Source organism: Microbacterium aurantiacum, assembly GCF_040532595.1.
GTDB lineage: Bacteria > Actinomycetota > Actinomycetes > Actinomycetales > Microbacteriaceae > Microbacterium > Microbacterium chocolatum_B.
In genome coordinates this window covers 280,858-396,200 of record NZ_JBEVYX010000002.1, presented here as the reverse complement: position 1 = coordinate 396,200, position 115,343 = coordinate 280,858, and the positions used below count along the sequence as shown (strand labels likewise).

Sequence of the window (115,343 nt, the reverse complement as noted above, 5' to 3'; positions counted from 1 at the left end):
CGATGAGGCGCGCCCGATCCTCGAGCGCGCCAGTGCCCGCGAGACCGCCGCCCGGGTCGCCCTCGGCGCCGTCGCACGAGCCTTCCTCGGCGAGCTCGGCATCCGTCTGGTCAGTCACACGCTCTCCATCGGCCCGGTCCGGGTCCCCGAGGGGCATCCTGTACCGACCCCGGACGACGTGGACGGCCTCGACGCGGATCCGCTGCGGTGCTTCGATCCCGAGACGAGCGCGCGCATGGTCGCGGAGGTGGATGCCGCGCGCAAGGACGGCGACACCCTGGGCGGCATCGTCGAGGTGCTGGCCTACGGTCTGCCGCCGGGGCTCGGCTCGCACGTCCACTGGGACCGTCGCCTGGACGCGAAGCTCGCGCACGCGCTCATGAGCATCCAGGCCATCAAGGGCGTCGAGGTCGGCGACGGCTTCCTCACCACCACGCGCCGCGGATCCGACGCGCACGACGAGCTGTTCGCCGCCGCCCAGGGCATCACCCGCGCCACCGAGAAGGCCGGCGGCACCGAGGGTGGGATGTCCACCGGCACCCCGCTGCGCGTCCGCGCGGGGATGAAGCCCATCGCGACGATCCCGCGGGCCCTGCGCACCGTCGACGTCGCCACGGGCGAGACCGCGGCCGCGCACCACCAGCGCTCGGACGTCTGCGCTGTCCCGGCCGCCGGCGTCGTCGCGGAGGCGATGGTCGCCATCGTCCTGGCCGACGTGGTGCTGGAGAAGTTCGGCGGTGACAGCATCGGTGAGACGCGTCGCAACCTCGAGGGCTACCTCGCCGCGATCCCGGCGACGCTCCGCTCCAGCGCGGACGTCGATGCCGTCCTCGCCACGCATGATCCCGCCTGAGCGCGACACCCTCGTCCTCGTCGGCCCGATGGGGGCCGGCAAGACCAGCATCGGCCGTCGGGTCGCGCGGGACCTCGGCGTGGGGTTCTCCGATACGGACAAGATCGTCGTGCGCGACCACGGACCGATCCCGCAGATCTTCGCGGCGCACGGCGAGGCCCGGTTCCGCGAACTCGAGCACGGCGCGGTGGCCGAGGCGCTCCGCGCCGGTGGCGTCGTCGCCCTCGGGGGAGGCGCCGTCCTCGACCCGCGGACCCGTGCGCTGCTGGAGACGCACCGTGTCGTCCTTCTGACGGTGAACGCCCAGACGGTGGCCGGTCGCCTGCACGGCGACGACCGCCCCCTCCTCGCGGGCGACGACGCGCTGGAGCGCTGGCAGCGCATCTGGGCCGAGCGGCGGCCGCTGTACGACGCGGTCGCCGACGTCACCTTCGACACCTCTCGCGGCCCCCTGTCGCGCGTCGTGGAGGCCGTCGCCTCCTGGGCCCGCTCCGCCGCCGCCCCGTCCTCGACCTCGCCGACGCCATCCCCGTCGTCCGACCCTCCCAAGGAGCTTCCGTGACCGATCCCGCAGCCGACACCACCACGATCACCGTCGCCGGTGACGACGGGTACGACATCCTCGTCGGTCGCGGCATCCTGGATCGCGTGGGTGACGCCCTCCCCGCCGCGGCCCGGAAGGTCCTCATCGTGCACGCGCCCACGCTCGCCGAGCGGGCAGGGGCCCTGCGACAGCAGCTGCTCGAGGGCGGACGCGAGGTCCTGCTCGCCGAGATCCCCGACGCCGAGCAGGGCAAGCGCGTCGAGGTCGCGGCATTCTGCTGGCAGGTGCTCGGGCAGGCGGACTTCACACGCACCGACGCCGTCATCGGCTTCGGCGGAGGCGCGGTGACCGATCTCGCCGGGTTCGTCGCCGCGACGTGGCTGCGCGGGGTCGCCGTGGTCCAGGTGCCCACCACCGTGCTCGCGATGGTCGATGCGGCTGTCGGCGGCAAGACCGGCATCAACACCGCCGAGGGGAAGAACCTCGTCGGCGCATTCTGGCCCCCGCGCGCCGTGGTCTGCGATCTGGATCTGCTCGACTCCCTGTCGGCGAACGAGCGCACCGCGGGATTTGCCGAGGTGGTCAAGGCGGGCTTCATCTCCGCCCCCGAGATCCTGGACATCGTCGAGGCCGATCCCGTCGCCGCCGTCGACCCGCACAGCGCGGGCTTCCGGCGATGCATCGAGCTCGCCATCGAGATGAAGGCCCGCGTGGTGGGGGAGGACCTTCGCGAAGCGGGCCCGCGCGAGATCCTCAACTACGGGCACACGCTCGGCCACGCGATCGAGCACGCCGAACGCTACCGCTGGCGCCACGGCGCCGCCATCTCGATCGGCATGGTCTTCGCCGCGGAGCTCTCGCGCCTGGCCGGACGCCTCGACGACGCCTCCGCGCAGCGACACCGCACGGTCCTGGAGAGCCTCGGTCTTCCGACCGCGTACCGCGCGGGTGCCTGGCCGCAGCTGCTGGCCACGATGCAGCGCGACAAGAAGAGCCGGGGCGGGATGCTGCGATTCATCGTCCTGGACGACATCGCCCGTCCGACCGTGCTGCGCGCGCCCGACGAGTCGCTGCTGTTCGCGGCGTATCAGGAGGTCGCCGGGTGACACCCGCCCCTCCCGGTGCGCACGATCGCGGAGATGTGCTCGATCGCGGATCGAACAGGCCCTCGGCATCCGTCATCGCGCACATGTCCGCGATGGTGCACGGCTAGGGTGATCGCGTGACCGCGCCGCGACGACTTCTTCTTCTCAACGGGCCCAATCTCAACCTGCTGGGCACCCGCCAGCCGGAGATCTACGGCCGCGACACCCTCGCCGATGTCGAGGACCTCGTCCGTCGGTGCGCGCAGCGCCACGGATTCGATGTCCGCGCGCTCCAGAGCAATCACGAGGGCGTCCTGATCGACGCGATCCACGCCGCGCGCGCCGACTGCGCCGGCATCGTCATCAATCCCGGTGGGCTGACCCACACCTCCGTCTCCCTGCGCGACGCTCTCGCGGGCGTGGCCCTTCCCGCCGCCGAGGTGCACATATCCGACATCTCCGCCCGCGAGTCGTTCCGACGGTTCTCCTACGTGCGGGATGTCGCCGCCGTCCACGTCATCGGCGAAGGCGTCGCGGGGTACGGTCGCGCGACCGACGCGCTGATCGCTCTCATCGCGGGGGACGGGGCGGCGGGAGGCGTCCCGTAGAATCGACTGTCGGCCGCGCTCGGCGCGTGCCCCGAATCCCAACGAACGGACATTCCACCTCATGGCATCCACCGCAGACATCAAGAACGGCGTCGTCCTCAACATCGACGGTCAGCTCTGGAGCGTCGTGGAGTTCCAGCACGTCAAGCCCGGCAAGGGCGGCGCATTCGTGCGCACCAAGCTGAAGAACGTCGTCACCGGCAAGGTGGTCGACAAGACCTACAACGCGGGCGCGAAGATCGAGACCGAGAACGTCGACCGCCGTGACTTCACCTACCTGTACAACGACGGCGAGAGCTTCGTCTTCATGGACGTCGCGGACTACGACCAGCTGACGGTCGCCGCCGCCACCGTCGGCGACGCCGCGAACTTCCTGCTCGAGAACCAGCAGGTCCAGATCGCCCTCAACAACGGCAACCCGCTCTACATCGAGCTCCCCGCGTCCGTCGTGCTGGAGATCACCTACACCGAGCCGGGCCTCCAGGGCGACCGCTCCTCGGCGGGCACCAAGGCTGCGACGCTCGAGACGGGCTACGAGATCCAGGTGCCGCTGTTCGTCGAGCAGGGCACCAAGGTCAAGGTCGACACCCGCAGCGGTGACTACCTCGGCCGCGTCAACTGACGCGTGAGCGCTCGGAGCAAGGCGCGCAAGCGCGCCCTCGACATCCTCTTCCAAGCCGACGTCCGCGGGGAGGACATCCCCGTGATGCTCGCCGTCGAAGCCAAGCGCGCCGCGGCCGAGCCCGCCCGCGAGGCATCCTGGCTGTATGCGCGCGAGATCGTCGACGGAGTCATCGACAACCGCGACGAGATCGACGAGCAGATCACCACGTACGCCAAGGACTGGTCCCTCGCACGGATGCCGGCGGTCGACCGGGCGCTTCTGCGGATCGGCGTGTGGGAGATCCTCTTCAACGACGCGGTGCCCTCCGCGGTCGCCATCGACGAGGCCGTGGAGCTCGCCAAGGAGTACTCGACGGACGACTCCGGTTCGTTTGTGCACGGCATCCTGGGGCGGATCGCCCGGAGCTCGTGATGCGGCTGCGGGTCTGATCGCCCTCCCGGCGATGTCGGCGCCGATGACGAGGATGGCGTCGTGACCTCCCGCTGGCGAGACCTCCTCGACTCCATCGTGCCGCTCGGCGAGACCGGAGACGAGCTCGCGCTCGGTGTGGAGCTCCGCCGCCGAGACCCCTACGATCCGGCCCGGTGGGAGCCGCGAGGCGTGGCGACCGTCACCGTGGAGACCCTTGCGGACGACGACGGAGACCTTCATGTGGCCCTCCGCCCGCTCGTGCGGGGATCCCGCGGCGACTGGATCCGCGGCGATGTCTCCTGGGAATCGGTGCGACGCCGGCCGGCCCGATTCCGGCCCGCACAGGTGCGGTGGTTCACCGAGCTGCATGCGCTCTCGCGGGCCGCGCGTCCCGCGTCCCCCCTGCCCGCGATGGGCGATGTGGTGGTGCTCGATGAGATCGTCTCGACCCACCTTTGGCCGCACCTTCTCGCGGCGACGGACGCCGGTGTTCCCCTCGTCTCGGCGACGGCGCACCAGGACGTCGGTCTGGCCGAGGGTGCGAGTGCGCGCGTCGCGGTGGATCCGCGTCGCGGGGGAGGCCTCCGGCTCTCCGCCGACGTCGTGCTGCCGGGACTCGGACCGCACTCCGCGGTTCTCCGACCGATCGGGGAATCCGGTCTGTACGCCGCGGAGGCCCGCGGCGACCTCGTCCGGCTGCTTCTCGCTCCGGTGGCCCTGCCGATGCCGCTTCCACGGCTCCTCCTTCACGGATCCGTCGATGTACCCGCCGACGACACCGACGCGTTCCTCGCCGAGACGTATCCCCTGCTCGCCCGGTCGGCGCCGCTCTCGCTCGCGGACGGTGTGCCCGCGCCGCCCGAGGACCGACCGACCCTCCGGGTCGACGTCGTCCACCGGGAGGACGGAGGTATCGCGTACGACATGACGTGGCGCTATCCCGCGGCGGCGTTCGCCTTCGACCAGGACACCGCGACACAGGGCGTCGTGCGGGATGCCGAGGGGGAGGCGCGGATCATGGCCTTCCTCGAGGCCCTGTGGAGTGCCGAAGACGGCGTGTTCCGTCCCTCGGCTCTGCTCGAGGACGTCGACGCGGCGGCGTTCGCGACCACGATCCTCCCCGAGCTGGAGGCGCACCCCGACATCTCGGTCGCGGTCGAGGGGGTCGCCCCCGCCGCCGAGGCGCTCCGCGGCGATCCCCGCATCCGCGTCACCGCGGTGCCGTCGTCGGATCCGGACTGGTTCGATCTCGGCATCCTGGTCTGGATCGACGGCAGACCCGTTCCCTTCGGCGCGCTGTTCCGCGCGCTCTCGCGAGGTCGCGCGCGGATGAAGCTCGCCGATGGCGGCTGGTTCTCCCTCCGGCATCCGGCGCTGCGCCGGCTCAAGGACCTCCTCGACGAAGCGGGCGAGCTGGACGAGTGGGAGACGGGTCCGCGGATCCCGCGGAGCCGGATCAGCCTGTGGGCGGACTTCGAGGATCTCGCGGACGAGGCGGAGGCCACCACCGAATGGCGCGCCCTCGTCGCGGCGCTGAAGGACGGCGACGGCGCGCCGTCGACGGGGGTGCCCTCCGGCATCCGTGCGACGCTCCGTCCCTACCAGCGCGACGGGGTGTCGTGGCTGGCGTTCCTGCACGACCATCGACTGGGCGGCATCCTCGCCGACGACATGGGGCTCGGCAAGACCCTGCAGCTGCTCGGTCTCGTCGCCCGCGATCGGGAGCGCGGCGGCCGGCTGCCCTGGCTCGTCGTCGCGCCGACGTCCGTGGTCACCACCTGGCGCCGCGAGGCCGCGCGCTTCGCCCCGGACCTGCGCGTCGCGGTGGTCGAGGGCACGGCGGCCCGGCGCGATGACCCCGTCGCCGACCTCGCCGAGGTCGCCGACATCGTCGTGGTGTCGTACGGGGTCGTCCGCATCGACGCCGAAGAGTTCGCCGCCCTCCGCTGGGCGGGGGTGATCCTCGACGAGGCGCAGTTCGTGAAGAACCCGGCGACGAGGACCCACCGGGCGGTCGCGGCCCTTCGCACCGACTCGGTCTTCGCCGTCACGGGCACGCCGATGGAGAACAGCCTGGAGGACCTCTGGGCCCTGCTCTCCCTCGCCGCCCCCGGTCTGTTCCCGTCGCTCCGGCGCTTCCGCGAGGAGTACGTGCGCCCGCTCGCACACACCGACGATGACGCCCCGACGCCCCTCGCCGCCGCCGCCGGGCGCACCCACCGGGCGGGACAGCGCGACCTCCTCCGCCGGCGCACGCGACCCTTCATCCTCCGACGGACGAAAGAGCGCGTCGCCCCGGAGCTGCCGGCGAAGCAGGAGCAGGAGATCGAGGTGCAGCTCTCGCCGGCGCATCGCGCCCTCTACGATCGCGTCCTCCAGCGGGAGCGTCAGAAGATCCTCGGGCTCCTGGATGATCTCGATCGCCAGCGATTCATCGTCTTCCGCTCCCTGACGCTCCTGCGCATGTTGAGCCTTGCTCCGGCGCTCATCGACGAACGCGACGCGGCGCTCGGATCCGCGAAACTCGATCTCCTGGTGGAGCGCATCGCGGAGGTGCGCGCGGAGGGCCACCGGGTCCTGGTCTTCAGCCAGTTCACGTCCTTCCTCGATCTCGCGGGCGCACGGCTCGCCGAGGCGGGTATCGCCCACACGCGTCTGGACGGGACGACACGACGACGCGACGAGGTCGTGGAGGAGTTCCGTTCCGGTCGCGCTCCCGTCTTCCTCATCAGTCTGAAGGCGGGCGGGTTCGGTCTGACCCTGACCGAGGCCGAATACGTGTTCCTCCTCGACCCGTGGTGGAATCCGGCCGCCGAATCGCAGGCGGTCGACCGAGCGCACCGCATCGGCCAGGATCGGAGCGTCTTCGTCTACCGGCTGATCGCGGCCGGCACCATCGAGGAGAAGGTCCGTGCCCTTCAGCGGCGCAAAGCCGCCCTCATCCACGGTGTGCTCGACGACGGCGACGCGTTCGCCGAGACGCTCGACGCCTCCGACATCCGCTCGCTCCTGGAACCGTGATTATCCCCGGCCCGCTCACGGAGCGTCCAGGAGCGGCCCGCGTAGACTCGGAGAGTTCTTTTCGGACAGGAGCGACATGAAGATCACAGGCCTCGGGCACGCCGGGATGTTCATCGAGACCGCAGGGGGCTCCATCCTCTGCGACCCGGTGATCGGCCCCAGTTTCTTCGGCTCGTGGTTCCCGTTCCCGGACAACCGCGGGCTCGACTGGGATCGTTTCGGCGCCGCGGACTTCCTCTACATCTCGCACCGCCACCGCGACCACTTCGACCCGGCACTCCTGGAGCGCTACGTCTCCAAGGACATCCGCGTGCTCCTGCCGGAGTACCCGACAGACGACCTGGAGCAGGATCTCGTCGCCCTCGGGTACACCAACCTCGTGCGGACCGAGGCCGGCGTCCCCCTGGAGTTCGGGCCCCTCACGCTGATGGTCACGCCCCTGCGCGCGCCGAGCGACGGCCCCATCGGCGACTCGTCGCTGTCCGTCGACGACGGCACGGCCTCGATCCTGAACCAGAACGATTCCCATCCGCTGGATCTGGAGAAGCTGTTCGACTTCGGCAAGCCCGACGCGTACTTCACCCAGGTGTCGGGAGCCATCTGGTGGCCGATGGTCTACGACCTCCCGCAGGACGCCAAGCAGAACTTCGCCCAGCTGAAGCGCGATGCGCAGAACAAGCGCGCGATGTACTACATCGAGAAGGTCGACGCCGCGCACGTGTTCCCCATGGCCGGGCCGCCCATGTTCCTGCGCGATGCGCTGTTCCGGTACAACGGGACGGGGCTGGACGACGATTCGATCTTCACCGACCAGCACCAGTTCCTCCAGCACATGGCAGAGGTCCGCCCGGAGCAGAAGGGCCACCTGTTCCTCCCCGGTACGGAGGTCGAGGTGCGGGGGAGCGACGTCGAGGTCACGCAGACGCTGTTCTCCGAGGCGGAGATCGCGCGCATCTTCGAGGACAAATGGGGCTACCTCGCCGAGCAGCGCGACAGCCGGCAGGGCGAGATCGCGGCGGAGGAGGCCACCCGCGCCGAGATCATCCCTCCCGCGGAGATGCTCGCGGCATTGAAGGAGTGGTGGGAGCCGCTGCTGCGCCGGGCCCGGACGATCCGCAACGGCGTCGGGGGAATGGTGCGCTTCCGCATCGGCGAGCTCGACATGGTGGTGGACTTCCCGAAGGCGAAGCTCCGCGAGTACGCGGGCGAGGAGTGCGTGTACTGGTACACGATCCCCGCCGACCTGGTCTCCACCAACATCCGGGACCACGAGATCGACTGGTCGAATTCGATCTTCCTCTCGATGCAGTTCGAGGTGGGGCGCTCAGGCAAGTTCAACGAGTTCCTGACCACCTTCCTCAAGTGCCTGTCGCGCGATCGCATCGAATACGTCGAGAACTGGTACGCCGAGCAGTCCGATCAGACGGAGGATGCCGAGATCGACGGGTGGCAGGTCCAGCGTCGCTGCCCGCACCTCCGGGCGGACCTCACCAAGACCGGCAAGATCGAGGACGGCGTCCTGACGTGCTCGCTGCACGACTGGAAGTGGGACCTGGCGACGGGGCGCTGCCTGACGACGACCGGTCACCCCATCCGCTCCGCGCGCGTCACCGAGGATGCCGCCGTCCGATAGGCTGATCGACGATCACCACAGCAACCTTTAACCCCGTCCCGTGAGGCGGAGAAGGGAGCGGCGGATGAGCACACGTACCGTGCTCCACGAGGCCGACATCTCGCGCGCCCTGACTCGGATCTCCCACGAGATCCTCGAGTCCAACAAGGGGCCGGACGGGCTGATCCTCCTCGGCATCCCGACGCGGGGAACGACGCTCGCTCAGCGGATCGGCGCTCTCGTCGGCGACTTCGGCGGCGTCGCGGTCCCGGTCGGAGCGCTCGACGTCACCATGTACCGCGACGACCTCCATCGGAACCCGACCCGCACCCCGCAGCGGACCGACATCCCGTCCGTGGGTATCGACGGGCGCACCGTCGTCCTCGTCGACGACGTACTGTTCTCCGGCCGGAGCATCCGCGCGGCCCTCGACGCCCTCCAGGACATCGGACGCCCCGCAGCGGTGCGGTTGGCGACGCTCGTCGACCGCGGCCACCGGCAGCTGCCGATCCGCCCCGACTTCGTCGGCAAGAACCTGCCCAGCGCGAGGGAAGAGCGCGTCAATGTCCGGCTGCGTGAGGTGGACGGGGTCGAGGAGGTGACGATCGAGTCATGAGGCATCTCCTGGACACCCGCACCCTCTCGCGCGCGGACGCCCTCCGCATCCTCGACGTCGCCGAGGACATGGCCGACACGCAGCGCCGGGAGGTCAAGAAGCTCCCGACCCTGCGGGGCAAGACGGTGGTCAACCTCTTCTTCGAAGACTCCACCCGCACCCGCATCTCGTTCGAAGCCGCGGCCAAGCGCCTGTCGGCGGACGTCATCAACTTCTCCGCCAAGGGCTCCAGCGTGTCGAAGGGGGAGTCGCTGCAGGACACGGCTCAGACCCTTCAGGCCATGGGGGCGGATGCCGTCGTCATCCGTCACGGTGCCTCCGGCGCGCCGCGCACCCTGGCCACGAGCGGGTGGATCTCCGCGGGCGTGGTCAACGCCGGCGACGGCACCCACGAGCACCCCACCCAGGCGCTTCTGGACGCCTTCACCATCCGCAAGCGCCGCTTCGGCGCCGACAGCCGTGGGCGGGATCTCGCCGGCATCCGCGTGACGATCGTCGGGGACGTGCTGCACTCGCGCGTCGCGCGGTCGAACGTCTGGCTGCTCACCACCCTCGGCGCGCACGTCACCCTGGTGAGCCCGCCGACGCTGGTGCCGCAGGATGTGAGCCGCTGGCCGGTCGAGGTCTTGTACGACCTCGACGAAGCCCTCGCGCAGGAGCCGGATGCCGTGATGATGCTGCGCATCCAGCTCGAGCGCATGAACGCGGCGTATTTCCCCACTGAACGGGAGTATTCGCGGATCTGGGGCCTGGACGCCCGGCGAGCGTCGGCGCTCCCGGCCGATACGATGGTCCTGCACCCGGGCCCCATGAACCGGGGGTTGGAGATCTCCGCAGAGGCCGCCGACAGCGCGCGCTCGACCGTCCTCGAGCAGGTCGCGAACGGCATCTCGGTGCGCATGGCCGCGCTCTACCTGCTCTTGGCGGGCGCGGGACCCGACGACCGGAACGCCGCAGACGAGGAGAGCCCCCGATGACCCAGCCACCGACGACCGCCACCCCCGAACGGCTGGTCTTCCGCGGCGCGCGCGTCGACGGCGCGGCGACGGCCGACATCCTGGTCGCGGACGGTCTCATCGTCGAGGTGGGTCCGAACGTGAGCAGCAGCGGCGCCACCGAGATCGACGCGGACGGCCTCATCGTCCTGCCGGGCCTGGTCGATCTCCACACCCACCTGCGTGAGCCGGGCTACGAAGCATCCGAGACGATCCTGACCGGCTCGCGCGCCGCGGCCGCCGGCGGCTACGCGGCCGTCTTCGCGATGCCGAACACCTCGCCCGTCGCCGACACGGCGGGCGTCGTGGAGCAGGAGCTCGCCCTCGGCGAGGCCGCGGGGTTCGTCACGGTCCAGCCGATCGGCGCCGTCACGGTCGGGCAGAAGGGCGAGCGGATGGCGGAGCTCGGCGCGATGGCCGACTCCCGCGCGCGCGTCCGGGTGTTCAGCGACGACGGCTTCTGCGTGTGGGATCCGCTGATCATGCGCCGGGCCCTGGAGTACGTCAAGGCGTTCGACGGCGTCATCGCCCAGCACGCGCAGGATCCCCGGCTCACCGAGGGTGCCCAGATGAACGAGGGTGCGGTCTCGGCGGAGCTCGGACTCACCGGGTGGCCCGCGGTGGCGGAGGAGTCGATCATCGCCCGCGACGTGCTCCTCGCCGAGCACGTCGGTTCGCACCTGCACGTCTGCCACCTCTCCACCGCAGGCTCGGTGGAGATCATCCGGTGGGCGAAGAAGCGCGGCGTCGACGTGACCGCCGAGGTGACCCCGCACCACCTGCTGCTCACCGAGGAACTGGTGCGCGACTACGACCCCCGTTTCAAGGTCAACCCGCCGCTCCGTCGCGAGGAGGACGTCCGTGCCGTGCGCGAGGGACTCGCGGACGGGACGATCGACATCGTCGCGACCGATCACGCCCCGCACCCCGCCGAGGCCAAGGCCTGCGAGTGGGGCGCGGCGGCCAACGGCATGGTCGGTCTCGAGAGCGCGCTGCGCGTCGTCCAGCACGCGATGGTGGACACCGGCATGCTCACGTGGGCGGATGTCGCCCGGGTGATGTCGCGGGAGCCCGCCCGTATCGGCAGACTCCCCGGCCACGGCACGCCGATCACGGTCGGGCACCCCGCTCACCTCGTCTTCCACGACCCGGCTCCCACCCGCACCTTCGCCGCCGCTGATCTCGAGGGCCGGAGCGTGAACTCGCCCTACCTCGGCCGGGAGCTCCCCGGGGACATCCGCTGGACCGTGTACGGCGGCCTCGTCACCGTCGCCGACGGCGCGGTCCTCGATCGTCCGGGAGTCCGCTCGTGACCCGCGAGGGGGCCCTGCTGATCACCGTCGGCGTCGGAGTCCTGGTCGTCGCGCTCCTCGCGTGGGCCTGGCGACGGCGTACTCGACGGGATGCCGGCTGGTCGGCCCCCTTCGGCGTCCCTCCGGCCGGCGCCGCGCTCGCGGCATCCTTCCCGGTTCTGTATGTCGCCACGACGCGCCACGGCGAGCCGCTCGAGCGTCTCGCGGTGCGGGGACTGGGCTTCCGCGCCCGAGGCGACGTCGGCGTGTCCTCCGCCGGCATCGCCATCGAGCTGACCGGCCAGGCGCCGATCTTCCTCGCCGCACACCGTCTCACCGCGGTCACGCAGGCCACGGTCGCCATCGACCGCGTCGTCGAGCGGGACGGGCTCGTGCGGGTCTCCTGGCTCATCGACGACGACACGACGGTCGACTCCTACTTCCGCCCGCAGGATGCCTCGGCGCGAGCCCTCGCCGATGCACTGGGCGCCCTCCTTCCGAAGAACAAGACGGGACACGACGCATGACCTCTCCCTTCGACCTCGACCCCGCCGTCCTCGTCCTCGAGGACGGCACCCGGTACCCCGGCAACGCGTACGGAGCGCGGGGCACCACGCTCGGCGAAGTCGTCTTCGCCACCGGCATGACCGGCTATCAGGAGACGATCACCGACCCCTCCTACGCCGGTCAGATCGTGGTGCAGACCGCCCCGCACATCGGGAACACCGGAATGAACGACGAAGACCCGGAATCGCGCCGGATCTGGGTTGCGGGCTACGTCGTCCGGGACCCCTCCCGCGTCGTGTCGAACTGGCGCGCGGATGAGAGCCTGCCCGACGCGCTCGCCCGCGACGGTGTGGTCGGCATCAGCAACATCGACACCCGTGCCGTGACCCGCCGCATCCGCTCCGAGGGCAGCATGCGCGCCGGGGTGTTCTCCGGCGAGGCGGCGGGACTGAGCGAGGAGGAGCAGCTGCGCCTCGTCCGCGAGGCCCCGGACATGCGCGGACGCAACCTCTCCGCGGAGGTGTCGGTCCGCGAGGTCGAGGTGACCCGGGCGACCGGTGAGCGCATCGGGAACCTCGCGGTGCTGGACCTCGGCGTCAAGACGGCCACGATCACCAACCTCGCCGCGCGCGGATTCGATGTGCACGTGTTCCCTCAGTCGGCGACGATCGAGCAGATCCGCGCCATCGAGCCGGTCGCGGCGTTCTACTCGAACGGCCCGGGTGACCCGGCCGCGTCCGACCAGCACGTCGAACTGCTGCGCGCCGTCCTCGACGACGGGCTGCCGTTCTTCGGCATCTGCTTCGGCAACCAGCTCCTCGGGCGCGCCCTCGGCTTCGGCACCTACAAGCTGCCGTTCGGCCACCGCGGCATCAACCAGCCGGTGCTGGACAAGGCGACGGGGCGCGTGGAGATCACCTCGCAGAACCACGGGTTCGCCGTCGACGCACCCACCGACGGCGTCGTGGACAGCCCGAACGGATACGGGCGCGTCGAGGTGAGCCACATCGGGCTCAACGACGACGTCGTCGAGGGGCTCCGCGCGCTGGACATCCCCGCGTTCAGCGTGCAGTACCACCCCGAGGCGGCGGCGGGCCCGCACGACTCCAACTACCTCTTCGACCGGTTCCGCGACATGGTGCTCGCGGCCCACAGCAAGGACGAGAACTGATGCCCAAGCGCGACGACATCACGAGTGTCCTGGTGATCGGGTCCGGCCCGATCGTGATCGGCCAGGCCTGCGAATTCGACTACTCCGGCACCCAGGCCTGCAGGGTGCTGCGCGAAGAGGGCGTGCGCGTCATCCTGGTCAACTCCAACCCGGCGACGATCATGACCGACCCCGACTTCGCCGACGCGACCTACATCGAGCCGATCACGTGGCAGGTCATCGAGTCGATCATCGCCAAGGAGAAGCCGGACGCGATCCTCCCGACCCTCGGTGGACAGACGGCGCTGAACGCCGCGATCCAGCTCGACAAGCACGGTGTCCTGGAGAAGTACGGCGTCGAGCTCATCGGCGCCAACCTCGAGGCGATCAACAAGGGCGAGGACCGCCAGCTGTTCAAGCAGCTGGTGCTCGACTCGGGTGCGGACGTCGCCGACAGCCGCATCTGCCACACGATGGATGAGGTGCTCGCCGGCGCCGCGGAGCTCGGATACCCCCTGGTCGTGCGCCCCAGCTTCACGATGGGCGGCCTCGGCTCCGGCTTCGCGTACGACGAGCAGGACCTGCGCCGCATCGCCGGTGCGGGGCTGCGCGACTCCCCGACGACCGAGGTGCTGCTGGAGGAGTCCATCCTCGGGTGGAAGGAGTACGAGCTCGAGCTCATGCGCGACAACGCGGACAACGTCGTGGTCGTCTGCTCGATCGAGAACGTCGACCCCGTCGGCGTCCACACGGGCGACTCGATCACCGTCGCCCCGGCGCTGACGCTCACCGACCGCGAGTACCAGAAGATGCGCGACATCGGCATCGACATCATCCGTGCCGTGGGTGTGGACACCGGCGGCTGCAACATCCAGTTCGCCGTGGACCCCACCAACGGCCGCATCATCGTCATCGAGATGAATCCCCGCGTGTCGCGCTCGTCCGCCCTGGCGTCGAAGGCCACCGGCTTCCCGATCGCGAAGATCGCCGCGAAGCTCGCCATCGGCTACCGGCTGGACGAGATCCCCAACGACATCACCAAGGTGACGCCGGCGAGCTTCGAGCCCACACTCGACTACGTCGTGGTCAAGGTCCCGCGGTTCAACTTCGAGAAGTTCCCCGCCGCCGACACGACGCTCACCACGACCATGAAGTCGGTCGGCGAGGCGATGGCGATCGGCCGCAACTACGCCACGGCCCTCCAGAAGGCGCTGCGGTCGCTGGAGAAGCGCGGGTCGAGCTTCCACTGGGGCGAGGAGTCCCGTTCCGTGGAGGAGCTGCTCGAGGTCGCGGGGACTCCGACCGATGGACGCATCGTCGTGCTGCAGCAGGCCCTGCGCCGGGGGGCGACCCCGGAGCAGGCTTTCGACGCGACGGCCATCGATCCGTGGTTCATCGATCAGATCGTCCTCATCAACGAGGTCGCAGAGTTCGTCCGCACCGCGGCGGAGCTCGACGCCCGCGTGCTGCGCATCGCGAAGGAGCACGGGTTCAGCGACGCCCAGATCGGTCAGCTCCGCGGGCTCGACGAGGTCTCCGTGCGGACGATCCGTCACGGGCTGGACGTCCGCCCGGTCTTCAAGACCGTCGACACCTGCGCCGGTGAGTTCCCCGCCCTCACGCCGTACCACTACTCCAGCTACGACGCCGAGACGGAGGTGACCCCGTCCGATCGCACCAAGGTGGTCATCATCGGATCGGGTCCGAACCGGATCGGGCAGGGCGTCGAATTCGACTATTCGTGCGTGCACGCCTCGTTCGCGCTGTCGGATGCCGGTTTCGAGACGGTCATGGTCAACTGCAACCCCGAGACGGTCTCCACCGACTACGACACCTCCGACCGCCTCTACTTCGAGCCGCTCACTCTCGAGGATGTGCTGGAGGTCCTCCACGCCGAGGCGCAGTCGGGCACGATCCTCGGCGTCATCTGCCAGCTCGGCGGCCAGACCCCGCTGGGCCTGGCGAAGGGCATCGAGGAGGCCGGCTACACGATCCTCGGGACCTCGCCCGCGGCGATCGACCTCGCGGAGGAGCGCGGACTCTTCAGCGGCATCCTCGACGAGGCGGGCCTGGTGGCTCCGCGTCACGGTACCGCCATCGACGTGGAGGGCGCCGTCACCGTCGCCGAGGACATCGGCTACCCCGTGCTGGTGCGGCCGAGCTTCGTGCTCGGGGGCCGCGGCATGGAGATCGTCTACGACACCGACAGTCTCCGCGACTACTTCGTGCGCATCGCCGATCAGGCGATCATCGGCCCGGGGCTCCCCCTCCTGGTCGATCGGTTCCTCGATGACGCGGTCGAGATCGACGTCGACGCGCTGTTCGACGGCGAAACCCTCTACGTCGGCGGCGTGATGGAGCACCTCGAGGAGGCCGGCATCCACTCGGGGGACTCCAGCTGCACCCTGCCGCCGGTGAGCCTCGGGCGCACCGAGATCGACCGCGTCCGCGAAGCGACCGCCGCCATCGCGCGCGGTATCGGCGTCCGGGGGCTGCTCAACGTCCAGTTCGCCGTCAGCGCCGGCGTCCTCTACGTCATCGAGGCCAACCCGCGTGCGAGCAGGACCGTTCCCTTCGTCTCCAAGGCGCTCGGCATCCCGCTCGCCAAGGCCGCGAGCCGCATCATGGCGGGCGCGACCGTCGCCGAGCTGATCGCCGAGGGGCTCCTGCCCGAGCGCGACGGATCGCGCGTCCCCCTCGATGCGCCCGTCGCGGTGAAGGAGGCGGTGCTCCCGTTCAAGCGGTTCCGCACCGCGGACGGTCAGACCGTGGATTCGGTCCTCGGCCCTGAGATGCGCTCGACCGGCGAGGTCATGGGGATCGATCGCGACTTCCCGACCGCGTTCGCGAAGTCGCAGGAGGCCGCCTACGGAGGCGTACCGCTCAGTGGTCGCGTCTTCATCTCGGTCGCCGACAGCGACAAGCGCGCGGTGATCCTGCCGGCCCACCGGCTCGCCGAGCTCGGCTACGAGCTCGTGGCCACCGAGGGGACCGCAGAGATCCTCGCCCGCAACGGCATCCGCGTGACGGTGGTGAACAAGTACTCCGCCACGCAGGAGTCGGGGGAGACCAACATCGTCGACCTCATCAACGCGGGCGAGATCGACATCGTCGTGAACACCCCGTCCGGGGGGATGGCGCGCGCCGACGGCTACGAGATCCGCGCGGCCGCGGTCGCGGGCGACAAGGCCCTGTTCACCACGATGGCCGTCCTCGGCGCGGCGGTCAGCGCGATCCCCGTGCTCCGCCGCGGCTTCGCGGTCCGCAGCCTCCAGGAGTACGCCGTCGACCGGGCCGGACGCGCGTGAGTTCGTTCGGACGTCGCATCCGGGAGTCGCTGGACCGGTTCGGGCCGCTGTGCGTGGGCATCGACCCTCACCCGCACCTGCTGAGCGAGTGGGGTCTGAACGACACCCCGGCGGGCGTCCGGGACTTCGGGCTCCGCGTGGTCGAGGCGGCCACCGGGCGGGTGGGCGTGGTGAAGCCGCAGGTGGCGTTCTTCGAGCGGTTCGGCGCGGCGGGGTTCGCCGCGTTGGAGTCCGTGCTGGCGTCCGCCCGCGCGGCGGGGCTGATCGTCATCGCGGACGCCAAGCGCGGTGACATCGGGTCCACCATGGACGGCTACAGTGCCGCCTGGCTGACGCCCGGCTCGCCCCTCGAGGCCGACGCGCTGACGGTGAGCCCCTACCTCGGCCCCGAGTCGCTGCGCGCGACGCTGACCGGGGCGGTCCGACTCGGCAAGGGCGTGTTCGTCCTCGCCGCGACGAGCAACCCCGAAGCCGCCGCGCTGCAGACGGCGCGCACCGTCGACGTCGAAGCGGAGGAAGACCAGTCGGTCGCCCGGCGGGTCGCCCGCGACATCGCGTGGGTGAACGGCTCCGCGGCATTCGGCGGCGAGCTGGGCCCGATCGGACTCGTCGTCGGGGCGACCGTCGACCGGCACGAGTTCGGGCTGACCGACGACGTCCTCGCCGGGGCGCCGCTGCTGGCACCGGGCTTCGGCGCGCAGGGCGCCTCGCCGGCGGACCTGCCCCGGCTCTTCGGAGCCGTCGCCGCACACGTCCTCGCCTCGGAGAGTCGCAGCGTCCTCTCGGCGGGGCCCGGAGAACTGGCCGCCCGCATCGACGAGCGGTCCGCGCTGTACCGTGACGCCGGCATCACCCGACGCAGGAAGGGAGCGGCGGAAGATGTCTGATCCGCGTCGGCCACCCGAGGTTGACCGGGTCGCGGCCTCCCGTCGGGCCGTGGCCGCACGTCGCGAACGCGCCGCGCTGAAGAACGACGTGGCGACTCGGGTCATCACCCCGCAGGAGCTGCTGCGCCGCGCGCTGGACGCTCCCACCTCCCCGGCGGGTGCGATGCGCGTCACCGAATTCCTCACGAGCGTTCCGGCGATCGGCACCGGCAAACGCGATCGTATCCTCGCCGACCTCGGCATCTCGCCGGTGAAGCGGCTGGGCGGCCTCGGTGCGCGGCAGCGCGAGGCGCTGCGCGCGTTCCTCGACGCACGGTTCCCCGAGCCCAGCCCGCGGGCCGGACGCAGCCGTCTGCTCGTCCTCGCCGGCCCCACCGCCGTCGGGAAGGGCACGGTGGCGGCGCACATCAAGGCGCACCATCCCGAGATCCACCTCTCGGTCTCGGCCACGACCCGGGCCCCGCGTCCGGGCGAGGTCCACGGCGAGCACTACTACTTCGTCGATGACGCCGAGTTCGATCGTCTCATCGCCGAGGGCGACCTTCTCGAGTGGGCCACCGTGCACAACGCGTATCGGTACGGCACCCCGCGGGGTCCGATCGAGCGGGTGCTCGCCGAGGGCCGGACCGTCCTCCTGGAGATCGACCTGCAGGGAGCGCGTCAGGTCCGGGCAGCCGAGCCGTCGGCGACCCTCGTGTTCCTCCTCCCGCCGAGCTGGGACGAACTCGTCAACCGCCTCATCGGTCGGGGCACCGAGGGCCCGGAAGAACAGGCGCGGCGCCTCCGCACCGCCCGCGGGGAGCTCGCGGCGCAGGGGGAGTTCGACTACCGCGTGGTGAACGACGACGTCGCGCGGGCCGCCGCCGAAATCGCCGCTCTCGGATCCTGACGCCGCATTTCGTCACGTTACGTCCGTGAGGCGGGGGCGGTCGCGGAGTCGGCATGATCGAAGACGTGTCCACCCTCCTCGCGCCCGCCGTGCCCGCAGCGTCCGCGCAGACCGCCCGCGGCGTCGTCCGCCTGACCGGTCTGTCGCGCAGCTTCGCGACCCCGCAGGGGGAGCACGCCGTGCTGAGGGATGTGGAGCTCGATCTCGCCGCGGGGGAGATCCTCGCGATCGTCGGTCCGTCCGGATGCGGGAAGTCCACGCTCCTGAAGCTCCTCGGCGGCCTCGACCAGCCGACCCGGGGGACCATCACGCTGGACGCGTCCGCCGTCCGGGACACCGACGACCGCACCGCGGTGGCCTTCCAGGAGCCTCGCCTGCTTCCGTGGCGCACGATCGCGCAGAACGTCGCACTGGGCCTCCCGCGTGGGACGGCCAAGCGCGACGGCCGTGATCGCGTGGCCGACCTGCTCCGTCTCGTGGGACTGGACCAGGCCGCCGACCGCCGGCCCGCGGAGGTGTCCGGCGGAATGGCGCAGCGCGCGTCGCTCGCCCGTGCCCTCGCTCGCGGACCCGAGGTGCTCCTCCTCGACGAGCCGTTCGGAGCCCTGGACGCCCTCACACGTCTGCGCATGCAGGACCTGCTGCTGGACATCCACGCCTCGCGTCCCACGACCGTCGTCCTCGTGACGCACGATGTCGAGGAGGCGCTCTACCTCGCCGACCGTGTGGTGCTCCTGCGCACCCTCGGCGACGACCCCGAATCCGGTTCCGTCGCCCGCACGGTCGACGTCCCCGGCATCCGTCCCCGCGATCGTGCCGACCACGTCTTCGCGGACCTGCGCGCCGAGCTCCTCGAAGGACTCGGCGTCCCCACCCATCACCAGACTCTCGAGGAGACCCGATGAGCACCGTCATCCGCCGCACCGTACCCGCGATCGTCCTCGCCGGTGCGATGATGATGGCCACGACCGGGTGCCTCTCGGGTGAGAACGCCTCGGCGCAGGCCGACGGGGACGCCGCGGGCACCGCGTCGGAGTGGTCCACGGACACGCTGTCCCTCGACTTCGCCACCTACAACCCGCTGAGCCTGATCGTCCGCGACCAGGGGCTCATCGAGGACGTGCTCGGCGACGACGTCACCGTCGAATGGGTGCAGTCCGCAGGTTCGAACAAGGCCAACGAATTCCTGCGCGCCGGATCCATCGACGTCGGTTCGACCGCGGGCTCCGCGGCGCTCCTCGCGCGGGCGAACGGCTCGCCCATCCAGGTCATCGACATCTACTCCCAGCCGGAGTGGTCGGCCATCGTCGTCCCGGAGGGGAGCGACATCGCCTCCGTCGCCGACCTCGCCGGGAAGTCCGTCGCCGCCACCGCCGGCACCGACCCGTACTTCTTCCTCCTCCAGGCCCTCGAGACCGAGGGTCTGTCGATCGACGACATCGAGGTGCAGAACCTGCAGCACGCCGACGGACGCGCGGCCCTGGAGGCCGGCTCCGTCGATGCGTGGGCGGGACTGGACCCGATCATGGCGGCCGCGGAGGTCGAGTCCGGCGCTCAGCTGATCTACCGCAACGTCGATTTCAACTCCTACGGCTTCCTCAACGCCACCGAGAGCTTCCTCACCGACCACCCGGATGTCGCCCAGGTCGTCGTGGACGCGTACGAGGAGGCACGCGCCTGGGCCCTGGAGAACCCCGAGGAGACCGCCGCGCTCCTCGCCGAGGTCGCCGCGATCGACATCGAGGTCGCGAACACCGTCATCCAGGAGCGCTCCAACCTCGATGTCTCGGGCGTCCCCGGTGAGGCCCAGCTCGATGTCCTCCGCGTGATCGCGCCGGTCCTGGTGGAGTCGGATGCCGTGGCGGGAGGCGAGAGCGCCGTGAACGACGCGCTCGACACCATCATCAACGACACCTTCGCCGTGCAGGCGACCGAGGGGCGATGACCTCCGCACCCGCGCAGAACCGCACGACCCCGAACGCGACCGCGCGTCCGGGGTCGTCGGCGCGCGCGTTCTGGAGCCGCCGTTCGGTCCGCATCGTCGGGGGAGCGCTCGTCCCGCTCCTGATCCTCGCGGTGTGGCAGGCCGTCACCGTCTCAGGTCTGGTGCCGGCCTACCGACTTCCTCCGCCCGCCAGTGTCCTCGACGCCGCGGTGCAGCTGGCCGAGAGCGGTTCGTTGTGGATCCACATCGCCATCTCGGTTCAGCGAGTGTTCCTCGGGTTCGCCATCGGCGCGGTGATCGGCCTCGCCGTCGCCGCTGTCGTCGGGCTCACGCGGGCCGGCGATGTCCTGTTGAGCCCCACTCTGGCCGCCGTCCGGGCGATCCCCTCTCTCGCTCTCGTTCCGCTCCTGTTGCTGTGGATGGGCATCGGTGAGGAATCGAAGGTGACGCTGATCGCGATCGGGGCGTTCTTCCCGGTCTTCACCACCGTGAGTCTGGCGCTCCGCCAGGTCGACGCGCGCTCGGTGGAGATGGCCCGCTCGTTCAGCCTGCGCGGATTCGCGCTCTTCCGCACCGTGCAGCTCCCGGCCGTCGTGCCCTCGATCATGGCGGGTCTCCGGCTCGCCCTCGCCCAGGCGTGGCTCTTCCTCGTCGCCGCCGAGCTGATCGCGGCATCCATGGGCCTCGGCTGGCTCCTCACGGACTCCCAGTACAGCGGTCGGGTGGACCGCATCCTCCTCGCGATCGTCCTCCTGGCCCTCCTCGGCACCCTGAGCAACGGCATCCTGAGCATCGTGCAGAAGTACCTGCTCCGGCGGTGGATCTGACATGAGCGGAGTCGACGACGGGAGCAGCGCTCCCGGTTCCGAGGGGCGCCTGGCGGAGACCCGCGCCTTCCCGCCTCCGGTCGAGGTCTCCGCGCGGGCGAACGTGACCGCCGACGTGTACGACACGGCGGCAGCGGACCCGATCGCCTTCTGGGAGCGGGCGGCGGAGCGGCTCGCGTGGGAGCACCGCTGGGACACCGTCCACGAATGGGATCCGCCGGTGCGCGACGCGGAGGGGGAACTGTCGATCCCCGCGGCGCGCTGGTTCGTCGGCGGTCGCCTCAATGTCGCGGTGAACTGCGTCGATCGGCACGTCGCCGCCGGCCGCGGCGAGAAGGTTGCCCTGCACTTCGAAGGCGAACCCGGTGACCGGATCACCGTGACCTACGCCGACCTGCAACGTCGCGTCGCCCAGGCGGCGAACGCCCTCCTGGGCCTCGGTATCGGTCGAGGCGATCGTGTGGTCATCTACCTCCCGGTGCTGGTGGAGACCGTGGTGGTCACGCTCGCGTGCGCGCGCATCGGCGCGGTGCACTCGCTCGTCTTCGGCGGCTTCTCCGCCGAGGCGCTGCGGTTCCGCCTGGAGGACACCGAGGCGAAGCTCCTCGTCACCACCGACGGGCAGAACCGCCGCGGTGCCGCGGTCGAGGTCAAGTCCGCCGCCGACGAGGCGGCGGGCGGTCTCGCCCACCTCGAGCACGTCCTCGTCGTCCGCCGCACCGGGCAGGAGGTCCCGTGGACGGACGGGCGCGACGTGTGGTGGCACGACGTCGTCGACACCGCGTCGCCGGAGCACCGACCCGACGCGTTCGACGCCGAGCACCCGCTCTTCATCATCTACACCTCCGGCACGACGGGTCGGCCCAAGGGGCTCGTCCACACCTCCGGCGGGTACCTGACCCACGCGAGCTTCGCGCACTGGGCGCACTTCGACGCCCGCGAGGATGACGTGCACTGGTGCACCGCGGACCTCGCCTGGGTCACGGCCCACACGTACGAGATCTACGGCCCGCTCTCCAACGGGCTCACCCAGGTCATCTACGAGGGAACCCCGGACACCCCGGTCCGCACCCGGCACCTCGAGATCATCGAGCGGTACGGCGTCACGGTGTACTACACCGCGCCGACCCTCATCCGCACCTTCATGACCTGGTTCGGCCCGGAGCTGCCGGCCGGTCACGATCTGTCCTCGCTCCGTCTCCTGGGCACCGTGGGGGAGGCGATCAACCCCGCGGCGTGGGTGTGGTTCCGGCACGCGTTCGGCCGCGACGCCCTCCCCGTCGTCGACACCTGGTGGCAGTCCGAGACGGGCGCGGCCATGATCGTCCCTCTCCCGGGCGTGACGACCCTCAAGCCCGGCTCGGCATCCGTGCCCTTCCCCGGGATCGACGCCGCCGTCGTGGACGAGGACGGCCGCGAGGTGGCGCCCGGGCGCGCGGGAACGCTGGTCGTGCGGCGCCCATGGCCCGGCATGGCGCGCACGGTGTGGAAGGATGCCGCGCGCTACCGCGACGCATACTGGGCGCAGTACGCCGGCCACGGCCCTCACGGCGGCTACTACGTCGCCGGTGACTCCGCGACCGTCGACGCCGACGGGTACATCTGGATCCTCGGACGCCTCGACGACGTCCTCAACGTCTCGGGGCACCGCATGTCGACGATCGAGATCGAGTCCGCGCTCGTCGCGCACGAGAGCGTCGGCGAGGCGGGTGTCACCGCGGTCGCCGATCCGGTGACGGGCCACGCCGTCGCGGCCTTCGTCGTGCCCTCCGGAGCGGCCGACCCGCAACCGGCGGCGCTGCGGTCGCAGGTGGCGCGGGAGATCGGGCCCATCGCGAAGCCCCGTCACCTCATCGTCGTCCCGGAGCTGCCCAAGACCCGCTCCGGGAAGATCCTGCGACGACTCCTCGGACAGCTGTGGGAGGCTGAGCAGGATCGCCGCGCGGGCCGGGTCCCGGTGCCCCTCGGCGACACCACCTCCCTCCAGAACCCCTGGGCCGTCGCGCAGATCGCCGACGCCCTCGCCGACGCCTGAGCGGCACTTCCTCCCCGCACGTCCCCACAGAGAGAGCAGCATGAGCGACGATCACCGGTTCGGCTTCCGCACCCGCGCCCTGCACGCCGGCGGTACCCCCGACGCCGCCACGGGCGCCCGCGCGGTGCCCATCTACCAGACGACGTCGTTCGTCTTCGACGACGCCGCTGACGCGGGAAACCTGTTCGCCCTCCAGAAGTACGGCAACATCTACTCGCGCATCGGCAACCCCACCGTCGCGGCGCTCGAGGAACGACTGGCCTCACTCGAGGGCGGCATCGGCGCGGTGGCCACCGCGTCCGGGATGAGCGCCGAGTTCATCACCTTCGCCGCCCTCGTCGGCGCAGGTGACCACGTCGTGGCCTCCGCGCAGCTGTACGGCGGAACCGTCACCCAGCTCGACGTGACGCTGCGCCGCTTCGGGGTCGAAACGACGTTCGTCCCCTCGAGCGATCCCGCCGACTACGCCGCGGCGATCCGACCCGAGACGAAGGTGCTCTACGTCGAGACGATCGGCAACCCGTCCGGCGAGATCGCCGACATCGCGGCGCTCGCGGACATCGCCCATGCCGCCGGCATCCCCCTCGTCGTCGACTCCACGCTCGCCACCCCCTATCTCGCACGCCCCCTCGAGCACGGGGCCGACATCGTCATCCACTCGGTGACGAAGTTCCTCGGCGGCCACGGAACGACCCTCGGCGGCGTCGTGATCGAGAAGGGCACCTTCGACTGGGGGAATGGCAAGTTCCCGCAGATGACCGAGCCCGTGCCGTCGTACGGCGGCATCCGCTGGTGGGACAACTTCGGCGAGTACGGATTCCTGACACGGCTGCGCAGCGAGCAGCTGCGCGACATCGGCCCGGCGCTCAGCCCCCAGGCGGCCTTCCAGCTGCTGCAGGGTGTGGAGACGCTGCCGCAGCGCATCGACGCGCACCTGGCCAACGCACGCATCGTGGCACAGTGGCTGCGCGACGATCCTCGCGTGTCCTTCGTGACGTGGGCGGGTCTTCCGGACCACCCCCACCACGCCCGCGCCGAGCGCTACCTGCCGCTCGGGCCGGGCTCGGTCTTCGCCTTCGGCGTCCGCGCCGACGGCGACGACCCCGATGCCGGACGCCGGGCGGGGGAGGCGGTCATCGATGCCCTGCAGCTCGCCTCGCACCTCGCGAACATCGGCGACGCGCGAACGCTCGTCATCCATCCCGCGTCCACCACGCACCGCCAGCTGACCGCCGATCAGCTCGATCGGGCAGGCGTGCCCGCCGATCTCATCCGAATCTCGGTCGGTCTCGAAGACCCGGAGGACATCCTGTGGGACCTCGATCAGGCCCTCACCGCCGCGACGGGGGTGACCCGATGAGCGATTCCTGCGCCCTTCCGCAGCCGTCCGCCGGAGAGGCGTGCGCGCTTCCCGGTTCGCCCGTCGTCGACGCCGGCCGCACCTGGATCGGTCCGAACGCGCAGGAGCGGTTCGAGATCCTCCGCTCCGCCCGGTCGATCGCGATCGTCGGCGCCTCGGACAACCCGGCCCGCGCGAGCTTCTTCGTGGGCTCCTACCTGCTCGGAGGCGCTCCGTACGAGGTGTTCTTCGTGAACCCGCGCGCGACATCGATCCTCGGACGTCCCGTGTACCCCTCCCTGGCGGATCTGCCGTACCCTCCGGACATCGTCGACGTCTTCCGCCGACACGAGGACCTCCCCGGCGTCGCCCAGGAGGCCGTGGACGTGGGCGCGAAGGCACTGTGGCTGCAGCTCGGATCGTGGAACGAGGACGCGGCACGGATCGCCGAGGAGGCGGGACTGCGGGTCGTCATGGATCGCTGCGTCAAGATCGAGCACGCGCGCTTCCACGGCGGACTCCACCTCGCCGGATTCGACACCGGCGTCCTGAGCTCCAAGCGCCAGCTCATCAGTCGTCCGTCCGCGTCCTGACGGTCCGGCGCGGTAGACTTGTCCGATGCGCGTTCCGCCGAGCGCGCCGCCGACCTCATTTTCTCCATCCGCCGAACCGAGGAGGTTCCCATGGCCGGAACGAATCAGGGCATCATCGAGCCCCCCATCGACAGCCTTCTGGACAAGGTCGACTCGAAGTACCAGCTGGTGATCTACGCCGCCAAGCGCGCGCGTCAGATCAACGACTACTACTCCGACCTGCACGAGGGGAACCTCTTCGACAACGTGGGTCCGCTGGTCGACTCCACGGTCGAGGACAAGCCCCTCACGATCGCGATGCACGAGATCCACGAGGACAAGCTGCGGCTGCGTCACGCGGAGTGATCCCACTCCCGGTCGTCGTGTGACGTCCCGGTGCCCCTGATCGCGGCGGTGTCCGCGATCAGGGGCATACTTGTTCCCGCCCTGTTCCGCGATCTGGAGGATCGATGTCCGCCCTGCGCCTGTTCACGTCCGAGTCGGTCACCGAAGGGCATCCGGACAAGATCTGCGACCAGATCTCGGATGCCGTCCTCGATGCCCTCATCGCCCAGGACCCGGGCAGCCGCGTGGCGGTGGAGACGCTCGTCACGACGGGCCTCGTCCACGTCGCCGGCGAGGTGCGCACGAACGGATACGTCGACATCCCCGGTGTCGTGCGCGGCGTCGTGAACCGGATCGGCTACACCTCCAGCGACACCGGATTCGACGGTGACTCGTGCGGCGTGACGGTCTCGATCGGCGAACAGTCGGGCGACATCGCCGCCGGGGTCGACACCGCGATCGAGCACCGGGAGGGCGGATCGGTCGACCCGGCCGACGCGCTCGGCGCCGGTGACCAGGGCATCATGTTCGGTTTCGCCACCAACGAGACCCCGCAGCTCATGCCGACGGCGATCCACACGGCGCACCGTATCGCCGAGCGACTCTCCGAGGCGCGCCGCTCCGGCGCCCTTCCCTTCCTGCGCCCGGACGGGAAGACGCAGGTCACGCTCGGCTACGACGGGGTCGTGCCCCGCACGGTCGAGACGGTCGTGCTGTCGACGCAGCACCACCCCGACATCTCGCTCGCGGCTCTGCGCGCCGCCGTCCGGGCGGAGGTCATCGAGCCGGTGATCGCCGAGTCGGGCCTCGACATCTCGGGCACCGATTTCATCATCAACCCCGCCGGCCCCTTCGTGATCGGCGGTCCCAAGGGCGACGCCGGACTGACGGGTCGGAAGATCATCATCGACACGTACGGCGGCGCTTCCCGGCACGGCGGCGGGGCGTTCAGCGGCAAGGACCCGTCGAAGGTCGATCGCTCCGCGGCGTACGCGATGCGCTGGGTCGCCAAGAACGCGGTCGCGGCGGGGCTCGCCGATCGGCTCGAGGTGCAGGTCGCGTACGCCATCGGCAAGGCCGCGCCGGTGGGCATGTACGTCGAGACCTTCGGCACCGGCCACGTCTCCGACGAGAACATCACCCGGGCGATCCTGGAGGTGTTCGACCTGCGTCCGCAGGCGATCATCGACCAGTTGGACCTCCTGCGCCCGATCTACGCCCGGACGGCGGCGTACGGGCACTTCGGCCGCGAGCTCCCGGAGTTCACGTGGGAGCGCACGGACCGCGCCGACGATCTCCGCGTGGCCGCGGGCTTGTGAGCGCAGTGCCCGACCGGCTCCGGCCGAGAGGGTGCGCGACGTGACCCTCCCGGTCGCGCGGGTTCTGATCGATTCACCCCTGCCGCAGTTGGACCGCCTGTTCGACTACGCGATCCCGCCCGAGTTCGACGGGCTCGCCCAGCCCGGCGTGCGCGTGAAGGTGCCGCTGCGCAGCGCCGGTCGAGTCGTCGAGGGCTACCTCGTGGAACGCGCCGTCGGGGAGGAGGGCGGACGACCGCTGTCCGAGATCGAGGACGTGGTGTCTTCGGTCCCGGTGCTGACCCCGGAGCTCTACCGGCTGGTACGGCGCGTCGCGGACCGCGCGGCGGGGTCCGCGGGCGACATCCTGCGTCTGGTGATCCCGAAGCGCATGGTGCGGGCCGAGAAGGTCTGGGCGGCGTCCGGGGCTCCGCAGACGCCGGCGGTCGACGAGGCCGCCGCGTCCTGGGCGACGACGCGGCTCGCCGCGTTCCCCGGGCTGGCCGAGGCGCTGCGGGAGGACGGGCGGCTCGCCATTGATGCGCCGCCTCACCCGATCCGCCCGCCGTCGGGGCAGGACGTCGGGGCCTGGGCCGACTTGCTCGCCGCCCTCGCGGTGGACACGCTCGCGCGCGGACGGACCGCCGTCGTCGTGGTGCCCGATCACCGCGACCGCGCGCAGGTGGAGGCGGCGCTCGCCGGCCGGGTCCCGCCCGATGCCGTGGTGCGCCACGATGCCGCGCAGCCCTCGCCCGCCCGGTACGCCGCGTATCTGCGCACCCTGGCCGACGCCCCGTGCATCGTGCTCGGGAATCGCTCTGCGGTCTACGCGCCGGCGCGCGATCTCGGCCTCGTCGCGATCTGGGACGACGGCGACCCCCTGCTGGCCGAACAGCTGTCGCCGGGCGTGCACGCGCGCGACGCGGCGCTCCAGCGCCAGGAACTCGACGGTGGCGCCCTCGTCTTCGCCGGGCACACACGGACGACGGACGTGGAGCGGCTCGTCGCGGTCGGCTGGGTCCGCGACCTGCCCGCTCGCCGCCGCGTCGGCGCGCGCGTGATCCTCAGCGCGACGCGCGAGGGCGAATCCCGGGGGACCCGGGTGCCCTCGTCCGCGTACGCCGCCGCGCGCGAGGCGCTCGCGCAGGGCCCGGTGCTCGTCCAGGTCGCGCGTCCGGGATACGCGCCGGTGCTCGTGTGCGCCGAGTGCCGGCACCCGGCGCGCTGCCGGCATTGCGCGGGACCGCTGCACGCGCGCGGTGCCGGAGCGGTGCCGGTGTGCACGTGGTGCGGGCGCAGCGCCCTCGCGTGGCGGTGCTCCGAATGCGACTCGGACCGCGTGCGCATGGCGTCGTCCGGAAGCGAACGGACCGCCGATGAGCTCGGGCGGGCCTTCCCCGGAACCCGGATCATCGTCGCCGACGGCGAGCATCCGGTTCTGAGGGTGGACGATCGGCCGGCCCTGGTCGTCGCGACGCGGGGCGGCGAGCCGATCGCCGAGGGTGGATACCGCGCCGTGATCCTCCTGGACGGAGACCGGATGCTGATGGCAGACGACCTGCGGATCGGCGAGTCGTGCCTCCGCTGGTGGTCCAACGCCGCCGCCCTGGCGGCGCCGGGCGCGCCGGTTCATCTGGTCGGCGTCACGGGCGCGGTCGCGCGGGCCCTCGCGACATGGACTCAGCCCGCATACGCGCGCGCCGAGCTCGCGGATCGCCAGCCGCTGCGCATGCCCCCCACGGTGCGCGTCGCGGCCGTCAGCGGCGCCCGGCGCTCGGTCGAGACCGCGCTGGAGAAGCTGCGCGACGACGTCCCCGAGCTCGATGCCCAGGCGATCCTCGGACCGGTGGACGGGGAGGAGGGCACGCGCGCGCTCGTCCGGTTCGAGTATGCGCGAGGGGCACGGGTGACCGAGAGCCTCCGCGCGTCCGTGGTGAGCGACGCCGTGTCGGGACGGCGGCCTCCCCGCGGGAAGGCGCCGGTGCGCCGCAATACACTCAGAGTGCGGGTCGATGTGCCCGATCTCGAGTTGTGAGGAGCTCCATGCGTCTGGTCTTCGCCGGAACCCCGGCGGTCGCGGTTCCGTCCTTGAAGGCCCTCGCGGCCTCCTCGCACGAGGTCGACCTGGTCGTCACCCGCTCCGACGCCCCGCTCGGACGCCGCCGCGTGCTGACGCCGTCGCCCGTCGCGACCGCTGCCGAGGAGCTCGGCGTGGAGACGCTGCGCACGTCCCGCCTGGATGACGCGGCGACCGTCTCCATCGCCGAGCGGCGACCCGATCTCGGCGTGATCGTCGCCTACGGCGGACTCGTCCGGGAACCCTTGCTGAGCACGCCCCGCCTCGGGTGGATCAACCTGCACTTCTCGCTGCTGCCGCGGTGGCGGGGAGCGGCTCCGGTGCAGCACGCGCTCATCGCCGGCGACGATGAGGTCGGGGTCAGCGTCTTCCACCTCGTCGCGGAGCTGGACGCGGGTGACCTCATCGCCGAGCGGGCGCTGCCCACGCCCGCGGACGTCACCGCCGGGGACCTCCTGTCGAGGCTGGCGGATGTCGGTGCCGAGGTCCTCCTCGATGCGGTCGACGCCCTCGCAGCCGGTACGGCCGTCGCGCGCGCGCAGCAGGGCGAGATCACGTTTGCGCCCAAGCTCTCGATCGACGACGGACGCGTGCGGTGGGACGAACCCGCCGCCGCCGTCCTCGGCCGCATCCGCGGGACGACACCGGAGCCGGGCGCGCACACGGAGGTCGCGGGCCTGCGGCTGAAGATCCTGTCCGCGCGCCGCGCCCCCGACCCCGCGCCCCGCCTGGGACCGGGCACGCTGTCACTGCACGAGGGACGTCTCCTCGCCGGAACCGCCGATGCGCCGGTCGTGCTCGATCGCGTGCAGCCCGCGGGGCGATCGGCCATGAACGCCGCGGACTGGTGGCGGGGAATGCGGGTGACCTCCGCGGTGGCCGGCTCGTGAGCGCGTCCGCGCCGCGGCGCATCGCGTTCGACACGCTGCGGGCCGTCCACGAGTCGGACGCGTACGCCAACCTGCTGCTCCCGGTCGCTCTCTCCCGCGCCGGGCTGAACGCGGCCGACGCTGCGCTCGCGACGGAACTCACCTACGGCACACTGCGCCGTCAGGGCACCTACGACGCGATCATCGGGGCCGCCGCGGACCGCCCCGTGGCCGAGATCGACCCGGCTCTCGTCGATGCACTGCGCCTCGGCATCCATCAGCTGCTGTCGACCCGTGTGGCCTCCCACGCGGCGGTCAACGAGTCGGTGGAACTCGCCCGCGCGGCCGCCGGGAGGGGGCCGAGCGGCTTCGTCAACGCCGTTCTGCGGCGCGTCTCCCGTGACACGCCGGGCGAGTGGATGGCCCGCATCACCGAGAGCGCGCGGTCGGACGACGAGCGCATCGGTCTGCTCACCTCCCACCCGGTCTGGGTCGTCCGCGCGTTCCGTCGCGCGCTCGCGGCGGAGGGACGCGCGGACGAGCTCGATGCCCTCCTCGCGGCGGACAACGCCGCCCCCGCCGTGACCATGATCGCCCTGCCCGGACTCGCGGATCGGCCCACCCAGGCGCGCGCCACACGGCTCTCGCCGTTCGGGTTCCGCTCCGACGGCGGTGACCCGGAGGCGACGGTCACCGCCGCGAACGGCCGGATCCGCGTCCAGGACGAGGGTTCGCAGCTGGCCGCCCTCGCGCTGACGCGGGCACGACCGGCTCGGGCGGGGGAGCGCTGGCTCGACCTGTGCGCGGGCCCCGGGGGCAAGACGGCCCTCCTCGCGGCGGAGGCGCTGGGGGCGGGCGCACGCGTCGAGGCCAATGAGATCGTCCCCGCCCGCGCCGGTCTCGTGCGGAAGGCCCTCGCCGGGGTGCCGATGGAGGTTCCGGTCTCCGAAGAGGACGGCCGCTCCCGAGCGACCCGGGATCCCGGCGCGTACGATCGCGTCCTCGTCGACGCGCCCTGCACGGGTCTCGGCGCCCTGCGGCGGCGGCCGGAGGCCCGATGGCGCAAGACGCCGGCCGACGTCCCCGAGCTTGCGGCTCTGCAGCGGGAACTGCTGGATGCCGCATTGGTCGCCTGCGCTCCCGGCGGCGTGGTCGCCTATGTGACGTGCTCGCCGCACCTCGCCGAGACGACCGCCGTCGTCGCGGACGTCCGCGCGTCCTGGGGCGATGCCGTCGAGGAGATCTCCGCCCGCGACGTGATCGGCGAGCTCGCCTCGACGAGACCGGATCTGCCGGAGCAGGGGGACGGGACCCTGCGCGCCCAGCTCTGGCCGCATCGCCACGGCACGGACGCGATGTCCATCAGCCTCCTGCAGAAGCACTAGAGGCGGCGTTCGCGATCTGGTTCACTCCGCCAGTCGGAAGCCCTCCGGCATGATCTCGAACTCCGCGCGGAGGGCGATGAGCGCGGCCGGATGCGTGCGGGCGAGCTCGGACGCGTCCACGACGACCTCCGTCCCGTCGGGAACGGAGGCGGCGATCTCCCGGAGCACGCCGATGACGCGCTCCGTGCCGGAGAAGCCGAGTTCGCCGCCGAGGTGCACCACCCGCGCCTCCCCGACGCGCTCGATGCGCAGCGCCGGTACGGCGACGTTCTCGTGCGACTCCAGCAGGTGCATGTCGAAGCGATCCGACACCGTCTCCACGGCCGCGATGCCCCGCACGCTGTTCCCGTGCGCATCGAGACGGGGGCTGAAGGCCGCCACGCCGAACTGCGACGGCGCCACCGCGAGCAGACCACCGCTCACCCCGCTCTTGGCGGGAAGGCCGACCCGGAGGAGCCACTCCCCGGAGTAGTCGTACATTCCGCACGACGACATGATCGAGAGAACGTCGCGTGCGACGCGGGGGCTGACCACCCGCGCGCCGGTGACCGGGTTCACCCCTCCGAAGGCGAGCGTCCCCGCCATCACCGCGAGATCCCGCACGGTGACGAGCAGGGAGCACTGACGGAAGTAGGTCTCCACCGCGGCTTCGACGGACCCGGTGAGGATTCCGTACGAGCGCAGAAGGTGCCCGAGGGCGCGGTTGCGGTCTCCCGTGGCCGATTCGGAGGCGTAGACCGCCTCGTCGACCCACAGCGAGCGGCCGGCGAACGCCGACAACTTCGACACGATGCGCCCCGTGCGCTCGTCGATGTCGCTGCCGGCCTCCCCGACGAGTGCCGTCGTCGCGATCGCGCCGGCGTTGACCATGGGGTTCGCGGGGCGCCCGGTGCCGTGCGCGAGGCTGATGGCGTTGAAGGGTTCGCCGCTCGGCTCCACCCCCACGCACTCGAGGACCCGCTCCCGACCGCATTCCTCGAGAGCCAGGGCGAGGACGAACGGCTTCGAGATCGACTGGATGGTGAACTCGTGCTCGCCGTCGCCCACGACGCGCACACGCCCGCGGGGTCCGACCACGGCGAACGCGAGCCGATCGGGATCGGCCGCGGCGAGTTCGGGGATGTAGGCGGCCGGGGCGCCGCCGCTCAGCGGTCTGATCTCGTCGAGGAGGTCGTCCAGCAGTGCCGTGATGGGGTCCACGGCTCGACCATAATGGACCCGTGCCCGCCCGTGACGTCCCTCAGCCCGCGCGCGAGATCCGCATCAACCCCAGCATCCTGGCCGCGGATTTCGTCAACATGCAGACCGACCTCGCCCGCATCGCCACCGCGGACTTCGCGCACGTCGACGTCATGGACAACCACTTCGTCCCGAACCTCACCTTCGGGCCCCAGATGGTCGAGCGGATCCAGCAGACCAGTCCGATCCCGCTCGACGTGCACCTCATGATCGACGACCCCGACCGGTGGGCGCCCGGCTACGCCGAGCTCGGCGCCGCGTCCGTCACCTTCCATCTCGAGGCGGCGCGCGAGCCTGTCGCCCTCGCTCGGCGTCTGCGGGACATCGGTGCGCGCGCCGGCGTCGCGGTGAAGCCCGGGACACCGGCACCCGCGCTCGACGGACTGTGGGGCGAGGTGGATCAGATCCTCGTCATGACCGTCGAACCCGGCTTCGGAGGTCAGTCCTTCATGCCGGAGACGATGCCGAAGCTCCGCCTCCTCGCCGATGAAGCCGCGCGCCGGGGGTCGTCGGTCTGGCTGCAAGTCGACGGCGGCATCAGCGCCGACACCATCGCGCAGGCGGCGGAAGCCGGCGCCGACACCTTCGTCGCCGGCTCGGCGGTCTTCGGCGCCGACGATCCAGGCGCGGCGATCGCCGCTCTCCGGGCGCAGGCCGCCGCGCACGTGCACTGACCGCGGCGCCGGATCACCCCCGCGCGGCGCGCTACCCTTGCAGGGTGAAGACGTTCGATGCGCTGTTCGATGAGCTCTCCGCCAAAGCGGCCGAGCGACCCGAAGGATCCGGGACCGTCGCGCAGCTGGACGCCGGCGTGCACGCGATCGGCAAGAAGATCGTCGAAGAGGCCGCCGAAGTGTGGATGGCCGCCGAGTACGAGTCGACGGACGCCGCGGCGGAGGAGATCTCGCAGCTGCTCTACCACCTGCAGGTCCTGATGCTCGCCAAGGGTCTCTCCCTCCAGGACGTCTACCGACATCTCTGAGCGCTCCGTCCCCTCGCTCACCCCCATCGAAAGTCCCGACATGCTGCGAATCGCCGTGCCGAACAAGGGCTCGCTCGCCGAGACCGCGTCCGAGATGCTCCAGGAGGCCGGCTACACCGGCCGCCGCGACCCGAAGGACCTCCACGTCCTCGACCCCGACAACGGTGTCGAGTTCTTCTACCTGCGCCCGAAGGACATCGCCACCTACGTCGGCTCCGGAGCCCTCGATGTCGGGATCACCGGACGGGACCTCCTCCTGGACGCGCGGATGCCGGGCGCGCGCGAGATCGAGTCCCTCGCCTTCGCCGGATCGACCTTCCGCTTCGCCGCTCCGACCGGAACCTTCTCCGCGCTCTCGGACCTCGAGGGCAAGAGGGTCGCGACGTCCTACCCGGGCCTCGTGGACGCGTTCCTCGATCGTCACGGGATCGCGGTGGACCTCGTGCCGCTGGACGGTGCCGTCGAATCGGCGGTGCGCCTGGGCGTGGCGGACGCGGTCGCCGACGTGGTGGAGACCGGGACCACCCTCCGCCAGGCGGGGCTCGAGGTCTTCGGTCCCGTCATCCTGCGCTCCGAGGCGGTCCTCATCACGGGGCCGAGCGATGCGGAGGGTACGGAGACCCTTTTGCGTCGCCTGCGCGGAGTCCTCGTCGCGCGACAGTACGTCCTCGTGGACTACGACCTCCCCGTCGCCCTCATCGACGATGCCGTGGCGCTCACTCCGGGCATCGAGTCTCCGACCATCTCGCCGTTGCGCGACCCCGACTGGGTCGCGGTGCGCGTCATGGTCGCCCGCAAGAAGGTGAACCAGGCCATGGACGATCTCTACGCGCTCGGAGCGAGAGCGATCCTGGTGACGGCGATCGACAACGCGAGACTCTGATGAGCCTCGTCTGCCGCGTGATCCCGTGCCTCGACGTCGCGGCCGGTCGGGTCGTGAAGGGCGTCAACTTCCAGAATCTCCGCGACATGGGGGACCCGGTCGAGCTCGCCCGGGAGTACTTCCGCCAGGGCGCCGACGAGATCACCTTCCTCGACGTCACCGCGACCGTCGACGAGCGGGCGACGACCTACGAGGTCGTGCGGCGCACCGCCGAGGAGGTCTTCATCCCCCTGACCGTCGGCGGGGGAGTGCGCTCGGTCGATGACGTCGCGCGCCTGCTCGCGGTGGGGGCGGACAAGATCGGGGTGAACTCGGCGGCGATCGCTCGTCCCGCGCTCCTCGACGAGATCGCCGATCGTTTCGGCGCCCAGGTCCTCGTCCTCTCGCTCGACGTGATGCGACGTCCCGGGGGCCCCACGGACGAGATCCCGTCCGGTTTCGTGGTGACCACCCACGGCGGACGCACCGCCACCGACATCGACGCCCTCGCCTGGGCTCGAGAAGCCATCGAGCGGGGTGCGGGCGAGCTGCTGGTCAATTCGATCGACGCCGACGGCACGCGGGAGGGCTTCGATCTCGAGCTCGTCCGGCTCATGCGGGAGGCCTCGCGCGTGCCCGTGATCGCCTCCGGCGGGGCCGGAGCCGCCGAGCACTTCGGCCCGGCCATCGCAGCGGGCGCCGACGCCGTGCTCGCCGCATCGGTGTTCCACACCGGCCAGCTCACCGTCGGCGACGTCAAGCGCAGCATGGCCGATCAGGGCATCGCGGTGCGCGAGGGGCTCGTGCCCGGGGAGACCGCCGCATGAGCGCCGTCGATTCCACCGGCATCCCCGACGACACCGTCGCCGAGCGGATCGCGCGTGTCCGCTTCGCCGAGGACGGTCTCGTCGCCGCCATCGTCCAGCAGTGGGACACCCGTGAGGTCCTGATGCTCGGCTGGATGGATGCCGAAGCCCTCCGTCGCACGCTGACGGAGGGTCGGGTGACCTTCTGGTCGCGCTCCCGCCGGGAGTACTGGCGCAAGGGCGACACGTCCGGTCACATCCAGCTTGTCCGCGGTGCGCACCTGGACTGCGACGGGGACGCCATCCTCGTGGAGGTCGAGCAGGTCGGCGCCGCGTGCCACACCGGTCTCCGGTCCTGCTTCGACACCCTCGACCTGGATCCCGCCCGCGGGCCGGAGGCCGGGGAGTGATCGCCCGAGCCCGTCTGCTCGGCGTCCTCACGCTCCTCGCGTGCGGAGCCCTCGGGGTCATCTCGGCGACCCAGACCTGGTTCACGGTCGTGCTCGACGACGGTGCCGCCGAACCCCTCCTCGTGCCGGGTGACGGCGCCCTCGCCCTGCTGACCCCTCTGAGCCTCACGGTCCTCGCGCTCGGCGGCGCACTGTCCATCGTCGGCGTGGTGCTCCGATACGTCTTCGGTGCGCTGACGCTCGTCATCGCCGCGCTGCTGGGGGCACTGACCGCCGGTACCGCCTTCGCGACACCGATCTCGGCCGTATCGGCGAGCGTGACCGAGGCCACCGGCATCACGGGATCCCGAGCGGTGAGCGATCTCGTCGCCTCGCTCACCCCCACGCCCTGGCCGTACATCACGCTGGTCGCCTGGCTCGTCCTCGCCGCGAGCGGCATCCTGATCCTGGCGACCGCGCGCCGGTGGCGCAGCGCCGATCGCCGCTACCGCTCCGAGGGCGACGCGCCCACGCGTCCGGGAGCCGCGGACGGTGCGCGACCGGCGGATGCCGCCCGGGACACGGCGATCGACTCGTGGGACGACCTGTCGCGCGGAGAAGACCCGACCGCCGACCGCTAGACTGGGAAACCCGCGTCGACAGGAGGATCCCCCATGAGCAACGAGATCGGTGACCCCGGCCACGGACACTCTCCCGCCGCCTGGACGGCCGTCACGATCATGCTGGTCGCGGTCGCGCTCGGCACGCTGTTCTACTGGTTCGACATGCCGGTCCTCGTCTGGGCCTCGGCGGGCCTGCTCGTCGTCGGCCTCCTGACCGGCTGGATCATGGCCAAGGCCGGCTACGGCGTCAACGGCACCAAGTACATCGCGAAAGAGCACTGAGCGTGCTCGCCGACCTCACGGCCGGCGCGGTGGAGGACGCCGAGGCGCGCGCACTCCTCGCGCCCCGTGCCGTGGTGGAGGCCGCTGCCCTCGCGCGCACCCCTGCGCTGGATGTCCTGGCCGCGCTCGCTCCGGCCGATCGCGTGAAGATCATCGCCGAAGTCAAGCGGGCGAGCCCGTCCCGCGGCGACCTCGCGAGCATCCCCGACCCCGCCCTCCAGGCGCGGCGCTACGAGGAGGGCGGCGCGTCCGCCATCTCCGTCCTCACGGAGGGGCGGCGCTTCAAGGGGAGCCTCGCCGATCTCGACGCGGTCCGCGGCGCGGTTCAGCTGCCCGTCCTGCGGAAGGACTTCATCGCCGACGAGTATCAGGTGCTCGAGGCTCGCGCCGCCGGAGCCGACCTCGTCCTGCTCATCGTCGCCGCCCTCGACCAGGAGACGCTCCTCCGCCTGCACGCCTTCACGCGCGAGCTCGGCATGACCCCGCTCGTGGAGACGCACTCCGCGGAGGAGGTCGACCGCGCCGTCGACCTCGGCGCAGACCTCATCGGTGTCAACGCCCGAGACCTGTCCACGTTCGAGCTGGACCGGGACCTCTTCGGTCGTCTGGTCGAGCGCATCCCCTCGGGGACGATCAAGATCGCCGAGTCCGCGGTGCTCACCCCGGACGACGTCGCCCACTACCGCGCTGCGGGCGCAGACGTCGTCCTCATCGGCGAGGCGCTGGTCACCAGCGATCCCGTCACCACCCTCCGTGCCTTCCTCGATGCGGGCGCGGACACCCTCCCCGGAGGAAGAGAGTCCTGATGAGTCTTCGTGAAGTGACCGGGCCGTTCTTCGGCGAATTCGGCGGAAGGTACATGCCCGAGTCCCTGATCGCCGCGATCGATGAACTGACGGAGGTCTACGACGCCGCCAAGGTCGATCCCGCCTTCCAGGCGGAGTTCGTCAGCCTCCTGCGCTCGTACGGCGGACGACCGTCGCCGATCACCGAGGTGCCGCGATTCGCCGCGCACGCCGGTGGTGCGCGCATCTTCCTCAAGCGGGAGGATCTGAACCACACCGGTTCGCACAAGATCAACAACGTCATCGGCCAGGCTCTCCTTACCAAGAGGCTCGGCAAGACCCGCGTCATCGCCGAGACCGGAGCAGGGCAGCACGGTGTCGCCACCGCCACCGCGGCGGCGCTGTTCGGATTCGACTGCACCGTGTACATGGGCGAGGTCGACACGCAGCGTCAGGCCCTGAACGTCGCGCGCATGCGGCTCCTCGGCGCCGAGGTGATCCCGGTGACGACGGGATCCCGCACCCTCAAAGACGCGATCAACGAGGCCTACCGGGACTGGGTCTCGAGCGTCGAGACCACGAACTACATCTTCGGCACCGCCGCCGGGCCCCATCCGTTCCCGGCCATGGTCCGCGACTTCCAGAAGATCATCAGCGAGGAGGCGCGCGCCCAGCTCCTGGACGAGACCGGCCGGCTCCCCGATGCCGTCCTCGCCTGCGTCGGCGGCGGATCCAATGCGATCGGCATGTTCGACGCGTTCCTCGACGACGAGGGCGTGAAGCTCTACGGTGTCGAGGCGGCGGGAGACGGCGTCGACACGCCTCGTCACGCCGCCTCGATCGGCCGGGGCCGTCCCGGCGTCCTGCACGGAGCGAAGACGTTCGTCCTGCAGGACGAGGACGGCCAGACCACAGAATCCCACTCGATCTCCGCCGGTCTCGATTACCCGGGCGTCGGCCCCGAGCACGCGTGGCTCGCGGCCATCGGGCGCGCAGAGTACATCCCCGCCACGGATGACGAGGCGATGCAGGCGCTGCGCCTGCTTTCCGAGACGGAGGGCATCATTCCGGCGATCGAGTCCGCCCACGCTCTGGCCGGAGCCCTGCGCATCGGTCGCGAACTCGGTCCGGACGCCATCCTGGCCGTGAACCTCTCCGGCCGTGGGGACAAGGACATGGACACGGCGGCGAAGTACTTCGGCCTCTACGACGAGGGGGCGTCGGCGTGACCTCGCGGGTCTCGGCGGCGCTCGACGCCGCCCGCGCGGAGGGCCGTGGCGCACTGATCGGGTACCTGCCCATCGGCTACCCCGACCTGCAGACCAGCATCGACGCGGCGGTGACCCTCGCGGAGAACGGCGTGGACATCCTGGAGCTCGGGCCGCCGTACTCCGACCCGGTCATGGACGGTCTGGTGATCCAGGAGGCCACACAGGCGGCTCTCGCCGCCGGGTTCCGGTTGCGCGACACATTCGAGGCTGTGCGGGAGATTACCCGGCGCACGGATGTGCCGGTCCTGGTCATGACGTATTGGAACCCGATCTACCAGTTCGGGATCGATCGGTTCGCCGACGGGCTCGCCGCGGCTGGCGGTGCGGGGCTCATCACCCCGGACATCACGCCGGACGCCGCCGAGGAGTGGATCCGGGCCAGTGAGCGCACCGGTCTCGACCGGGTCTTCCTCGCCGCCCCCACGTCCACCGACGCGCGGTTGAAGATGATCGTCGAGGCGTCGACCGGATTCGTCTACACCGTGTCGACGATGGGGATCACCGGCGAACGTGCGGACCTGGATGCCGCGGCCCGGCGACTCGTGTCCCGTCTGCGCGAGCACGGAGCCGCGCACGCCTGCGTCGGCATCGGCATCTCCAACGCCGACCACGTCGCCGGTGTCGTGGAGTACTCGGACGGCGCGATCGTCGGCACCGCGCTCGTCCGCGCCCTTCGCGACGGGGGACTGGAGTCCCTCGGCGAGACCGCCCGTGCCCTCTCTGCGGGCACCGCGCGCGCGTCGAACTAGACTGCACACGTCGGCGACTCGCCGGCATCCCCTCAGCAAGGACACTGCTCTTCATGATCACCGTCGCCGCGGGCGTCTTCGCCAGCATCCCGAGCCCTTCGATCAGCTACATCGACCTCGGACCACTGCGCATCCACTTCTACGCGCTGTGCATCATCGCCGGAATCGTCGCTGCGGTGCTGTGGACCAATGCCCGGCTCACCAAGCGTGGCGCCGAACCGTGGGTCGTGATCGACATCGCCCTGCTCGCCGTTCCGCTGGCGATCATCACGGCGCGCGTCTACCACGTGCTGACGCACTGGGACTTCTACTTCGGCGAGGGCCGGAACCCCCTGAGCGCCCTGTACATCTGGGAGGGCGGGATCGCGATCTACGGCGCGCTCATCGGCGGCGCCGTCGGTGCGTGGCTCGGATGCCGGTGGACCGGCATCCGCTTCTGGACGTTCGCCGACGCCCTCGCGCCGGGTCTCCTTCTCGCCCAGGCCATCGGGCGCTTCGGCAACTGGTTCAACCAGGAGCTCTACGGACTCCCCACCGACCTGCCCTGGGGCCTGGAGATCGACTACCCCAATGCCGCCTGGCCCGTCGGACTGCCGGAGGGGACGCTCTTCCACCCGACCTTCCTCTACGAGGTCATCTGGAACGTCGCGGGCGTCGTGGTCCTCGTGGCCGCCGGCCGTGCGCTGAAGCTCCAGTGGGGACGCCTGTTCGGCCTCTACCTCATCTGGTACAGCGCCGGCCGCATCGTGTGGGAGTCCATCCGCATCGACCCGAGTGAGATCATCCTGGGTCTGCGCACCAACGTCTGGGCCGCCATCCTCGGCGTCGTGATCGGCATCGCGATCATGGTCGTGCAGAACCGTCGGCACCCGGGTCGCGAACCCTCGCCCTATGTCGCGGGTCGCGAATGGCACCCGGACGGGGCTGTACAATCGCAGGACACCGACGACTTCGTCGACGTCAGCGAACCGCCGACGTCCGAGCCGGTCGGGGGCAGCGCCACAAGCACACCCGCCACGAAATAGCGCTCACCGAACGACCCGTACAAGGCAGTTCATCGAGTCCCGGGCCGACGTCGTCCCATTTTGAGCATCAACGTGAGGACGGTTGGTATGGCATCGAGCCCCCGTCGCAACGCCCCCGAGGCGAGCACCCCGGCATCCGGGCTGTCCGGCTTCCCGCGCAAGCAGGGAATGTACAACCCGGACTTCGAGAAGGACGCGTGCGGTCTGGCGATGGTCGCCACCCTGCGCGGCGAACCCGGTCACGACATCGTCGACCTGGCGCTCACGGCGCTGCGGAACCTCGAGCACCGCGGCGCGATCGGCTCGGACGCCGGCACCGGTGACGGGGCCGGGATCCTCACTCAGATGCCGGACGCCTTCCTGCGCGCGGTAGTGGACTTCGCGCTGCCGGCTGCGGGGGAGTACGCAGCGGGCATGGTGTTCCTGCCGCGCGATGACGAGGCCCGGGCTGCGCAGAAGGCGGGGATCGAGAAGATCGCCGCGTCCGAGGGCCTCACGGTGCTCGGCTGGCGCGAGGTCCCCACGGAGGACGACAACCTCGGCAAGCTCGCCTTCGCCGCGCGTCCGGTCTTCGAGCAGCTCTTCGTCTCACGGCCCGCCGTGGGCGATGCCCCGGCCCTCTCCGGTATCGACCTCGACCGCCGCACGTTCCGGCTGCGCAAGCGCGCCCGGACGGAGCTGGACGCGTACTTCGTGTCCCTGTCGGCCCGCACGCTCGGGTACAAGGGCATGGTCACGACCCTGCAGCTCGAACCGTTCTATCCCGACCTGCAGGACGAGCGTTTCGCCTCCGAGCTCGCCGTGGTGCACTCCCGCTACTCCACGAACACGTTCCCGTCGTGGCCGCTCGCCCAGCCCCTGCGCATGCTCGCGCACAACGGCGAGATCAACACGGTCAAGGGCAACCGCAACTGGATGCGGGCGCGGCAGTCGCAGCTCGAGTCCGAGCTCCTCGGACAGATCGACCCGCTGCTGCCCATCTGCACCCCCGGTGCGAGCGACTCGGCGTCCTTCGATGAGGTCCTGGAGCTCCTGACCCTCACCGGGCGGAGCCTGCCGCACGCCGTCATGATGATGGTGCCCGAGGCCTACGAGAAGCAGGCCGACGTCGACCCCGACCTGCGCGCCTTCTACGAGTATCACTCCATGCAGATGGAGCCGTGGGACGGACCGGCCGCACTGATCTTCACGGACGGCACGGTCGTGGGCTCGACGCTCGACCGCAACGGTCTGCGACCGGGCCGCTGGACCGAGACCACCGACGGCCTCGTCGTCATCGGCAGCGAGACCGGAGTGCTGGACTTCGCTCCCGAGCGCATCAAGCGCCGCGGGCGCCTCCAGCCCGGGCGCATGTTCCTCGTCGACACCGCTCAGGGGCGGATCATCGAGGACGAGGAGATCAAGGGCGAGCTCGCGCAGCTGCACCCGTGGCGCGAATGGCTGGACGCCGGACGTGTGCGGCTGGCCGACCTCCCCGAGCGCGAGCACATCGTCCACCCGATCGCCTCCATCACGCGCCGCCAGCGGACGTTCGGCTACACCGAGGAGGAGGTCAGGATCCTGCTGACCCCCATGGGGCAGACCGGTGCCGAGCCCCTGGGCGCCATGGGCAGCGACACCCCCGTGGCGGTCCTCAGCGAGCGACCGCGGCTGCTCTTCGACTACTTCACGCAGCAGTTCGCGCAGGTCACGAACCCTCCGCTGGACTCCATCCGCGAAGAGGTCGTCACCTCGCTCTCTCTCGGTCTCGGACCGGAACGCAACCTGCTGGAGTGGGGGCCGGAGCACACGCGCACCGTGACCCTCGACTTCCCCGTCATCGACAACGACGAGCTCGCGAAGATCCAGCACATCGACACGGCTCTCCCGGGCCGTACGTCGGTCACGATCCGCGGGCTCTACCGCGTCGAGGCCGGACACAAGGGCATGAAGAAGCGCCTCGAGCAGATGTGCGCCGAGGTCGACCAGGCCATCGAGGACGGAGCGGAGTTCATCGTCCTGAGCGACCGCGACTCCAACAAGGACCTCGCGCCGATTCCCTCCCTGCTGATGCTCGCGGCCGTGCACCACCACCTCATCCGCAAGCAGACGCGCATGAAATGCGGGCTCGTCGTCGAAGCGGGCGACGTCCGCGAGGTGCACCATGTCGCCACGCTCATCGGCTACGGCGCCTCGGCGGTCAACCCGTATCTCGCGATGGAGACGGTCGAGTACCTCGTGCGGGCGGGCTTCATCACCGGTGTCACGCCGCAGAAGGCGGTCAAGAACCTCATCTACGCGCTCGGCAAGGGCGTGCTGAAGATCATGTCGAAGATGGGCATCTCCACGGTGTCCTCCTACGCCGGTGCGCAGGTCTTCGAGGCCGTGGGCCTGTCGCAGGACTTCGTCGACACGTACTTCACCGGTACCGAGTCGAAGCTCGGCGGCATCGGCCTCGATGTCATCGCGGCCGAGAACGCCTCGCGCCACGCGTACGCGTACCCCGAGGACGGCGCGGTGCGTGCGCACGAGCGTCTGTGGACCGGCGGCGAGTACCAGTGGCGGCGTGACGGTGCACCGCACCTGTTCAATCCCGAGACGGTGTTCCGCCTCCAACACGCCACCCGCACGCGCCGGTACGACATCTTCCGCGAGTACACGCGGATGGTCGACGACCAGGCGCAGGAGCTGAAGACTCTCCGCGGCCTGTTCCGTCTGCGCACCGAGGGCCGGACCCCCGTGCCGCTGGACGAGGTCGAATCGGTGGCCTCCATCGTCAAGCGCTTCCAGACCGGAGCGATGAGCTACGGCTCGATCTCCAAGGAGGCTCACGAGACGCTGGCGATCGCGATGAACCGGATCGGTGGAAAGTCGAACACCGGCGAGGGCGGCGAGGACGTCGAGCGGCTCCTGGACCCGGAGCGTCGGAGCGCGATCAAGCAGGTCGCGTCGGGACGCTTCGGCGTCACGAGCCTGTACCTGACCGAGGCCGATGACATCCAGATCAAGCTGGCACAGGGCGCCAAGCCCGGGGAAGGCGGTCAGCTCCCTCCGCAGAAGGTGTACCCCCAGATCGCGCGGACGCGCGGGGGGACCCCCGGCGTGGGTCTCATCTCGCCGCCCCCGCACCACGACATCTACTCGATCGAAGACCTGAAGCAGCTGATCTTCGACCTCAAGCGCGCCAACCCCGCGGCCCGGGTCCACGTGAAGCTCGTCAGCCAGTCGGGCATCGGGGCCGTCGCCGCCGGAACCGCCAAGGCCCTCGCCGACGTCATCCTCATCTCGGGGCACGACGGCGGGACCGGTGCGAGCCCGATGAACTCGCTCAAGCACGCGGGGACACCGTGGGAGCTGGGCCTCGCCGAGACGCAGCAGACCCTGATGCTCAACGGCATGCGCGACCGCGTCGTGGTGCAGGTCGACGGGCAGTTGAAGACCGGACGGGACGTCGTCATCGGCGCTCTCCTGGGGGCCGAGGAGTTCGGCTTCGCGACCGCTCCGCTCGTCGTCTCCGGGTGCATCATGATGCGCGTCTGCCACCTCGACACGTGCCCGGTCGGCGTCGCGACGCAGAACCCGACCCTGCGCGCGCGGTTCACGGGCAAGCCGGAGTTCGTCGTGAACTTCATGGAGTTCGTCGCCGAGGAGGTGCGCGAATACCTAGCGGCTCTGGGCTATCGCTCGCTCGACGAGATCATCGGCCACACCGAGCTCCTCGACATCGAGGGCGCCGTCGAGCACTGGAAGGCGAGCGGGCTGAACCTCGCCCCCGTCCTCGAGGGGCCGGCGTTCGCGGAGTCCGAGCCGCGCCGCAGCGGTCGCCTGCAGGACCACGAGCTCGACGAGCACTTCGACGTGCAGATCATCGAGCGCGCGCAGGATGTGATCGCCCACGGCGGCCACCTCGTCCTCGACCTCCCGATCCGCAACACGGCGCGCGCCGTGGGGACCCTTCTCGGGCACCACGTCACCCGCGTCCAGGGCGAGAACGGGCTGCCGACGGGCACGATCGAGGTGAACCTCACGGGTTCCGCCGGTCAGTCGTTCGGTGCCTTCATGCCCGCGGGCATCACCCTGCGACTCGAGGGGGACTCGAACGACTACGTCGGCAAGGGACTCTCGGGAGGACAGATCGTCGTCCGCCCGCCCCGCGCGGCGACCTTCGACGCGTCGAAGAACGTCATCGCGGGGAACGTCATCGGCTACGGCGCCACGCAGGGGACGATGTTCCTGCGCGGGGTGGTGGGGGAGCGCTTCTTCGTGCGCAACTCCGGTGCCACCGCCGTCGTCGAGGGCGTCGGGGACCACGCCCTCGAGTACATGACCGGTGGACTCGCGGTCATCCTCGGCGGTACCGGACGCAACCTCGGTGCGGGCATGTCGGGAGGAACCGCGTACGTCTACAAGCTGGACGAAGCGCTGGTGAACCGCGAGGCCCTCGCCAGCGGCGAGCTCGAGCTCGGCGCGCTGGGTTCCGGCGACGCCGAGATCCTCCGCGACCTGCTGCAGCAGCATGTCGCGGAAACCGACTCGACCCTCGCCGCCGCGATGCTCGCGGATTTCGAGAACACACTGGACGACTTCGTCCGCGTCATGCCGCGCGACTACGCCGCGGTTCTGCAGACCCGCCAGGCGGCGGCCGCCGAGGGGCTGGACCCCGACGGTGACGTCGTCTGGAGCCGCATCCTGGAGGTGACCGGTGGCTGATCCCAAAGGCTTTCTGAAAGTCACCGATCGAGAGCTGCCGCCGCGGCGGCCGGTTCCGGTGCGCATCATGGACTGGAAAGAGGTCTACGAGCCCGGCGACAGCGCGGTCCTCCGCCGTCAGGCGGGGCGATGCATGGACTGCGGTGTGCCGTTCTGCCACCAGGGATGCCCGCTCGGGAACCTCATCCCCGAGTGGAACGACCTCACGTGGCGCGGCGAGGGCCGTGCGGCCATCGAGCGGCTGCACGCCACGAACAACTTCCCGGAGTTCACCGGACGCCTGTGCCCGGCGCCCTGCGAGAGCTCCTGCGTGCTGGGCATCAACCAACCCCCGGTGACCATCAAGCAGGTCGAGGTCTCGATCATCGACGAGGCCTTCACCCGCGGGTGGGTCGAGCCGGAGCCGCCCGGTCGCCTCACCGGGAAGACCGTCGCCGTCGTCGGCTCGGGCCCCGCCGGCCTCGCCGCCGCCCAGCAGCTCACCCGTGCCGGCCACACGGTGGCCGTCTACGAGCGGGACGATCGGATCGGCGGCCTTCTTCGGTACGGCATCCCCGATTTCAAGATGGAGAAGCGGCACCTCGAGGCCCGTCTGCGACAGATGCAGGATGAAGGCACGCGTTTCCGAGCCGGGGTCGAGGTCGGTCGCGACATCTCCTGGAGCGACCTGCGCGCCCGGTACGACGCCGTCGTCGTCGCCACCGGTGCCACCCTGCCGCGCGAGCTCCCGATCCCCGGACGGGACCTCGACGGCGTGCACTTCGCAATGGAGTACCTCGTCGAGTCCAACCGCGCCGTCGCCGGCGACGCCCCGGCCAATCAGATCCTCGCCGAGGGCAAGCACGTCGTGGTCATCGGCGGCGGCGACACCGGTGCGGACTGCATCGGCACCGCCCACCGCCAGGGTGCTCTGAGCGTCACGAACCTCGCCATCGGACGCCGCCCTCCGGAGGAGCGTCCGGAGAACCAGCCCTGGCCGATGAGTCCGACGCTGTTCGAGATCGCCTCCGCGCACGAGGAGGGCGGGGAGCGCAGCTACCTCGCCTCGACCGTGGAATTCCTCGGCAACGACGTCGGCGAGGTCCGCGCGCTGCGTGTAGCCGAGACGGAGTTCGTCGACGGACGCCGCGTGCCCAAGAGCGGGACCGAGCGTGAGATCCCGGCGGACCTCGTGCTCATCGCGATGGGGTTCACGGGCCCCGAGCGCGCCGACCTCGAGGAGCAGCTGGGCGCGCAGTTCACCGAGCGCGGGAACGTCCACCGCGAGAACGACTACCAGACCACCGCTCCCGGCGTGTTCGTCGCCGGCGACGCCGGTCGCGGACAGTCGCTGATCGTGTGGGCCATCGCCGAAGGTCGCGCCGCCGCGGCGCACGTCGACCGCTTCCTCATGGGCGAGACCGAGCTTCCCGCTCCGGTCGGACCGCATGATGTCGCGATCGGTCTGCAGCCCGCGTAGGCTGGCCCCGGCACTTCGCCCCCTACCCACCCGGAGAATCCACGGATGAGACGCGCCAAGATCGTCGCCACGCTGGGTCCGGCCACATCGTCGTACGAGATGGTTCGCGCCATCATCGACGCCGGTGTGGACGTCGCCCGCTTCAACCTGAGCCACGGGGACTACTCGGTCCACGACAACAACTTCGCCAATGTGCGCAAGGCCGCAGAGGATGCCGGCCGTGCGGTCGCCGCCCTCGTCGACCTGCAGGGCCCGAAGATCCGCCTCGGGCGGTTCGAGAACGGCCCGCACGAGCTCGCCCCCGGCGACATCTTCAAGATCACCGTCGAGGACATCCCCGGCACGGCGGAGATCGTCTCGACGACCTTCAAGGGGCTCCCGCAGGACGTCAAGCCCGGCGACTTCCTCCTCATCGACGACGGCAAGGTCCGCGTCGAGGTCGTCGAGACCGACGGCACGGTCGTCACCACCAAGGTGGTCGTCGGCGGTCCCGTCTCCAACAACAAGGGCATCAACCTCCCCGGGGTCGCCGTGAACGTCCCGGCGCTGTCGGAGAAGGACGAGGCGGACCTCCGTTGGGGTCTGCGCGCGGGCGCGGATCTCATCGCGCTGTCCTTCGTGCGCGACGCCAAGGACGTCCAGCGGGTCCACGAGATCATGGCGGAGGAGGGCGTGCGCGTCCCCGTCATCGCCAAGATCGAGAAGCCGCAGGCGGTGGACAACCTCGAGGAGATCATCGACGCATTCGACGGGATCATGGTCGCCCGCGGCGACCTCGGCGTCGAGCTCCCGCTCGAAGCCGTCCCGATCGTGCAGAAGCGCGCGGTCGAGCTCTGCCGGCGCATGGCCAAGCCCGTGATCGTCGCGACGCAGATGCTCGAGTCGATGATCGGCAGCCCTGTTCCGACCCGCGCGGAGACCAGCGATGTCGCCAACGCCGTCCTCGACGGCGCGGACGCAGTGATGCTCTCCGGCGAGACCAGCGTCGGCGCGTACCCCGTCGTCGTGGTCGAGACCATGGCCCGCATCATCGCCTCCACCGAGGAGCACGGCCTCGAGCGGATCGCGCCCCTCACGACGAAGCCCCGCACCCAGGGCGGCGCCATCACGCTGGCGGCCATGGAGGTCGCGGAGTTCGTCGACGCGAAGTACCTGTGCCTGTTCACCGAGTCGGGCGACACGGCGCGCCGCATGTCGCGTCTGCGCCCGAACATCCCGATCCTCGGCTTCGCGCCGGACCCGGCGATCCGTCGTCGCATGGCCCTCACCTGGGGTGTGCAGTCGACGCTCGTCGAGCACGTCGCCCACACCGACCTGATGTTCATCCAGGTGGACAACTACCTCCTCGACAACAAGCTCGCCGAGGTCGGCGACAAGGTCGTCGTGATCTCCGGGTCCCCTCCCGGGATCATCGGCTCGACCAACGACATCCGCATCCACAAGGTCGGCGACGCCGTCAACGGCAACGCGCCCATCTACAAAGCGGAAGCGTGACGAACGACGAAGCGGCCGCCGGTTCTCCGGCGGCCGCTTCGTCGTTCTCGTCATGAGGCTGAACGTGCGGAAGGCCGCAACCCTGACGGGTCGCGGCCTTCCGCACGTGCCGGTGGTGGGAGTCGTCCCCACGGCCACTCCACGCGCTGCTCCGCACCGCGCGGAGCCTCCGGCCGCGTGGGCCCACCCACACGCGGGCTCTTCCCGAGCCGCGCCACCCGAACGTGGCGAAGGCCGCAACCCTGACGGGTCGCGGCCTTCGCCACGTGCCGGTGGTGGGAGTCGAACCCACACGCCCTTGCGGGCAACCGAGTTTGAGTCGGTCGCGTCTGCCATTCCGCCACACCGGCTGGTCCGCGAACGACCATACCGTAGGATTCAATGGTGACTGAGCAGGAAACCACCACGGCACCCACCCCCCGTCGCGTCGTCGTCGCCGAGGATGAGTCGCTCATCCGACTCGACATCGTCGAGATCCTCCGCGACAACGGTTTCGACGTGGTCGGCGAGGCCGGTGACGGTGAGACCGCCGTCGCCCTGGCCACCGAGCTGCGTCCCGACCTCGTCATCATGGACGTCAAGATGCCTCAGCTCGACGGCATCTCCGCGGCCGAGAAGCTCAGCAAGAACCACATCGCGCCGGTCGTGCTCCTCACCGCCTTCAGCCAGAAGGAGCTCGTCGAGCGCGCGAGCGAAGCCGGGGCCCTCGCCTACGTCGTGAAGCCGTTCACCCCGAACGACCTCCTCCCGGCCATCGAGATCGCTCTGGCCCGGTACGAGCAGATCATCACGCTCGAGACCGAGGTCGCCGACATGGTCGAGCGGTTCGAGACCCGCAAGCTCGTCGACCGCGCCAAGGGTCTTCTCAACGAGAAGATGGGCCTGTCCGAACCGGAGGCGTTCCGCTGGATCCAGAAGGCGTCGATGGATCGCCGCCTGACGATGCAGGACGTCGCCAAGGCGATCATCGAACAGCTGGCGCCCAAGAAGGGCTGATCAGCGGTCGAGGTCGCGGATCATGTTCGTGATCCGCACCGTGGAGCAGCGCCGGCCTTCGTCATCCCGGACCACGATCTCGTGGACCGTGAGGCTGCGTCCGGCGTGCAGCGGCACGCACTCGCCGGTGACCCACCCGCGCGTGGCGGAGCGGGTGTGCGTGGCGTTGATGTCGACGCCGACGGCCAGCCGTCCGGGGCCCGCGAGGTAGTTGGCATGCATCGAGCCGAGCGACTCTCCGAGCACGACATAGCCCCCGCCGTGGAACAGTCCCACCGGCTGCGTGTTGCCCTCCACCGGCATCCGGCCCACGGCGCGGTCCGCTGTGAAGGTCACCCACTCGAAGCCCATCTTCTCCGCGAGTGCGCCGATTCCTCGGCTGAGCGCCCAGTCGAGGCCCTCGTCGCTCCGGGAGTCTGTGGTCATCGGGGCGCCTTCCGTCCAGAGGAGATTCGACCGTCGGATGCCGCGTCTAGGCTTGCAGGGTGACGGACTCCGCAAAGCCTACCCTCCTCGTCGTCGACGGCCATTCGCTGGCGTACCGGGCCTTCTACGCGCTGCCGGTCGACAATTTCTCGACCAAGGACGGACAGCACACAAACGGTATCTACGGCTTCCTGTCGATGCTGGTCAACCTGATCAAGGCGGAACGCCCGACCCATCTCGCTGTGGCCTTCGACACGTCGCGGCAGTCGTTCCGCACACGCGAGTACCCGGAGTACAAAGCCAATCGCTCCGAGACGCCGGCGGAGTTCAAGGGTCAGATCCCCCTTCTGCAGGAGTGCCTGACCGCCATGAGCATCCCGGTCCTCGCGCAGGAGGACGTCGAGGCCGACGACATCCTCGCGACCCTCGCCGAGGAGGGGAGCGCGGCCGGGTTCCACGTGCTCGTCTGCTCGGGCGACCGTGACACGATCCAGCTGGTGAACGACGACGTCACGCTGCTCTATCCGAACGTCCAGGGAGTGTCCCAGCTGAAGCGCTACGACCGGGAGGCGGTCATCGAGCGGTACGGCGTCCCGCCCGAGCAGTACCCCGACATCGCCGCCCTCGTCGGCGAGACCAGCGACAACCTCCCGGGTGTGCCCAAGGTGGGCGAGAAGACCGCGGTGAAGTGGCTGACCCAGTTCGGCTCGCTGGATGCGCTCCTCGAGGGTGCCGACACCATCAAGGGAGTCGTCGGTGGAAACCTGCGCGAGCACCTCGACGACGTGCGTCGCAACCGGATGCTGAACCGTCTCATGCGGGACGTCGAGCTCTCCGTGACTCCGGCAGACCTCGCCGTCCAGCCGATGGACGCCCAGGCGGTGCGTGACATCTTCGCGCGCCTGGAGTTCCGCACGCTTCTCCCGCGCGTCTTCGAGGCCGCCGGCGTCGATCAGGCGACGGCGGCCTCGCCCGCCGCCGCCGAGCCCCTCCCCGCCTCGCCGACCGTCGATGCCGGTGCGCTGTCCGACTGGCTGCGCGGAGCCGAGGGAGAGGTCGGGGTCACGGTCGTCGTCCGGGGCGGTCTCCCGCACCGGATCGGCTTCGCCACGGCATCCACCGCCGTGGAGGCGGACTGGTCGGATGACCTCGCCGGGATTCTGCGCGACTGGTTCGCCGGTGAGACGCCCAAGGCATTCAGTGACGCGAAGACCCAGATCAAGGCGCTGCGCCGCACCGGGATCACGGTGACGAACCTCGCCTTCGACACCGTCATCGCCGGATGGCTGCTCCGGCCGAGTCTCCCTGACAAGTCCCTCGCTGATCTCGTCGACCGCTATCTCGACGAGAAGCTCCCCGAGGCGGACCCGTCGCAGCTCGTCCCCGAGAACGAGGGGGCGACCCCCGGTCAGCTCTCCTGGTTCACACTGCGCGTGGCCGAGGCCCTGCGCGCCGAGTTGCCGGCATCCGTCTCGTCCGTGCTCACCGGCATCGAGCTGCCGACCCTGTCCGCTCTCGCCGACATGGAGCTGGCCGGTGTCGCGGTCTCTCATGACAAGCTCTCCGGGTTCTCCGCCGAGCTTGCCGCGCGCGCGGACGGTATCGCCCAGCAGGCGTACGCGGCGATCGGGCGCGAGGTGAACCTCGGCTCGCCGAAGCAGCTGCAGGAGGTCCTCTTCGACGAGCTCGAGCTGCCGAAGACCCGGAAGACCAAGACCGGATACTCCACGGACGCCGCCGTGCTCGCCGACCTGCAGGAATCCCACCCGCATCCGTTCCTGAGCCTCCTCCTGCAGCACCGCGAGGCGACGAAGCTCCGTCAGATCATCGAGTCCCTCGACGGCGCGATCGCCGCGGACGGGCGCATCCACACCACCTACGTCCAGACCGGCAGCCAGACCGGGCGGCTGAGCTCGACCGACCCCAACCTGCAGAACATCCCGATCCGCACCGACGAGAGTCGCCGCATCCGCGCCGCGTTCGAGGTGGGCGAGGGATACGAGACTCTCTTGACGGCCGATTATTCGCAGATCGAGATGCGCATCATGGCGCACCTGTCGGAGGACCCCGGGCTCATCGAGGCGTTCCGCTCCGGTGAGGACCTGCACCGTTTCGTCGGTGCCCGGGTGTTCGCGGTCGCTCCCGAAGAGGTGACCTCCGCGATGCGGACGAAGGTCAAGGCCATGTCGTACGGTCTCGTCTACGGACTGTCCGCGTTCGGATTGTCCAAGCAGCTGCGCATCGATCAGTCCGAGGCGAAGCAGCTGATGATGGAGTACTTCGCCCGCTTCGGTGCCGTGCGCGACTATCTCCGCTCCTCGGTCGAACAGGCTCGGATCGACGGCTACACCGAGACGATCTTCGGCCGTCGTCGGCCGTTCCCCGACCTCGCCAGCCCGAATCGGGTCCTTCGCGAGAACGCGGAGCGCGCCGCGCTGAATGCCCCGATCCAGGGCAGCGCCGCCGACATCATGAAGATCGCGCTGTTCCGGATCCACGAGGAGCTGCGACACCAGGGCCTGCGTTCCCGGGTGCTGCTGCAGATCCACGATGAGCTCGTGGTCGAGGTCGCGACGGGGGAGTGGGACCGCGTGGAGGAGATCGTCCGCGTCCGGATGGCGGATGCCGCCGACCTCACGGTTCCGTTGGACGTGCAGATCGGGCGTGGGGGAGATTGGGACACCGCCGGTCACTGAGTCACGGAGCGTTCGCGCGGCGTGGCCGGCTGGCGCGGTCGTGTGCGCCTGCCTAGGCTCGAATCCATGACTGAGAATTCCCGGACACCCACGCCGATCGACACGATCGCCGACGCGTGGGTCGACACCATCGCCGAGCTGGAACCGACCGTCGCGACCTACATCGGTCGTTTCGAGCACAACGGCCGCTACGGCGACTACAGCCCGGAGGGGCACGAGCGCGTCGTCGCCGCCGCGCGGGCCACCCTCGCCGAACTCACCGCGGCCGAGCCTGTCGACGACATCGACCGGGTCACGAAGGCCGATCTGTCGCGCGAGCTCGAGCTCGACCTGGAGCTCGCCGATGCCCAGTGGCACCTGCGGGACCTCAATGTGATCGCCTCGCCCGCACAGGACATCCGCGCAGTATTCGATCTGATGCCGACCGACACCCCGGAGGACTGGTCGGTCATCTCCGAGCGGCTCGGCGCGCTGCCCGCCGCCATCGAAGGGTATGTCGCGACGCTCCGCGAGGGTGCGGCGAGGGGTGTCGTCCCCGCGCGTCGTCAGGTCGTCGAGGTCGCCGCCCAGATCGCCCGGTACACCGACGACTCCGGCTTCTTCGCCGAGTTCACCGCCGAGGCGGCGCCGTCCGAGGGGCAGCTCCCCGCCTCCCTCGCGCGCGACCTCGCCGATCGCGCGGGCGCTGCGCGGGTCGCGTACGACACGCTCGCGACTTTCCTGACGTCCGAGCTCGCCCCGGTCGCCGAGGAGAAGGACGCCGTTGGCCGGGATCTGTACGCGCTGCACTCGCGGCGCTTCCTCGGAGCGGAGATCGACCTCGACGAGACCTACGAGTGGGGTGTCGAGGAGCTCGCGCGCATGGTCGCCGAACAGGAGTCGATCGCGAACGAGATCCTGCCCGGTGCGAGTGTCGAGGAGGCGGTGGCGTTCCTCGAGAAGGACGACGCGCGCAAGCTCCACGGGACGACCCAGCTCCAGGAGTGGATGCAGCGCGTGAGCGACCGTGCGGTCGAGGAGCTCGGCCGCACGCACTTCGACATCGCGGACCCGATCCGCAGGCTCGAGTGCATGATCGCCCCGACGAAGGAGGGCGGCATCTACTACACCGGTCCCACCGATGACTTCTCCCGTCCCGGCCGCATGTGGTGGTCGGTGCCGGAGGGCGTCGACCAGTTCGACACGTGGCGGGAACTGACGACCGTGTACCACGAGGGAGTTCCGGGCCATCACCTCCAGATCGCCCAGGCCGTGTACAACCGCGGGCAGCTGAACTCCTGGCGTCGGCTGCTCGCGGGGACGTCGGGGCACGCTGAGGGATGGGCGCTGTACGCCGAGCGACTGATGGAGCAGCTCGGGTACCTCGACGATCCCGCCGATCGCCTCGGCATGCTCGACGGTCAGCGCATGCGCGCCGCACGTGTGGCGCTCGACATCGGCGTGCATCTCGAGAAGCAGCGACCGGATGGGGCGGCGGCGTGGGATGCCCCGTTCGCCCTGGAGTTCATGGGGCAGAACGTGAACATGCCCCAGGAGTTCGTCCGCTTCGAGGTCAACCGCTACCTCGGCTGGCCGGGGCAGGCGCCGTCGTACAAGGTGGGGCAGCGCATCTGGGAGCAGCTGCGCGATGACGTCGCCGAACGCGAGGGCGCCGCATTCTCGATCAAGGACTTCCACAAGCGGGCGCTCGACGTCGGCGGCGTGGGTCTGGACACCCTGCGTGAGGCCCTCGCCCGCTGATCGGGAATCCCCGGGCGCCGTGGTGACGACGGCGACGTCCCGGAGGGAATAGGCTGAACTCGCGCATGTTCTATTCGTGCGAATAGAAAGGACGATCCATGATCGAGTTCGGACTGCACACCTTCGGGGACGTCACCGTCGATTCCGACGGCGCGCTCCTGTCCCAGGCGCAGACGCTGCGCAACGTCGTCGACCAGGCCGCCCTCGCGGACGAGCTGGGCGTCGCCTTCTTCGGTGTGGGGGAGCACCACCGCCCGGAGTACGCGGTGTCGAGCCCGGAGATCGTGCTCGCCGCGATCGCCTCCGGCACGAAGGACATCCGTCTCGGCACCGCCGTCACGGTGCTCTCCTCCGACGACCCGGTGCGTGTCTTCCAGCGCTTCGCGACCCTCGATGCGCTGTCGAACGGACGCGCCGAGCCGATCCTCGGACGCGGCTCCTTCACGGAGTCGTTCCCCCTCTTCGGCTACGAACTGAAGGACTACGAGGTCCTCTTCGAAGAGAAGCTGGACCTGCTCGCGGCGCTGCTGAAGGAGGAGCCGGTCACCTGGCAGGGCACCACGCGGCGGCCACTGCAGGCGACCGAGGTCTTCCCGAAGACGGAGAGCGGAATGCCGGCGTGGATCGGTGTGGGCGGCTCCCCGGAGTCCGTCGTCCGCACCGCGCGCTACGGATTCGGTCTGATGCTCGCGATCATCGGCGGGCCGGCAGCGCGGTTCGCGCCCTACGCGGATCTCTTCCGCCGCTCGCTCGCCCAGTTCGGCCATGAGGCGCGCCCGATCGGCGTGCACTCCCCGGGTCACATCGCCGACACCGACGAGCAGGCGTGGGAGGAGGCGTACCCGGCCTTCGACGTGATGTTCAGCACGATCGGTCGTGAGCGCGGCTGGCCGCCGTACAACCGGCTGCGTTTCCAGCAGGACGTGGGGGAGGGCGCCATCTACTCCGGATCGCCCGAACGAGTCGCACGCAAGATCGCCGACACCGTCCTCGCCCTCGGTCTGGACCGCTTCGACCTCAAGTACTCCAACGGCACGCTCCCGCACGAGAAGCTCATGCGCTCCATCGAGCTGTACGGAACCGAGGTCATCCCGCGCGTGCGCGAGCTGGTCGCCGAGGCGGAGGAGCGCGATGCGGTCCCGATCGCGCTCTAGCATGGGCCGGTGAGCACCGACACCCCGAGCACCACCGATACTTCGGCTCGGATGGACGCTCTGCCGTTCACCTGGAGGCATCTGCGCGTTCTGACGGGATCCGGGATCGGATGGGCTCTGGACGCGATGGATGTCGGTCTCATCTCGTTCATCATCGCCGCGCTGGCGGTGCAATGGCAGCTGCAGCCGTCCGAGACGGCGTGGATCGCGTCCATCGGCTTTCTCGGAATGGCGATCGGCGCAACCCTCGGCGGGCTCCTCGCCGACCGGTTCGGACGGCGCCAGATCTTCGCGCTGACCCTCCTCGTCTACGGGATCGCCACCGGCGCCAGCGCTCTCGTCACGGGATTGGCTGCCCTGCTCGTCTTCCGTTTCCTGGTGGGGCTCGGCCTGGGTGCGGAGCTTCCGGTCGCCTCCACCTATGTCTCGGAGTTCGCGCCCGCGCGCATCCGAGGGCGCGTGATCGTGATCCTGGAGGCCTTCTGGGCTGTCGGCTGGACGGCTGCCGCCATCATCGGGTTCCTCGTCATCCCGGCATCCGACGACGGGTGGAGGTGGGCGTTCGCCATCGGCGCCGTCCCGGCCGCGTACGCGCTGGCGGTGCGGTGGGGGCTGCCGGAGTCGCCGCGGTGGCTCGCACGCCGCGGTCGCCACGACGATGCCGAACGCGTCGTCCGCAGCTTCGAGGACGCGGCACACCGCGTCCGCCCGGTGTCGGCACGCCGCCCGGAGCGTGCGTCGTTCGAGGGCAGGACGACGGAGGATGCCGACGTCGGCGCCGGCGGAGGAGTCTCCGGGCTGTGGCGCGGGGAGTTCCGCGCGCGCACGGCGAGCCTGTGGATCGTGTGGTTCTGCGTCAACTTCTCCTATTACGGCGCCTTCATCTGGATCCCGTCGATCCTCGTGTCTCAGGGGTACGACCTGGTGCGCTCGTTCGGGTTCACACTCGTGATCACTCTCGCCCAGCTTCCGGGCTACGCCGTGGCCGCGTGGCTCGTCGAGGTGTGGGGACGGCGCGCGACGCTGTCGGTGTTCCTCGTCGGGTCCGCGGCATCCGCTCTCGTCTTCGGCACCGCCGACAGCGTCGCGATGATCATCGGGGCGGGGATGGCCCTGTCGTTCTTCAACCTCGGGGCATGGGGAGCGCTGTATGCCGTGACACCGGAGATGTACCCGACCTCTCTTCGCGCGACAGGCGCCGGCTGGGCGGCGGGGATCGGCCGGATCGCCTCGATCATCGCCCCCCTCACCGTCCCGCCGCTGCTCGCCGGAGGGGGTGCACCGCTGCTCTTCATCGTGTTCGGGGCCTTCTTCGCCGTCGCTGCGATCGCCGCGTGGGGGCTCGCCGATCGGCGCGGGAAGAGTCTCGACGATCGGTGACCGGCCTAGGCTGTCGGGATGTCTTCTGTGCGGTACGTGGCGATCGGCGACTCCTTCACCGAGGGGGTGGGGGACGAACTGCCCGACGGAACGGTGCGCGGCTGGGCGGACCTCGTCGCCGAGGGGTGGGCGAACGCGACGAGCGCCCCGGTCGAGTACGCCAACCTCGCCATCCGCGGGAAGCTGGTCTGGCCCATCGTCGACGAGCAGCTCGAGCCGGCCCTCGCGCTGAAGCCCACCCACCTGTCTTTCAACGGCGGCGGCAACGACATGCTCCGCCCGCGAACGAGCATCGCCGCGATCGTCGAAGCCTTCGACCGCGTACGACTGCGGTGCGCCCAGGAAGGGGTTCAGCTCATCCTGCTGTCGGGCGCGAACCCCTCGGGTCAGCTGCCGCTGGGGCGGCTCGTCAAGCAGCGGGGCGATCACCTCTCGGCCGCCGTGGTGGAGCGGTTCGAGGCGTACCCCGACGTGCTGCGAGCCCTCAACTGGCCCGATCGCGAGCTGGCGACTCCACCGTACTGGTCGGAGGATCGCCTGCACATGAACGCACGCGGCCACCACCGCGTCGCGGCGCGGGTGCTCTCGACCCTCGGCTTCGAACCGCCGGCAGCATGGTGGTCGCTTCCCGAACTCGCGCCCGCCGGGGCGCGCGGGGCGGCGTACTACCGCGAGCACGTGGCCCCGTGGGTGCGTCGACGGCTCTCGCGCACGTCGTCCGGCGACGGACGGATGCCGAAGTTCGCCGAATGGACGCCGATCGAGCCGACGGCCGGCCCCTGATCCACATCGATCAGCCGCTGTCAAGGCCTCCCAGTGAACGCGCGCGAAGCGCCACACTCGTCGGGGGGCGACATCCGTCCCGTACAGGGGAGGGCGCACGTCCCGGCCCCGGAAAGGAACCTCGCATGAGCATCGGAGCGGGAATCTTCCTCTTCGCCGTCGGCGCCATCCTCGCCTTCGCCGTCAACGTCGATGTCCAATGGGTCAACCTGGACATGATCGGATACATCCTCATGATTGCGGGCGCGGTGATCTTCGTCATCGGTCTGGTGCTGATGATGCGCCGTCGGTCGGTCGACTCGGTCACGCGCACGACCGACTCCGCAGGCGGGGAGCGCGTCACGCGTCGCTCCACCAGCGCGAGCGACGACGCCGCGGGCCTCTGAGTCCGGAGCCCCGATCGGTCTGAAGCCCCCGTGAGCGCCCTCGTGCGCACGGGGGCTTCGGCGTGGGCAGGGGCGCTTCGGCGTCCCGCGGTGACGAGGCGGGCGAGGGTCTCAGCGCCTCTTCGGGCGGGGTTCGTCCCACCCGATGTGCACACGTGTGCGGCGCCGCTCGATGACGATGAAGGTCGCCCCGAGCGCCCACAGCGGGAACTGCGTGAGGAAGGCGATCCGGAAGGCGTCGAGTGAATAGGTCTCGGGTGTGCCCGCGCCCTGCAGATCGAGCGCGAGGCCGATCGCGAAGATCGCGATCAATGCGGCGAGGAAGCCGCCGACGTTGGTGATGCCGGTCGCCGTGCTGAGGCGATGCGCCGGATTATGGGTCCGCGCGTGATCGAACGCGATCATGGACGCGGGTCCACCCATGGCGAGCGCGAAGGCGAGGGCGTAGAGGATCCAGATCGGCGCCGGTCCCGGCCACGCGATCACCACGCCCCACACCAGTGCCTGGATGCCGACCGCGGGGAGGACGAGCGCGCGGGAGCGGAGATGGGGGATCCGGCGGGAGAGATCGCCGACGAACGGCCCCACCAGCATTCCGATCACGACATACAGCGACAGCAGCGACGCCGCCTGCGCGGGGGAGAGGCCCTCGCCGGCGGTGAGGAACGGCATCCCCCAGAGGAGGACGAACGCCGTGCCCGCGAACGGCGTGGTGAAGTGCGACCAGAAGGCCAGTCGGGTGCCGGGATGCGCCCAGGCCGCACGGATGCCGACTCCCGTGTCGATCGAGGAACGGACGATCTTGATCGCTCCGGTCTCGGTGTTCACCGATACGTCCGCTGCGCGGTCCGGGGGATGGTTGCGGATGAGCAGGGCGACGAGGATCGCGAACAGGACGCAGAGCCCGGCGACCGAGCCGAACGCGATCTCCCAGCTCGTTGCGTGCAGGAGGGCGGCGAGCGGTGCGATCGCGAGGAGCTGTCCCGCCTGTCCGACGAGTCCGGTGAGTTGGCTCATCACCGGCGCGCGTTGCGCCGGAAACCATGTCGCGATGAGACGGAGGACGCTCGGGAAGACGGCGGCGTCGCCCGCGCCGAGGAGCGCACGGGCGAGGATCGCGACGCCGACGCTGGGAGAGAGGGCGAGGGTCAGCTGGCCCACGGCCATCAGGATCATGCCGATCGTCATGATCGGTCGCGCCCCGTAGCGATCCAGAAGAAGACCCACGGGGATCTGCATCCCTCCGTACACCGCGAGCTGGATCACCGCGAACATCGACAGGGTCGCGGCGTCGGCCGAGAAGCGTTCGGCCGCGTCCACGCCGACGGCGGAGAGCGAGCTGCGGTTGATGACGGCGAGCATGTACGCCGCGACGCCGACACCCCAGATCAGCCAGGCGCGCCAGCCCGGGCCTTCCGAGCGGGGGAGCGCGGCGCGGAAGGACACGAAGTCCACGCTACTCCGCGCGGCGCGAGGGTCACGCATCGGGGCGAGGGGTCAGGTGGAGAGGGCTGTACCGGGGCGGGCTCGCCCGTGGAGGGCGACGGATACGACGACCGCGACGAGAGCGATCACGGATGCTGCGCTGACGCCGAGGAGGATCCAGCCGGCAGGCGCGGCATCCGCTCCGCTGATCAGGAAGGTGTCCGCCAGTGCCATACCCGGGCCGAAGGAGGCGAGGAAGTACGCCACCGCGCCGCCGGCGAGGACGCCGAGATACCCGATTGCCGTCGCGGAACGGGTCGTGTCGGGTCGACGCGCGGCGATCAGGAGGAACACCGCGAGCAGAGGACCCACGAGGAGGAATCCGATGACGCCGGGGGCGAAGACGCGCTCGCCCGCGGCGGCCATCTCATCGTGGATCTCGGTCAGGCTCAGGCCCGGTGCAGCGGCGAGCGGGTTCCAGAGGAGGATCTGCAGGATGGCCACCGTGGCGTACGCCGCCACCGCGACCGCCCCCGCCGTCGCGATCGCCACCGCACCCGTGCTTCGCCGCTGTCGCGTCATCGGCCCACCATAGAACGGATGCGATGATCCACCACCTGGCAATCCGCCGGGTGGGCCGCGGGGGCGTCAGCCGCCGACCTCGTCGAGAAGCGCGACGATCCGTCGCCGTCGGGTCGTGTCGGTTCCCGCAGACTCGATCGGGACCAGCATCCGACGGCGTTCGCTCGGGGGCCGTGCGTCCCAGCGTCCGCGCGTACCTCGCTCGGACAGCGCGGCCGCGACATCGCGGGGGAGCGGCACGTAATCCGGGTCGACCGGAGCGAGTGCGCCGTGCACCGGGTCGCCCACCTCGAGGCGCATGCGACGGAGGAGGGAGGCCCCTGTCCAGACGAAGGTGTCGTCGATGACCGGGGCGCGCGTCAGGGCGAGGTTGACCTCCACTCCGTCGAGCTGCCCGGAGACCCGTCGAGTCCCGACATCCGATGCGGCGCGGACGAGGGCGGATGGGATCCGCAGGATCGAGTATCGAGACCGACCCCAGAGAAGCGGCTCGATGACGCCGTCGATCGGGTGCGGTGGTCCCCAGTGGAACGCGTCCGGTGTCGGCACATCCGCACCTACTTCCTGCCGACGCGCTGCTGGGCCATCTTGCGCACGACGTCCAGGGCGCCCGGGACGAAGTCGCCCCAGGCATCGCCGACTTTGGCGAGGTCCAGCTTGCCGGTGTGCACCTGTTCGCACAGGCGCATCCATCCCTCGCCCATCGCCACCGTCAGAGCCGCAGCGACGCTCGCGTTGACGGCGTTCCCCGCGCCGGGGATGAGCTTCAAGAAGCTTCGAGCCAGCGCCTGACCGGAGATCTGCACTCCCAGCTGCGCCAGTGCTCCCGCGGACATCATCGTCTTCAGCTCGAGGTCGTAGATCGCGGCGATGCGTCCCATCATCCCGAGCTGGATCGGCGCCAGGGCCAGCGCATCACCGACGGGAATCGGCGTCGCCGCGACGCCGGCGGCGAGTCCAGCGGCCCCGTTGATGATCGGACGCGCCATCTCGCGCTTCCAGGGGAGGTTGAGTCGTTGCGCGATGCGAAACGCGTCCTGGACGTCGGCGGGCGACAGCGCGAGGGTCTCCGCGACGAGATCACCGAGCCCATGGCCCGTGCCCTTTCCATCTCTCTCGCGCGTCGAGGTGGGCATGACACGGGCGAAGGGGATGGTAATCGGCTGACCGTGCTCATCGACCGGCTCCTCGAGCCAGGCGATGAACTCCCGCGTGCCCTTCGTGGGACGCCGGCTTCCCGTGAGCGCGTTGCGCTCCCAGTCGACCTTGGTCAGTACGAGGATGACGGGCAGTCCGCGCGCGTCCAGTTCCTGGATCATCTCGATGTCGGCCCGCGTGAGTCGATCATCGTTCGCCTTCACGCAGTACCAGACGACAGCGATCTGCTCGTTCCGCGGGTGCTGCTCGATCGTCTTCAGATGGTCGCGAAGCTGCTCCCGAGGCGGTACAGCCGACCCGATCTCGAACCCTTCGATGTCCCAGATGCCGAGCGAATCGTCGTGGTAGTAGCGGACACCTTTCGTGACGGGCAGCCCTTTCCCGACCGCGGCCCAATCACGCTGGAAGACCGCGTTGACCAGGGATGATTTGCCAACGCCCGTGCCGCCGATGACCGCGAGGTTGAAGCGCCCGTAGCGCGATTTCGCCTCGGAGGTCGCCTCGAGGAACGGGCGCTCGTCTATCTCGGGCTTCTGTCGGGAGGAGTCTGCTGACATGAGGCGGTGAATGTCCTTCCGCGAGCACCGTGCACGCTGTCCACACGATACGCGCCCATCGGGGGAGTGGCCTCGATCGACGTATCACCTCGCGCGTTCTCCGCTCCTGTGAGGCGAGGAGGAACGGATGCCGATCCTGCAGAGCGTCGACGCAGCAGTCGTTCCGGTGGAGCCGGGGCGCCCACATGCGGTGCCGGGGTCTCGTCGCACCGGCATCCTGTTCTGGCTTCGTCGATATCTTCCCGCGGAGCTTGCCGGGACCGCGGCGCTGGTCCTGGCGGGTCTCGCGGTCGCGGGGACCAGCGCACACCCCGTCGTGATCACGATGGCGGCCGTGGTGGGTGAGAATCTCGGCTTCTACGGAGTCCTGGCGGTCATGGTCCTCGTAGAGCAGCATCGGCGCGGCCGCAGAGGCGCGCGTGCGACCGCGGCCACCGTCATCCTGCTGGCCGCCGAGTTCGGCGGCGCTGAGCTTCTCGACAGTCTGCTGGTGCGGCCCGGAGCGATCTCCCTGGCCCTGTGGCTCGTGCCGGACCCGTTCTGGGCGTTGCTGGTCGGCAAGGTCGCCGCGGATCTGGTGTTCTACACAATCGCGGCGGTCGGCTACATCGTGACCACGAAGACCCGTCTGCGGCGCCCCGTCGGCGATCGCGCCGGCGGCGGCGACGCCGTAGATCTCGCGTCCGTGAGGGACGTGCCAGGAGAGGGCCGGAGGAGCGCGGATCGCGCGGCGCGGTCGGCGCCGGCTAATGACCTGACATAATGTGCATTATCGGCAATTGCAGAATGGGCGCTCGACCCCGATCGGGGTCTGGTTCTCCGTGCCGAACTCCTCCGATTCGTAGCGACGCGTCGCGCGACGGCGGCGCTGGGCCCTGCGTGGATCGGATCTGAGGAGTTCGGTGCGCGCCGACCCGGCGCGCCCTGGTCGTACTCAGCCGCATCGGACCGGACGTCGCCGATTCCCGGTCGGCTCACGCCGGGCTCAACTCCTCACAAACGCCGGTGTTCCGACTGCCGTCGCGTATGGAACCGGTTCCAGCTCACGGGTCCGAGGAGTTAGCCCCGGGCGGGACGGATCATCCGGGCGTCGGTGATCGCGGGCGCCCCGGGATCGGACTTCTCGCGCCCGTCGAAGGCGAACCCGTTCCGCTGGTAGAAGGCGATCGCCCGGGGGTTCTCCTTCGCGACCCACAGCACCATCGCGTCCGTACCCGCGACATCGTCGAGCAGCCGCTGCCCGACACCGCGACCGTGATGCGCCTGGAGCACGTAGAGCATGTACAGCTGGCGGTCGATCGCCGGTGGAGCGTCGCCCTTCGGATCCGGCACCGGTGGGCCCGCCATGGCGAAGCCGATGATCGCGCCGTCGCACACCGCGACGCGGATGACCGCATCCGCAGGCCCGTCCTCGCCCAGCAGGCGATGCCACATGTCACGGCGCCCGCGCCGGTGCGCATCGTCGAAGAAGCCGGCCGGAAGGAGCTCCGCGTAGGCCTCCTTCCACGTCCGCACGTGCAGTTTTGCCAGGTCGTGGGCGTCCGGCGCCCGCGCCTCACGGATCGAGAAGATCCGCCGTGTCTTCACCCGAGCTCCCCCGGATTCATCAGTCGCCACCACGCCGACGGCGGCTCGATCTCACCCTCGACGACGACGTTCGCCGACACCGTCTCAGGACCGGCCGACCACGTGATCACCCCCACTGCGGCGCCGTCTCTCGGCACCTCCACGGGGACGCTGTCCCATCGGGAGGCGATCGGCGTGTCCGACCACGTGAAGATCTCGGCATCCTCCGCGATCACGACGGCGGCGGTCGCTCCCCAGGGAGCGCTCACCGTGCCCACCGTCTGACCGGCACGCGCGACGGGCACGGGGTGGAAGCCGGCTTCCACGCTGTCGAGGAGGCGGACGATGTCGGTGTGCAGGGAATCCCGTGACTGCGCACCCAGCCTCACCCCTGTCACGTCGAGCGTCACGTCCGGTGCGACGTCGAGCGTGGCCGTGTACACCAGGCCGAAGGTCCCCGGGCCGAGATTGCCGGTCTTCAGCCCGGAGATCCCGCTCTGCCCCAGGAGGGTGTTGGTCGTGTACACGGTTCCGGTGCCCGGGAAGGACACCGCGGGGGTGCCGGAGATGTGCGCGACGACGGCGTCATCCGCCGCGATATCGGCCAATCGCATGAGGTCATCGGGCGTGCTGACGTTTCGAGGATCCAGCCCGGTCGGGTCGACGACGACGGTGCTCGTCAGCCCTCGCGCATCGAGCCACTCTCGGGCGGCCTCCCGGAAGCCCCACGACGACCCGAAAGCCCACGTCGACACGGCATCCGCGTAGTTGCTCGCCGACGGGATGAGCATCGTCGCGAGTGCGTCGCGCAACGACATTCGGCTGCCCGCGGGCATGCCGGCCACGGTCGCGCCCTGCACGTAGTAGGCGTCGTAGAGATCGTGATCGGCTTCGGAGAAGGTCAGCGTGGGACCGGGGTCGTCGAGCCCGTCCAGCGGATGGGCCTCCAGGACGACCAGGGCGGTGATGAGCTTGGTGATGCTCGCGATGGGCTGCTGCTCCCCCGAGCCGGTCCGCACGATCATCCCCTCGGCCGCGGCTTCGGGCCCGAGGTATTCCGACGCGCCACGGACGGCGATGACGGATGCGCCCTCGGTGGGGCGGACCATCGCCGCGGTCGGCCCCGGGTCCGCCGCGGGTGCGCCGGCTTCGATCGTCGGCTCGGGTACGGGCGCCGACAGCGCCCAGATGGTGTAGCCGGTGCCCGCTGCGAGGGCGAGCAGGACGACGATCCAGAAGATGCCGGCGACCGTGCGTCCGATCGCTCGGGTGCGTCGCATCTCCGCGTCGCTCTCGGCCGTCACGGGCCGCGCCATCCATGCGGAGAGGTCGTCGAGGTCGTCCGCGGCGCGGGATCGCTCCGCGTCAGGCGACGCGGAGCTCACGGTGATTCCGCGACGGACACCTCGAACGTCACGGTGACCTGCGATGACTGGGTGTCGACGGTGATCTCGGCGGACGACATCGCGCCATTGTGGAGTACCGGGTCGATCGCAGCCGAATACCGGTCGCCGCCGTTCTCGCGCGACGCGGCGGTCAGGTCCTCCTGCAGGGCTGCCACATCGGCGTCCGTGAATCCCCACCCCTCGGCGACGGACGCCAGGTGCGGGAACACCGACAGCCAGGCGCCGTTGCTCACGCGCGAGAGCTCGATGGACTCCACCCGGCCGCCCGAGGTGGTGATCGCGAAGGAGCGGACGAGGTCCAGGGAGAACACACCGTCGCCACCCAGGACGAGCGCCGTGACCGGCACGATGGGTTCGAAGGTCTCCGTGCCCTCGGCGGGAAGACCCAGCTCGGCCGCGGGCAGCGCATCCTCGGTCACTCGGATCTTCATCAGACCCTCGCGGCCGATGTAATCCACCCCGGCACCGCTGAAGATCGACATCCCGTCGGACGCCTCCTGATCCGCGGATGCCGGCCTCTCGGTGTCGATCCACCAGGAGTTCTGCATCGCCACCGCAGCGACGACGAACCCGACGCACAGGAGGGCGACGATGCTGATGGGCACCCAGGACAGCATCCTCCGCCTCGCTCGGCGCTGCTGGACGGTGCGGCTGGCGGTCGACGCATCAGAGGGCGTCGTCGCTGGCTGTGTGGTGGTCATGGTCGTCTCTCCGCGCTCAGGATGGGCTGGTGGGGGGCGAGGAGCGTGCGGCAACCCTAACAAACACGCTCGATTCTCTAGGCTCGAGGGGTGCTGGAGTCGCTCACGGGGTTCGTCGTCGTGGGCGTGGCGATCCTCGTGGGCTGGATCATCGGTCGCATCGACCTGCTCGGCGAGCACGCGCGTCCGGTCCTGGCCCGGCTGACCTTCTTCGTCCTCTCCCCCTTCCTGCTGTTCGTGGTCCTCTCTCAGGCGGACGTGCGCACGCTCTTCTCCGCGCTGCTGCCCGTGTCACTGATCGCCGCTGTCGTGGTGATCGGCGTTCATGCGGTGATCTCCCGTGTCCTCTGGCGACGGGGTACGGGTGAGACGGTCATCGGCTCGCTGTCCGCGGGCCAGGTCAACTCCAACAACATCGGCATCCCGCTGTCCCTGTACCTCCTCGGGAGCGCCGCATTCCCCGCGCCGGTGATCCTCCTTCAGCTGCTGCTGTTCACTCCGGTCACCCTGGCGATCCTGGATGCCGCATCCTCGGCACGCTCGTCCTGGCGGCGGACGCTCGTCCGCGCGCTCACGAACCCCCTGGTGCTCGGCTCCGCGCTCGGCGCAGCCGTATCGGCGAGTGGGGTCGCGCTTCCGCCGATCGTCCTCGAACCCGCTGTCCTGATCGCCAACGCCTGCGTCCCGGTTCTGCTCATCTCCTACGGGATCTCCCTGCACGGTCAGCGGGTGCTCGGTGCGCGCGGACGCCGGAGGGACGTCCTGCTCGCGAGCGCCCTGAAACTCCTCGTCATGCCGGCCGTGGCCTGGGTGGTGGCCGATCTCGTCTTCGGCCTCTCGCCGCGCGACGTGCTCGTCGTCGTCGTCCTGGCGGCGCTCCCGACCGCGCAGAACGTCTTCAACTACGCGCAGAGATACGACGTGGGCGAGGCGATCGCCCGAGACACCGTGTTCGTGACGACGCTCGGTTGCATCCCCGTCCTGCTGGCGGTGACCCTCCTTCTCGGGTGACCACTCCCCCGTCGTCACACTCGGATCTCACCCTGCGCGGCTGAGGGGAAGCGTTCGACCGGGGGTCTACAATGCAACCGACCCTTCCCAGGGAACTCTCAGAAAGGACGCACATGTCCATTGAATCCACGGTCGAGAAGTCGGCCGTCAACGGAATTCGCACGGCGCTGGGAGTCGGCGGTGTCCTCGCGGTCATCGTCGGCGTCCTGATCCTCGCCTGGCCGGGCAAGACCGCGATGGTCGTCACCGCCATCATCGCGATCTACGCCATCGTGGCCGGCCTCGTGTACGCGGGGCTCGGCATCTTCGCCAAGACCAAGGGCGGCTGGGCGCGTGTCGGACACATCGCACTCGGCGTGCTCTTCGTCATCGCGGGTGTCGTGGCGCTGTTCAACCTCGGACAGACCACCGTCTGGCTGGCGCTCTTCCTCGGCATCCTCGTCGGCATCATGTGGATCATCGAGGGGATCGTCGCGCTGTCGACGCTCGGCGATGCCGCCTCGAAGGGCTGGTCGATCGCCTTCGCGATCCTCAGCATCATCGCCGGTGTGGTGCTGCTGTTCTCCCCGCTGTGGGGCGCCGTGGTGCTGTGGTGGCTCCTCGGCATCTCCCTGATCGTGCTCGGCCTCATCAACATCGTGCGCGCGTTCACGTTCAAGGGCGCCATCTGACGCCACGAACGACGAGGGCGGGTGGGGATGCCGACATCCCCACCCGCCCTTTCGTCTCTCGACGTCGTCAGCGCTGCGCGTCGCTCCAGTGCGGAACGTCGCCGACCCCGTCGGTCTCGGTGGTCGCTCGCGCGACCGGGATGCGGGTGCCGACGACCTGTGCCACGACATCCTGCGCGATCTTCGCAGCGGTCAAGCCGGCGTCCTCGAGGATCTCCTCGCGGCTGGCGTGATCGATGAACTCGTCCGGAACCCCGAGCTCGTCCACCGCGGTGTCGACTCCGGATTCGCGGAGCACCTGGCGGACCCGGGTGCCGATGCCGCCGACACGGATGCCGTCCTCGATGGTGATGACCAGGCGATGACGCGCCGCGAGCTCGACGATCGAGGGCTGCACGGGAACCACCCACCGAGGGTCGACGACGGTCGCGCCGATCCCTTGGGCACGCAGACGCTCGCCGACATCGACGGCGACATGGGCCATCGGACCGATGCCGACCAGCAGCACGTCTTCGGAGTCGCCGCGGGCGAGCACGTCCACGCCGTCCTGCAGGCGCTCGAGCGCGGGGAGATCGGCGCTGACGCTTCCGCGCGGGAAGCGCACCACCGTGGGTGCGTCTTCGACGGCGACCGCCTCGCGGAGCTCCTCGCGGAGTCTCCCGCCGTCGCGCGGCACGGCGATCCGGATGTGCGGGACGAGCTGGAGCATCGCGAGATCCCAGATCCCGTGATGGCTGGGGCCGTCGGGCCCGGTCACACCCGCCCGATCCAGCACGAACGTCACACCGGCGCGGTGGAGCGCGACATCCATGAGCACCTGGTCGAACGCGCGATTCATGAATGTGGCGTAGATCGCGACGACAGGGTGCAGCCCGCCGTACGCCAGACCGGCGGCGGAGGCCACCGCATGCTGTTCGGCGATCCCGACGTCGTAGACGCGATCGGGGAACCGCTGGGCGAACGGCAGGAGCCCGGTCGGGCGGAGCATCGCCGCGGTCATGGCGATGACGTCGGCGCGATCCTCGCCCACCGCCAGGAGCTCCTCGGCGAAGACATCCGTCCACGCCGGTGCTCCCCCGCCGCCCAGCGCGACGCCGGAGACCGGATCGATCTTGCCGACGGCGTGGAACTGGTCGGCCTCGTCATTGCGGGCGGGCTCGTAACCGCGGCCCTTCTCGGTGATCGTGTGGACGATGACCGGTGCCCCGTAGCTCTTGGCCTGCTCGAGGGTCTCGACCAGTGCGGTGAGATCGTGGCCGTCGATCGGCCCGAGGTACTTGATGTCCAGGTTCGAGTACAGATCGCCGTTGTTGGTGAAGCGTGAGAGGAATCCTCGTGTTCCACCGCGCACGCCGCGGTAGATGGCGCGCGCAGCGGGCCCGAGCCGGCGGAAGAGGTCGTCCGAGCCCTGCCGGAGGCTGCGGTACGTGTCCCCGGTGCGGACGCGATTCAGGTATCGCGCCATGCCGCCGATCGTCGGGGCGTAGGAGCGCCCGTTGTCGTTGACGATGATGACGAGGTTGCGGTCGTTGTCGTCGGAGATGTTGTTGAGGGCCTCCCACGTCATGCCCCCCGTCAGGGACCCGTCTCCGACGACGGCGACCACGTGACGGTCCTTCCGGCCGGTGAGCGTCAGGGCGCGGGAGACACCGTCGGCCCAGCTGAGCGAGCTGGATGCGTGGGAGGATTCCACGACGTCGTGCGGGCTCTCCGAGCGCTGCGGATAGCCGGCGAGGCCGCCGCGTGCCCGCAGTCCGGAGAAGTCCTGCCGGCCGGTGAGCAGCTTGTGGACGTAGGACTGGTGCCCCGTGTCGAAGATGACCGGATCGGCCGGCGAATCGAAGACCTTGTGGATGGCGATCGTGAGCTCGACGACCCCCAGGTTGGGGCCGAGGTGACCGCCCGTGCGGGCGACGTTCTCGATCAGGAAGGCGCGGATCTCGTCGGCGAGGTCGGCGAGTTGATCCTCGTTCAGTGCATCCAGATCACGAGGTCCGCCGATCGATGAGAGCAACGACATTGCGAGCTCCTTTCCGCCCCCGGGCGGGGTCGTCCCAGTGTAATGGCCGGACACGGGAAAGGGCCGGGCCTCGACGGCACCGGCCCTTTCCCATGAGGGGTCAGACGAGCGAACGCAGAACGTACTGCAGGATGCCGCCGTTGCGGTAATAGTCGGCTTCGCCGGGGGTGTCGATGCGGACCGTCGCGTCGAACTCGACGGTCTCCTTCCCGGCCGGCGAGAACTCGCTCGGCTCGGCGACCACGCGCACCGTCTTCGGGGTGACGCCTTCGTTGAGCTGCTCGAGACCGGTGATCGAGATGACCTCGGTCCCGTCCAGGCCGAGCGACTTCCAGGTCTCCCCCGCCGGGAACTGCAGCGGCACCACGCCCATGCCGATCAGGTTCGAGCGGTGGATGCGCTCGAAGCTCTCGGTGATGACGGCCTTCACGCCCAGCAGTCGCGTGCCCTTGGCCGCCCAGTCGCGCGACGATCCCGAGCCGTACTCCTTGCCGCCGAAGATCACCAGGGGCGTGTCCTGCGCCTGGTAGTTCATCGAGGCGTCGTAGATGAACGACTGCGGTCCGCCCTCGAGTGTGAAGTCACGGGTGTATCCGCCCTCGACGACCTGACCGTCGTTGACGGCGGCGACGAGCTCGTTCTTGAGTCGGATGTTCGCGAACGTTCCACGGATCATGACCTCGTGGTTGCCGCGGCGCGAACCGTAGGAGTTGAAGTCCTTCTGCGCGACGCCGTGCTCCGTGAGGTACTGCGCGGCCGGAGTGCCGGCCTTGATGTTGCCGGCCGGGCTGATGTGGTCGGTCGTGACGGAGTCGCCGAGGGCGGCCATCACCCGTGCACCGCGGATGTCGCTCACCGGCGTGAGCTCCATCGTCATGCCGTCGAAGTACGGCGCCTTGCGCACGTAGGTCGAATCCTCGTCCCACGCGAAGACCGGCCCCGTCGGGGTGGGGAGGTTCTTCCAGCGGTCGTCGCCCTCGAACACGGTGGCGTACTGCGTGATGAACTGCTCCCTCGAGATGGAGGAGTCGATGATCTCCTGCACCTCGTCGGGCGCGGGCCAGATGTCCTTGAGGAAGACGTCATTGCCGTCGGCGTCGCGGCCGAGGGGGTCGGTCTCGAAGTCGAAGTGCATTGAGCCCGCCAGCGCGTACGCGACCACGAGGGGCGGCGAGGCGAGGTAGTTCATCTTGACGTCGGGGCTGATGCGGCCCTCGAAGTTGCGGTTGCCCGAGAGCACTGCGGTGACGGCGAGGTCGTGCTCGTTGATCGCGGCGGAGACCTCTTCGATCAGCGGACCGGAGTTGCCGATGCAGATCGTGCAGCCGTAGCCGACGGTGTAGAAGCCGAGGCCCTCCAGATCCTTGTCCAGACCCGACTTCTCGTAGTAGTCCGTCACTACCTTGGACCCGGGGCCGAGCGTCGTCTTCACCCAGGGCTTCTGCTTCAGCCCCTTCTCGCGCGCCTTCCGCGCGAGGAGACCGGCGGCGATCATGACCGACGGGTTCGACGTGTTCGTGCAGGACGTGATGGCTGCGAGCGTCACGGCGCCGTTGTCCAGCGTGTACGGGGAGCCGGTCGGCGGGGTCACGCGCACCGGGTTCGATGCCTCCACGGGGGCTCCGCTGGAGATGTGGACCTCGCGGGTCTCGTCTTCCTCGTCGCCGGGGGCGGCGCCGGGGTCGGAAGCGGGGAAGGAGTGCTTGGACTCCAGGTCGACGATGTCGTTCGAGACGGACGGAGCGGCGTAGCTGACGATGTCCTTCTCGAACTGCGTCTTGGCCTCCGACAGGAGGATGCGGTCCTGCGGCCGCTTGGGCCCGGCGATGGAGGGGACGACGGTGGAGAGGTCGAGCTCCAGGTACTCGCTGAAGACGAGCTCCCGGGCGGGGTCGTGCCACAGCGACTGCGCCTTCGCATAGGCCTCGACGAGCGCGACGGTCTGCTCGTCGCGACCGGTCAGGCGCAGGTACTCCAGCGTCACGTCGTCGATCGGGAACATCGCGGCGGTGGAGCCGAACTCCGGGCTCATGTTGCCGATGGTGGCGCGGTTCGCGAGCGGCACGGAGGCCACGCCTTCGCCGTAGAACTCCACGAACTTGCCGACGACCCCGTGCTTGCGGAGCATGTCGGTGATGGTGAGGACGACGTCGGTCGCGGTCACGCCGGCGGGGATCTCGCCCGTCAGCTTGAACCCGACGACGCGCGGGATGAGCATCGACACCGGCTGGCCCAGCATGGCCGCCTCGGCCTCGATGCCGCCCACGCCCCATCCGAGGACGCCGAGCCCGTTGACCATCGTGGTGTGCGAGTCGGTGCCGACGCAGGTGTCGGGGTACGCGCGGAGCACGCCGTCGACGGAGCGGTCGTAGACGACCTTCGCGAGGTGCTCGATGTTCACCTGGTGGACGATGCCCGTGCCCGGGGGGACGACCTTGAAATCGTCGAAGGCCGTCTGGCCCCAGCGCAGGAACTGGTACCGCTCGCCGTTGCGCTCGTACTCGATCTCGACGTTGCGCTCGAGGGCGTCTTCGCGGCCGAACAGATCGGCGATGACCGAGTGATCGATCACCATCTCCGCGGGTGAGAGCGGATTGATGCGCTTGGGGTCTCCCCCGAGGGCGGTGACGGCCTCGCGCATGGTGGCGAGGTCGACGATGCAGGGGACGCCGGTGAAGTCCTGCATCACCACGCGGGCGGGGGTGAACTGAATCTCGGTGTCGGGCTCCGCCGCGGCATCCCACGATCCGAGTGCCTGGATCTGGGCCTTCGTCACGTTCGCACCGTCCTCGGTGCGCAGAAGGTTCTCGAGGAGCACCTTCAAGCTGAACGGAAGCTTCTCGTAGCCCTCGACGGTGTCGATGCGGAAGATCTCGTAGTCGGTGCTGCCGACCGTCAGGGTGCTCTTCGCACCGAAGCTGTCAACCGTGGACACGTCATGTCTCCTTCGTCGGCGGCGGGACGGCCGATGGGCCGGCTCCCCCATCTTCCTCCGCTCGGATGCCGGCTGCCAGTGAGGTTCGCCTTAGGACGAGCGGAGCGTATTTATCTTGATGTCAAGATAAATGTATCACTTGGGCTGCGCGGGGTAGAGAGCGCGCACGGCGAGCCAGGTGACAGCGACCATCGGCGCGAACAGCGGAAGACCCATGAGGAGCTTGGTCGTCCCGAGCGCCGTCACGTCGCCGGCGAAGTACAGCGGCACCTGGACGAGGAGGCGGGCGGCGAACAGTGCCGCCCACCCGATCGAGAGCCAGAAGAAGGTCCGGCGCTTGCGGCGATCCTGCCGCCACGCGGTGCCTTCGCCGAGCAGGAAGCCCGCGGCGAGGCCGATCAGAGGCCAGCCCACGAGGGCGGAGACCGCGAATGCCCCACCGTAGACGCCGTTGGTGAGGAAACCCCAGAGGAAGTTGTCCTCCGCGCGTCCGGTCCACAGGGCGAGGGCCGCTGCGGCTGCCGCCGCGATGAGACCCCCGAGCGCCGCCGAGGGTGGCTGCTTCTGCAGCAGGCGCGCCAGCGTGAACACCGCCGCCGAGCCCACTGAGATCGCCAGGGCCAGGACCAGGTCCTGGGTGAAGGTGAAAAGGATGACGAACGCGAGGCTCGGGAGGACCGATTCGAGGATGCCGCGCCACCCGCCCATGGCGTTCCAGACGGCGTGCCGCGTGTCCTCGGTGGAGGTCGGGTCCAGCCCCGCACGGCGCGCTGCGTCGCCGAGGGCGGCCCCCAGCACCTCGGAGGCGCGGGGTGGCGGTGGCGTCAGCGCGGACGCATCCCGGTCGGAGCCGTCGGCGTCCTCGATGTCGCGGTTCGGGTCGCTCACGCCGAGCCCGGGGTCGCGGGCATCCGAAGCGGGATGAGGTCGCGCGGCGGCATGGGCGTCCCGCCGCGGACGACCACGATCGAGCGGAAGAGATCCTCGACCTTCGCCGCAGCTTCGACGTCGGCGGTCGCCGCGCCGCCGATCACACCCCGCAGGAACCAGCGCGGTCCGTCCACGCCGATGAATCGGGCGAGACGCTTCCCGGCTGCGCCGTCGGCACCGGCGACGACCGGAACCTCCGCGAGGAGCTCGGGTCCGAGCGGACCCTCTCTCTCCTCCACGCGGCCGCCCTGCTGTCGGATCTGCGCGCGGATCTGCTCTCGTGTCTCCTCCCACAGCCCTTGGGATCGCGAGGCGGCGAACGGCTGGACCTGCAGGGTCGACTCGGCATAGTCGAGACCGACCGCCACGATCCGCTTCGTCTGCTCCTCGACCTCGAGTCGGAGGTTCAGTCCCTCCCGCGGAAGGATCTTGATCCCGCCGAGGTCGATGTACGGGCGGACCGCGTTGGCTTCGCTCTCGTCGAACGGTCCGGTCTGCGCGCGGTCGCCGGAGGCGGGCACGAGGTCGCCCTCGGAAGTGGGGTCGGTCATCGGGACTCTCCATCCTGGGTGTATCCGGTCGAGCCGAACCCGCCGGCGCCGCGGACGCTGTCGGGGAGATCGTCGACGGGAAGGAACTGGGCGCGGGCGACCGGCATCACGATCAGCTGCGCGATGCGGTCTCCGACCGAGATGTCGTAGGGGTGCTCGCGGTCGGTGTTCAGGAGCGTCACCATGATCTCGCCACGGTATCCCGCATCGACGGTGCCCGGGGCGTTGACGACGGTGATGCCGTGTTTGGCGGCGAGGCCGCTGCGGGGGACGACGAACGCCGCGAAGCCTTCGGGGAGGGCGATGCGCACGCCGGTGCGGATCAGTGCGCGCTCACCGGGCTCCAGTCGCACCGCCTCGGTGGACACGAGATCCGCGCCCGCATCGCCGGGGTGCGCGTAGCGCGGGGGCTCTGCGGCGATAATGGGTACGTCCACCGTTGAAGTCACCCATCGAGGGTAATGCAGAAGCACACTCAGAACATCGGCGAAGGCGTGTACCGCGAGCGGCTCACGCCCTCCCTGTGGATCCTCGTATCCGCCGCGGTCGTCGCCCCGATGGCGGCCCTGGTCTTCGTTCCCATCGACACCACCCTGGCGCTCATCGCGGGACTCGCGGTAGGCGTGGCGGTCGTCGCCCTCATGATCGCCGGTTCGCCGGTCATCGAGGTTCGCGACGGAACGCTGCGCGCGGGGCGCGCGCGCATCGAGGTCGAGCACCTGTCGGATCCGAGGGTGGACGAGGGAGAGGATGCTCGACTCGCGCGGGGCGCACGGCTGTCGCGGGACTCCTGGCATCTCATCCGCGGCGGAATCGATGCGACCGTCACGGTCGATGTCGTGGATCCGGACGACCCCACCCCGTCGTGGGTCATGTCGACCCGCACGCCGGACCGCTTGGCGGCGGCGATCCGTTATGCGCAGGTCAGGAGCACTCCCGGCAGATAGGTCCGTCAGCGCTGTCGTGGTCGACCTGCGAGCGGTGCTTCACCAGGAAGCAGCTGGCGCAGGTGAACTCGTCCTGCTGCGGCGGCAGGACGACGACGTCCAGGTCCAGGTCGGAGAGATCGGCACCGGGGAGCTCGAATCCCGAGGGGTTGTCGGCGTCCTCCACGTCCACCGCGCCGGACATCTTGTCGGGAACGCGCTCCTTGAGCGCCTCGATCGACTCGCTGTCGTCCTCGGTCTTGCGGGGGGCGTCGTAATCGGTGGCCATGCGTGGACGTCTCTACTTCCGGGTGATTCTCTCGGGTGGGTCGCTGTGCGTGCCCTGACGGGCGGCCATAGTTTGCATGACCACGGTCCGATTCGCAAATGCGGACCGCTCGCCGGCGGATGCTGCGAACCGATCAAACTCGCGGCGCGCGCAGGATATTCCCGGGCCCTCCGAGAGTGCGTGTCAGCATGGACCGACACTCTGATCGGAGGGGCGTGCGCATGGAACAGCTCAAGGTGATCGCCACGGAGGACGATCGCATCGTCCTGGCGAACGAGTCGGGCGACCGCTTCTCTCTCGCCATCGACGATGTCCTGCGCGCCGAGGTGCGTCGTGCGCGGCGTGAGCGCGACCCCGACGCGGGCACTCCGCGTCCCAGCCCTCGCGAGATCCAGTCGCACATCCGGGCCGGGCTCAGCGCTGCCGAGGTGGCGGAGCTGCTGGGCGCCCGGGTCGAAGACGTCGCGCGGTTCGAGGGGCCCGTCCTCGCTGAGCGCGAGCATGTCGTCGGCCAGGCGCTCGCCGTGCCGGTCCTGCTCGGCAACGACTTCGATGGAGATGCGAACACCACGTTCGGCGCCGCAGTGCGCGCGAAGCTGGCCGAGGTCTCTGCGAGCCGCGAGCGCTGGACGAGCTGGAAAGAGCCCACGGGGTGGGTCGTGAAGCTCGAGTTCACCGCCTCCGAGATCGACCATGACGCCCGGTGGGGGTTCGATCCCCGCCGCAGCACCCTGTCGCCCTTGAATGCGGACGCCATCCAGCTTTCCCGTCAGGGGCCGCTGCCCGAGGGGCTCATCCCCCGACTGCGCGCGCTGGAGACGGCGCAGGCGACCGCGGACGAGTCGAAGTTCGACAGCGGCGCCTTCGGACCGCGCCACATCGACGCCTCGATCGCTTCGCCGGAGCTGCCGACCCCCGTCGCCCCCGCCGTCTCGAAAGCAGCCATCAAGAGGGCAGAGGAGCCGGCGCTGACGTCGTCCGAGACCGCGGACCTGCTCGAGGCTCTTCGCCGACGCCGAGGTCAGCGCGAGCCGCTTCCGGCCGCGGACGAGGACGAGGCACCCCGCCCGCACGCCCCGGTCGCCCTGTTCGACGCCCTCGAACCAGGGTACGAAGCCGGCGAGGCGGATGCGGAACCGGAGGCGCCTCGCGAGCAGGCTCCGCCCGCCGTGGCCGAAGGCGGGCGCCGCAAGGGTCGCACCTCCATGCCGTCCTGGGACGAGATCGTCTTCGGCGCCCGCTCCGAGGAGTGACCGTCAGGCGAAAGCGCCCAGCCGGACCAGGGGGACGATGCGCTCATCCGGCGTGAGCGAGCCGTGTTGCCCCACCATCCGCTGCGGCGCCTTGTCGTCGACGCGATCGTCGTAATACGCCACGGAGGAGCGGGCCGCGACGAGGACGTCGCCGATACGCGGGCGGATCGCCTCGCCGATCGGGCCGAACAGGCCCGCCTCGATCGCCTCGTCCCGCGTCATCACCCATGCCCTGCCGGATTCCGATTCCCGCCACCGGCGAGCCACATCATCCGCAGCCCCGGGCGCGGTGTACAGGTGGAGCATGCGGGGCTCGCCTCCGATATCAGCGACGCCGTCGAGGAGACCGTCGTCGTGTCCGAGCAGGACGTGTCGGTGACGCGGCACGTCGACCATGCCGTGATCCGCGGTGACCACGACACCGGTCGACGGGGCGACCTCTCGAGAGAGGTCACGGACGACGGCGTCCACGCGCTCCAGAGTCGTCGTCCACGCGTCCGACTCCCAGCCGTGCTTGTGCCCGATCGCGTCGAGGTCCGGCGCATACAGGTAGACGAAGGAGCCGGGGTGGCGGGCGGCGAGTTCCGCGGCGCGCGCGGCCCGCTCCTCGAGGGCGCTCACGGCCTCGACCTCGGCGCCCGACACCGTCGCCACGGTGAAGCCACTCCCCACGTACTCGGGGCGGGTGACCACGAAGCTCCGGCGTCCGAGGGTGAGGGGCTGCGAGCGCTGCCACTCCGCGGGGAGCTCGCCGGCCTCCCAGCCTCGCAGCTGGTTCGCGATGACCCCCGTCTCCGGGACTCGGACGCGATAGCCGACGATCCCGTGCTCCCCGGGGGCGGTGCCGGTGAGCAGGCTCGTCAAGGCGGCCGCCGTCGTCGAGGGGAACACCGAGCGGGCGACATCCTTCTTCCCCCGGTGCGACGAGAGGAAGCGCGCGTGCCCGGAGCGCGCCGTGAGGTTCGCCGCGCCGAGGCCGTCGACGACGAACACGATGGCGCTGGTCGCGGGTGCGAACCACGACGACCGCCCGTCCAGGGCGGCGATGGCTTCCCGCGCGACACCGGTGAGGCTCCGGGCCGCAGGGGGGTCCGCGGGTAGGCTGAGGGACATCCGGGCCAGTCTCGCACACGCCTGACGCGGCCCCGTTCTTACGCCCGAGACCCGAGGCCCCCTGTCATGCCCGCATCCCGCACCGATTCGCCGCCGCCCGACCTCAGCCGCATCGAGGATGTCGATGTCTCGGCCGAGATGCAGGGGTCGTTCCTCGAGTACGCCTACTCGGTCATCTACTCGCGGGCGCTCCCCGATGCGCGCGACGGACTGAAGCCCGTCCAGCGCCGCATCCTCTACCAGATGTCGGACATGGGCCTGCGGCCCGACCGCGGCCACGTCAAAAGCGCGCGTGTCGTCGGCGAGGTGATGGGCAAGCTGCACCCGCACGGAGACTCGGCGATCTACGACGCCCTCGTGCGGCTCGCGCAGGGCTTCGCCCTCCGCGTGCCTCTGGTCGACGGTCACGGCAACTTCGGATCGCTCGATGACGGCCCCGCGGCAGCGCGCTACACCGAAGCGCGACTCGCCCCGGCGGCGCTGGCTCTGACGGAGAACCTCGACGAGGACGTCGTGGACTTCATCCCCAACTACGACGGGCAGTTCCAGCAGCCGGAGGTGCTTCCGGCCGCGTTTCCGAATCTCCTGGTCAACGGGACGACCGGTATCGCCGTCGGCATGGCGACGAACATGGCGCCGCACAATCTCATCGAGGTCGTCGCCGCCGCGATACACCTGCTGGAGAACCCGCAGGCGACCCTGGACGAGCTGATGGAGTTCGTTCCGGGGCCGGATCTGCCCGGCGGCGGCGTGATCCTCGGCGTCGACGGCATCAAGGAGGCCTACGCGGGTGGTCGCGGGAGCTTCCGCACCCGCGCCAAGGTCTCGGTGGAGTCGCTGGGGCCGCGCCGCACCGGACTCGTGGTCACGGAGCTGCCCTACATGGTCGGACCCGAGCGCGTGATCGAGAAGATCAAGGACGCGGTGGGGGCGAAGAAGCTCACCGGCATCGCCGACGTCACCGATCTCACGGACCGCAACCACGGACTGCGCCTGGTGATCGGCGTGAAGACGGGCTTCGATCCGAACGCCGTTCTCGAGCAGCTGTACCGACTGACGCCGCTGGAGGATTCCTTCGGCATCAACAACGTCGCCCTCGTGGACGGCCAGCCGCAGACGCTCGGGCTCAAGGATCTCCTCCGCGTCTATCTCGAGCACCGGATCCAGGTGGTCACGCGCCGCAGTCGCTTCCGGCTCGCGAAGCGCCGGGCGCGACTGCACCTGGTCGAAGGTCTTCTGATCGCCATCCTCGACATCGACGAGGTGATCCAGCTCATCCGCGGGTCGGACGACACCGCGCAGGCGCGGCAGCGTCTGATGGACGTGTTCGACCTGTCGACACTGCAGGCCGACTACATCCTCGAGCTGCAGCTGCGTCGGCTCACCCGGTTCTCGCGCATCGAGCTGGAGGCGGAGCGTGACGAGCTGAAGGCCGAGATCGCCGCACTCGAGGAGCTGCTGGCGAGCGATCGTCTCCTGCGCGCACAGGTCGCCCGGGAGCTGGAGGCAGCCGCGGACGCGTACGGCACGCCTCGCCGCACCCTCCTCCTGAACGGTGGACCGGTCCCGTCACGATCGCGCGCCGCGGCGCCGGCGGACCTGCAGATCGCCGATGCCCCGTGCCGAGTGTTCCTCTCCGCCACCGGGCGGATGGTGCGTGCCGAGCTGCTCGCCGACGCACCGAACGGCGGCATCGTTCCACCCGCCCGCCGCGCGAAGCACGACGCCGTCAGGAGCGCGGTCGACACCACCACGCGGGGCGAGATCGGTGCCGTCACCTCCGCCGGGCGCCTCGTGCGCTTCTCCCCCGTCGACCTTCCGTCCGTGCCGGGCAATTCGGTGCAGATGGCCGCCGGCGTCCGCGCGGATCAGTACATCGGACTGCGCCCCGGCGAGCACGTCGTGGCGATCGTCGCACTGACGGCCGAACCGGTCATCGCCCTCGGCACCCGCGAGGGAGTGGTCAAGCGGGTCGCGGCGGACGAGATCGCCGGGAAACCGGAGGTCGAGATCATCTCGATGAAAGCCGGCGACGCGGTCGTCGGTGCCGCCCCCGCCGCCGACGGCGTCGATCTCGTCTTCGTCACGTCCGACGCGCAGCTGCTTCGGTTCGACGCCTCCTCGGTCCGCCCGCAGGGACGCGCAGCGGGCGGAATGGCCGGCATCCGCGTCGCCGCTGGCGCGCAGGTGATCTCGTTCACCGCGGTCCCTCCGAGCGAGGACGTCGTCGTCGTGACCGTGGCCGGGTCCAGCACCGCGCTCGCGGGAACGGATGCCGGCAGCGGCAAGGTGTCGGCGTACGCGGAGTTCCCGGCCAAGGGCCGGGCGACCGGCGGTGTTCGCGCGCAGCGGTTCCTGCGGGGCGAGGACGCGCTCACCCTGGCATGGGTGGGCGTCGAGCCGCGGGCGGTCGGCGCCGACGGAGCGGTGCGCAGCCTGCCGGCATCCGGCGCGAAGCGCGACGCGTCGGGACAGCCGCTGGAGGCCGTCGTCTCCGCCGTCGGGACGACCGTGCGCTGATCGGGTCGTGCGCCGCGTGCGGCCCGCGGCCGGACGCGGCGCCGGTCAGGCGTCGATGGCTTCGCGGTCGAGGCGGTCTGCCGACGAGACGATGAAGTCCCGGCGGGGTGCGACCTCCGAGCCCATGAGCAGCTCGAAGACGTTCATGGCCGCCTCCGCGTCCTCGACGCGCACGCGGCGCAGCGTCCGACCGTTGCGATCCATCGTCGTCGTCGCGAGCTGATCGGCATCCATCTCGCCGAGGCCCTTGTACCGTTGGATCGGGTCGTGCCACCGCTTGCCGGCTTTCTGCAGCCGCGCGAGCAGCGTGTGCAGCTCCTTCTCCGAGTAGGTGTAGATCGTCTCGTTCGGCTTCGAGCCGGGGTTCATCACGATGACCCGGTGCAGAGGGGGGACGGCCGCGTACACCCGACCCTCTTCGATGAGCGGGCGCATGTATCGGAAGAACAGGGTGAGCAGGAGCGTGCGGATGTGCGCGCCGTCGACGTCCGCGTCGCTCATCAGGATGATCTTCCCGTAGCGCGCGGCATCGAGATCGAACGAGCGGCCGGAGCCCGCCCCGATCGTCTGGATGATCGCCGCGCACTCGGCGTTCGAGAGCATGTCGCTCACCGACGCCTTCTGCACGTTGAGGATCTTCCCTCGGATCGGCAGGAGCGCCTGGTACTCGCTGTTGCGGGCGTGCTTCGCCGTCCCCAGCGCAGAATCACCCTCCACGATGAACAGCTCCGTCTGCTCCACGTCGGTCGTGCGGCAGTCCGCGAGCTTGGCGGGAAGGGAAGAGGACTCCAGCGCGTTCTTCCGTCGCTGGGTCTCTTTGTGCGTCCGCGCGGAGATGCGGGCCTTCATCTCCGAGACGACCTTGTCCAGAACCAGCGCGGTCTGGGCTTTGTCGTCCCGTCGGGTGGAGGAGAAGCGCGCCGCGAGCTCCTTGCCGACCACGTTCGAGACGATCGAGCGGATCGCGGGGGTGCCGAGGATCTCCTTGGTCTGACCCTCGAACTGCGGCTCGGGGAAGCTCACGGTGAGGACCGCGGTGACGCCGGCGAGGATGTCGTCCTTCTCGAGCTTCTCCCCCGCGCCGACTTTGAGTCGACGCGCATTCTGTGCGACCTGATCGCGGACGATCTTCATCAGGCCCTGTTCGAATCCCGCCTGATGCGTGCCACCCTTGGGTGTCGCGATGATGTTGACGAACGATCGCGTGACCGTCTCGTACCCCGTGCCCCAACGGAGGGCCACATCGACGGAGCAGGTGCGCTCCACTTCCGTCGGGACCATCGCACCGGATGCCTGGAGAACGGGAACGGTCTCGGTGAAGCGTCCCTCCCCCTGCAGTCGCCACGTGTCGGTGACGGCGGGATCGGGGGCCAGGAAGTCCGTGAACTCCGAGATGCCGCCGTCGTAGCGATAGCTGGTCTCCACCGGTTCGTCAGCCCGCTCGTCGACGATGAGGATCTCCAGGCCCGGCACGAGGAACGCAGTCTGTCGGGCGCGCTGTTCGAGCTCGTCCAGGACGAAAGCGGCGTCCTTCGTGAAGATCTGACGATCCGCCCAGTAGCGGATGCGGGTGCCCGTCACCCCTCGGGGCGCCTTGCCGACGACGCGCAGCTCGGACGACTTCTCGAAGGGCGAGAAGGGCGAGTCCGGCTGCGGACCGGCGAAGATGCCCGGCTCCCCGCGGTGGAAGGACATCGCGTAGGTCTTGCCCCCACGATCGACCTCCACGTCGAGGCGCTCGGACAGAGCATTGACCACCGACGCGCCGACACCGTGCAGACCGCCCGACGCGGCGTACGACCCTCCACCGAACTTTCCGCCCGCGTGGAGCTTCGTGAAGACCACTTCGACGCCGGTGAGCCCTGTGCGGGGCTCGACGTCGACGGGGATGCCGCGGGCGCGGTCGCGCACCTCGACACTGCCGTCGTCATGGAGGATGATCTCGATCTTCTCTCCGTGGCCGCCGAGGGCCTCGTCGACGGCGTTGTCGATGATCTCCCACACGCAGTGCATGAGACCCCGGGAGTCGGTCGAGCCGATGTACATGCCGGGGCGTTTGCGGACGGCCTCGAGGCCCTCGAGCACCTGGAGATGGTGGGCGGAGTACTCGGAGGTCACAATCGTCTAGATTATCCGTCGCGCCGCGGGGGTCGGGGCCGACACGCATCACTGTGGGCGTACCGTACGCGCTCAGCGAAATGTGACCGCTTCGCGGCATTCTCGAAACAATCCCGTGGTTGGATTCAGGGACTCGACGAACGACCCTTTGCACGAGGAGGCACTGAGATGAACACGCTTTCGACCACGACCGAGCCCGGCACCGTCCTCGAGCACCGCCTCACCGCCACGGACCGCTGCGACTCCTGCGGCGCACAGGCGTACATCGCGGCGGAGGTCAACGGGAGCGAGCTGCTCTTCTGCGCACACCACGGCCGCAAGTACGAAGAGAAGCTCCGCGCCGTCGCCACGTCGTGGCACGACGAGACCGCGCGCCTGCACGACGCCGTCTGACGACATCTCCGACGCGCGCCGGTGACGTCCGGCTCGGCTCGGATCGACGCCCGATCAGCTCCCTGGAGCAGGTCGGGCGTCGTCGTATTCGCGCGGCACTCCCGGGGAGAGCCGCACGGCGATCTCTTCGCCGATGGTGCCGAGCGTTTCGGCGAGGGAAGTCGATGTGCCCTCGCCGCGCGTGCCGTCCCCGAAGATCACCACGTCGTCGCCCACCGCCATCCCCGGCCACCCCCGCACGCGGGACTCCTCCCCCACCGCGACCAGTCGTCGCGGCCCCGCGGGGGTCCCCACATCGACGCGACCGGACAGCAGCGAGGGCACTCCGTCGAACACGCCGATGTCGACGACCGCCTCGTCCCCCTCCACGCGGACGACGGATGCCGTCAGCCGCCCGATCGGGGTGAGGCCGAGATCGACCGCGGTGGGCCCGTCGGCGGGCGCGATGCCGTAGCAGAAGGCGCCGATCCGGGCGACGTCGTAGCGGAACTCCGGTCGCATGCTGCCGGCGGCGCTGGCGGCGAGGTGCCGCAGGGACGGAGTGAGGCCGGCCGCCTCAGCGAGCTCGACCGCGTGCTCGAAGGCCGTCCGGGACGCGTCGTCCTCTTCGTCCGAGGCCTCGGCGATGTGACTCCAGACGCCGACGACGTCGATGAGTCCGGCATCCTGCAGGAACCGCGCCCGAGCGACCGCGTCCGGCCAGGCTTCGGGGCGGATGCCGTTGCGGTGCAGCCCGGTGTCGATCTTGAGGTGGACGCGGACCACGCGCGATCGAGCGGCCGCGACAGCCGCGACGTCTTCGAGGACGTCGAGGTCGCCGACCCCGACGTCCGCATCCAGCGTGAGCGCGTCCTCGATCTCCGGCCGCCCGGGGACGAGCCACACGAAGATACGCGCGTGGTCCCCCGCTGCACGCCGCACCCTGCGAGCAGTGGCGACGTCGAAAGCACCGAACCAGGAGACGCCGGCAGCCTGTGCCTGCGGCACCACGCGTCCGATCCCATGGCCGTAGGCGTCGTTCTTGACCACGAGCATGAGTTCCGCCGGCAAAAGGCGCGCCCGGATCCGCTGGATGTTCGCGGCGAAAGCGGCGAGGTCGACGATGAGGCGGGCCGTCACTCGACGATCCTCTCGGTATGCGATCCGACCGCGGCGGCCAGCTCGGCGACGTCCAGGCCGGTCACCCGGCTCCAGTCGCGTAGCGGCGGATGCCCCTCCGCCTCGTCCCCGAAGAACCACACGGTCTCGCCGCGTCCGACGTTCGCGTCGCCGATGTCGATGACGCACACGTCCATCGCGACGCGCCCGAGGATCGGGTGCCTCTCACCCGCCACGCTCACGGCGACCGCCCCACCGAGCGCACGCACGACGCCCTGACCGTAGCCGCCGGAGACCAGGGCCACACGCGTGTCCGCGGGGGCCCGGTACCGATAACCGTAGGACACGCCTTCGCCGCGGCGGAGGTACTTGGTGCTGAGCACGGATCCGCTCAATCGCATGACGGGTGTGCACGATTCCGACAGGCCGAACAGCTTCCGCATATCGAGGACGTCATCCCCTGACACGGGTGCGTCGACGGCGCGGACACCGGACGAGGCGAGATGCGCCACCGCGGGGGGATCGGCGCGCACGGTCGCGAGCCCGAGGGGGCGCAGTGCGGCGACGACAGCCGCCGCGCCGTGGCCCCACGCATCCCATCGGACGTCCAGGACCGCGTCGGCCAGCGGCATCCGCCCGGCGTTGTCGCGCAATGCGTCGAGTCGGATCCGTGCGACGGGACTCATCGGCGGAGCGCTGACCCCATGGCGCGCTCATGGCGGGGGCGAGATCCCTCTCGGATCCCGGTGGCGCTGACCCGCGTCTCATAGAGGCCGGGCGTCCAGTTCCCTTCGATGAGGACGGGCCCGTCGGGGCCCACGGCGACATCCCACCCGACGTAGGGAACGGCCGGGATCCGCCGCGCGGCGCGGTCCACGAGCGCGAGGACCTCGTCCCACAGCGGGACCGAGAAGTCCACGATCGACATGTGCGAATCGGGGTGCTCGAGATACCGGCTCTTGTGCTTGCCGGTGTGCCCGGGACCCACCGAATGCCCCTCGTCGTCGAGCATCGTGAAGAAGCCGCCCCACGTGAACTGGTCGCTGACGGCGCCCCGACCGAATTTCTGGACCATGACGAGCGGGTGGACCTTCTCGCCGTCGAAGTAGGTCGTGATGCGCGTCGTGTTGACCGTGCCCGCGCAGTACGAGGACAGGTACGGATGCTGCACGATGGGCTGCTCGATGAGGATCTGGCCCTTGCCCAGCAGCTCGGCGCGGAAGGCGTCCCAGTCGGCGACCTCCGCGGTGTCGTAGCGGAAGACCCCCTTGCCCTCCCGGCTGACGGGGACCTTCGCGATGATCACCGGGTGCCGTTCGGCGAACGCCTTCAGACCGTCTGCGCCGGTGTCCTCCAGGGCGAGCCACTCGCGCCCAAGGAACTCCTCGAAGGCGCGGTTGAAGCGGATCTTGTCCTCGAGGGTCTTGGCGACCTCACGGTCGTTCAGCGCGTTGGCCAGGTGGTGCTGCAGAAGCGACGTCATGAAGGTCGCGCGCTCGCGCCGGTTCAGCAGCGCGAAGTCGGCCTCGTAGTAGTCGATGTAGGCGGTGTCGCGGAAGGCGGCAGACCACAGCATGTCGACGAAGATCGGAACCGCCCAGCGTCCCTGTTCCCGCGAGATCTGACGCGCGAAGCCCCAGACGCGACTCGGTCGGAACGCCGTGGCGCGCTTGAAGAGGTAGCCCGCGCGGGCTTTCAGCGAGATGTCCATAGAAGCACCGATTATACGAGGGTGCGGCCGATCATCCCCCGGGGGACGGGCGAGGGCGCTGTGTTAGCGTGAGGAGGTGTCACAGGCCTCCCTCCGCGTGCGCTATCTGCTCCAGCGGGCTCGGCGCCTGAACCTCGCGAACGTGACGGAGTTCGCCCGTCAGTCTCAGCGCGTATCGCGGGCGCCGCTGCCGGTGATCGTCGCCGACATGCTGTGGTGCTCCGTGCGCTACGAGATGGGCTTCCGCGACTACGCGGTGTGGGACATCCGCACACTCGACCGTCGGGAACGCGCCACCTGGATGACCCACCCGAAAGCCATCCGCCTCAACAACACCCTGAACGGGCCGGATTCCGCGGCCCTCCTCGGCGACAAGCCCCGCTTCTACCGCGATTTCGCCGACATGGTGGGGCGCGAATGGATCGACGTCGAGGACGCCTCCGTCGACGACGTCTCCGCCTTCCTCCAGCGGCACCATCGGGTCCTTGTCAAGCCCGCGCGGGGCGAGGGCGGGCGGGGGATCTCCGCCTTCGACGCCGACGAGATCACGGATGTCGCGGCCTGGCGGTCGCGGCTGATCGAAGAAGAGGGCACCCTCGTCGAGGAGATCCTGCCGCAGCACGAGCGTCTGTCCGAGCTCTACGCCGGCAGCGTCAACACGCTCCGCATCATCACCTACCGCGCGCCGGACGACACTTTCCACGTCATCGCCTCGGTGCTGCGCATCGGCAACGGAGGGGTCGTGGACAACTTCGCCGGCGGCGGGATGTTCACCATGCTCGACGACGACGGCGTCGCCCGCTGGGCGGGAGTCGACAAGAACTCGCACGTCTTCGAACGGCATCCGGTGACGGGCGTGGAGATCGCCGGCTTCGCCGTGCCGTTCTACGCCGAGGCGCTCGCGATGGTGGAGCAGGCCGCGCGGCGTCTCCCGACAGTGCCCTACGTCGGATGGGATGTCGCGATCACCCCGACGGGTCCGGCACTCATCGAGGCGAACCACAACTCCAGCGTCTTCCAGATGAAGCCGAGCGTCTCCGGCATCCGCACGGGACTGCTCTCCCGCTATCGGGACGCGGTCGGATCCGGCGTCCTCGACCGACGACGCTGACTCAGCGCGCGAAGCGCGACCGGACCATCCCGATCGCCGTGGACAGTTCCGGGGTGCGGAGCATGGCGAGGATGCCGAGGTAGACCAGCGCGCTCGTCGCGCAGATCACGAACGTGCCGGCCGCGGCGGCGAAGACGTTCGCGAGCATCCATCCGTCCGCGCCTCCGGACCACACGTAGAGGCCGAAGCCGAGGGCCCCGGCTGGGATGGCCGCGACGACGAAGCGCAGGAGCGCGAACGACGGGCGCCGGAGTCCGAGCGGGCCGAGCTTCCGGCGGAGGAGCCAGATTGCGAGCAGCAGCTCGATGATGCCGCAGAGCGTCTGGACCGCCGCCACGGACGCCGTGAGGTGCTCACGCGGCACGATGCTGACCGCAGTGACGGTCAGGGCGACGACCAGGACACCTTGGATGAGGGTGAAGAAGAAGGGTGTCCGCGTGTCGCCGTACGCGTAGAAGGTGCGCTGGATGATGAACAGCACGGCCATCGGGATCAGGCCGACGAGGAACGCCACCAGGACGGGCGCCGCCAGGAGCGCGTCGGCCGCCGCATTCGTGAAGATCCGTGAGGCCGGGACGGCGGCCGCGATCAGCGCGGCGGCGGCGATCACGACGAAGAGCCCGAGGGTGCGGATGGCGGCGGAGATGTCCTCTCGGAGGGCGTCGTCGCGCCGCGCCGCGGCATGCTCGGCGATACGGGTGAAGTACGGGGTGCCGATCGACAGCACGATGAGGGCGTACGGCACCATGTAGACCAGCCAGGCGTTGCCCCACACGGTCACCGAGACGTTGTCGCCCGAGGCTTCGGACATCGCGCGGACCTGGACGATGCCGGCGAACAGCGTGACCAGCACCATGCCGAACGTCCAGGTGGCGAGTGCCCCCATGCCGCCGAACCCGACGCCGCGCCAGCGGAAGTCCGGCTTGAGCGGAATGCCGGAACGCCTCCACACGATCGCGAGGACCACGGCCTGGACCACGATCCCGAGCGTCGCCGTGCCCCCGATCAGGGCGATGGCCGCGGGGGTCCATCCGCTCAGGTCGCTGCGGTCGCTCCCGAAGACGACGATGAAGGCGCCGAAGCCGACGATGGACACGATGTTGTTGAGGACCGGCGCCCACGCGTACGGCGCGAAGATGCGACGCGCGTTCAGGCTCTCCCCCATGAGCGCGAACATGCCGTAGAAGAAGATCTGCGGGAGGCACCAATAGGCGAACGCGGTGGAGAGTGCGCGCTGCTCCTCGGAGAATCCGTTCGCGAGCACCCAGATCAACCACGGGGCGAGCAGCATCGACACCGCCGTCGCGAGCATGAGGATGCTCGCTCCGGCGGTGAGGAGCTTGGGGAGGAAGATCCGACCGCCATCCGCCTGGGCGCTGACCGCCACCACGCGCGGGACGATGACACCGGTCAACAGACCCGTGGAGATGAGCGTGAGGACGGTGTTCGGCAGCTGATTGGCGACGTAGAAGGCGTCGCCGGCCGCGTACACGCCGATGGCGCTGACCAGGACGACCGTGCGCACCAGCCCGGTCAGACGCGACGCGAGAGTGCCGGCGGCGATCAGGGAGGTCGCCCGTGCGAGATTCATCGTGGGTGGGGATCGCGACGATCGGACGCTCAGGCGGCGCGGACGATGCCGAGCGGCGTGGACTGGTGTCCCTGCCCGAGGGGGTTGTCCTTGAGGATCGCGAGCAGCCGGCGCTCGGTCGCCTTGTCGAGCGTCGAGCCGAGGATGTTCCCGCCGAGGTCGTTGATGTCGACGACCGCGACTTCGCACACCGATCCGAGCAGCGCCTTGAGATGCTGAGCCACCTCGCGGGGGCGCTCGGGACCGAGCACGACGGCCTTGTTGTACGGCGGGATGGTCCCGCTCGTGGGCCCGTCGATCGCGCGGGCCCTGTCGCCGGCGATCCGGTAGAAGTCCCCCTTGCGGCCGAAGGCCTTCGTCACCGCCGACACCGCGGCCGCGAGCAGGATCCGCGGGGTTCCGCACTCCCGGAGAGCCATCTCCATGGTCTCGGGCATGCCGAGGCCGATGCCGTACGGCGTCCGGGTGACGTACTTGGACAGGAAGAGCGCGAGCCGACGAGGCTGGATCTCCTCCACGAGGTACGACCGACCCTGCGTGATGGCGACGATCTTCTCCGTGACGAAGAGCAGGTCGCCCGCGCGCACCGCGTCGGCGGCGTACTCGCGGATGAACGCGTCCAGATCGTCGCCGGGCAGCACCACGCGCGTGCGGATGGGGATCCGGGCGAAGGACTCCCCCTCCAGCGTGACGGTGAGCGCCTTGCCGTCGTTCGCCTCGCTCACTCGAGGTAGTCCCGCAGCGACTGCGAGCGCGACGGATGCCGAAGCTTGGCCATCGTCTTCGACTCGATCTGGCGGATCCGCTCGCGCGTCACCCCGAATGTGTCGCCGATCTGGTCGAGCGTCTTGGGCTGACCGTCACCGAGGCCGAAGCGCATGCGGATGACGCCTGCTTCGCGCTCGGAGAGCGAATCCAGCAGCGACTCGAGCTGGCGCTGCAGCATGGTGAAGCCCACCGCATCCGCCGGGACGACCGCTTCGGTGTCCTCGATGAGGTCGCCGAACTCGCTGTCGCCGTCCTCGCCGAGGGGGGTGTGGAGCGAGATGGGCTCCCGCCCGTACTTCTGGACCTCGATGACCTTCTCGGGGGTCATGTCGAGCTCGCGGCTCAGCTCCTCCGGCGTGGGCTCGCGCCCGAGGTCCTGCAGCATCTGGCGCTGTACGCGGGCGAGCTTGTTGATGACCTCGACCATGTGCACGGGGATGCGGATGGTGCGCGCCTGGTCTGCCATGGCACGGGTGATCGCCTGACGGATCCACCACGTGGCGTAGGTGGAGAACTTGAAGCCCTTCGTGTAGTCGAACTTCTCGACGGCACGGATGAGACCGAGGTTCCCCTCCTGGATCAGGTCGAGGAACTGCATGCCGCGACCGGTGTAGCGCTTGGCCAAGGACACGACGAGGCGGAGGTTGGCCCCGAGCAGGTGACTCTTCGCCCGCTGACCGTCGCGGGCGACCCACTGCAGGTCGAGCCCGAGCTGCGAGGACTTCTCGGCCGCCGACATCTGCGAGAGCTTCTCCTCGGCGAACAGGCCCGCCTCGATGCGCATAGCGAGTTCGACCTCTTCGGCGGCGTTCAGCAGCGGCACCTTGCCGATCTGCTTGAGGTAGTCCTTGACCGGGTCGGCGGTCGCCCCGGTGATCTGCGTCGAGTAGACGGGGATGTCGTCCTCGTCGCTCGTGGAGATGACGATCGCGCCGGTCGGCAGCGGCTCCGCGGCGGCGGGCTTGGTGCTGCTCTCGTCGTCCTCGTCGTCGCCGTCGGACTTCTTCTTGGCGGCAGCATCGTCCGAGGCGTCGTCGGATGTGTCGTCGTCGGTATCGATCTCGACGTCCTCGTCGACCTCGTCGTCCTCGTCCGGCTCTTCAGCGGCCGCCTTCTTGGGGGCGGCCTTCTTCTTGGCCGCGGTCGACGCGGCGCGCTTCTTGGGCGACGCCTTCGGGGTCGTCGTCACCGTCTCGGCCTCGTCCAGCTCCGTGTCCGTCGCTGCGGTCGGGGCCGCTGTGGTCTTCGTCCCTGAGGTCACGTTTCGCCTTTCACCGGAGCGCGTCGGGCGATGCCCTCCGGGAGATTTCGGACACTAGTAAGACCCTTGTCAAGTCCCCGGGACGTGCAGAACAGGCCTGCACCGGGGCGACAATGGGTCGCGAACTCCAATTGTCTCATACTCGTCGCGCGCATCCGCACGAAACGGATCGCCGACGCTCCGGACAGAACGCCGGGAGACCGCGCCGAATTCCCGCTGGTCAGCCGCGCTTGTCCTCGTCCGGCGGCCGAGTGGCGAGGAAGCGCTCCAACTCGGCGGCCAGTTCGTCGGCGCTCGGAAGGTCCCCCGTGTGGATCATCGGCGTCGCCTGGGTCGCACCCGCCATGTAGGCGTCGTAGCGTTCCTCGAGCGTGTGGATCATGCGGGACAACTCATCGCTGCCCTGGACCTGATCCTCGACCTTCGTCAGATACTCCTTGTTCTCGTCGCGGAGGTCCTCCCCCGCGAAGACCAGTCCGGTCGCCGCAGTGAGGCTGTCGAGCGCGGCCAACGCCGCGGCGGGGTAGTCGGTGTCTCCGAGATAGTGCGGGATCAGGAGCACGAAGCCGGAGACCCGCGCGCCCGCGGCGGCGAAGCGGTACTCGAGAAGATGGCCGGCGGTGGAGGGCACCTGCGTCTGCGGCTGCCACACGGAGTGTGCGGTGGTCAGCTCGGTGCGCGTGCCGCTCACGGTCGTGCCGATCGGACGTGTGTGCGGGACGGGCATCGGAATGGCGTGCACCCAGGTCACCGTGGACGCTGCGTACTCTTCAGCGAGCGCGACCACCGCGTCGGCGAACGCGTCCCACGCGAAGTCCGGCTCGTATCCGGCGAGGAGCAGGAACGGCGTCCCGAAAGCGTCGTGGGCGAGGGAGAGCTCCAGCCGCGGCATCCGGAACTCCGACAGGTGATCGCGGTCGAACGTGATGATGGGACGCCGAGCGCGGTAGTCCAGGAGGACGTCGTTGGTGAACTGCACCATCGGCACGGGGTCCGCCTCATCGCGGAAGTACTGCACCAGACGGCTCACCGCGTTGCCGGCGTCGGTGAAGCCCGTGAGGGCGATCACGAGGGGGATCCCCCGGGGGACGGGCGGGGCGGAGGCCGATCGCTCGTACAGCGGTGCGTTCAGCGGCATGGCTCCATGCTACGAGGCGAGGTGCACCCCGGGCGCTGTCGGCCTGCCGCTGAGGGCGAACACGTCGAGGTACCTAGGATGGAGCGCATGTCGTTCCCCGCTGTCGAGCACCGTTCCACCCCCGTTCGCGAAACCGACGCCGATGCGATCCTCCTGCTCCTCCCGCCGTCGTCGAGCTGGACGCCGGATGAGGAGCAGTGGCCGGGACTGTCCGAGACTCTGGAGGCGGTCGGCTTCGCCGGCGCCAAGGGCTCGTTCCAGCGGGTGCACGTGCCGTCCCTCGGCGGGCGTCCCCTCGCCGTGGTCGGGACCGGTGCAGCGCCGACGACGGCGGTGGTGCGGGAAGCCGCCGGGAGCGGCATCCGCCAGTTCGTCGGGTTCGACCACGTCGCCGTGCACGCTCCCGCCCTGGATCCCGATGCCTGGCCCGTGATCGCCGAAGGGGCTGGGCTCGGCGGCTATCGGTTCGAGGGGTACAAGAGCGAGGCGCCGAAACCGCGCGCCTCGCGCGTGAGCGTCCACGCCGCCGCCCCGCAGGATGCCGACGCGCTTGGGCGCGCCCAGGCTCTGGCGGACGCGGTGGCGGTGGTGAAAGACCTCGTGTCCATTCCCGCCGACCGCCTCGGACCCGCCGACGTGGCAGAGCGGAGCGCTGAGCTCCTGGACGGGCTCGACGTCACCGTCGAGGTGCTCGACGAGGTCGCGCTGGAAGACGGCGGGTACGGCGGCATCCTCGGCGTCGGCCGCGGATCCGACCGGCCTCCCCGTCTCGTCCGGGTCGACTACGCTCCCGCCGGGGCGACGCGCCACGTCGCCGTCGTCGGAAAGGGCATCACGTTCGACACCGGGGGGCTCTCCCTGAAGCCCCCGGCCTCGATGGTCGGGATGAAGTACGACATGTGCGGAGCGGCGACGGCTCTGGCCGCGGTGCGCGCTGCGGCTCAGCTCGGCGTGCCGGTGCGCGTGTCGGCGTGGCTCTGCCTGGCGGAGAACATGCCTTCCGGTCGCGCGACGCGTCCCGGAGACGTCCTGCGGATGCTCGACGGCACGACCGTGGAGGTCCTCAACACCGATGCCGAGGGGCGTCTCGTCCTCGCAGACGGGCTCGTTGCGGCGAGCCGCGAAGAACCCGATCTGATCGTGGACGTCGCAACCCTCACGGGGGCCATCACGATCGCGCTGGGCAACCGGCACATCGGCGTCATGGGTGAGGACGACGCCGTCGCGTCGTTCCTGGAAGCCGCATCCGCCGAGGGCGAGCTCGCCTGGGCGCTGCCGCTGCCCGACCACATGGTCGACGAGCTCGACTCCCCCATCGCCGACCTCCAGAACGCGAAGGTCGGCGACCCCGCCGGCGGATCCCTGTTCGCAGGGCTGTTCCTTCGTCACTTCGTGGGAACGGTCGGCGAGGGTGACGAGGCCCGTCGGATCCCGTGGGTGCACCTCGACATCGCCGGGGTCGGCATGAACAAGGGCGGCGGGCACGGCTTCACCGACAAGGGCGCCACGGGGGCGAGTGTGCGCAGCATCGTCCGTCTGATCGAAGCGCAGGCCGACCGGTGACCGAGCACGTCTTCGACGCCGTCGTCCTCGGCGGCGGCAGCGGCGGCTACGCCGCGGCGATCCGCCTGTCCGAGCTGGGGCGATCGGTCGCCCTCGTCGAGAAGGACAAGGTGGGCGGCACCTGCCTGCACCGGGGATGCGTGCCGACCAAGGCCCTTCTCCACGTGGCGGAGGTCGCCGATGTCGCGCGGGAGGCGGCATCCCTGGGCGTGATGGCGGAGATCGCGGGAATCGATCCGGACCGGATGCGCGCCTATCGGGAGGGCATCGTCTCCAAGAAGCATCAGGGTCTGCAGGGCCTCCTGGCCGCGCGCAAGATCACGGTCGTGGACGGGGAAGGCTCCCTCGTCGACGGCCCCGCGGTGGCGGTCGGCGACGATCTCTACCGCGGAACCGACGTCATCGTGGCGACGGGATCGTACTCGCGTACCCTTCCCGGCATCGAGGTGGGCGGACGGATCCTCACGAGCGAGAGCGCGCTCGAGTTGGCCGAGGTGCCGCGCCGCGTCATCGTCCTCGGCGGAGGAGTGATCGGCGTCGAGTTCGCCTCGCTGTGGCGCTCGCTCGGCGTCGACGTCGTCATCGTCGAAGCGCTGGCCCATCTCGTCCCGAACGAGGACGCGTCCCTCAGCAGAGGACTGGAGCGGGCCTTCCGCAAGCGCGGCATAGAGTCGCGCCTCGGCGTCCGGGTCGCGGGTGTGAGCACGTCGGTCGACGAGGTCACGGTGCGCCTCGATGACGGCTCGGAGCTCACCGCCGACTACCTCCTCATCGCGGTCGGCCGCGGCCCCGCCACCGCCGGCGTCGGACTCGAGGAGGCCGGAGTGCGCCTCGAGCGCGGTTTCGTCGTCACCGACGATCGCCTCCGCACGGATGCCGCGCACGTCTGGGCGGTCGGCGACATCGTTCCCGGCCTCCAGCTCGCCCACCGTTCCTTTCAGCAGGGCATCTTCGTCGCCGAGGAGATCGCGGGTCTTCACCCCGTCTCCGTCCCCGAGACGCAGATCCCCCGTGTGACCTACTCCCACCCCGAGGTCGCCTCCGTCGGACTCACCGAGGCGCAGGCGGTCGACGCCCACGGCCGCGACAGGATCGCCGCGTACGAGTACAACCTCGCCGGGAACGCCAAGAGCGAGATCATCGGCACGGCGGGCCTTGCGAAGGTGGTCCGTGTCGTCGACGGGCCGATCGTGGGCGTCCACCTGGTCGGTGACCGCGTCGGCGAACTGATCAGCGAGGGCCAGCTCGCGGTCGGCTGGGAGGCACACCCCGAGGACATCGCCCCCTTCGTGCACGCGCACCCCACCCAGAGCGAGGCGCTCGGCGAGGCCTTCCTCGCTCTGGCCGGAAAACCCCTGCACGCGCTCTGACCATTCCGGCACCAACCCATCACTAAGCTAGAACGACATCAGGAATCCTGAAGGAGACAAGCCCATGAGCACTTCCGTGGTCCTCCCCGCGCTCGGAGAGAGCGTCACCGAGGGAACGGTCACCCGCTGGCTGAAGCAGGTCGGCGACACCGTCGAGACCGACGAAGGTCTGCTCGAGATCTCGACGGACAAGGTCGACACCGAGATCCCCTCCCCCGTCAGCGGTGTCATCGAGGAGATCCTGGTCCAGGAGGACGAGACCGTCGAGGTGGGCGCCGTCCTGGCCAAGATCGGCGACGGGTCCGGCGCACCCGCCGGCGACTCCGCTCCGGAATCCGCGCCGGAGGAGGCCGCCGCGCCCGCCGCCGACGACGCGCCGACGCAGCAGCCCGCCGAAGCGCGCGCCGCAGAGCCGTCGCAGGAACAGGCCTCGGCGCCCTCCGAAGGGGGCGGCGGCAAAGACGTCGTCCTGCCCGAGCTCGGCGAGAGTGTGACCGAGGGCACCGTGACCCGCTGGCTCAAGCAAGTCGGCGACGACGTCGCCGTCGACGAGCCGCTCCTGGAGATCTCCACCGACAAGGTCGACACCGAGATCCCGTCGCCGTTCGCGGGCACCCTCCAGGAGATCCTGGTCCAGGAAGACGAGACCGTCGAGGTCGGTGCCGCGCTCGCGCGCATCGGCGACGGCGCCCCCGCCGCGGCGGCCCCCGAGCCGGAGCAGGCACCGGAGCCGGAGCAGGCCCCCGCCGCCGAGGCGGCGCAGGCGGCCGAGCCCGAGGAGTCCCCGGAACCGGCCCCCGCGCCGGCGCCGGAGCCCGCGTCCGTGCAGGAGCCGGCGCCGGCGCCCGCCCCGGCACCGAGCGAGCCCTCGGGAGACGGCGCACCCTACGTCACGCCGCTCGTGCGTCGCCTCGCTCAGCAGCAGGGAGTCGACCTCGCGCGCGTCACGGGCACCGGGGTCGGTGGTCGCATCCGCAAGGAGGACGTGCTGAAGGCCGCCGAGGCTCCGGCGCCCGCAGCAGCCGAGGCCCCGAGCGCCCCCGTGCGTCGCGAGCCGGTCGTCTCCGAGCTCCGCGGCACCACCCAGCCGATGTCGCGGCTGCGGAAGGTCATCGCCGAGCGCGCGGTGGCCTCGATGCAGGCGACGGCTCAGCTCACCACGGTCGTCGAGGTCGACGTCACCCGCCTGTCGGCATTCCGCGACGCGGTGAAGGCGGACTTCCACGCCAAGACCGGCGACAAGCTGTCTTTCCTGCCGTTCTTCGCCGTGGCGGCCGTCGAGGCGCTCCAGCAGTTCCCCATCATCAACGCGACCGTGGACGGCAATGACATCGTCTACCCGGCGACGGAGAACATCTCCATCGCCGTCGACACGGAGCGCGGCCTGCTGACCCCCGTCGTGAAGGATGCCGGCGGCAAGAACCTCGCCGAGTTCGCACGCGAGATCGCCGACCTCGCCGCACGTACCCGTGACAACAAGCTGAAGCCGGACGAGCTGGCCGGGGGCACGTTCACTCTGACCAACACCGGATCGCGGGGCGCGCTGTTCGACACGCCGATCGTCTTCCTGCCGCAGTCGGCCATCCTCGGACTGGGCGCGGTCGTCAAGAAGCCGGGCGTCGTGTCCGTCGACGGCAAGGACGCGATCTCGGTCCGGTCGTACGTCTACCTCGCGCTGTCGTACGATCACCGCATCATCGACGGTGCGGACGCCGCCCGCTTCCTCGGTGCGGTCAAGGCACGCCTCGAGGCAGCGGAGTTCGAGGCCGACCTCGGGATCTGATCCGAACGGCCTCAGGGCCCAGGCTGTTGCGGGACGTCATGGACGTCCCGCAACAGCCATTCTCCGTCTCGGAGCGCCAGCACGAGGAGCTGGGGCGTCCGGCCGTCGGCATCCAGACGGTACACCGCAACGCCCCCGAGATCGTCGAGCAGCGTGGCCGTGCGCTCGACCGGAGGCAGGTCCACGGCGCCGGGCGGGATGACGCTCGCCGGATCCATGAGGACGGACGCCAGGCACGCGTCATCGCCCGCGCAGGCGAGGCGCTCCCCCAGCAAGGACTCTAGGGCGACGTCCGGATCGGCGGGTCTCACCCCTGCGTCGACCGTGGGTTGCTCTTCCTGCGACCCGCTCCCGAGCTGCTCCGATGCGCCGCTCGTCACAGCGTCCGTCGCGGTGCGGGAGGTCTCTCCCGGGTCTGCCGCGCCCGCCGCCGGCCAGAGCAGGCCGGTGGCGAGCACGCCCGCTCCCGCGGCTCCGGCGAGGACGACCGGCAGGCGTCGCGACCCCTGGGAAGCGCGGGCGCGTCGCCACATCGCGGTCGTCCAGCGGGAGAACATGTCCGCCAGGTCGGCGTCCAGGAACCGCGCCCAGGAAGCGAGTGCGCGAGGCGGCCGGTCATCGGCGACGGTGAACATGTCGCCCTCGGAACGGACCGAGGCCATCGCCCGCGGTGCGGTCGCGGGGCTCGACAACGGTCGGGGCTCGGCGATCGCGAAGAGGTCCTCCTCGACCGCGCGGATCTCCCGGGCCGATGACCGCGATCGGGAGAGCTCGGCGAACACCGCGGCCCAGGTGGGATCGGAAGCCGATGCGCCGCCGAGCTCGAGGCACCGTCGGCTTGCCGTCCGCGCATCGTCGTCCGCCGTCCCGTCGCCGAGTGCCAGGACCGGGCGTCCTCCCTCGTCGAGCCACCAGGAACCGGGAAGGCGAGCGAGATCACCGGCCTCGCGGAGTCCACGGACGATGCTGACGGCGAGGGTGACGGCCTCCCCGGCGGGAAGCCGCTCGCCCGCCGCCGACCGATCCAGAAGCATCCGGTCCAGGCGGCGGCAGACCGGAAACAGGACGTCGTGCCCGTCGGGTCGCCGCACGACGTCGAGCGGGCGGAGGAGATGGCCGTCGTCGCGCGCAGACCACCCCGGCCACGTGGGGCTCAGGAGCTCGGCGTCGACGAGGATCCCGCGCCCTCCGTCGGCCAGCGCGACGCCCATCCCGGGCCAGGGGCCGTCGGTCCCGGCTCCGACACGGCGCACGGCCCGGTAGGGCGAGAGCAGTCGATCCCGTGCGATGTCCACTCGGTCAGCGTGCAACGACCGCCACGCGTAGGGCCGGGTGCGAACCGGATCTGTGGACAGGGTGGCGGACGGCAGGGGTGGGGAGGAGGGTGCGGTGGTGTCGAAAAGGTAGTCTGGGTCCATGGCCGCCCGCACCACCGCCCCCGAGAAGCGTCCGGGGTTCTTCTCCCAGCTCCGCACGCTCTACACCTTCACCCAGAAGGCGTTCCCCTGGCTTCCGTTCCTCCTGGTGGGGATCCTCCTGGCCGGAATCGCCCTGGGCGTCGGAATCGGCTTCTTCCTCCCGCCGGTCGCGATCTGGAGCGTCATCCTCTGGGGGATCACCGGCCTTCTGCTGGGCGTGCTGGCGTCGCTGATGACCATGACGCGGCTGTCGACCCGCGCGATGTACCGCCGCCTGGACGGCATGCCCGGAGCAACCGGCCACGTCATCTCGACGTCGCTCGGGCGTCGCTGGCAGGCCAGTGAGCTGCCGGTGGGCATCAACCCCAAGACCCAGGATGCGGTCTACCGAGCCATCGGGCGGGGTGGCGTGGTCATCGTGGGAGAAGGCGCGCGCGGTCGACTGACGCGCCTGGTGGCCGATGAGCGCACGAAGGTGCAGCGCGTGGCATCCGGTGTGACCGTGACCGTCCTGTACATCGGCCACGGCGACGATGAGGTGCCGATCGGGAAGCTCGCCTCCACGATCAAGGCGCTGCCCAAGGCCGTCGACCGCGCCACGATGGCCGCCGTCATCAAGCGGGTCGAGTCCGTCTCCCAGTCCCTGACGTCGCTCCCGATCCCGAAGGGCATCGACCCCACCAAGGTCCGCGCGCAGCGTCCGCGCTGAGCGCAGACGCGGCGGATGGAACGTCCGGGGCGTCAGGAACGGACGAGGACGGTTCCCGCTGCCTTGTCGTGCACGCCGCGGTGATCGGTGTCCCAGATGACGGCCGGGATGACCAGGATGAGCAGGATCGTGCGGACGACGGGGCGCCAGAGCCCCACCCAGCCCCCGTCCGAACGTCGCAGGGTCAGCCCGAACAGGCGGTGGCCGGGGCTCCCCTGCAGCGTCGGCAGGAAGACGATCTGGATCGCACCGAAGATGATCAGGATCGCCAGCGCGTCCCATCCGAAGAAGCCGGAGAGAAGGTAGGCCGCGCCGTAATCGACGAAGAGGGCGCCCACGCGGCGGCCCAGGCCGCCGATCGAGCCGCGCCCCTCGCGCGGGAGGCCGAGGCGTTCGCCGGGATACGGTTCGGACAGTGGGGTCACCTGACCAGCGTATCCAGGCCTCTGTAACATGGCCGAAACATAGGTGTCACTGCCGGGCAATCCCCTGTCGATACCTTTCCACCATCCCGCGACGCGGGTGGCAATTCCCGATGCCCTATCTCTGGAGCCTTCATGTTCAAAGATTCATCCGAGGTGCTCAAGTACATCAAGGACGAGGACGTCAAGTTCCTCGACATCCGTTTCACGGATCTTCCCGGTGTGCAGCAGCACTTCAACATCCCGGCCTCCACCGTCGACGAGGACTTCTTCACGGTGGGACAGCTGTTCGACGGCTCCTCGATCCGTGGTTTCGCCAACATCCACGAGTCGGACATGCAGCTGATCCCGGATGTCTCGACCGCGTACCTCGACCCTTTCCGCGAGGCGAAGACCCTGATCATGGTCTTCGACATCTACAACCCGCGCACGGGTGAGATCTACGCGAAGGATCCCCGCCAGGTCGCCAAGAAGGCCGAGAAGTACCTCGCCTCCACCGGCATCGCCGACACCGCCTTCTTCGCCCCCGAGGCCGAGTTCTACATCTTCGACGACGTCCGTTACGAGGTGAAGCAGAACTCCGCGTTCTTCTCCGTCGACTCGGAGGAGGGCGCGTGGAACACGGGCCGTGTCGAGGAGGGCGGGAACCTCTCGAACAAGACCCCCTACAAGGGCGGGTACTTCCCCGTCAGCCCGGTCGACAAGACCGCGGACCTCCGCGACGACATCAGCCTCCGCCTCATCGAGTCGGGACTGATCCTCGAGCGTGCGCACCACGAGGTCGGCACCGGTGGACAGCAGGAGATCAACTACCGCTTCGACACGATGGTGCACGCGGCCGACGACATCCTGAAGTTCAAGTACATCGTCAAGAACGTCGCGAACGAGTGGGGCAAGGTCGCCACCTTCATGCCGAAGCCGCTGTTCGGCGACAACGGCTCGGGCATGCACACGCACCAGTCGCTGTGGCTCGAGGGCAAGCCCCTCTTCTACGACGAGGCGGGCTACGGCGGGCTGTCCGACACGGCGCGCTGGTACATCGGCGGCCTTCTCGCCCACGCTCCCGCGGTGCTGGCGTTCACCAACCCCACGCTGAACTCTTACAAGCGTCTGGTCAAGGGGTACGAGGCGCCGGTCAACCTGGTCTACTCGGCCGGCAACCGCTCCGCCGCCATCCGCATCCCGATCACCGGCTCGAACCCGAAGGCCAAGCGCATCGAGTTCCGCGCGCCCGACGCCTCCGGCAACCCGTACCTCGCCTTCGCCGCGCAGATGATGGCCGGCCTCGACGGGATCATCAACCGCATCGAGCCCCACGAGCCGGTCGACAAGGACCTCTACGAGCTTCCTCCCGAGGAGGCCAAGAACATCCCGCAGGTGCCGAACTCGCTGCTCGACTCGCTGGAGGCGCTGCGCGCCGACAACGAGTTCCTCACGCGCGGCAACGTGTTCACGCCCGAGCTGATCGAGACGTGGATCGAGTACAAGATCGAGAACGAGATCCAGCCGATCAACGCCCGTCCGCACCCCTTCGAGTACGAGCTGTACTTCGGGGTCTGACCTCAGGCACCAGAAACGGCCCCGGCATTGCGCCGGGGCCGTTTCCGTTCACCCGTAGAACAGCTTCTCGAAGACCCTCCGCGACCGTCGCGTCGTCGCCAGATAGTCCTCCTCGACCTGCGTGGCCGATCGCGGCGGATAGTCGAGCAGGCGCCCGATGCCGTCGAGCTTGCCGCGGTCGGTCGGGAGGACGTCGCTCGTGTGCCCCGACAGCAGCGTGTTGGCCGAGCGGAGTCGACTCGCGAGGCGCCAGGCGGCGGCGAGGCGGTCCGCCGCCGTCGCGGGGATCAGCCCCGCTCCTTCGGCGGCGCGCAGGGCCTCGATGGTCGACGTCGTCCGCATACCGGGCACGTCGTGCGCGTTCTGCAGCTGGAGCAGCTGGACGAGCCACTCGACGTCGCTGAGGCTTCCCGGACCGAGCTTGAGGTGGCGCGACGGATCCGTCCCCTGCGGGAGCCGCTCGGACTCCACGCGCGCCTTGATGCGCTTGATCTCGCGCAGCCCCTGGGGGTCGGGTGTCTGCGGGTACCGCACCTGATCGGCGAGTTCGGTGAAGGCGCGGATGAGCTTCACGCTGCCGGCGATGCCGCGCGCGCGAAGGAGCGCCTGCGCTTCCCACGACAGGGACCAGCGCCGGTAGTAGGCGGCGTAGGAGTCCAGGGAGCGCGCGATCGGTCCGTTGCGGCCCTCCGGCCGGAGGTCGGCATCCAGATCGAGCGGCACCCGATGGTCCTCCGAATGGCGACGCAGCTCCGACACCATCTTCGTCGCGAGTCGCTGCGCGCGGTCGGCGTCGATGCCGTTGGCGCGGTAGACGTACATCACATCGGCATCCGAGCCGAACCCGAGCTCCGCTCCCCCGAATCGGCCCATCGCGATCACCGAGAAGTCGAGCGCGTCGTCCTCGGCGGGGACGACCTCGCGGCGCACGGCCCGGAGCGTTGCCTGGATGGTCACTTCGGTGATGGTCGTCAGCGCCTGTGCGACCTCCTCGATGGTGACGGTCTGGAGGATGCCCGACATCGCGGTCCGCAGCAGCTCGCGGCGGCGAAGGGCGCGCACCGCGCGCATGGCGTCCTCGATCCCCGCGTGACGTGTCTGGATGGCGCGCGCCTCCTGCTGGAGGGCGACGCCGCTGCGAGGACGCAGGAGGGTGTCGTCGTCGAGCCAGGCGGCCGATTCCGGGATCCACTCCATCAGCTCGCCGATGTAGCGGGAGCCGGAGAGGACCCGCGTGAGGCTCTCCGCCGCTCCGGAGGAGTCTCGGAGCATCCGCAGGAACCACGGGGTGTCGCCGAGCCGCTCGCTGAGTCGCCGGAAGGCCAGCAGGCCGTAGTCGGGATCGACCCCGTCGGCGAACCATCGGATCATCACCGGCATCAGGTGCCGCTGGATGCTGGCCTTGCGGCTCAGGCCGCTGGTGAGGGCGGCGATGTGCCGCAGCGCCCCGGCGGGGTCGGTGAATCCGATCGCAGCCAGCCGATCGCGCGCCTGCTCGGTGGAGAGCACCCTTTCCTCCGCGGGCAGGGCAGCGACCGCGGAGAGGAGCGGCCGGTAGAACAGGCGGACGTGGATGTCCCGCACCTCGCGTTTGATCCCCTCCCAGATGTCCCAGATCTGCGCCCCGGACTCCGCCAGCCGCGTCGAGCGTGCCAGCATCCGCCGGGCCTCGGCATCCGCGGGCATGAGGTGCGTCCGGCGCAGATGGCGAAGCTGCACGCGATGCTCCAGGAGGCGCAGGACGTGGTAGTCGCGGGCGAAGGTCGCCGCTTCCGTGCGCCCGATGTAGCCCTGCGTGACCAGGGCGTCCAGAGCCTCGAGCGTGCCGCGTTGCCGGATGCGGTCGTCCGACAGCCCGTGGACGAGCTGGAGGAGCTGCACGGTGAACTCGATGTCGCGGATGCCGCCCGGACCGAGTTTGATCTGGAAGGGCACCTCCCCCGCGGGTATGTGGTCGGTGACGCGCTCGCGCATGCGCTGGACGCTGTCCACGAAGTTCTCGCGGGCGGCGCTCGTCCACACCTTCGGCTGCACGGCCTCGACGTAAGCGACGCCGAGATCGCGATCGCCCGCGATCGGTCGAGCCTTCAGCAGAGCCTGGAACTCCCAGCTCTTGGCCCATCGCTCGTAGTAGGCCAGGTGCGAGTCGAGGGTCCGCACGAGGGCGCCCTGCTTGCCTTCCGGGCGGAGGTTGGCATCCACCTCCCACAGCGGGGGCTCGACCTCCACCTCGGAGAGTCCCCGCATCGTCTGCACGGCGAGGCGGGTGGCGATGTCGACCGCGCGGCTCTCGCTGAGGGCGTCGGACTGCTCGGGATCGACGCCCGCGACGAAGATCACGTCGACGTCGCTGACGTAGTTGAGTTCGCGCGCCCCGGTCTTCCCCATCCCGATGATCGCGAGACGGGTCGCGGCGACCTGGGCGCGGGGGAACAGCCCCGCGCCCGCGGCCCCCTGGGAGACACGGGTGCGGGCGACGGCCAATGACGCATCCAGGGCCGCGCCGGCGGCATCGGCGAGCGCGGCCGTCACTCCGGGGATCTCGTCGACGGGCGACGGGCTCAAGAGGTCGTAGGCGGCGATGCGGGCGAGGACGCGGCGGTAGCGCACGCGGAGCGCCACCCAGGCGTCCTCCGTGCCGAGCGCGGAGAATCCCTCCACGGATCCGATCGACTCCGCGAGCGCGGCCCGCATCTCCGGCTCGGTCGGAAGAGCACCTCCCGCGGAGGCGAGGTCGGCGAGTTCCTCGGGGTGTCTGAAGTAGAAGTCCGCGAACCCGTCGGACGCCCCGAGCAGAGCCCACACCGCGCGTCGCGCCTGTGGGTTCTCGTGCGCAGCCCGGACCGGCGCGGCGTCGCGACGCGCGATGCGGGCGAGGGCCGCCAGCGCCTCATCGGCATCGGCGGCACGGGCCACGTCTGAGAGAAGCTCGTCGCGCGACAGGTCGGTGTGCGTCGCGAGCTCCGTCAGGAGGGACTCGGCCTCACCGAGGCGGCTGAAGCCGAGTCGTGCGAGGTGGGTCCGCGCGCCCGAGCGCTCCGAGCCGGTCACGGGAACGCGCTCAGAGCATCTCGAGGTTGCTCTTGAGCTCGTAGGGGGTGACCTGCGAGCGGTACTCCTGCCATTCGCGACGCTTGTTCAGCAGCACATAGTTGAACACCTGCTCGCCGAGAGTCTCGGCGACGAGCTCCGATTCCTCCATGTACTCGAGGGCGACGTCGAGGCTCGCCGGCAGCGGTGCGTAGCCGAGGGCGCGGCGTTCCCCGTCGGTGAGCGACCAGACGTTGTCCTCGGCCTCCGGCGGGAGGTCGTACTCCTCTTCGATCCCCTTCATCCCCGCCGCCAGCAGCAGTGCGTAGGCGAGGTAGGGATTGGCGGCCGAATCGAGGGCACGGTACTCGACGCGGGAGGACTGGCCCTTGTTCGGCTTGTACATCGGCACGCGCACGAGCGCGGACCGGTTGTTGTGTCCCCAGCAGATGAAGCTCGGCGCCTCGTCCCCGCCCCACAGGCGCTTGTACGAGTTGACGAACTGGTTCGTGACCGCGGAGATCTCGTTCGCGTGCCGCAGGAGGCCGGCGATGAAGTGCCGTCCGACCTTGGAGAGCTGGTACTGGCCGCCCTCTTCGTAGAACGCGTTCTGATCGCCCTCGAAGAGCGACATGTGCGTGTGCATCCCGCTGCCGGGCTTGCCGCTGAGAGGCTTCGGCATGAACGTTGCGTAGACGCCCTGCTCGATGGCGACCTCCTTGACGACGGTCCGGAAGGTCATGATGTTGTCCGCGGTCGCGAGGGCGTCGGCGTACCGGAGGTCGATCTCGTTCTGACCGGGACCGCCCTCGTGGTGGCTGAACTCCACCGAGATGCCCAGATCCTCCAGCATCCGCACCGACCGCCGCCGGAAGTCGTGCGCGGTGCCGCCGGGGACGTTGTCGAAGTACCCCGCCGAATCGACCGGCTCGGGCCCCTCGGGGCCGTAGGTCGAGGACTTCAGCAGATAGAACTCGATCTCCGGATGCGTGTAGAAGGTGAAGCCGGCGTCGGCGGCGCGGGCGAGCGAGCGCTTGAGGACGTGCCGCGGGTCGGCCACCGCCGGCTGACCGTCGGGGGTGGTGATGTCGCAGAACATCCGGGCGGTGGGGTCGATCTCGCCGCGCCAGGGGAGCGTCTGGAAGGTCGTCGGATCCGGGTGTGCGAGCAGATCGGACTCGTACGACCGGGTCAGGCCCTCGATCGCGGAGCCGTCGAACCCCAGTCCCTCGGCGAAGGCGCCCTCCACCTCGGCGGGGGCGATGGCCACGGACTTCAGGGTGCCGATGACGTCGGTGAACCAGAGTCTGATGAACTTCACCCCGCGCTCCTCGATCGTCCTCAGAACGAAGTCACGCTGCTTGTCCATCGCATCCTCTCCGCGGGTTACCCGGTGTCGCGCGGCGCCGCGGGTGGGGCGCGCGCGTGCCTCTCAGACTAGTGCCGGTCGGACTCGTCCGATGCGGTGCCGCCGCCCCATTCGGCCTCCGCCGCGTCGTCCTCGTCCCACTGCCGAGAACGCTCCTTCAATCGCTCCGGCGCCGTCGCCGCCTCCTCGGGGGTGTCGAAGGGACCCGCTCGGTCGACGACGGGCGATGCGAAGCCCTTCTCGACCTCTCCGGTCTTGAGGTTGTACCAGTACTTCTCGCTGTCGCTCGTCACGGGTGCTCCTCCGATGCACGTCGGCGTGGTGGTGGTCCGATCCTAGTGACGGACCGTGAGCGGGGAACAGGAACGCGCGGGAGCGCGCTCTCGGTAGGCTGGTCCGCATGGCAGCACAGACGCGCGCGGTCGGCGTGGACATCGGCGGAACCGGGATCAAGGCCGGGGTCGTCGATCTCGAGAAGGGCACGCTCCTGAGTGATCGCGTGAAGGTTCCGACGCCCGAGGGCGCCGAGCCCGGTGCCGTCCTCGACGCCGTGCGCGAGGTCCTCGGGCGGCTCGGCGTCGCCGACGATTCCGACGTCGCCCTCGGCGTGGCATTCCCCGCGATCGTGAAGGGCGGGCGCACGATGTCCGCGGCCAACGTCTCGGACACCTGGATCGGGTTCGACGCCGAGGCGTTCTTCGAGACGGGCCTGGGGCGCGACATCCACTTCGCCAACGACGCCGATGTGGCCGGAATCGCCGAGGTGCGGTTCGGTGCGGCCCACGGCGTCCCGGGTCTCACGATCCTCACGACTCTCGGCACGGGCATCGGCTCGGCGCTCCTGCACGACGGCGTCCTCATCCCCAATTCCGAACTCGGGCACCTCCAGCGTGCGAAGCACGGGAAGGATGCCGAAGCCTACGCGGCCTACTCGGCGATGGAGCGCGAGGAGCTCAGCTGGGAGCAGTGGGCGGAGCGCCTGCAGTGGTATTACAGCCACGTCGAGTTCCTCTTCTCCCCCGACCTGTTCATCGTCGGCGGCGGGGTGTCCAAGCACGCCGACAAGTTCCTGCACCTGCTGGATCTCAAGACGCCGATCGTCCCGGCGAAGCACCGCAACAACGCCGGCATCATCGGCGCGGCGGCACTGGCTCTCGGCTGAGGGGCGAATGGGCCGGCCTGTACGCCGGGTTCTGTCCCGGGGCTTTCGCCCCATCGACGGTCATCTCTCTCGGCGCCACGTTGCCGTGACGCTCCAGCGGCCTACCCGGGGACTCGGCGGGCCGCGTCGGCATCCCCTGTCTGGCCTTGCTCCGGGCGAGGTTTACCCTGCGAGCCGCGTCACCGCGACCCCGGTGGTCTCTTACACCACCCTTTCACCCTTACTCCGGCCGAAGCCGGGGCGGTCTGCTCTCTGTGGCACTGTCTCGCGGATCACTCCGGGTGGGTGTTACCCACCGCCCTGCCCTGTGGAGCCCGGACGTTCCTCGGTGCGGTCTCCCGCCACGCGACCGTCCAGCCGACCCATTCGCTCCGTCGAGTCTACGCGGGTGGGTCACTCCTTCTCGGCCGTCCGTCCGACCTTAAGATCGAGGGGGAAATCGATCGGGAACTCCCCGAACAGAAGGCGACCGGCGGATGCCGCGGAGGTGCGGACGGCATCAGCCACCGCTTCGGCGTAAGCGAGAGGGGTGTGCACGACGATCTCGTCGTGCAGGAAGAACGCCAGGTGCGGCGACCGTGCGAACGCCGGACCGGATCGCGGTGCCGCGTCGGCGACATCGACCGGGGCCAGCGCACTCAGCCGCGTGCGGAGGTCGCCGAGCCAGGCGAGTGCCCATTCGGCCGCGGTTCCCTGCACGATGAAGTTGCGGGTGAAGCGGCCTCGATCGCGTGCGGCGCGACGGGCGTGGGATTCGTCGCTTCCGGACGCGTCGGTACCGCTCGCGCGTGACTGCAGCGTGCGCCACGCCTCCCCCGCAGCGGGGGATGTCCGTCCGAGCCAGGTGCTCACCCGGCCGCCGTCCTCCCCGATCCGCGCCGCCTCGTCGACGAGACCCATCGCCCGAGGAAACGTTCTGCGCAGACGCGGGACGAGCCGTCCGCTTTCTCCCGTCGTCGCCCCGTACATCGCTCCGAGCATGGCCATCTTCGCCTCCGCGCGGGTGGCGAGGGCACCGGCCTCGACCACTCCGGCGTACAGATCCCGGCCCGACGCCGCCGCGGCCAGCGCGGTGTCGCGCGCCATCGCGGCGAGCACGCGGGGTTCGAGCTGCGCGACGTCTGCGGTGACGAGAGTCCACCCCGGGTCGGCGCACACAGCGGTGCGCAACTGGCGAGGGATCTGCAGCGCGCCTCCGCCGGAGGACGCCCAGCGGCCGGTGACGACGCCTGCCGGCACGTAGACGGGCCGGAACCGGCCGTCCCGCACCCACTCGTCCATCCACGCCCACCCGTTCGCGGTGTACAGGCGCATGAGCTTCTTGTACGCGATGAGGGGCGCGACCGCGGGGTGATCGTGCTGACTGAGCTCCCACCGACTTGTCGACTCCACCAGGATGCCGGCCCGGTGCAGCGCACGTAGGAGCTTGGGTTGCGAGTCGAGCGAGACACCGGGGTCGTCGAGAGCGGAGCGGACGGCGGATGCGGCGTCCTCGATGCGGGAGGGGAGCCCGCCCGGTGTGCGGGCGCCGAGCTGTTCGTCGAGCAGCCGTGCGTGCGCCTCGACGCTCCAGGGGAGCCCGGCGGCGTGGAGCTCCGCGCCGATCAGTGCTCCCGCCGACTCCGCCGCCGCGAGCAGCCGAAGACTCCCGGCGGTGCCGGCCGCTGCGGCCGCGATCGCGGAGCGTTGACGCCGGTACTCAGCGAGCGCCGCGTCCGCTCCTTCGGGAGGACCGACGCCGTCGTCGAGGGCGAAGAGGGTGTCCAGGTCGTCGCTCGCCCCCGCCGCGGCATCCCATGATGTCTGACCGCGAAGACCCTGATCCTCCTGAACGGATGCGGCGTCGCGGAGGATCGCATGGACGAGGCGCAGGTCCCAGGCGCGCCGGACGCGCACCCCCGCCGACAGCAGCGGCGCATACCAGGTCGGGGTGTCGCTCCAGATCCATCGGACGTCGCCGTCGGCTTCCCGCGCAGCGACGGCGGCGGGCAGCGCGTCGACGGCGACGGCGGAGGTCGACACCGCCGTGCCGGAAGTGTCGAGGTCGAACAGTGCGACCTCGCCTGCCTTTCCGCGCCCGAGGACGACCTCAACGGATGAGGACGCCAGCGTCGGTCACCGCGATTCTTCGGTGCGGACGAGGATCGCGCCGCATTCCGGGCAGAACACGACCTCGTCGGTCTGCGCGCGGCGGACGACGGCCAGGTCGTTGGGAGGGAGGACCATGCGACATGCCTCGCAGGCCCCGCCGCGCAACAGTCCTGCGCCGGTCCCGCGTGCGGCCAGGCGGTCGTACAGCGCGAGGAGATCCGCGGGGATGCCGCCGGCGATCGCCGATCGATCGCGGCGCGACGCCTCGAGGCGTTCGGTGGCCTCGGCGACGACGCGCTTGGCCTCGGCGCTCAGCTCCGCTCCCCGCGCGTTGGCATCGGCGATGATCGCCTCCTGCGCAGCGACGGCGGCATCCGCCGCCTCGAGCTGCTCCATGAGGACGAGTTCGGCATCCTCCAGATCGCTCTTCCGCTTCGAGAGCGAGGCGAGCTCGCTCTCGAAGCCCTGCGCCTGCTTGGGGTTCGTCGCCGCAGCGAGACGCTCGGAGTCTCGCGCCATGCGCGCGTCGACCACGGCGACATCGGACTCCACGCGGGCCAGCTCCGCCTGCAGGTCGTCGCGGACGTTGGCCCGCGACGCGAGCTCGTGGGCCAACGTCGTCCGCTGCGCGAGCAGCTCCCGCACCTGCGCCGCCTGCGGTGGGTTGCCCGAGACGTGCTCGTCGCGACGGATCCGAGCGTCGAGGTCGGCGAGATCGAGCAGTTTGCGCTGGTCGGCGGGGTCGGCGTTCACGGACTCCACGCTACCCGCTGCCGGCACCTCCGCCGTGGGTCGTTCGCCGATGCGCCGACGGGACACGCGCATAGGATGGACGCCGAGGGCCTTTAGCTCAGCTGGTAGAGCGCCACGTTTACACCGTGGATGTCGTCGGTTCGATCCCGGCAGGGCCCACCGCAGACTCCGTGCCGCCGCACGAGCATCCGCAGGGCGCACGACTCGCTAGGCTGTTCTGGGTGTGCCGCACACGCGAGACAACGCGCGTGCCCGCCCGTATTGCCGTTCCCCTGGCATGATCTGCCGGACGACGAAAGGTCTTCTGTGACTGTCAACGATCAGGATCCGTACTCGCAGGACCCGCTGGACAGCGATCCCGACGAGACGTCCGAGTGGCAGGAGTCACTCCACCAGCTCGTCCAGGCCAAAGGGCCCGGACGAGGACGCGAGATCATGCTCAGCCTGCTGCAGGCCTCGCACGACCTGCAGCTGAACGTCCCGCAGGTGCCCACGACCGACTACATCAACACCATCGCTCCGGAGAACGAACCCGAGTTCCCCGGAGACGAGGAGTTGGAGCGTCGCTACCGGCGCTGGATCCGGTGGAACGCCGCGATCACCGTGCACCGCGCGCAGCGCCCCGGCATCGGCGTCGGTGGACACATCTCCACCTATGCGTCGTCCGCGTCGCTCTACGAAGTGGGCTTCAACCACTTCTTCCGCGGCCTCGACGATCCGAGCGGCGGCGACCAGATCTTCATCCAGGGGCACGCCTCCCCCGGCATCTACGCCCGCTCGTTCCTCGAAGGACGCCTCAGCGAGCAGCAGCTCGACGGCTTCCGACAGGAGAAGTCGAAGGCACCGGAGGGGATCCCGTCCTATCCGCACCCTCGCCTCATGCCGGAGTACTGGCAGTTCCCGACGGTGTCGATGGGTCTCGGGCCGATCAACGCCATCTACCAGGCGATGTCGAACAAGTACCTCACGAACCGCGGCATCAAGGACCTCTCCGACTCCCATGTCTGGGCCTTCCTCGGCGACGGCGAGATGGACGAGGTCGAGAGCCGCGGGCAGTTGCAGGTTGCGGCGAACGAGGGTCTGGACAACCTGACCTTCGTCATCAACGCCAACCTGCAGCGTCTCGACGGCCCCGTCCGCGGAAACGGCAAGATCATCCAGGAGCTGGAGAGCTTCTTCCGCGGCGCCGGCTGGAACGTCATCAAGGTCGTGTGGGGATCGGGCTGGGACGAGCTGCTGTCCAAGGACACCGACGGTGCGCTGGTCCGACTGATGAACACCACGCCCGACGGCGACTTCCAGACGTACCGCGCGGAGGACGGAGCGTTCATCCGTGAGCACTTCTTCGGCCGCGACGAGCGCACCGCGGCTCTGGTGAAGGACTGGTCGGACGACGACATCTGGGGTCGGTTGCGCCGTGGCGGACTGGACTACCGCAAGGTGTACGCCGCGTACAAGGCCGCGGCCGAGCACAAGGGTCAGCCGACCGTCATCATCGCCAAGACGATCAAGGGCTACGGTCTCGGCCACCACTTCGAGGGGCGCAACGCGACGCACCAGATGAAGAAGATGACCCTGGACGACCTCAAGCACTTCCGCGACTCGATGCGCATCCCGATCTCGGATGCGCAGCTCGAGGAGAACCCCTACCTCCCGCCGTACTACAACCCGGGCGCCCAGGACGAGACGATCCAGTACATGCAGGAGCGCCGTCGCTCGCTCGGTGGCTTCCTGCCGGAGCGGCGCTCGCACCACGTCGGACTGACCCTCCCCGACGAGAGCGCCTATGCCCTCCCCAAGAAGGGCTCGGGATCGCAGGAGATCGCCACGACGATGGCCTTCGTCCGTCTGCTGAAGGATCTCCTCAAGGCGAAGGACTTCGGTCACCGGATCGTCCCGATCATCCCGGACGAGGCGCGCACGTTCGGCATGGACGCGTACTTCCCCACCGCGAAGATCTACAACCCCCACGGGCAGAACTACACGTCGGTGGACCGTTCGCTGCTGCTGGCGTACAAGGAGAGCCCCCAGGGGCAGATCCTCCACGTGGGAATCAACGAGGCCGGTGCGCTCGCGGCGTTCACGGCTGCGGGGACGTCCTATTCCACGCACGGCGAGCCGCTCATCCCGGTCTATGTCTTCTACTCGATGTTCGGCTTCCAGCGCACCGGCGACGCCCAGTGGGCCGCCGGCGACCAGATGGCCCGCGGGTTCATCATCGGCGCCACGGCCGGGCGGACGACGCTGACGGGTGAAGGCCTGCAGCACGCCGACGGGCACTCGCACCTGCTCGCATCGACCAACCCGGCTACGGTCTCCTACGACCCTGCCTACGGGTACGAGATCGCGCACATCGTGCGATCCGGCATCGAGCGCATGTACGGCGGCGAGCACCCGGACCCCAACGTGATGTACTACATCACCGTCTACAACGAGCCCCTGGTTCAGCCGGCCGAGCCCGAGGGCGTCGACGTCGAGGGAATCGTCCGCGGTATGCACCGCATCTCCTCGCCGGAAGGCGAGGGCCCGCGCGCCCAGATCCTCGCGTCCGGCGTCGGTGTGCCGTGGGCGCTGGAGGCCCAACAGCTGCTGCGCGACGACTGGGGCGTCCAGGCCGACGTGTGGTCGGTCACCTCCTGGACCGAGCTCCGCCGCGACGGTCTCACCGTGGACGAGCACAACTTCCTCCACCCCGACGAGGACGCGCGCACCGCGTACGTCACCGAGAGGCTGAGGGATGCCGACGGTCCGGTGGTCGCGGTCAGCGACTTCATGCACGCCGTGCAGGATCAGATCCGGCCCTGGGTGCCGCAGCAGTTCGTCACCCTCGGAGCGGACGGGTTCGGATTCTCCGACACCCGCGCCGCGGCACGCCGCTACTTCAAGATCGACGGCCCGTCCGTCGTCGTCCGCACCCTCCAGGCGCTGGCCGCCGAGGGCAAGGTCGACCGGAGCCTGTCCGCTCAGGCGATCGAGAAGTACCGTCTGCACGACGTCAGCGCCGGCACCAGCGGCAACGCGGGCGGCGAGAGCTGACCCGTCGGGATGTCGCGGAAGGCCTCGATGGACCGGGCCGAGACGCTGGCGTGGCTGCGCCGGATCTCGGGTGATCTGGCGACCGCCACGATCAAGCGCCTCGAGGATTCGCTCCCGTGGTACGCCGAGATGCCGCCTGCGCGCCGATCTGCTGTCGGATTGGTCGCGCAGGCGGGCATCACCTCCTTCATCCAGTGGTTCGACGATCCCGACTCCACGCCCTGGATCGCCGCGGACATCTTCGCCGCCGCCCCGCGAGAGCTCCTGCGCAGCGTCAGCCTGCAGCAGACGCTGCAGCTGATCCGTGTGACCGTCGAGGTCACGGAGGAGCGGGTGGCGGGCAAGGACGACCGCCTGCGGGAGGCGATCCTGCTCTACTCCCGCGAAGTGGCTTTCGCGGCCGCCGACGTCTACGCGCGGGCGGCGGAGGCGCGCGGGCTGTGGGACGCGAGGCTGGAAGCCCTGGTCGTCGACTCGATCCTCACGGGAGAAGCGGACGAGGAGCTGCCGAGCAGGATCGCGGCGCTCGGGTGGCACGGCCACGGTGAGGTCGCGGTCATCGTCGGAACCACGCCGCCGCAGTTCGACGTCGACCAGCTGCGGCGCACAGCTCGCAAGCTCGGAGTCGACGTCCTGATCGGTGTCCAGGGTTCGCGCCTCGTCCTCGTCGTCGGGCGTGCGGAACCCGCGTCGCGTGCCGAGGATCTGCCCGCGGAGCTTCCCTTCGCCGACATCGCCTCGCAGCTCGAACCGGGCTTCGGATCGGGTTACCTCGTGCTCGGTCCCACCGTCCCGGCGCTCGTCGATGCCGGTCAAAGCGCCCGCGCGGCCCTGGCGGGATTCGCCGTCGCCCGCGCGTGGCGCCATGCGCCTCGACCTGTCGAAGCGGACGACCTTCTCCCGGAGCGCGCCCTCGCAGGCGACCCTCTCGCCAAGCTCACGCTCGTCGAGCGCATCTACCGACCGCTCCAGGCGCACAGCACCGATCTCGTGGCGACGCTGTGGAGCTATCTGGACAACGGCCGTTCGCTGGAAGCGACCGCGCGCGAGCTCTTCGTGCATCCGAACACGGTGCGTTATCGGCTCAAGCGTGTGTCCGAGGTCATCGGCTGGGACGCGACGGGACCTCGGGAGGCCCTCATCCTGCAGACCGCGCTCGTCCTCGGCTCGATCGGGACGGATGCCACACGCCGCCGCGGCGGACCGCCGCGTCGGGGCGCCTGATCGTCGCTTCTCGACAAAGCCTTCCGGCATTCTTCGGAGAGGTGCGCTAGTTGAGCGACGGTGTTCCTTGGCAGGATAGACGGGTGATCATCGCCGTCTTCCCCGGTCAGGGCGCCCAGACGCCCGGCTTCCTCACCCCGTGGCTCACGCTGCCCGACGCCCCGGAACGGCTGTCGGCCTACTCCGAGTGGGCCGGGATCGACCTCCTTGCCGCCGGGACCGAGTGGGACGCCGATCGCATCCGCGACACCCAGGTCGCCCAACCGCTCATCGTGGCGGCGAGTCTCCTGTCGTGGCGGGCGCTGGAGCATCGTGACGCCGTCATCGGCGTCGCTGGACACTCGGTGGGAGAATTCGCCGCTGCCGTCGCCGCGGGCATCCTGAGCGAGGAGGACGCGCTGCGGCTGGTCGGCATCCGCGGACGCGCGATGGCCGAGGCCGCGGCGACCGAGCCCTCGGGCATGAGCGCCGTGCTGGGCGGCGACGCGGAGGCGGTGCTCACGAGACTGACGGAGCTCGGGCTCACCGCGGCCAACCACAACGGCGGCGGACAGGTCGTCGCCGCCGGCGCCGCCGAGGCGCTGACGGCGCTCTCGGCGGACCCGCCGGCCAGGACGCGCGTGATTCCGCTGCAGGTGGCGGGCGCCTTCCACACCGACTTCATGGCGCCGGCGGTGGAGACGCTCCGACGCGCCGCATCCGAGGTCCGCGCCGCCGACCCCGCGAGGAGGATCTGGACGAACCACGACGGTTCCGAGGTGGCATCCGGCGACGAGTTCATGCGGCTGCTCGTCTCGCAGGTCGCGTCACCGGTTCGATGGGACCTCTGCATGGCCGCCTTCTCCGAAGCGGGAGTGTCCGGTCTGATCGAGCTCTCCCCCGCGGGTACGCTGACGGGGCTCGCGAAGCGCGCCCTCCGCGGTGTGCCGAGCGTGGCCGTCACCTCTCCCGAAGACCTTCCCGCCGCGGCGGACCTCGCGCGCGGCGCCTGATCGGAGCACTCCATGCGACCCACCCTCGTTCAGGCCACGGGCCCCGCGCACACTCGGATCTACGCCTACGGCGCGGCCCGCGGTGAGAACACGGTCCCCAACGACGACCTCGTCGGACCGATCGACTCGAGCGACGAGTGGATCCGTCAGCGGACGGGCATCGTCACCCGGATGCGCGCAGCCGCCGAGACGGACGCGATCGATCTGGCGACGGATGCCGCCGCCGAGGCGATCGCCGCATCCGGGGTCCCTGCCTCCGACATCGACGCGGTGATCGTGGCCACCATCAGCAACCCGAAGCAGACCCCATCGGTCTCAGCCATCGTCGCGGACCGCGTCGGGGCGAACCCGGCCGCCGCCTACGACCTCAATGCGGCGTGTGCGGGATTCGCGTACGGTGTCGCGCAGGCCGACGCGCTCATCCGCGCGGGGGCGGCACGCTATGCCGTCGTCATCGGAACCGAGAAGCTCAGCGACATCGTCGACCCGACCGATCGCTCCATCTCGTTCCTCCTCGGTGACGGCGCGGGCGCAGTCGTCGTCGGCCCCAGCGACACGCCCGGCATCGGACCCACGGTGTGGGGATCGGACGGTTCCAAGGCGGATGCCGTCGGGATGAATCACACGCTCGTCGAGTTCCGCGAAGGTGCGGCTCCCTGGCCGACGCTCCGCCAGGAGGGGCCGACGGTGTTCCGCTGGGCGGTGTGGGAGATGGTCAAGGTGGCGCGCCAGGCGCTCGAGGCGGCGGGCGTCCGCGCCGAGGATCTCTCGGCGTTCGTCCCCCACCAGGCGAACATGCGCATCATCGACGAGTTCGCCAAGCAGCTGGGCCTCGGTGAGGACGTTCTCATCGCGCGCGACATCGAGACCACCGGCAACACCTCCGCCGCATCGATCCCCCTCGCCACGCACCGGCTGCTCGCCGAACACCCCGAGCTCAGCGGAGGGCTCGCTCTGCAGATCGGCTTCGGCGCCGGTCTCGTCTTCGGCGCGCAGGTCGTCGTCCTTCCGTAGTCCGAGCGTCGCCTTTCCGTAGACTGTTCCCGGCCCGCCCGGGACCGTGAACCCCGAAGAAACAGGAGAAACCCATGGCACTCACCAACGACGAGGTCCTCGCCGGTCTTGCCGAGCTCATCACCGACGAGACGGGCATCTCGGCCGACGAGGTCGCGATGGAGAAGTCCTTCACGGACGACCTCGACATCGACTCGATCTCCATGATGACGATCGTCGTCAACGCCGAGGAGAAGTTCGGCGTGACCATCCCCGACGACGAGGTCAAGAACCTCAAGACCGTCGGCGACGCCGTCACCTTCATCACGTCCAACCAGGCGTGAGACCGCCCCGGTGGGGGCACGCGCCCCCACCGGATCCGTTGTGAGGATTCCCATACCCATGAGCACCCCCCGCATCGTCGTCACCGGCATCGGAGCCACGTCGCCCATCGGCGCCACCGCACAGGAGAGCTGGGATGCTCTTCTGGACGGCGCCAGCGGAGCCCGGACCCTCGAGTACGACTGGGTGGAGAAGTATCAGCTCCCGGTGACGTTCGCCGCTCAGGCGAAGGTGCGCCCGGACACCATCCTGCCCCGTCCCGTCTCCAAGCGCCTGGACCCGGCATCGCAGTTCGCGATGGTGGCCGCCCAGGAGGCATGGGAGGACGCCGGTGCTCCGGATGTCGCGCCGGAGCGACTCGGTGTCGACTTCGCGACCGGCATCGGTGGCGTGTGGACCCTGCTCGACGCCTGGGATGTCCTCCGGGAGAAGGGGCCGCGTCGGGTGATGCCGATGACCGTGCCCATGCTCATGCCGAACGCCGCCGCGGGCAACCTATCGCTGCACTTCGGCGCGCGCGCCTACGCACGCACCGTGGCCAGCGCCTGCGCCTCCAGCACGGAGTCGATCGTCAACGCGGTCGAGCACCTCCGTGCGGGGCTCGCGGACGTGGTCATCGCGGGAGGAACCGAATCCGCCATCCACCCGATCACCATCGCCTCGTTCGCTTCGATGCAGGCGCTCTCGCGGCGCAACGACGATCCCGCGACCGCTTCGCGACCCGGCAGCGTCGACCGGGACGGGTTCGTCATGGGCGAGGGTGCGGCGGTCCTGATCCTCGAGACCGAAGAGCACGCGCGTGCGCGCGGCGCGAAGATCTATGCCGCCGTCGTCGGCGGCGGTGTGACGGCGGATTCCTACCACATCACCGCGAATGACCCCGAGGGTCACGGCGCGGCTCGCGCCGTCGAGATGGCTCTGGCGATGGCGGATGCCTCCCCCGACGACATCACGCACATCAACGCCCACGCCACGTCCACGCCGGTCGGCGATCCCAATGAGTACCAGGCCCTGAAGGCCGTCCTCGGTGACCGCGTCGACGAGATCCCCGTGTCGGCGACGAAGGCCTCGACAGGTCACTTGCTCGGCGGGACCGGCGCTCTGGAGGCCATGTTCACGATCCTCGCCATTCGCGACCGCGTTGCTCCGCCGACCATCAACATCACGACGCAGGATCCCGAGGTGCCGTTCCGCATCTCCGGCGAGACGCAGTCGCTCGGATCGGGGCCCCAGCTCGCGATCAGCAACTCCTTCGGGTTCGGCGGGCACAACGCCGTGGCCGCGTTCACGACTGTCTGACACGGTGACGATCGAAAGGCCCCGCGCGCTGCGCGGGGCCTTTCGTCTGAGAAGCCGATTCGCTCTCCCGCCTCCCGGGTATCCTCTCCGGGATTCGGTACGCGCGCCTCGTC

The 115,343-nt window shown here is 70.0% G+C and carries 99 protein-coding genes, 2 tRNA genes and 1 other RNA gene (1 of these 102 running past the window's edge); 69 read left to right on the top strand and 33 right to left on the bottom strand.

Translation table 11 applies throughout. The features are described from left to right. From aroC to ABXJ56_RS13975, 27 genes are all read left to right on the top strand, one after another. Nucleotides 1-853: the 3' portion of a chorismate synthase gene (gene aroC / locus ABXJ56_RS14105; RefSeq protein WP_354000357.1), read on the top strand. Its footprint begins 374 nt before the window's first position; only the last 853 of its 1,227 coding nucleotides appear in the window; its start codon lies beyond the left edge, outside the window; it ends in the stop codon at nt 851-853. Beyond that, nucleotides 840-1,415: a shikimate kinase gene (locus ABXJ56_RS14100; protein WP_354000356.1), complete on the top strand. Its 576-nt coding sequence runs from the start codon at nt 840-842 to the stop codon at nt 1,413-1,415. Before aroC ends, ABXJ56_RS14100 begins: the two co-directional genes overlap by 14 nt. Then, a complete protein-coding gene (gene aroB / locus ABXJ56_RS14095; protein ID WP_354000355.1) occupies nt 1,412-2,503 on the top strand; it encodes a 3-dehydroquinate synthase in 1,092 nt (363 codons plus the stop codon). The genes ABXJ56_RS14100 and aroB overlap by 4 nt, the downstream gene beginning before the upstream one ends. A 116-nt stretch (nt 2,504-2,619) precedes the next feature. Further along, nucleotides 2,620-3,090, top strand: a complete 471-nt coding sequence (locus tag ABXJ56_RS14090; protein ID WP_354000354.1) for a type II 3-dehydroquinate dehydratase — start codon at nt 2,620-2,622, stop codon at nt 3,088-3,090. Nucleotides 3,091-3,151: 61 nt separating this feature from the next. Then, nucleotides 3,152-3,712: an elongation factor P gene (gene efp / locus ABXJ56_RS14085; protein WP_354000353.1), complete on the top strand. Its 561-nt coding sequence runs from the start codon at nt 3,152-3,154 to the stop codon at nt 3,710-3,712. A 3-nt stretch (nt 3,713-3,715) separates the two neighbouring features. Continuing rightward, a complete protein-coding gene (gene nusB, locus ABXJ56_RS14080) occupies nt 3,716-4,126 on the top strand; it encodes a transcription antitermination factor NusB (RefSeq protein ID WP_354000352.1) in 411 nt (136 codons plus the stop codon). 60 nt (nt 4,127-4,186) lie between these two features. Then, nucleotides 4,187-7,147: a DEAD/DEAH box helicase gene (locus ABXJ56_RS14075; RefSeq protein WP_354000351.1), complete on the top strand. Its 2,961-nt coding sequence runs from the start codon at nt 4,187-4,189 to the stop codon at nt 7,145-7,147. A gap of 76 nt (nt 7,148-7,223) precedes the next feature. Further along, a complete protein-coding gene (locus tag ABXJ56_RS14070; protein ID WP_354000350.1) occupies nt 7,224-8,780 on the top strand; it encodes an MBL fold metallo-hydrolase in 1,557 nt (518 codons plus the stop codon). A 64-nt stretch (nt 8,781-8,844) separates the two neighbouring features. After that, nucleotides 8,845-9,375, top strand: a complete 531-nt coding sequence (pyrR, locus tag ABXJ56_RS14065) for a bifunctional pyr operon transcriptional regulator/uracil phosphoribosyltransferase PyrR (protein WP_354000349.1) — start codon at nt 8,845-8,847, stop codon at nt 9,373-9,375. After that, the gene (locus tag ABXJ56_RS14060) at nt 9,372-10,352 is read left to right on the top strand and encodes an aspartate carbamoyltransferase catalytic subunit (protein WP_354000348.1); all 981 of its coding nucleotides are present in this window, start codon (nt 9,372-9,374) and stop codon (nt 10,350-10,352) included. The genes pyrR and ABXJ56_RS14060 overlap by 4 nt, the downstream gene beginning before the upstream one ends. Then, nucleotides 10,349-11,683, top strand: a complete 1,335-nt coding sequence (locus ABXJ56_RS14055; RefSeq protein WP_354000347.1) for a dihydroorotase — start codon at nt 10,349-10,351, stop codon at nt 11,681-11,683. Before ABXJ56_RS14060 ends, ABXJ56_RS14055 begins: the two co-directional genes overlap by 4 nt. Next, nucleotides 11,680-12,189 carry a hypothetical protein gene (locus tag ABXJ56_RS14050; RefSeq protein WP_354000346.1) on the top strand — a complete coding sequence of 170 codons (510 nt, stop codon included), beginning with the start codon at nt 11,680-11,682 and terminating at the stop codon, nt 12,187-12,189. The genes ABXJ56_RS14055 and ABXJ56_RS14050 overlap by 4 nt, the downstream gene beginning before the upstream one ends. After that, complete coding sequence (gene carA, locus ABXJ56_RS14045; protein WP_354000345.1) at nt 12,186-13,340, top strand: glutamine-hydrolyzing carbamoyl-phosphate synthase small subunit; 1,155 nt, start codon at nt 12,186-12,188, stop codon at nt 13,338-13,340. The genes ABXJ56_RS14050 and carA overlap by 4 nt, the downstream gene beginning before the upstream one ends. Next, complete coding sequence (gene carB / locus ABXJ56_RS14040; protein ID WP_354000344.1) at nt 13,340-16,627, top strand: carbamoyl-phosphate synthase large subunit; 3,288 nt, start codon at nt 13,340-13,342, stop codon at nt 16,625-16,627. The genes carA and carB overlap by 1 nt, the downstream gene beginning before the upstream one ends. Beyond that, a complete protein-coding gene (gene pyrF / locus ABXJ56_RS14035) occupies nt 16,624-17,514 on the top strand; it encodes an orotidine-5'-phosphate decarboxylase (RefSeq protein ID WP_354000343.1) in 891 nt (296 codons plus the stop codon). The genes carB and pyrF overlap by 4 nt, the downstream gene beginning before the upstream one ends. After that, nucleotides 17,507-18,403: a guanylate kinase gene (gene gmk, locus ABXJ56_RS14030; protein WP_354000342.1), complete on the top strand. Its 897-nt coding sequence runs from the start codon at nt 17,507-17,509 to the stop codon at nt 18,401-18,403. The genes pyrF and gmk overlap by 8 nt, the downstream gene beginning before the upstream one ends. 65 nt (nt 18,404-18,468) lie before the next feature. Further along, the gene (locus tag ABXJ56_RS14025; protein ID WP_354000341.1) at nt 18,469-19,308 is read left to right on the top strand and encodes an ABC transporter ATP-binding protein; all 840 of its coding nucleotides are present in this window, start codon (nt 18,469-18,471) and stop codon (nt 19,306-19,308) included. Continuing rightward, nucleotides 19,305-20,348 carry an aliphatic sulfonate ABC transporter substrate-binding protein gene (locus tag ABXJ56_RS14020; RefSeq protein ID WP_354000340.1) on the top strand — a complete coding sequence of 348 codons (1,044 nt, stop codon included), beginning with the start codon at nt 19,305-19,307 and terminating at the stop codon, nt 20,346-20,348. Before ABXJ56_RS14025 ends, ABXJ56_RS14020 begins: the two co-directional genes overlap by 4 nt. Continuing rightward, nucleotides 20,345-21,175, top strand: coding sequence for an ABC transporter permease (locus ABXJ56_RS14015; protein ID WP_354000339.1), 831 nt, complete (start codon nt 20,345-20,347; stop codon nt 21,173-21,175). The genes ABXJ56_RS14020 and ABXJ56_RS14015 overlap by 4 nt, the downstream gene beginning before the upstream one ends. Nucleotide 21,176: 1 nt before the next feature. Beyond that, nucleotides 21,177-23,210, top strand: a complete 2,034-nt coding sequence (gene acs / locus ABXJ56_RS14010) for an acetate--CoA ligase (RefSeq protein WP_354000338.1) — start codon at nt 21,177-21,179, stop codon at nt 23,208-23,210. A 40-nt stretch (nt 23,211-23,250) separates the two neighbouring features. After that, on the top strand, nt 23,251-24,570 hold the full coding sequence (locus ABXJ56_RS14005) for an O-acetylhomoserine aminocarboxypropyltransferase/cysteine synthase family protein (RefSeq protein ID WP_354000337.1): 1,320 nt from the start codon (nt 23,251-23,253) through the stop codon (nt 24,568-24,570). After that, on the top strand, nt 24,567-25,142 hold the full coding sequence (locus ABXJ56_RS14000) for a CoA-binding protein (RefSeq protein ID WP_354000336.1): 576 nt from the start codon (nt 24,567-24,569) through the stop codon (nt 25,140-25,142). Before ABXJ56_RS14005 ends, ABXJ56_RS14000 begins: the two co-directional genes overlap by 4 nt. 90 nt (nt 25,143-25,232) lie before the next feature. Further along, nucleotides 25,233-25,487: a DNA-directed RNA polymerase subunit omega gene (gene rpoZ, locus ABXJ56_RS13995; RefSeq protein WP_354000335.1), complete on the top strand. Its 255-nt coding sequence runs from the start codon at nt 25,233-25,235 to the stop codon at nt 25,485-25,487. A 104-nt stretch (nt 25,488-25,591) separates the two neighbouring features. Continuing rightward, on the top strand, nt 25,592-26,785 hold the full coding sequence (metK, locus tag ABXJ56_RS13990) for a methionine adenosyltransferase (protein WP_354000334.1): 1,194 nt from the start codon (nt 25,592-25,594) through the stop codon (nt 26,783-26,785). 40 nt (nt 26,786-26,825) lie between these two features. Continuing rightward, the gene (locus tag ABXJ56_RS13985; RefSeq protein ID WP_354000333.1) at nt 26,826-28,799 is read left to right on the top strand and encodes a primosomal protein N'; all 1,974 of its coding nucleotides are present in this window, start codon (nt 26,826-26,828) and stop codon (nt 28,797-28,799) included. Between the two features lie 8 nt (nt 28,800-28,807). Next, nucleotides 28,808-29,731, top strand: coding sequence for a methionyl-tRNA formyltransferase (gene fmt, locus ABXJ56_RS13980; protein WP_354000332.1), 924 nt, complete (start codon nt 28,808-28,810; stop codon nt 29,729-29,731). Then, on the top strand, nt 29,728-31,095 hold the full coding sequence (locus ABXJ56_RS13975) for an RsmB/NOP family class I SAM-dependent RNA methyltransferase (RefSeq protein ID WP_354000331.1): 1,368 nt from the start codon (nt 29,728-29,730) through the stop codon (nt 31,093-31,095). Before fmt ends, ABXJ56_RS13975 begins: the two co-directional genes overlap by 4 nt. A gap of 21 nt (nt 31,096-31,116) precedes the next feature. Here ABXJ56_RS13975 and glsA read toward each other — a convergent pair whose 3' ends face one another. Continuing rightward, nucleotides 31,117-32,295: a glutaminase A gene (glsA, locus tag ABXJ56_RS13970; RefSeq protein WP_354000330.1), complete on the bottom strand. Its 1,179-nt coding sequence runs from the start codon at nt 32,293-32,295 to the stop codon at nt 31,117-31,119. Between the two features lie 20 nt (nt 32,296-32,315). Between glsA and rpe the strand changes: the two genes are divergently transcribed. The 14 genes from rpe (at nt 32,316) to pyk (ending at nt 47,750) form a co-directional block, all read left to right on the top strand. Further along, the gene (rpe, locus tag ABXJ56_RS13965; protein ID WP_354000329.1) at nt 32,316-33,008 is read left to right on the top strand and encodes a ribulose-phosphate 3-epimerase; all 693 of its coding nucleotides are present in this window, start codon (nt 32,316-32,318) and stop codon (nt 33,006-33,008) included. Nucleotides 33,009-33,052: 44 nt separating this feature from the next. After that, a complete protein-coding gene (locus tag ABXJ56_RS13960; RefSeq protein ID WP_354000328.1) occupies nt 33,053-33,316 on the top strand; it encodes a phosphoribosyl-ATP diphosphatase in 264 nt (87 codons plus the stop codon). Between the two features lie 40 nt (nt 33,317-33,356). Then, on the top strand, nt 33,357-34,199 hold the full coding sequence (hisG, locus tag ABXJ56_RS13955; RefSeq protein WP_354000327.1) for an ATP phosphoribosyltransferase: 843 nt from the start codon (nt 33,357-33,359) through the stop codon (nt 34,197-34,199). Then, a complete protein-coding gene (gene hisF, locus ABXJ56_RS13950) occupies nt 34,199-35,005 on the top strand; it encodes an imidazole glycerol phosphate synthase subunit HisF (protein ID WP_354000326.1) in 807 nt (268 codons plus the stop codon). The genes hisG and hisF overlap by 1 nt, the downstream gene beginning before the upstream one ends. Further along, on the top strand, nt 35,002-35,394 hold the full coding sequence (gene hisI, locus ABXJ56_RS13945; protein ID WP_354000325.1) for a phosphoribosyl-AMP cyclohydrolase: 393 nt from the start codon (nt 35,002-35,004) through the stop codon (nt 35,392-35,394). Before hisF ends, hisI begins: the two co-directional genes overlap by 4 nt. Next, nucleotides 35,391-36,014 carry a Trp biosynthesis-associated membrane protein gene (locus tag ABXJ56_RS13940; protein ID WP_354000324.1) on the top strand — a complete coding sequence of 208 codons (624 nt, stop codon included), beginning with the start codon at nt 35,391-35,393 and terminating at the stop codon, nt 36,012-36,014. The genes hisI and ABXJ56_RS13940 overlap by 4 nt, the downstream gene beginning before the upstream one ends. A gap of 33 nt (nt 36,015-36,047) precedes the next feature. Further along, on the top strand, nt 36,048-36,278 hold the full coding sequence (locus tag ABXJ56_RS13935; protein ID WP_053547452.1) for a DUF6704 family protein: 231 nt from the start codon (nt 36,048-36,050) through the stop codon (nt 36,276-36,278). 2 nt (nt 36,279-36,280) lie between these two features. Continuing rightward, nucleotides 36,281-37,084: an indole-3-glycerol phosphate synthase TrpC gene (trpC, locus tag ABXJ56_RS13930; protein ID WP_354000323.1), complete on the top strand. Its 804-nt coding sequence runs from the start codon at nt 36,281-36,283 to the stop codon at nt 37,082-37,084. Beyond that, entirely contained in the window at nt 37,084-38,292 is a 1,209-nt protein-coding gene (gene trpB, locus ABXJ56_RS13925) for a tryptophan synthase subunit beta (RefSeq protein ID WP_354000322.1), read from the top strand. The genes trpC and trpB overlap by 1 nt, the downstream gene beginning before the upstream one ends. Next, a complete protein-coding gene (gene trpA / locus ABXJ56_RS13920; RefSeq protein WP_354000321.1) occupies nt 38,289-39,083 on the top strand; it encodes a tryptophan synthase subunit alpha in 795 nt (264 codons plus the stop codon). Before trpB ends, trpA begins: the two co-directional genes overlap by 4 nt. Nucleotides 39,084-39,136: 53 nt before the next feature. Beyond that, nucleotides 39,137-40,108: a prolipoprotein diacylglyceryl transferase gene (lgt, locus tag ABXJ56_RS13915; RefSeq protein WP_354000320.1), complete on the top strand. Its 972-nt coding sequence runs from the start codon at nt 39,137-39,139 to the stop codon at nt 40,106-40,108. 87 nt (nt 40,109-40,195) lie between these two features. Continuing rightward, entirely contained in the window at nt 40,196-44,797 is a 4,602-nt protein-coding gene (gene gltB, locus ABXJ56_RS13910; RefSeq protein ID WP_435405005.1) for a glutamate synthase large subunit, read from the top strand. Beyond that, on the top strand, nt 44,790-46,256 hold the full coding sequence (locus ABXJ56_RS13905) for a glutamate synthase subunit beta (protein WP_354000319.1): 1,467 nt from the start codon (nt 44,790-44,792) through the stop codon (nt 46,254-46,256). Before gltB ends, ABXJ56_RS13905 begins: the two co-directional genes overlap by 8 nt. Before the next feature lie 45 nt (nt 46,257-46,301). Further along, a complete protein-coding gene (gene pyk, locus ABXJ56_RS13900; RefSeq protein WP_354000318.1) occupies nt 46,302-47,750 on the top strand; it encodes a pyruvate kinase in 1,449 nt (482 codons plus the stop codon). Nucleotides 47,751-48,017: 267 nt separating this feature from the next. Here pyk and ABXJ56_RS13895 read toward each other — a convergent pair. Then, nucleotides 48,018-48,100, bottom strand: a tRNA-Leu gene (locus ABXJ56_RS13895). Between the two features lie 34 nt (nt 48,101-48,134). Between ABXJ56_RS13895 and ABXJ56_RS13890 the strand changes: the two genes are divergently transcribed. Then, a complete protein-coding gene (locus ABXJ56_RS13890) occupies nt 48,135-48,746 on the top strand; it encodes an ANTAR domain-containing response regulator (RefSeq protein WP_053547513.1) in 612 nt (203 codons plus the stop codon). On the opposite strand, the gene ABXJ56_RS13885 is transcribed toward ABXJ56_RS13890, so the two are convergent. Continuing rightward, the gene (locus tag ABXJ56_RS13885; RefSeq protein ID WP_354000317.1) at nt 48,747-49,172 is read right to left on the bottom strand and encodes a PaaI family thioesterase; all 426 of its coding nucleotides are present in this window, start codon (nt 49,170-49,172) and stop codon (nt 48,747-48,749) included. Between the two features lie 59 nt (nt 49,173-49,231). Between ABXJ56_RS13885 and polA the strand changes: the two genes are divergently transcribed. The 6 genes from polA (at nt 49,232) to ABXJ56_RS13855 (ending at nt 57,311) form a co-directional block, all read left to right on the top strand. Continuing rightward, on the top strand, nt 49,232-51,868 hold the full coding sequence (gene polA / locus ABXJ56_RS13880; protein ID WP_354000316.1) for a DNA polymerase I: 2,637 nt from the start codon (nt 49,232-49,234) through the stop codon (nt 51,866-51,868). A 66-nt stretch (nt 51,869-51,934) separates the two neighbouring features. Continuing rightward, complete coding sequence (locus ABXJ56_RS13875) at nt 51,935-53,608, top strand: DUF885 domain-containing protein (RefSeq protein WP_354000315.1); 1,674 nt, start codon at nt 51,935-51,937, stop codon at nt 53,606-53,608. A 98-nt stretch (nt 53,609-53,706) separates the two neighbouring features. Then, nucleotides 53,707-54,762 carry an LLM class flavin-dependent oxidoreductase gene (locus tag ABXJ56_RS13870; protein WP_354000314.1) on the top strand — a complete coding sequence of 352 codons (1,056 nt, stop codon included), beginning with the start codon at nt 53,707-53,709 and terminating at the stop codon, nt 54,760-54,762. A 51-nt stretch (nt 54,763-54,813) separates the two neighbouring features. Continuing rightward, entirely contained in the window at nt 54,814-56,142 is a 1,329-nt protein-coding gene (locus ABXJ56_RS13865; protein WP_354000599.1) for an MFS transporter, read from the top strand. An 18-nt stretch (nt 56,143-56,160) separates the two neighbouring features. Then, complete coding sequence (locus ABXJ56_RS13860) at nt 56,161-56,925, top strand: SGNH/GDSL hydrolase family protein (RefSeq protein ID WP_354000313.1); 765 nt, start codon at nt 56,161-56,163, stop codon at nt 56,923-56,925. A gap of 125 nt (nt 56,926-57,050) precedes the next feature. Further along, nucleotides 57,051-57,311, top strand: a complete 261-nt coding sequence (locus ABXJ56_RS13855) for a DUF6458 family protein (RefSeq protein WP_053547465.1) — start codon at nt 57,051-57,053, stop codon at nt 57,309-57,311. A 111-nt stretch (nt 57,312-57,422) separates the two neighbouring features. Here ABXJ56_RS13855 and ABXJ56_RS13850 read toward each other — a convergent pair whose 3' ends face one another. The 4 genes from ABXJ56_RS13850 to ABXJ56_RS13835 all read right to left on the bottom strand — a co-directional run bounded on the left by ABXJ56_RS13850 (nt 57,423) and on the right by ABXJ56_RS13835 (nt 61,033). Continuing rightward, nucleotides 57,423-58,703, bottom strand: a complete 1,281-nt coding sequence (locus ABXJ56_RS13850; RefSeq protein WP_435405014.1) for an MFS transporter — start codon at nt 58,701-58,703, stop codon at nt 57,423-57,425. A gap of 105 nt (nt 58,704-58,808) precedes the next feature. Then, complete coding sequence (locus ABXJ56_RS13845; protein WP_354000312.1) at nt 58,809-59,318, bottom strand: hypothetical protein; 510 nt, start codon at nt 59,316-59,318, stop codon at nt 58,809-58,811. A 66-nt stretch (nt 59,319-59,384) separates the two neighbouring features. Next, nucleotides 59,385-59,867: a YdeI/OmpD-associated family protein gene (locus ABXJ56_RS13840; protein ID WP_354000311.1), complete on the bottom strand. Its 483-nt coding sequence runs from the start codon at nt 59,865-59,867 to the stop codon at nt 59,385-59,387. A gap of 8 nt (nt 59,868-59,875) precedes the next feature. Further along, complete coding sequence (locus ABXJ56_RS13835) at nt 59,876-61,033, bottom strand: GTPase family protein (protein ID WP_354000310.1); 1,158 nt, start codon at nt 61,031-61,033, stop codon at nt 59,876-59,878. A gap of 127 nt (nt 61,034-61,160) precedes the next feature. On the opposite strand from ABXJ56_RS13835, the gene ABXJ56_RS13830 reads away from it, so the two are divergent. Beyond that, nucleotides 61,161-61,796, top strand: coding sequence for a hypothetical protein (locus ABXJ56_RS13830; RefSeq protein WP_354000309.1), 636 nt, complete (start codon nt 61,161-61,163; stop codon nt 61,794-61,796). Between the two features lie 296 nt (nt 61,797-62,092). Here the strand turns inward: ABXJ56_RS13830 and ABXJ56_RS13825 are convergent, their stop codons facing one another. Genes ABXJ56_RS13825 through ABXJ56_RS13815 form a run of 3 tightly spaced genes read right to left on the bottom strand, consistent with a single transcriptional unit; the run spans nt 62,093 to nt 64,610 of the window. Continuing rightward, the gene (locus ABXJ56_RS13825) at nt 62,093-62,620 is read right to left on the bottom strand and encodes a GNAT family N-acetyltransferase (RefSeq protein ID WP_354000308.1); all 528 of its coding nucleotides are present in this window, start codon (nt 62,618-62,620) and stop codon (nt 62,093-62,095) included. Further along, entirely contained in the window at nt 62,617-63,984 is a 1,368-nt protein-coding gene (locus ABXJ56_RS13820) for a D-alanyl-D-alanine carboxypeptidase family protein (protein ID WP_354000307.1), read from the bottom strand. Before ABXJ56_RS13820 ends, ABXJ56_RS13825 begins: the two co-directional genes overlap by 4 nt. After that, nucleotides 63,981-64,610: a hypothetical protein gene (locus ABXJ56_RS13815; RefSeq protein ID WP_354000306.1), complete on the bottom strand. Its 630-nt coding sequence runs from the start codon at nt 64,608-64,610 to the stop codon at nt 63,981-63,983. The genes ABXJ56_RS13820 and ABXJ56_RS13815 overlap by 4 nt, the downstream gene beginning before the upstream one ends. Before the next feature lie 186 nt (nt 64,611-64,796). On the opposite strand from ABXJ56_RS13815, the gene ABXJ56_RS13810 reads away from it, so the two are divergent. Beyond that, entirely contained in the window at nt 64,797-65,717 is a 921-nt protein-coding gene (locus ABXJ56_RS13810; protein WP_354000305.1) for an AEC family transporter, read from the top strand. 113 nt (nt 65,718-65,830) lie between these two features. Further along, nucleotides 65,831-66,388 (top strand): HdeD family acid-resistance protein, encoded by a 558-nt coding sequence (locus ABXJ56_RS13805; RefSeq protein ID WP_354000304.1) that lies wholly within the window; start codon nt 65,831-65,833, stop codon nt 66,386-66,388. 67 nt (nt 66,389-66,455) lie between these two features. Here the strand turns inward: ABXJ56_RS13805 and dxs are convergent, their stop codons facing one another. The 5 genes from dxs to dut form a co-directional block, all read right to left on the bottom strand. After that, entirely contained in the window at nt 66,456-68,408 is a 1,953-nt protein-coding gene (gene dxs, locus ABXJ56_RS13800; RefSeq protein WP_354000303.1) for a 1-deoxy-D-xylulose-5-phosphate synthase, read from the bottom strand. 100 nt (nt 68,409-68,508) lie between these two features. Continuing rightward, nucleotides 68,509-71,343 (bottom strand): aconitate hydratase, encoded by a 2,835-nt coding sequence (locus tag ABXJ56_RS13795; protein ID WP_354000302.1) that lies wholly within the window; start codon nt 71,341-71,343, stop codon nt 68,509-68,511. A 135-nt stretch (nt 71,344-71,478) separates the two neighbouring features. After that, on the bottom strand, nt 71,479-72,231 hold the full coding sequence (locus ABXJ56_RS13790; RefSeq protein ID WP_435405004.1) for a DUF3159 domain-containing protein: 753 nt from the start codon (nt 72,229-72,231) through the stop codon (nt 71,479-71,481). Next, entirely contained in the window at nt 72,228-72,824 is a 597-nt protein-coding gene (locus tag ABXJ56_RS13785; protein WP_354000301.1) for a DUF3710 domain-containing protein, read from the bottom strand. The genes ABXJ56_RS13790 and ABXJ56_RS13785 overlap by 4 nt, the downstream gene beginning before the upstream one ends. Beyond that, on the bottom strand, nt 72,821-73,273 hold the full coding sequence (dut, locus tag ABXJ56_RS13780) for a dUTP diphosphatase (RefSeq protein WP_354000300.1): 453 nt from the start codon (nt 73,271-73,273) through the stop codon (nt 72,821-72,823). The genes ABXJ56_RS13785 and dut overlap by 4 nt, the downstream gene beginning before the upstream one ends. Before the next feature lie 12 nt (nt 73,274-73,285). Between dut and ABXJ56_RS13775 the strand changes: the two genes are divergently transcribed. Then, nucleotides 73,286-73,771, top strand: a complete 486-nt coding sequence (locus ABXJ56_RS13775; RefSeq protein ID WP_354000299.1) for a DUF3093 domain-containing protein — start codon at nt 73,286-73,288, stop codon at nt 73,769-73,771. On the opposite strand, the gene ABXJ56_RS13770 is transcribed toward ABXJ56_RS13775, so the two are convergent. Then, nucleotides 73,749-74,039 (bottom strand): DUF4193 domain-containing protein, encoded by a 291-nt coding sequence (locus tag ABXJ56_RS13770; RefSeq protein ID WP_053548679.1) that lies wholly within the window; start codon nt 74,037-74,039, stop codon nt 73,749-73,751. The two genes, ABXJ56_RS13775 and ABXJ56_RS13770, sit on opposite strands and share 23 nt — an antisense overlap. Nucleotides 74,040-74,260: 221 nt before the next feature. On the opposite strand from ABXJ56_RS13770, the gene sepH reads away from it, so the two are divergent. Continuing rightward, entirely contained in the window at nt 74,261-75,292 is a 1,032-nt protein-coding gene (gene sepH / locus ABXJ56_RS13765; RefSeq protein WP_354000298.1) for a septation protein SepH, read from the top strand. Nucleotides 75,293-75,295: 3 nt separating this feature from the next. Here the strand turns inward: sepH and ABXJ56_RS13760 are convergent, their stop codons facing one another. Further along, complete coding sequence (locus tag ABXJ56_RS13760) at nt 75,296-76,405, bottom strand: alkaline phosphatase family protein (RefSeq protein WP_354000297.1); 1,110 nt, start codon at nt 76,403-76,405, stop codon at nt 75,296-75,298. 66 nt (nt 76,406-76,471) lie between these two features. On the opposite strand from ABXJ56_RS13760, the gene ABXJ56_RS13755 reads away from it, so the two are divergent. Next, on the top strand, nt 76,472-78,925 hold the full coding sequence (locus ABXJ56_RS13755) for a DNA gyrase/topoisomerase IV subunit A (RefSeq protein WP_354000296.1): 2,454 nt from the start codon (nt 76,472-76,474) through the stop codon (nt 78,923-78,925). A gap of 45 nt (nt 78,926-78,970) precedes the next feature. Here the strand turns inward: ABXJ56_RS13755 and ABXJ56_RS13750 are convergent, their stop codons facing one another. Beyond that, on the bottom strand, nt 78,971-81,046 hold the full coding sequence (locus ABXJ56_RS13750; protein ID WP_354000596.1) for a DNA gyrase/topoisomerase IV subunit B: 2,076 nt from the start codon (nt 81,044-81,046) through the stop codon (nt 78,971-78,973). Between the two features lie 165 nt (nt 81,047-81,211). Between ABXJ56_RS13750 and ABXJ56_RS13745 the strand changes: the two genes are divergently transcribed. Further along, complete coding sequence (locus ABXJ56_RS13745) at nt 81,212-81,436, top strand: DUF7455 domain-containing protein (RefSeq protein WP_354000295.1); 225 nt, start codon at nt 81,212-81,214, stop codon at nt 81,434-81,436. 54 nt (nt 81,437-81,490) lie between these two features. Here ABXJ56_RS13745 and ABXJ56_RS13740 read toward each other — a convergent pair whose 3' ends face one another. The 3 genes from ABXJ56_RS13740 to ABXJ56_RS13730 are packed head-to-tail and all read right to left on the bottom strand — an operon-like array spanning nt 81,491 to nt 84,245. Continuing rightward, on the bottom strand, nt 81,491-82,555 hold the full coding sequence (locus ABXJ56_RS13740) for an alanine racemase (protein ID WP_354000294.1): 1,065 nt from the start codon (nt 82,553-82,555) through the stop codon (nt 81,491-81,493). Next, nucleotides 82,552-83,220, bottom strand: a complete 669-nt coding sequence (locus ABXJ56_RS13735; protein WP_354000293.1) for an alanine racemase C-terminal domain-containing protein — start codon at nt 83,218-83,220, stop codon at nt 82,552-82,554. The genes ABXJ56_RS13740 and ABXJ56_RS13735 overlap by 4 nt, the downstream gene beginning before the upstream one ends. After that, nucleotides 83,217-84,245, bottom strand: coding sequence for a sugar-transfer associated ATP-grasp domain-containing protein (locus ABXJ56_RS13730; RefSeq protein WP_354000292.1), 1,029 nt, complete (start codon nt 84,243-84,245; stop codon nt 83,217-83,219). Before ABXJ56_RS13730 ends, ABXJ56_RS13735 begins: the two co-directional genes overlap by 4 nt. 76 nt (nt 84,246-84,321) lie before the next feature. On the opposite strand from ABXJ56_RS13730, the gene ABXJ56_RS13725 reads away from it, so the two are divergent. Further along, nucleotides 84,322-85,356 carry a sugar-transfer associated ATP-grasp domain-containing protein gene (locus ABXJ56_RS13725; RefSeq protein WP_354000291.1) on the top strand — a complete coding sequence of 345 codons (1,035 nt, stop codon included), beginning with the start codon at nt 84,322-84,324 and terminating at the stop codon, nt 85,354-85,356. 1 nt (nt 85,357) lies between these two features. Here ABXJ56_RS13725 and murJ read toward each other — a convergent pair whose 3' ends face one another. From murJ to ABXJ56_RS13705, 4 genes are all read right to left on the bottom strand, one after another. Next, nucleotides 85,358-86,947, bottom strand: a complete 1,590-nt coding sequence (gene murJ, locus ABXJ56_RS13720) for a murein biosynthesis integral membrane protein MurJ (RefSeq protein WP_354000290.1) — start codon at nt 86,945-86,947, stop codon at nt 85,358-85,360. Between the two features lie 29 nt (nt 86,948-86,976). Further along, entirely contained in the window at nt 86,977-87,672 is a 696-nt protein-coding gene (locus ABXJ56_RS13715) for a coenzyme F420-0:L-glutamate ligase (protein WP_354000289.1), read from the bottom strand. Next, nucleotides 87,669-88,976, bottom strand: coding sequence for an RNA polymerase sigma factor (locus ABXJ56_RS13710; protein ID WP_435405003.1), 1,308 nt, complete (start codon nt 88,974-88,976; stop codon nt 87,669-87,671). The genes ABXJ56_RS13715 and ABXJ56_RS13710 overlap by 4 nt, the downstream gene beginning before the upstream one ends. 220 nt (nt 88,977-89,196) lie before the next feature. Further along, on the bottom strand, nt 89,197-90,114 hold the full coding sequence (locus tag ABXJ56_RS13705; RefSeq protein ID WP_354000288.1) for a PAC2 family protein: 918 nt from the start codon (nt 90,112-90,114) through the stop codon (nt 89,197-89,199). Between the two features lie 87 nt (nt 90,115-90,201). Between ABXJ56_RS13705 and ABXJ56_RS13700 the strand changes: the two genes are divergently transcribed. The 3 genes from ABXJ56_RS13700 to sucB all read left to right on the top strand — a co-directional run bounded on the left by ABXJ56_RS13700 (nt 90,202) and on the right by sucB (nt 94,830). Beyond that, a complete protein-coding gene (locus ABXJ56_RS13700; RefSeq protein WP_354000287.1) occupies nt 90,202-91,677 on the top strand; it encodes a leucyl aminopeptidase in 1,476 nt (491 codons plus the stop codon). Beyond that, nucleotides 91,674-93,047: a dihydrolipoyl dehydrogenase gene (lpdA, locus tag ABXJ56_RS13695; protein ID WP_354000286.1), complete on the top strand. Its 1,374-nt coding sequence runs from the start codon at nt 91,674-91,676 to the stop codon at nt 93,045-93,047. Before ABXJ56_RS13700 ends, lpdA begins: the two co-directional genes overlap by 4 nt. 64 nt (nt 93,048-93,111) lie before the next feature. Beyond that, nucleotides 93,112-94,830, top strand: coding sequence for a 2-oxoglutarate dehydrogenase, E2 component, dihydrolipoamide succinyltransferase (gene sucB / locus ABXJ56_RS13690; protein WP_354000285.1), 1,719 nt, complete (start codon nt 93,112-93,114; stop codon nt 94,828-94,830). A gap of 11 nt (nt 94,831-94,841) precedes the next feature. Here sucB and ABXJ56_RS13685 read toward each other — a convergent pair whose 3' ends face one another. Continuing rightward, complete coding sequence (locus ABXJ56_RS13685) at nt 94,842-96,125, bottom strand: hypothetical protein (RefSeq protein ID WP_354000284.1); 1,284 nt, start codon at nt 96,123-96,125, stop codon at nt 94,842-94,844. Between the two features lie 121 nt (nt 96,126-96,246). Between ABXJ56_RS13685 and ABXJ56_RS13680 the strand changes: the two genes are divergently transcribed. Further along, nucleotides 96,247-96,957, top strand: a complete 711-nt coding sequence (locus tag ABXJ56_RS13680) for a DUF4191 domain-containing protein (RefSeq protein ID WP_354000283.1) — start codon at nt 96,247-96,249, stop codon at nt 96,955-96,957. Between the two features lie 32 nt (nt 96,958-96,989). Here the strand turns inward: ABXJ56_RS13680 and ABXJ56_RS13675 are convergent, their stop codons facing one another. After that, nucleotides 96,990-97,412 (bottom strand): RDD family protein, encoded by a 423-nt coding sequence (locus tag ABXJ56_RS13675; RefSeq protein WP_354000282.1) that lies wholly within the window; start codon nt 97,410-97,412, stop codon nt 96,990-96,992. 102 nt (nt 97,413-97,514) lie between these two features. Here ABXJ56_RS13675 and glnA (ABXJ56_RS13670) point away from each other — a divergent pair, with 102 nt between their 5' ends. Further along, nucleotides 97,515-98,939, top strand: coding sequence for a type I glutamate--ammonia ligase (gene glnA / locus ABXJ56_RS13670; protein WP_354000281.1), 1,425 nt, complete (start codon nt 97,515-97,517; stop codon nt 98,937-98,939). Between the two features lie 48 nt (nt 98,940-98,987). Here the strand turns inward: glnA (ABXJ56_RS13670) and ABXJ56_RS13665 are convergent, their stop codons facing one another. From ABXJ56_RS13665 to ABXJ56_RS13655, 3 genes are all read right to left on the bottom strand, one after another. Then, nucleotides 98,988-101,990 (bottom strand): bifunctional [glutamine synthetase] adenylyltransferase/[glutamine synthetase]-adenylyl-L-tyrosine phosphorylase, encoded by a 3,003-nt coding sequence (locus ABXJ56_RS13665; protein WP_354000280.1) that lies wholly within the window; start codon nt 101,988-101,990, stop codon nt 98,988-98,990. Between the two features lie 10 nt (nt 101,991-102,000). Beyond that, the gene (gene glnA, locus ABXJ56_RS13660; protein ID WP_354000279.1) at nt 102,001-103,338 is read right to left on the bottom strand and encodes a type I glutamate--ammonia ligase; all 1,338 of its coding nucleotides are present in this window, start codon (nt 103,336-103,338) and stop codon (nt 102,001-102,003) included. A gap of 68 nt (nt 103,339-103,406) precedes the next feature. Next, entirely contained in the window at nt 103,407-103,631 is a 225-nt protein-coding gene (locus tag ABXJ56_RS13655; RefSeq protein ID WP_354000278.1) for an SPOR domain-containing protein, read from the bottom strand. Between the two features lie 107 nt (nt 103,632-103,738). Between ABXJ56_RS13655 and ppgK the strand changes: the two genes are divergently transcribed. Then, a complete protein-coding gene (gene ppgK, locus ABXJ56_RS13650; RefSeq protein ID WP_354000277.1) occupies nt 103,739-104,500 on the top strand; it encodes a polyphosphate--glucose phosphotransferase in 762 nt (253 codons plus the stop codon). A 4-nt stretch (nt 104,501-104,504) separates the two neighbouring features. Here ppgK and rnpB read toward each other — a convergent pair. The 3 genes from rnpB to ABXJ56_RS13635 all read right to left on the bottom strand — a co-directional run bounded on the left by rnpB (nt 104,505) and on the right by ABXJ56_RS13635 (nt 107,344). Continuing rightward, an RNA gene (gene rnpB, locus ABXJ56_RS13645) (RNase P RNA component class A) lies at nt 104,505-104,865 on the bottom strand. Nucleotides 104,866-104,893: 28 nt separating this feature from the next. Continuing rightward, nucleotides 104,894-106,609 carry a bifunctional 3'-5' exonuclease/DNA polymerase gene (locus tag ABXJ56_RS13640; RefSeq protein ID WP_435405013.1) on the bottom strand — a complete coding sequence of 572 codons (1,716 nt, stop codon included), beginning with the start codon at nt 106,607-106,609 and terminating at the stop codon, nt 104,894-104,896. A 6-nt stretch (nt 106,610-106,615) separates the two neighbouring features. Continuing rightward, nucleotides 106,616-107,344 carry a zinc ribbon domain-containing protein gene (locus ABXJ56_RS13635; protein WP_354000276.1) on the bottom strand — a complete coding sequence of 243 codons (729 nt, stop codon included), beginning with the start codon at nt 107,342-107,344 and terminating at the stop codon, nt 106,616-106,618. Between the two features lie 86 nt (nt 107,345-107,430). Between ABXJ56_RS13635 and ABXJ56_RS13630 the strand changes: the two genes are divergently transcribed. From ABXJ56_RS13630 to ABXJ56_RS13600, 7 genes are all read left to right on the top strand, one after another. After that, nucleotides 107,431-107,503, top strand: a tRNA-Val gene (locus ABXJ56_RS13630). A gap of 147 nt (nt 107,504-107,650) precedes the next feature. Next, nucleotides 107,651-110,380 carry a pyruvate dehydrogenase (acetyl-transferring), homodimeric type gene (aceE, locus tag ABXJ56_RS13625; RefSeq protein ID WP_354000275.1) on the top strand — a complete coding sequence of 910 codons (2,730 nt, stop codon included), beginning with the start codon at nt 107,651-107,653 and terminating at the stop codon, nt 110,378-110,380. Between the two features lie 27 nt (nt 110,381-110,407). Further along, nucleotides 110,408-111,604 (top strand): PucR family transcriptional regulator, encoded by a 1,197-nt coding sequence (locus ABXJ56_RS13620; protein ID WP_354000274.1) that lies wholly within the window; start codon nt 110,408-110,410, stop codon nt 111,602-111,604. Nucleotides 111,605-111,687: 83 nt separating this feature from the next. Then, nucleotides 111,688-112,596 carry an ACP S-malonyltransferase gene (locus ABXJ56_RS13615; protein WP_354000273.1) on the top strand — a complete coding sequence of 303 codons (909 nt, stop codon included), beginning with the start codon at nt 111,688-111,690 and terminating at the stop codon, nt 112,594-112,596. Between the two features lie 12 nt (nt 112,597-112,608). Then, on the top strand, nt 112,609-113,610 hold the full coding sequence (locus tag ABXJ56_RS13610) for a beta-ketoacyl-ACP synthase III (RefSeq protein ID WP_354000272.1): 1,002 nt from the start codon (nt 112,609-112,611) through the stop codon (nt 113,608-113,610). 74 nt (nt 113,611-113,684) lie between these two features. Further along, nucleotides 113,685-113,933, top strand: coding sequence for an acyl carrier protein (locus tag ABXJ56_RS13605; RefSeq protein WP_053548638.1), 249 nt, complete (start codon nt 113,685-113,687; stop codon nt 113,931-113,933). A gap of 58 nt (nt 113,934-113,991) precedes the next feature. Beyond that, nucleotides 113,992-115,230 carry a beta-ketoacyl-[acyl-carrier-protein] synthase family protein gene (locus ABXJ56_RS13600; protein WP_354000271.1) on the top strand — a complete coding sequence of 413 codons (1,239 nt, stop codon included), beginning with the start codon at nt 113,992-113,994 and terminating at the stop codon, nt 115,228-115,230. Nucleotides 115,231-115,343: the final 113 nt, after the last annotated feature.

What these genes read in the sequence shown, in the direction of transcription:
- acs (WP_354000338.1), top strand. Translation starts at nt 21,177, where the DNA reads ATGAGCGGAGTCGACGACGGGAGCAGCGCTCCCGGTTCCGAGGGGCGC.
- ABXJ56_RS13700 (WP_354000287.1), top strand. Translation starts at nt 90,202, where the DNA reads ATGTCGTTCCCCGCTGTCGAGCACCGTTCCACCCCCGTTCGCGAAACC.
- metK (WP_354000334.1), top strand. Translation starts at nt 25,592, where the DNA reads ATGTCCGCCCTGCGCCTGTTCACGTCCGAGTCGGTCACCGAAGGGCAT.
- pyk (WP_354000318.1), top strand. Translation starts at nt 46,302, where the DNA reads ATGAGACGCGCCAAGATCGTCGCCACGCTGGGTCCGGCCACATCGTCG.
- ABXJ56_RS14000 (WP_354000336.1), top strand. Translation starts at nt 24,567, where the DNA reads ATGAGCGATTCCTGCGCCCTTCCGCAGCCGTCCGCCGGAGAGGCGTGC.
- ABXJ56_RS13865 (WP_354000599.1), top strand. Translation starts at nt 54,814, where the DNA reads ATGGACGCTCTGCCGTTCACCTGGAGGCATCTGCGCGTTCTGACGGGA.
- sucB (WP_354000285.1), top strand. Translation starts at nt 93,112, where the DNA reads ATGAGCACTTCCGTGGTCCTCCCCGCGCTCGGAGAGAGCGTCACCGAG.
- ABXJ56_RS13805 (WP_354000304.1), top strand. Translation starts at nt 65,831, where the DNA reads ATGTCCATTGAATCCACGGTCGAGAAGTCGGCCGTCAACGGAATTCGC.
- lgt (WP_354000320.1), top strand. Translation starts at nt 39,137, where the DNA reads ATGATCACCGTCGCCGCGGGCGTCTTCGCCAGCATCCCGAGCCCTTCG.
- carB (WP_354000344.1), top strand. Translation starts at nt 13,340, where the DNA reads ATGCCCAAGCGCGACGACATCACGAGTGTCCTGGTGATCGGGTCCGGC.
- ABXJ56_RS14020 (WP_354000340.1), top strand. Translation starts at nt 19,305, where the DNA reads ATGAGCACCGTCATCCGCCGCACCGTACCCGCGATCGTCCTCGCCGGT.
- ABXJ56_RS13735 (WP_354000293.1), bottom strand. Translation starts at nt 83,220, where the DNA reads ATGAGTCCCGTCGCACGGATCCGACTCGACGCATTGCGCGACAACGCC.
- ABXJ56_RS14100 (WP_354000356.1), top strand. Translation starts at nt 840, where the DNA reads ATGATCCCGCCTGAGCGCGACACCCTCGTCCTCGTCGGCCCGATGGGG.
- ABXJ56_RS14055 (WP_354000347.1), top strand. Translation starts at nt 10,349, where the DNA reads ATGACCCAGCCACCGACGACCGCCACCCCCGAACGGCTGGTCTTCCGC.
- ABXJ56_RS13875 (WP_354000315.1), top strand. Translation starts at nt 51,935, where the DNA reads ATGACTGAGAATTCCCGGACACCCACGCCGATCGACACGATCGCCGAC.
- ABXJ56_RS13620 (WP_354000274.1), top strand. Translation starts at nt 110,408, where the DNA reads ATGGACCGGGCCGAGACGCTGGCGTGGCTGCGCCGGATCTCGGGTGAT.
- ABXJ56_RS13680 (WP_354000283.1), top strand. Translation starts at nt 96,247, where the DNA reads ATGGCCGCCCGCACCACCGCCCCCGAGAAGCGTCCGGGGTTCTTCTCC.
- ABXJ56_RS13855 (WP_053547465.1), top strand. Translation starts at nt 57,051, where the DNA reads ATGAGCATCGGAGCGGGAATCTTCCTCTTCGCCGTCGGCGCCATCCTC.
- ABXJ56_RS13935 (WP_053547452.1), top strand. Translation starts at nt 36,048, where the DNA reads ATGAGCAACGAGATCGGTGACCCCGGCCACGGACACTCTCCCGCCGCC.
- pyrR (WP_354000349.1), top strand. Translation starts at nt 8,845, where the DNA reads ATGAGCACACGTACCGTGCTCCACGAGGCCGACATCTCGCGCGCCCTG.
- trpB (WP_354000322.1), top strand. Translation starts at nt 37,084, where the DNA reads ATGAGTCTTCGTGAAGTGACCGGGCCGTTCTTCGGCGAATTCGGCGGA.
- ABXJ56_RS13845 (WP_354000312.1), bottom strand. Translation starts at nt 59,318, where the DNA reads ATGACGCGACAGCGGCGAAGCACGGGTGCGGTGGCGATCGCGACGGCG.
- rpoZ (WP_354000335.1), top strand. Translation starts at nt 25,233, where the DNA reads ATGGCCGGAACGAATCAGGGCATCATCGAGCCCCCCATCGACAGCCTT.
- ABXJ56_RS13785 (WP_354000301.1), bottom strand. Translation starts at nt 72,824, where the DNA reads ATGACCGACCCCACTTCCGAGGGCGACCTCGTGCCCGCCTCCGGCGAC.
- fmt (WP_354000332.1), top strand. Translation starts at nt 28,808, where the DNA reads ATGCGTCTGGTCTTCGCCGGAACCCCGGCGGTCGCGGTTCCGTCCTTG.
- ABXJ56_RS13600 (WP_354000271.1), top strand. Translation starts at nt 113,992, where the DNA reads ATGAGCACCCCCCGCATCGTCGTCACCGGCATCGGAGCCACGTCGCCC.
- dxs (WP_354000303.1), bottom strand. Translation starts at nt 68,408, where the DNA reads ATGTCGTTGCTCTCATCGATCGGCGGACCTCGTGATCTGGATGCACTG.
- ABXJ56_RS13835 (WP_354000310.1), bottom strand. Translation starts at nt 61,033, where the DNA reads ATGTCAGCAGACTCCTCCCGACAGAAGCCCGAGATAGACGAGCGCCCG.
- ABXJ56_RS14005 (WP_354000337.1), top strand. Translation starts at nt 23,251, where the DNA reads ATGAGCGACGATCACCGGTTCGGCTTCCGCACCCGCGCCCTGCACGCC.
- sepH (WP_354000298.1), top strand. Translation starts at nt 74,261, where the DNA reads ATGGAACAGCTCAAGGTGATCGCCACGGAGGACGATCGCATCGTCCTG.
- ABXJ56_RS13755 (WP_354000296.1), top strand. Translation starts at nt 76,472, where the DNA reads ATGCCCGCATCCCGCACCGATTCGCCGCCGCCCGACCTCAGCCGCATC.
- ABXJ56_RS14015 (WP_354000339.1), top strand. Translation starts at nt 20,345, where the DNA reads ATGACCTCCGCACCCGCGCAGAACCGCACGACCCCGAACGCGACCGCG.
- ABXJ56_RS13730 (WP_354000292.1), bottom strand. Translation starts at nt 84,245, where the DNA reads ATGGACATCTCGCTGAAAGCCCGCGCGGGCTACCTCTTCAAGCGCGCC.
- gltB (WP_435405005.1), top strand. Translation starts at nt 40,196, where the DNA reads ATGGCATCGAGCCCCCGTCGCAACGCCCCCGAGGCGAGCACCCCGGCA.
- ABXJ56_RS14060 (WP_354000348.1), top strand. Translation starts at nt 9,372, where the DNA reads ATGAGGCATCTCCTGGACACCCGCACCCTCTCGCGCGCGGACGCCCTC.
- ABXJ56_RS13610 (WP_354000272.1), top strand. Translation starts at nt 112,609, where the DNA reads ATGCGACCCACCCTCGTTCAGGCCACGGGCCCCGCGCACACTCGGATC.
- carA (WP_354000345.1), top strand. Translation starts at nt 12,186, where the DNA reads ATGACCTCTCCCTTCGACCTCGACCCCGCCGTCCTCGTCCTCGAGGAC.
- efp (WP_354000353.1), top strand. Translation starts at nt 3,152, where the DNA reads ATGGCATCCACCGCAGACATCAAGAACGGCGTCGTCCTCAACATCGAC.
- ABXJ56_RS13745 (WP_354000295.1), top strand. Translation starts at nt 81,212, where the DNA reads ATGAACACGCTTTCGACCACGACCGAGCCCGGCACCGTCCTCGAGCAC.
- ABXJ56_RS13830 (WP_354000309.1), top strand. Translation starts at nt 61,161, where the DNA reads ATGCCGATCCTGCAGAGCGTCGACGCAGCAGTCGTTCCGGTGGAGCCG.
- ppgK (WP_354000277.1), top strand. Translation starts at nt 103,739, where the DNA reads ATGGCAGCACAGACGCGCGCGGTCGGCGTGGACATCGGCGGAACCGGG.
- ABXJ56_RS13870 (WP_354000314.1), top strand. Translation starts at nt 53,707, where the DNA reads ATGATCGAGTTCGGACTGCACACCTTCGGGGACGTCACCGTCGATTCC.
- ABXJ56_RS13705 (WP_354000288.1), bottom strand. Translation starts at nt 90,114, where the DNA reads ATGCCGCTGAACGCACCGCTGTACGAGCGATCGGCCTCCGCCCCGCCC.
- ABXJ56_RS13885 (WP_354000317.1), bottom strand. Translation starts at nt 49,172, where the DNA reads ATGACCACAGACTCCCGGAGCGACGAGGGCCTCGACTGGGCGCTCAGC.
- glnA (WP_354000281.1), top strand. Translation starts at nt 97,515, where the DNA reads ATGTTCAAAGATTCATCCGAGGTGCTCAAGTACATCAAGGACGAGGAC.
- ABXJ56_RS13770 (WP_053548679.1), bottom strand. Translation starts at nt 74,039, where the DNA reads ATGGCCACCGATTACGACGCCCCCCGCAAGACCGAGGACGACAGCGAG.
- ABXJ56_RS13760 (WP_354000297.1), bottom strand. Translation starts at nt 76,405, where the DNA reads ATGTCCCTCAGCCTACCCGCGGACCCCCCTGCGGCCCGGAGCCTCACC.
- murJ (WP_354000290.1), bottom strand. Translation starts at nt 86,947, where the DNA reads ATGAATCTCGCACGGGCGACCTCCCTGATCGCCGCCGGCACTCTCGCG.
- ABXJ56_RS13605 (WP_053548638.1), top strand. Translation starts at nt 113,685, where the DNA reads ATGGCACTCACCAACGACGAGGTCCTCGCCGGTCTTGCCGAGCTCATC.
- ABXJ56_RS13860 (WP_354000313.1), top strand. Translation starts at nt 56,161, where the DNA reads ATGTCTTCTGTGCGGTACGTGGCGATCGGCGACTCCTTCACCGAGGGG.
- ABXJ56_RS13775 (WP_354000299.1), top strand. Translation starts at nt 73,286, where the DNA reads ATGCAGAAGCACACTCAGAACATCGGCGAAGGCGTGTACCGCGAGCGG.
- ABXJ56_RS14070 (WP_354000350.1), top strand. Translation starts at nt 7,224, where the DNA reads ATGAAGATCACAGGCCTCGGGCACGCCGGGATGTTCATCGAGACCGCA.
- glnA (WP_354000279.1), bottom strand. Translation starts at nt 103,338, where the DNA reads ATGGACAAGCAGCGTGACTTCGTTCTGAGGACGATCGAGGAGCGCGGG.
- gmk (WP_354000342.1), top strand. Translation starts at nt 17,507, where the DNA reads ATGTCTGATCCGCGTCGGCCACCCGAGGTTGACCGGGTCGCGGCCTCC.
- ABXJ56_RS13675 (WP_354000282.1), bottom strand. Translation starts at nt 97,412, where the DNA reads ATGTTACAGAGGCCTGGATACGCTGGTCAGGTGACCCCACTGTCCGAA.
- hisI (WP_354000325.1), top strand. Translation starts at nt 35,002, where the DNA reads ATGAGCGCCGTCGATTCCACCGGCATCCCCGACGACACCGTCGCCGAG.
- hisF (WP_354000326.1), top strand. Translation starts at nt 34,199, where the DNA reads ATGAGCCTCGTCTGCCGCGTGATCCCGTGCCTCGACGTCGCGGCCGGT.
- hisG (WP_354000327.1), top strand. Translation starts at nt 33,357, where the DNA reads ATGCTGCGAATCGCCGTGCCGAACAAGGGCTCGCTCGCCGAGACCGCG.